The following is an 81149-nucleotide window of genomic DNA, read 5'->3' on the forward strand; positions in this document are numbered from 1 at the left end:
CTGGCTGCCCGTTGCCGGGTGGTGCCGCTCTCCGGTACCCACCTGTTTGAACAGAAATTTCTCGAACAGATCGATTTTCCTGCATAACTTTCCCGATATCCGCGAGCGATAGAAAACAACAAACGAAGGGGTTTTACGTATGGCAAAAATTACCCGTGCATTGATCAGTGTCTCCGACAAGACCGGTGTGGTCGAGTTTTCAAAGGCCTTGGCAGGCTACGGCGTGGAGATCCTCTCCACCGGCGGTACCGCCAAACTGCTGCGTGAGGCAGGGCTGACGGTCAAAGACGTCTCCGAGTTTACCGGCTTCCCCGAGATGTTGGACGGCCGGGTCAAGACCCTGCATCCCAAGGTGCATGGCGGCCTGTTGGGTATCCGTTCCAACCCGGAGCACCAGGCCAAGATGCAGGAGCATGGCATCCAGCCGATCGATCTGGTGGTGGTGAACCTGTATCCGTTCGAGGCCACCGTGGCCAAGCCGGATTGCCACCTGGAGGAGGCCATCGAGAACATCGACATCGGCGGTCCCACCATGCTGCGCTCGGCAGCCAAGAACAACCGTGACGTGACCGTGCTGGTGGACTGCAAGGATTATCAGGCCGTGCTGGACGAGATGGCTGCCAATGGCGGCTGCGTTTCCGAGAAGACCAATTTTCGTCTGGCGGTCAAGGTCTATCAGCACACCGCCGCCTATGACGGCGCCATCTCCAACTGGCTGGGCGCCCGTCTGGGCGACGAAGCCGTGGAGTATCCCGAGACCTATAGCCTGCAGGTCAAAAAGGCCCAAGACCTGCGCTACGGTGAGAACCCCCACCAGTCGGCCGCCTTCTATGTTGACCCCAGCGTGACCGAACCCTGCGTCTCCAATGCGGTGCAGTTGCAGGGCAAGGAACTGTCCTTCAACAACATCATCGACCTGGATGCCGCCATTGAGACGGTCAAGGAGTTCAACGGCAAGCCGGCGGCGGTGATCATCAAGCATACCAACCCCTGCGGCGTGGCCCTGGGCGACAGCCCACTATCGGCCTACCTCAAGGCCCGTGAGTGCGACCCGGTTTCGGCCTTTGGCGGCATTGTCGGCTTCAACCGTCAGGTGGATGCCGATGCGGCCCGCGAACTGACCTCCACCTTCCTGGAGGCGGTGATCGCCCCCGGTTATACCCAGGAAGCACTGGACATCTTCACCGCCAAGAAGAACGTGCGGGTGATGCAGGTGCCGCTGTTGGGCGACCATGCCCAGACCGGCTACGATATGAAGCGGGTGGTGGGCGGTCTGCTGCTGCAGGGCCGCGACCTGGGCATGGTGGCTGCTGCCGATTGCCGCGTGGTGACCCAGCGGGCCCCCAACGCCACCGAGCTGGCAGCCCTGGATTTCGCCTGGCGGGTCTGCAAGCATGTCAAGTCCAACGCCATCGTCTTCACCAACAGTGATCAGACCGTGGGGATCGGCGCCGGCCAGATGTCTCGGGTGGATTCCTCCAAGATCGCCGTGCAGAAGGCGCTCTTGCCGATCAAAGGCACCGTGCTGGCCTCTGACGCCTTCTTCCCGTTCCGCGACGGCGTGGATGCCGCTGCCGAGGCCGGGGTGACCGCCATCATCCAGCCCGGCGGCAGCGTGCGGGATGAAGAGGTGATTCAGGCGGCCAATGAGCATGGGATTGCCATGATCTTCACTAACATGCGCCATTTCCGTCATTAGACGCGCGTTGATAAACGCCCGTCTGCTGCGTTGTCTCGTCGCTGCGCGGCTCACAGAGTAGCAGGGATCGTCCTCTTTTCCGCGATCTCGGCGTCAGATGTCGCGCATGCTTGTGCGGCGTACTTCGTTGTACGCCTCCGCGCATGCGCTCATCTTTCTTGACCTCACGAAAAATAGAACGATCCGATAGAGAGGTAATCGTATGAAGGTTTTGGTGGTGGGCGGCGGTGGCCGCGAACATGCCCTGGTCTGGAAGATTGCCCAGTCGCCGCTGGTGACGCAGGTGTTCTGTGCGCCGGGTAATCCCGGTACGGCCAGCCTGGCGGTCAACGTGCCGATCAAGGCCGATGAGATCGACAAGCTGTTGGGCTTTGCCAAGTCAGAGGGGATTGACCTGACCGTGGTAGGCCCGGAACAGCCGTTGTCCTTGGGGATCGTGGATCTGTTTCAGGAGTACGGCATGAAGATCTTCGGCCCCAGCCGTGCCGCTGCCCGGATCGAGGCCAGCAAGGCCTTTTCCAAGGACCTGATGCAGAAGTATGGTATTCCGACCGCCGCCTATGGTGTCTTCACTGAGATCGAGCCTGCCCTGGCCTTTATCCAGCAGACCGGCGCGCCGATCGTGGTCAAGGCCGATGGCCTGGCCGCCGGTAAAGGGGTGGTGGTTGCCCAGACGGTTGAGGAGGCCAACGCCGCAGTACATGAAATGCTCTCAGGCAACGCCTTCGGTGCTGCCGGCTCCCGGGTGGTGATCGAGGAGTTTCTGGAGGGTGAAGAAGCCTCATTTCTGGCAATCACTGACGGAAAAGAGGTAATCCCCTTGGCCTCGGCCCAGGATCACAAGGCGATCTTTGATGGTGACAAAGGCCCTAACACCGGTGGTATGGGGGCCTACTCGCCGGCGCCGGTGGTGACACCGACCGTGCATGCCGCAGCCATGGAGCAGGTGGTGCAGCGGGCGGTGGACGGCATGGCCGCCGAAGGCTGTCCCTATCGCGGTATCCTGTATGCCGGTCTGATGGTCAAGGATGGCCAGGTCAAGACCCTGGAGTTTAATGCCCGTTTTGGCGATCCCGAGTGCCAGCCGCTCCTGATGCGGATGCAGTCCGATCTGGTGCCGCTGCTGATGGCGGTTGCCGATGGCAGCCTGGCCGGTAAGACCATCGAATGGTACGACCAGGCGGCGGTCTGCGTGGTGATGGCGGCCGAGGGCTATCCGGGCGAGATCGCCAAGGGTGATGTGATCAACGGTCTTGATGCTGCTGATGCGCTGCAGGACGTGACGGTCTTCCATGCTGGTACGGCAGAGCAGGACGGCACGGTGGTGACCGCCGGTGGTCGTGTGTTGGGAGTGACCGCACGGGGCACTACGGTGGCGGCCGCCATTGAGCGGGCCTACCAGGGAGTAGCTGCCATCAGTTGGCGGGGTGTCCAGTTCCGGCGTGACATCGGCCGTAAGGCGCTCGACCGGCGCTGATTGGTATGCTTAATGCTTGACATCATGGAAAGGGCTATGCTTTAGTCCTTCTAATTTTGACACCCTAGAGGAGGTTGTAACGATGAAAAAAGCTCTTATTGCGATGGTTGCCGTGGTTGCCTTTGCTGGTTCCGCCTTTGCTGCTGCCCAGGAAAACTACGAGTACAAGGGTGGTTCCTTCGGCAAGGTGGCCTTCCCCCACAAGGCTCACATGAAGCTGGGCTGTGCCAAGTGCCACGAAGGCGCCCCCAAGAAGGTAGAGATCAACAAGGACGTTGCCCACAACCAGCTGTGCGTCAAGTGTCACAAGGCAGAAGCCAAGGGTCCCCAAGGCTGCAAGGATTGCCACAAGAAGTAGCCTGACCTGATGGTCAGTGTTTCTCCGAAAGGGCCGGCATCTGCCGGCCCTTTTTGTTTACGTTGTCGAGTCCTGTTTGGGCAAAAAAGCACTACCTTTTTCAAGGTGGATGGTTTATAAAACAGACTTAATACAAGACATAAATGGTCTGGTATTATGAGTCTCAGCTAATACATCTTCTGGAGTGACAATCTTGAGTACGAACGAACGCAGCCTGGTACAACAAATCTGGGATTTTTTCTGCTCACTTAAACTGACCATCTCCCTGCTGATCACCCTGGCGATCACCTCGATCATCGGAACCATTATTCCCCAGTTTCCCAACATCGATGAACGCTACTGGGCCACCATCAGCGCTACCAAACGGGCGTTGTACGAGAAGCTGGGCTTCTTTGACATGTACCACTCCTGGTGGTTTCTGGCGTTATTGGCCCTGTTTACCATCAACCTGATCGCCTGCTCCATCAAGCGCCTGCCTCATGTCTTCAAGTTTGTCAGCGAACCGGCCACCACGCTGTCAGAGATGCAGCAGAAGATCTTCCCCTCCCGTGATTTCAAGCTGGCATCCTCTCTAGAGGAGAGCAAGGATCGTCTGGCTGCGTTCCTGGGGGCAGAGTTTGCCAAGCCGGTCATCACCAAGGTGGATCACCAGTATCACCTGTTTGCCCAGAAGAATCCCTGGTGTCGGCTGGGGGTCTATGTGGTGCACTTCAGCATTGTGGTGATCTTTGTCGGCGCCATCATCGGCAACCTGTTTGGTTACAAAGGGTTTGTGGCGATTGTTGAGGGTGAAACCATCAACGCCATTCAGGCCCGTAGCGGCAAGACCATCCCACTGGGCTTCGAGGTCCGTTGTGATCAGTTTACGGTCACTTTTTACGATGCCCCCGGCGGCGGTCCGAGCGGCATGCCCAAGGAGTTCAAGAGCATCCTGACCCTGACCGAAAACGGTAAGGAGATTCCCGATTACAAGCATGTCCGTCTGGTTGTTAACGAGCCGCTGACCTACAAAGGAATCACCTTCTATCAATCCAGTTATGGGCCGGCCTCGGATCCGACTGCCTTCTTCTTCTCGGTGACCAACCGCAGCAGCGGCGCCAGCGAGCAGATCGCCCTGCGGCCGGGAGCACAGACGAAACTATCGGACGGTCGCAGCGCCAGCATCGTGGATCTGACCGACAATCCTGGTGAGGGACTGGTGGCTACTCTGCGGGTAACTGGCAGCGGTGAGCCGCAATTTTTCAGGGTCTATAAAGAACAGCCTTCGCTGGACGATCTGCGCGGCGACCGGCTGATCTTCACCTTTACCGGCACCGACGCCAAGATGTACACCGGCCTGCAGGTCAACAAGGACCCCGGCGTCTGGGTGGTCTGGACCGGCTGCATCATGATGTGTCTGGGGCTGTGCATCGCCTTCTTTATGTCCCACAAACGGGTCTGGATTGTGTTGTCCCCCGGCCATGCGCGGATCTTTGGTAATGCCAGCAAAAACCAGCCGGCCTTCCAGGACGAATTTGAGGCCCTTGCAGAAAAACTGCACAATCAGAACATCTAACGGAGGAATGACCGTTTATGCTGAGCGCCAAACTCTTTAACATCACCACCATCTTCTACATGGCCTCCACCCTGGCCTTTTTCATCTACCTGGCCGGCCGCAACCAGAAGGTCGGCCTGTCCGGCTCAGTGCTGGCCTGGATCGGCTTTGCCATCCATACGGTGGCCACCGGTCTGCGCTGGAAGGAATCCTACGACATCGGCCTGGGCCATGCCCCGCTGTCCAACCTGTACGAGTCGGTGGTCTTCTTCGCCTGGAGCATCGTGCTGATCTTCGGCATCATCGACGCCAAATACAAATACCGGGTGATCGGCGTCTTTGTGATGCCTTTTGCCTTGCTGGGCATGACCTGGGCCCAACTCTACCTGCCGGCCGACATCAACCCGCTGATGCCTGCCCTGCAGAGTAACTGGCTGACCTACCACGTGATCACCTGTTTCCTGGGCTACGCCGCCTTTGCCGTGGCCTGCGGGGTATCGATCATGTACCTGATCAAGGTACAAAGCGAAGAGAAGGCGACTGATGCCGCCGGCGGTATTCTCTCGCTCTTCCCGCCCACCAAGGTGCTGGATGACCTGAATTACAAGGCGATCATGGTCGGCTTTCCGCTCCTGACCCTGGGGATCATCACCGGTGCGGCCTGGGCCAACTACGCCTGGGGTACCTACTGGAGCTGGGACCCCAAAGAGACCTGGTCCTTGATCGTCTGGTTCGTCTACGCCGCCTTTCTGCATGCCCGCTTCACCAAGGGCTGGGTGGGCCGCCGGGCGGCCTGGCTGTCGATCATCGGCTTTGCCGCCACCATCTTCTGCTATTTGGGGGTCAATCTGTTGCTGTCTGGTCTGCACAGCTACGGCGGCCTGTAAAACGATCTTTTTCCGTCCTAGGCACGTCTGCCGGCGGCAGGGCTTGTGCGGCGTACTGAGCAGTACGCCTCCGCGCCCTCCCTGGTCAGCCGCACTTAGGACGAAAAAATCTTTGCTTTATGTTACAAGACAGGAAAAACCGGGTCCGCCCGGTTTTTCTCGTTTACACGAGGTATTCTTGACCATCACCATTGTCATACCGATTCAACCGGGGCTGGTGCCGAAGGCAGTGCAGCGGGTCAGACGGCTGAGCTGGCCGCATGAGCAGCTCGAACTGCTGGTGGCGGAAGGAACCAACCCCAGTCGTCAGCGCAACGAGGCGGTGCAACAGGCCCGCGGTGATATCATCTATTTTCTGGATGATGATTCAGCGGTGGCGCCCGATTGCCTGCTGCGGATCGAGGAACATTTCCGGGATCCCCAGCTGCTTGCCGTTGGTGGCCCGTCGCTGACTCCAGTCAGCGATTCGCTGCTGCAGCGTGCCATCGGCGCTGTCCTGGCCTCTCCGCTGGGGGCAGGCGGGGTGCGTAACCGTTACCGTTCCGTGGGCAGCCTGCGGGAGACCACAGAACGTGAACTGATCCTCTGCAATCTGGCGGTACGTCGCGCGGCGTTCCTTGCTTGCGGTGGCTTTGACGAGCGGCTCTACCCCAATGAGGAAAACGAGTTTCTCGACCGGTTGCAGGCAAGCGGCGGCAGGCTGCTGCATGACCCCCAGCTGCCGGTTGAACGTAGCCAACGCCCCGATCTGGCTGCCTTTGGCAAGCAGATGTTCCGCTATGGCCGCGGCCGGGCCCGCCAGACCCGCATGGCCGGCTTGTCCGGGATAATGCCCCTTGCGCCGCTAGGTTTCGTGCTCTACCTGGTAACCCTGCCGCTGGTGTCAACACCGTTCTGGCGCCTGCCGTTAGGGGGCTACGCTGCAGTCTGCCTGGTGTGTGGTCTGCGGGCAGCGGCCAAAGCCCGCAACCCGTTGTTTGCCATGCTGCTGCCGGCCCTGTTTCCGCTTTTGCACCTTGCCAATGGGGTGGGACTTCTGGCCGGGTTTCTGCTGCCGCTGCCGCCTCAAACATGCTATAACCATGCAGCAGTTACGGTGCGTCGCCTGGCGTTGTCCGACCAGTAATCAGGAGTTGTCAGCATGGATCTGAGTGTCGTAATCCCGATCTACTACGAAGAAGAGAATATCCGTCCACTCTACGACGCCGTCACTGCCGTCCTTGAACCCACTGGCCTGAGCTATGAGATCATCACCGTTGATGACGGTTCCGGCGACGGTTCCTTTGCGGTGCTGAAGGAATTGGCCCTGGCGGACAAGCGGGTGCGGGTGATCCGCTTCCGCCGTAACTTCGGCCAGACCGCCGCCATGGCGGCTGGTTTCGAGGCATCCCGCGGCGCGGTGATCATCCCGATGGACGGCGACCTGCAGAACGACCCGGCCGATATCCCGCTGCTGCTGGAAAAGATCAGGGAAGGCTATGATGTGGTCTCAGGCTGGCGCAAGGACCGCCAGGACGCCTTCATCAACCGCACGCTGCCGTCGCGCATCGCCAACGGCCTGATTTCCCGCATGACCGGCGTTCACCTGCACGACTACGGCTGTACCCTCAAGGCCTATCGACGCGAGGTGCTGGAAGGGATCGGTCTCTACGGCGAGATGCACCGTTTTGTGCCGGCCCTGGCATCCCGCGTGGGGGCCAAGGTGACCGAGCTGGCGGTGCGCCATCATCCGCGGCTGCACGGCCAGAGCAAATACGGTATCTCACGCACCATGCGGGTGGTGCTGGATCTAATCACGGTCCGCTTCCTGCTGTCCTATGCCACCAAGCCGATCCAGCTGTTTGGCAAGTGGGGCATCTATGCGGTGCTGCTGTCGTTTGTGACCGGCGGCGCCACTCTCTGGATGAAGCTGTTTAACGACTACAGCATGAATCGCAACCCGCTCCTGATCCTGACCGCCTTTCTGCTGTTCATGGGGGTGCAGTTCATCGCCCTGGGGCTGTTAGGGGAGTTGAACGCCCGCACCTGGTACGAATCGCAAGGCAAGCCGGTTTACACCGTCAGGGAGCGGTTGAATGAGCCGGATGACCATGTCTGATCAGTACGCCCAGACCGGGATGCGCATCCTGATGATCGCTCCAACCCCCTATTTCTCGGATCGGGGCTGTCATGTCAGGATCTTTGAGGAGGCGCGGGCCCTGATGGCACAAGGCCATCAGGTGAGGATCGTCAGCTACCACCTGGGGCGCGATCTGGAACCGGTGCCGGTTGAGCGGACCATTGATGTCCCCTGGTATGAGAAGCGGGAGGCCGGCCCTTCCTGGCACAAACTGTATCTGGATCTGCTGTTGCTGGTGGCGGCAGTGCGGTGTGGCCTGCGCTTCCGGCCGCAGCTGGTGCACGGACACCTGCACGAAGGCGCGTTGGTGGGCTGGCTGGTGGCCAAGCTGCTGCGGGTGCCGCTGGTCTTTGACTACCAGGGCAGCCTGACCGGCGAATCGCTCAACCACGGTTTTTTTAAGCGGGATTCGCTACTGCACCGCTTGTTCAGGGCGGTAGAGGGGGGCATCAACCGGCTGGCCGATCTGGTGTTGACCAGCTCAACCCCCGGCCGGGATGAGCTGCTGGAAAACGGCTTGCCGGAAAAACGGGTGGTCTCCTTTCCGGACGGTGTTGACAGCATGGTATTTCGTCCGTTGTCGCGCAGTGCTGCACGCCAGCGGTTGGGCTTCAGCGACGATCTGCCGCTGGTGGTTTACCTGGGGCTGCTCAACCCGTACCAGGGCACCGACCTGCTGCTCAAGGCTGCCGTGCTGCTTAAAGAACGGCGCTGCACCTTTCATCTGTTGCTGATGGGCTTCCCGGATGAGGCCTACCGCGTCAGGGCCGAACAGCTGAAACTGGCCGGTTTTGTGACCTTTACCGGTCGGGTGGACTATGACGATGCACCACTGTTGCTCTCGGCCGGTGATCTGGCGGTTTCGCCCAAGCTCTCGACCACCGAGGCCAATGGCAAGCTGCTGAACTACATGGCTTGCGGCCTGCCCACGGTCTGCTTTGAAAGCCCGGTCAACCGTGAGCTGCTGGGAGATGACGGTATCTATGCCGAGCCGGCCAGCGCCGAGGATTTGGCCCGCAGCATCGAGCAGGCCCTCCAGGATCACGATGATCTGCAGCAGCGGGGCAAGCGCCTCAGGCTGCGGGCCCGTGAGGAACATGGCTGGAAGCGTCGGGCAAGCCAACTGGAAGGTCTCTACCAGCGTCTGTTGACGGTTGCAAAATAAGCGGGTCTGAGGTAATGGTTCACACCATGAACAAAAAAGCACTGCTATCGCTGGATGACTACACGGTCTTTCGCCTGCTCTGTGAACTGGACAAGGGGGATGTGGGCTCGCAGCGCGACCTGGCGCGTCGCCTGCAGAGCGCCCTGGGGCTGGTGAACGGCTACCTGAAGGTCTGCAGCGACAAGGGGTGGGTGCGGGTGCGGGATCTGTCCAGCAACCGTAAAAGCTACCAACTGACCGCCAAGGGTGGCGCCGAACGGCGTCGTCTGGCGCTGCTGCATGCTCGTTACCTGGATGATATCATCGCCGTCATACAGCAGGAGTATTGTCAGATAGCCGCCCAGCTCCGGGAGGAAGGGGTAGAACGGGTTGCGTTCTGCGGTGTTGACGGCGGTGCCGGCATTGCCTGGCTGGCGATGCAGCAGGCCGGCCTGGAACTTTCACTGGCCATGGATACCTGTGGCGTTGGCGAACGATTCATGGGGGTTGAGGTGGTCTCGCTGGCCTACGGCCTGCTGGGGGAGACCCACCGGATCGTTATCTCATCCCTGCGGCGGGCTGCAGAACTGAAGGCCGCGCTGCTGGAACTGGGGGCCAAGCCGGAAACCATCCTGGTGCCGTCCTGTTTTCTCGAGCTGCCGTATGCAGGCTGACAGCACGTTTTCGTGCACCAGCCGCAGCCATTGACCACGTGCGCCATGCTTACCTTCATGCGTCGCTGTCTCCCCGCTTTTATCACCAGCCGACTTGGTGCCTTGCTGCAGGCACCCGGCTTCAATAATACCCTCTGGCTGTTCAGCGACCGTCTGGTTCGGATGGGCGTTGGCCTGGTGGTGGGGGTCTGGATAGCCCGCTACCTGGGACCGGAAGGCTACGGTCTGCTCAGTTTTGCCGGTTCCTATGTGATGCTGTTTTCCGCACTGGCCCTGTTCGGGCTGGAAGCACTAGTGGTGCGCGAGCTGGTGAACGACGCGGCTAACCGGGCCGCGATCCTGGGCACCAGCTTTCTGATCCGTCTGGCAAGCGGGGTGTTGGCCTACCTGCTGGCTGTTGCCACGATCCTGGTGCTGCGTCCGGGCGATAGTCTGGCCCTGCTGCTGGTGGCCCTGCTGGGCAGTTCGTTGTTGTTCCAGGCCAGCGAGGTGGTGGACCTCTGGTTTCAATCCCGCGTGGCGTCACGTTATACGGTCATGGTGCGGATCGCCGCCTTTCTGGTCTCCAGTGCGGCAAAACTGGCCTGTGTCCTGGCCGGTGCCTCGCTGACCGCCATTGCCATTGCCACGGCGGTCGAGGCGTTGCTGGTGGCCTGCGGCCTAGTGTTTGTGTATCTGCGTAAGGCGGAGCGGCTGAGCAGTTGGCGCTGGGATGGCGTCCGTTTCCGTTCGCTGGTCCGCAGTGCCATCCCGATGGTCCTGTCGGGGGTGGTGCTGATGATCTACCTCAGGATCGATCAGGTTATGCTGGGGGCGCTGACCAGCGAGGCTGAGGTCGGTTTTTACGCCGCAGCGGTCCGTATTTCCGAGGTTTGGTACTTTGTGCCGGCCGCCATTGTCTCCTCATTGTTTCCCCGTATCGTCGAGTTGCGAGCCACTGATCAGGCACAGTTTGAGCAGCAGCTGCAACGGCTCTATAACCTGTTGGCCTTCCTGGGCTACGCAGTGGCGCTGCCGGTGACCTTGCTGGCCCCCTGGCTGGTGCAGCTCCTGTTCGGCAGTGCCTATCAACCGTCTGCACCGTTGTTGGCTGTGCTGATCTGGGCCGGCCTGTTCGCCAACCTGACCGTTGCCCGCAATGCACACTTCATCGCCCTGGATTGGGGTCGGGCCCAATTGTGGACCGCCTCGACCGGTGCCATTGCCAATATCCTGCTCAATCTGTTGCTGATACCGCGCTATGGCGCCATGGGGGCTGCCGGGGCAACCTGCCTTTCCTACTGGGTGGCCGCCCAAGGGGCCTGTTATCTCTCGCCTTCGCTCAGGCCGGCGGCTGCCATGATCATGCGCTCCCTGCTGTTGCCGCGTTGGTGGTGAGATGGCCTCTCTGACGAACCTGAAGATAGTGCTGCTGTTTGGCAACCTGGAGCTGGGGGGGGCGGAGCGGCAGGGGTTACTGCTGGCCCGGCATCTGAAGGAGCAGCAGGGGGCAGAGGTGCAGGTCTGGGGCCTAGGCGCAGGGCGGGGTGCCGTTGCCGACCAGTGCGAGGTCTGGAATATCCCCTGGCGGGCGGTGACGCTGCACTGGGGGCTGCGTCGGCGGCTGCCGCACCTGCTGCGGCTCTGGTGGCGTCTGCGTGGCGCACAACCGCAGATCGTGTTGTCATACACCAAGGTGCCTAACCTGGCCGCGGCGCTGTTGTGGCGGTGGTGCGGGGTCCAACTTTGCGTCTGGAACCAGGCCGACGCCGGCCTGTTGTTGCCGTCCACCTGGCTGCATCGCTGGGCCATCAGCCGGGTCAAGCAGTTCATCGCCAACGCAGAGGGGGGGCGACAGTACCTGTTGAAAACCTTCGGCCTGCTGCCGTCCCAGGTGCGCTTGATCCGCAACGGCGTCAGCCTGTCGCCAGCGGTGGACGATCGACCCACCTGGCGGCAGCGGTTGTCTGTGGCTGCGGATGCCGTCGTGGTCGTGATGGTGGCGAACCTCAGCTGCTACAAGGATCACGCCACCCTGCTGCGGGCCTGGCAGCTGGTGGTGTCACGCACGGGCCGCACTGACCTGCTGGTGCTGGCAGGACGCTTTGACGATCAGGCCGTGCCCCTGCAGCGGCAGGCCAAACAACTGGGGGTTGCCGGCCAGGTGCGTTTTCTGGGTGCGGTGTCGGATGTGTCGGGGTTGCTGGCCGCCGCTGACCTCTGCGTGCACAGTTCACCCAGCGAGGGTATTCCCAATGCCGTGCTGGAGGCCATGGCCAGCGGACTGCCGGTGATCGGCAGTGATATCCCTGGCCTGCGCGAGGCGGTTGGCGAAGCGGGTCTCTCGCTGCTGGCGCCGGTGGGGGATGCGGAGGCGCTGGCCGCTCTGCTGCAACGGCTGATGCAGGACCCAGCCGAGCGCCAGCGTCAAGGGGCGCTGATGCGGCAGCGTGCCGAACAGCGGTTCGCTCTTGACGGGATGTGCCGCGAGACGGTGGACTACCTGCAGGCTGCCTTGGATGGTGCTCCATGACGACCTCGGTGCAGAGTCATCCGCTGATGCTGCTGCTGGTCAGGCTCGGTGTCGGTCTCGGTCGGCTGATCGGTCGTTATGTGCCGGTTCACAACCGCTCAGGTCTGTTCTTCTTTTTCCCCTTTTATCACACCGGCGGGGCGGAGCAGGTGCACGTTGATATTGTAAACTGTTTCGCACAGGAGCGGCCCTGGGTCTTCTTTGCCAAGCGCTCCCGGGATCGACGCTTTTGGAAACAGTTTACGGCTGCGGCGCGCTGCTTTGCTGTCGGACCGTTCCTGAAATACGGCTATCCCTTCAGTGCCGGGCTGCTGGCCGGCCTGATTGGCAGACATCCCGGGGCGCGGGTCTTCGGCTGCAACGCCCTGTTCTACTACCTGCTACTGCCCCATCTGCCGGACCATGTGCGGGCAACTGACCTGCTGCACGGGCTGGGGGGCGGCGCGGAGCGATTTGCCCTGCCGGTGCTGGATCGTCTGCAACAGCGGGTGGTCATCTCCCGCGGGGTCAGGGATGAACTGCTGGCCTTCTATCGTGCTGAAGGCGTGGCTGCTGATCTCGACAGCCGTCTGACCGTGATTGCGAATCGGGTGGAGGTGCCGCCGGTCTGTCCTGAAAAAACGTCAGTCGGGCCGCTGCAGCTGCTGTTTGTTGGCCGGGGCAGTCAGGAAAAACGGATCCATCTGATCGGTCGTGCCGCACAACGCTGCAGCGACGCGGGTCTGCCGGTGGTCTTTACCCTGGCGGGCGATCTGGCTGACTGGCTTGAAGACGGAGATGCCGCCTGCTGTCGGCTGACCGGCCAGATCGACGACCAGGCAAGACTGGTACAGCTGTACCGGCAGTCCCACCTGGTGCTGATCAGCTCCAGTCGCGAGGGATTCCCGCTGACCGTGATGGAGGGAATGGCCCAGGGCTGCGTGCCGCTCTGTTGCGCGGTGGGTGGCATTCCGGAGCATGTCAGGCACCAGGAAAACGGCTGGCTGCTGCCGGCCGACGATGAGCATGCGGTGGTTGAGGGCCTGGTGGCAGCGGTTGCCACACTGGCGGCTGACCGTCAGCAGTTGGCGCGCCTGTCGGCCAGCGCCTATGCCTACGCCGGCCAGCATTTTTCCGGTGCGCGTTTTTGCGAGCAGTATCAACGGGTGATCAAGGGATGAGTGGACCGCTGGTCAGTGTGGTCATACCCTGTTACAACCAGGGCCGCTATCTTGCCGAATCGATCGGTTCAGTGCTGGCATCCGGCTATGCCGAGTGCGAGATTGTAGTGGTGGATGACGGCTCGACGGACTTGGAAACGTCAGAGATCCTGGCGGCGCTGGACTATCCCCGTACCCGGCTGATCCGCCGGGAGAACGGCGGGCTGGCCGCTGCCCGCAACAGCGGCATCGCCGCAGCCAACGGAACCTACATCCTGCCGCTGGATGCCGACGATCGGATCGGCCCCGCGTATCTGGCCCAGGCGGTTCAAGCCTTTGCGTCCGATGACCGTCTGGGGATCGTCTACTGTCGTGCCGAGAAATTCGGGGCCGAGAGCGGACCGTGGCGTCTGCCGCGCTTCAGCCGCTGGCGGATGCGGCTGGGGAATGTGATCTTTTGCTCGGCGCTGTATCGCAGGGCGGATTGGGCGACGGTGGGTGGCTACGATGAGCAGTTGCGCCGCGGCTGGGAGGACTGGGACTTCTGGCTGTCGCTGCTGGAGCTGGGACGGAGGGTGCGCTGTCTGGAACTGACCGGCTTCTACTACCGTAAGAATCCGGCCTCCATGGCGGCCGGTATGGAGGCCGGCCTGAAGGCTGAACTGCATCGGCGGCTGTTGGTAAAGCATGCCGTTTTTTTCGGTGGTTGGTCAGGCGCGCTGTCGCTGCTGCTGCCGTTGTATTATCGTCTGGCCACTAGCCGGATCTACCGTCGTATCAAGAGAGGGGCAGGGCGTTAGGATGAGGATCGTCTTTCTGGCACCGTTCGGTATCCGTCCCAAGGGGACCGTGCAGGCCCGCATGCTGCCGCTGGCCAAGGCACTGCAGGCACGGGGTCACGAGTTGGAGATCGTGGCCCCGCCCTACACCAACCCGGCGGATGCCGGCCTGGTGGAACAGGTGGAGGGGGTAACGGTGCGCAACGTGGCCCTGGGTCCGGCCATCGGTCTGCTGGCTGCGCCGTTGATCGCCTGGCGGATGCTGCGAACGGCCCTTGACCAGCAGCCTGACCTGATCCACCTCTTCAAGCCCAAGGGGTATGGCGGGCTGGCGGCCTTGCTGCTGCTGGTGCTGCGGCAGTGCGGTCTGAAGCTGCCGCTGTTGGTGGTGGACAGCGATGACCGTGAAGGCACCGGTGGTATGAACGATCAACATCCCTACAGTTGGCCGGAGAAGCGTCTGTTTGCCTTTCAGGAACAGGTCCTGACCCGCTGGGCCGACGGGGTGACCGTGGCCTCCCGCGCCCTGGAGTCGCTGGCCTGGGGCATGGGCGCCCGGCAGCAGCGGACCCTCTATCTGCCCAACGGACCGCTGCTGCGGCCTACAGGTGACCGCCTTGCGGGACGACAACGGTTCGGTATCGCGCCGGATCTGCCGGTGCTGCTGCTCTATACCCGTTTTTTCGAGTTTTCCCAGCAACGGCTGCACCAGGTGCTGGAACGGCTCTGTCAGTGGCTGCCGCAGTTGCGGGTGCTGGTGGTGGGGCTCGGGCCCCGTGGTGAGGAGCGTGAGCTGGAGCAGGCGGCCTTTGTGGCCGGTTTTGGCGATGCCGTGGTCATGGCCGGTTGGCAGGAACCGGCTGCCTTGCCCGATTGTCTGGCAGCTGCCGATGCGGCGATCTATCTGTTTGACGATAGCCTGCTGAACCGGACCAAGTGCCCAGCCAAGCTGGCCGAGCTGGCGGCAGCCGGCATGCCGCTGGCGGCGGAGCGGGTGGGGCAGGTTGGCGAATATCTGGTTCACAACGAAAGCGCCCTGCTGGTGACCTCCGGCGATGTCGACGGTCTTGTGGAGGCTGCGCAACGTTTGTTGGCGGACCGGGAGCTGGCCAGCCGGCTGGGAGCGGCCGCTGCACAACGGGTGCGGATCCAGTTTGCGTGGGAGAACGCTGCCGTAAGGCTTGAGCAGTTATATGATGAGGTGCGCCGCTCATGAACCGTACTGCATCCCGTAACTGGCCGGTGCTGCTGCTGTTGCTGGCCCTGATGGTGGCCCTGTTCAGCCCGATCCTGTTCACCCCCAAGATCGTACGGGCTCCGGATATCCTCAACGAGTTCTTCTGGGGGGTCTACGACGCCTATGGCAAGCCGTTTTGGTCGCTGCTGCGGGTCGATCTGTCCAGCGCCGGCTGGAATCCCTACATCAACAGCGGCCACAGCAATGACGGCGGCATGGCCTCGATGCAGTTCCTGTACCTCTACCGGCTGGTCTTCGGGCTGATACCGGCCCCGGCCAGCGTGGCCTGGTTCATGGTGTTGCATCTCTTTCTGGGCGGAGTGGGCACCTATTATTACTGCCGTCTGGTGGGCAGCTCACGCTGGGGCGCCCTGTTCGGCGGGCTGGTGTTTGCGCTCTGCACCGAAAACGTCTCACTGGTAAATGCCGGCCATGTGATGAAGATCGCCACCATCGCCCATGCCCCTTGGGTCTTGTACTTCCTTGAAAAGGGCCTTCGTTCGCGGCGCTGGCTGCACTACCTGGCGGCCGGGCTGGTGCTGGCCTTCCAATTCTTCAACACCCACTGGCAGATATCGTTCTACACCTGTCTGGCGGTGGCTGCCTACCTGCTGGTGCGCCTGCTGGAGGGCGGTTCGGCACGTGAAAAGGGGCGCGACCTGCTGATGACGGCGGTGATGACCCTCTTCTTTTTGTGTGCGGTGGCCATCTCCCTGGCGCCGCTGGCCAGCTGGTCCCGTGACACCAACCGTGGCGTCCACTCCGGAGCCAACCAGGGCAAGGGTGGCTTGGCACGGGACGAGGCGATGATGTGGTCGCTGCCGCCGGAGGAGACCGTTGCCCTGGTGATACCGGGGCTGTTGGGGCTCTCGCGTCAGGAGGCCGGTGATCGCCCTGCTGCCGGGCAGGTCTACTACTGGGGGCGGATGGTCTTTACCCAGACCGCCTCCTACTTTGGGCTGCTGCCCTGGCTGCTGCTGCCGTTGCCGCTGCTGCGGCAGCGTGATCGCATCACAACGGCCGCCCTGTACGCGGTGGTCGGCGGCCTGCTGTTCTCCATGGGCAACTACACCCCGTTTTACCATCTGCTCTATGATTATCTGCCCGGGATCGACCGCTTCCGGGTGCCCAAGATGATGCTGTTCATCACCGCCTTTGGCCTGGCGGTGCTGACGGCGCGGGGGATCGACCTGCTGCGGGACGAGCGGCAGTGGCGTTCGCCGCAGATCAAGCCGTGGCTGGCATGGGTGCTGGCCTTTCCGTTGTTGTTGACCCTGCTGCTACTGATCGAGCAGCTGTTCGGTGCTACGGTCAGGGAGTGGATCTCTGATCTGCTGGTTCGGCCGACCCGCTATGAGAACGATGCCGGCTTGGCCATGCGGCGTTGGGCCCATCTTGAGCAAGAGACCGGTATCGCCCTGACCCTGGCCAGCCTGCATGCCTTGCTGTTGTTGGCGCTGGTACGGCGCAGACTGACGGTCGGCATCGGCACGGTCATTCTGCTGGCCCTGCTGGTGGGCGACCTGTGGCGCGTCAACCGGCAGTTTCTGGTGCTGACCGACCCGCCCAAGCGGCTGGGGCAGTCTGCCAGCCCGGCCATGCAGTGGATCAAAGAACAGGGGCACGGGGCAGGGGGCAGGGGGCAGGCAGGAAAGCAGGGAGGCGAGGTGCCCCACTACCGTACTCTATTGCTGGGAACAACCGATCCGATGCGCTATGCGGCGGCCAAGCTGCCGGTGCTGTTCACGGCCAACGCGGTGCAGAAGCGTCGCTGGCAGGAATATCTGGACATCATGTCCTTCCGCTCCGCCCTGCCCGACATGATGAATGTGCGCTGGCTGGTCTACGGTCAGCAGGCGTACCAGCGTGATCAGGACTACTTCGCTGCACACTATCAGCCGGTCTTTAGTGGCGGCGGCGAGGTGGTGCTGGAGAATCGACAGGTGCTGCCCAAGGCCTGGCTGGTGAACCGGGTTGAGGTGCTTGCCGACTCGGGGCAACGTCTGAAACGGCTGCAGCAGGCATCCTTTGATCCTGCCCACACGGCAGTGGTTGAGTCACACCCCCTGGTGCCGCTGGTGGCCTCGGAGCAGCCTGGGGTGGTTACGCTACAGCTCAACCAGGCCGAACGAATGGTCCTGGCGGCTGAAACCGCTACCACGAGCCTGCTGGTGGTGGGCGAGAAGTATTACCAGGGCTGGCAGGCTACGGTGAACGGCAAATCGGCGCCCATCGTCCCGGTCAATCACATCCTGCGGGGAATCTATCTGCCGCCTGGCAGCCATACCGTAGAGTTTCGTTTCGATCCGTTGCCGTTCAAGATCGGCACGTGGCTGACCCTGGGGGCGTTTACCCTGTTTGCGCTGATAGCAGTGCGGGAATGGCGGTTCAGGCGGAGATCAGCCCATGTCGTTTGACCTTTGCCCATTGACCTTTGACGCTGATGCTCTCACCCGCGACGAGCTGAAGCGTTTTGGACTGACCTTGCACCAGCCCAAGGACGGCTACCGCTTCACCCTCGATCCGTTACTGTTGTGTGATTTCAGCGGGGCCTGCGCTGAACAGACCATAGCCGACCTGGGTGCCGGCAGCGGTGTGATGGCGCTGGTGTTGGCCCGTATGGCCCCCCAGGGCCGGGTGACCGCCTTTGAACAGGACGCGGGGGCTGCCGGTTTGGCTGTGGAAAACGCACGTCAGAACGGTTTGGCTGAACGGGTGACGGTGCTGCATGAGGATGTCTTGCATATTCGTCGTCATTTGCCAGTCTCCAGTTGTGACCTGGTGGTCAGTAACCCCCCTTACCGCAAGCAGGGTAAAGGACGGCTGAACGAGCACCCCGGTCGGTTGTCGGCCCGTCATGAGACCACCGCCACCCTGGTCGATTTTCTGGCTGCCGCCAAGTATCTGGTGAAGCCGACCGGCCGGATCTGCTTGGTGCACCACCCCGACCGGCTTTCAGACCTGTTGGTTGCGGCGGCTGAACTCAAGCTGACCGTGCTGCGTCTGCGGATGGTACACGGAACTCCTGAGGCCGAGGCCAAGGTGTTTCTGGTCGAGCTGGCCAAGGGGCGCCGACATGGCGCGCTTCAGGTGCTGCCACCGTTGATCGTCAGGCGTGATGGCCAGAACTATACCGCTGAGGTCAGGAAAATCCTGATGGGAACGTAAAAAGGGCGCCGAGATCGGCGCCCTTATTAGATTGGTGTCGGTGGGGCGGCTTACTGTTTGATAAACAGCGCCAGCTCCAGCACCTCGTCATCGCTGACGTGGATCGGAAACAGCAGGGCCCGGTAGCTGTCAGGCACCGGCAGGCCATTCAGGGCGGGATGGATGGTGATCGGCGGGTTGATATCAAGGCTGAGGCCGGATTGGGACGCCTTGGCCACCACGTTGCCGCAGACGATATTGACAAACTCCATCACCGTATCTTCAAGCACCTCAGGTGGCTCCTGGTCGACGTTGTCTTCCCTGAGGACCGCCTTGGCAATGGTTTTCTGCAGTCCGGCCGAGACCGACAGCAGGTAGCGTGCAGCGGCATCACCGTTCAGATCCATGGCTGCCAGCATATGGTTGGTGGAGAGACGGCTGACTTCCTGACATTTGCCGGGACGGAACTGGATGCCCAGCACCCGGGTGATCATCTTGTAGGTCATGTCAACGGTGGTTTCCCACAGTTGCTGGTTGGCGAGCCAGTCCGGCAGCTCAATCCGGTCGGCCACATAGGGGGCCTGATCGACCTTGAAGGCGGCCAGGTAGGATTCGAGTTTTTCAGGGGTCAACGCCCCAACCTTGACCAGCGCCTCGCCGATATAGAGGTGGGTGGCCTTCTGGCGGTGGATGACCTCCTGCAGCTGAGACGGCGTAAGGATGCCCAGATCAACCAGCAGGTCCCCCAGCTTCATATCCTTGGAAAGCTGCGAGGTGTGTGCGCGCTCGATGTCATCGGCGGTGATGTAGCCCATGGCCACCGCCATTTCGCCCAACTTGAGGTTGGTACGCTCCTGTAATTCAATGGCATGCAGCAGGGCCTCGCTGGTCACCGCGCCCTGTTCCACCAAAAACTGTCCGAAAAATTTTACCGCCATTGGATAGGTCTCCTCTGATGGCTGTCGGTTCTTCTGTGTGCGGTCTTACAGCGACCGCAGGATGTTCAGAACATTGTCAGGCTCGAACGGCTTTGAGATCACGTTCTTGGCCCCCAGCTTGATCGCCTCGGTGAACTTGTCGCCCACCCCGCCCAGGGAGGTGACCATCACCACCTTGACGGTCTTGTCCAACACCACCAGACTGCGCAGGGCGGTCAGACCGTCCATGCCGGGCATGTTCATGTCCATGCAGATAATGTCGGGATCTTCACTGTGATTCATCTTGATCGCCTCGGCCCCGTTTTTGGCATGGCCAACGCAGACAAGATCACCTGATTCGTTGATGATCTTCTCGAGCTGGCGGGCAACGGAGAGGCTGTCGTCGACGACGAGCACCTTCTTCATGGACACCTTACCTCCCAGAGTAGTTGTTCTGGGCTGTGCCGGATGGCACGGCGCGCATGAACTCTAGCCTAAAGCAGGAAAAATGTCAAAAATGAATCTACCCTACTTTCCGCTTTTTCGGGCTCTGACGGCATGCTATACACGTACATCGTGCATTTCATTCCAAAGGAGACGTCGCTTCCATGAACCTGCAACGCCTTGTTCCGGCTGTCCTGATCACCGCCAGCTTTTTCTCATCTGCCGTTTGCTGTGCAGCTGAAGCGGTACCGCAGAAAACCTCCGTTACGGCTTCGAAGCCTATGCCCGATCCGGTTGCCCGGGTGAACGGCACACCGATAGCCGCCGCTGATCTGAACAAGGCCTATAAGGCCCTGTCGGCAAGCCAGGGCGGTACACAGGTGCCAGCCGGCAAAGAACAGGAGGCTCGCCAGTTTGTGCTGAACCAGCTGATTGCGGCTGAGTTGATGTATCAGCTTGCAGAAAAGACGCCGGTGGCTGATCTGGACAAGAAGATTGATGCTGGGGTTGGACGCCTGAAAGGGCGTTTCAAGACAGAGGATGAATTTCGTAACGGTCTGGCCCAGCAGGACCTGTCAGAAAAGCAGTTGCGCGAGTTGATCCGCCGCAACCTGGTGATAGAGAACCATATTGAGCAGACCATCGCCTCCAAGGTTAAGATTTCTGAGCAAGAGGTGCGCGCCTTTTACGATAACAACCCCGAGACCTTCACCATGCCCGAGCAGGTGCGGGCCAGCCATATCCTGATCATGGTCGATCAGCAGGCCGCTGCGGCTGACAAGCAAAAGGCCCGCGCCAAGGCTGAGGATCTGCTGAAACAGATCAAGGCCGGAGCCGATTTTGCAAAGCTGGCCCGGGAACAATCCGGTTGCCCGAGCAGCAAGCAGGGGGGGGATCTGGGTTTCTTTGGCAAGGGGCAGATGGTCAAGCCGTTCGAGGATGCTGCCTGGGCCATGAAGCCGGGGGAGGTGAGTGGTGTGGTGGAGACCCAGTTTGGGTATCATATCATCAAGCTGACTGAGAAGCGGGCGCAAGACAAGATGCCCTTTGACGCCTTGAAGGCGCGGATTGAAGAAAGCCTCAAACAACGCAAGATTGGTGAGCAGGTTACCGCGATCATGGAGGCAGCCAAGAAAGCGGCCAAGATCGAAAATAATCTCAACTGATACAGATTTCTATTAGGCTGGCGTCTCGCGGGGCCGTCTTCCGATCTAAGGAGGACGGCCTTTTTTGTGGCTAGGGAGCGAGGTTGGAAACGGTCAGGGGCGCGTCGGCAGCAGTCGAAGCGAGCATCACCGTGCCCAGAAATTCACCCAAGTAGTAGATGGTTGCCTCGCCAGCAGACAGGGCGTGGCTGGTGGTGTTCTGCAGGGTGATGCTAAAACGGGGCAGTGGCCCTGCGGAGACAGACTGTTGGGTTACCGGCAGTTGCCACGTGGTTAACGGTGTTGTCTTGCCCGGCAACAGCGGAGTGGTGCGCTGCGGCATGCCATCGGACAACGCTGTTGGTGTGACGCGGCTGGCAAAGCCGGACGGGGGCAGATCTGCCATTGCCAGCTGTGTCAGGCGCGCCGTGCCGCTGCCATCCAGGCGCAGTTCATAACGAGGCTGCCAGCCGCTGCTGTCGAGCACCGCTGCAATCCTGACCCGCCCGTTGGCGGGGCTAACCGTGACCCGGGCGGTGGGACCACCGACCGCGACCTTGGTCAGCTGGGCAATCCGGTTGCCTATCCGTTTCAGTTCCTGTTCGGCCCGCCGCCGGGCGGTGAAGACCGCCTCCAGTTGGGCGATGGCAAAATCGGTCCCCTGGCGGACCGATGCCAGCGGATCGGGATTGGTCTTGGTCTTGCGGGGGGCCTTGGAGCTTTGTGATTTGGCGGCAGCCTCAAAGATATCTTCTCTGGTGTCGAGGGCTTTGAGGCGGTCTTCCAGGCGCTGCTTTTGCTCGGTCAGTTGATCCAGTTCCCGTTGGATGTTGGCGGGCATCTTGAAGGGCAGCAGTGCCACCTGCTCGATGCTGGCGTTGTCCAGCGGTTTAACACGCAGACTGTTTTCACGGATCGGCGTCGGCAACACCACCTCGGCAATCCCCTTGCTGGCAACCGCTTCAATCTCGGCCAGCGTTCCGTCGCTAAATACGGTAAGCTGGCGCTGGGCAGCTTCTGATGAGGTGCTTGCGACAAGAAACGTCAGCAGATAGATCGTGGCGCGCAGGTTCATCAGAGACCTCCCAGCTTCAGCAGGATACGGAACTGGTCAGCGGTGAGTGGCTGGATTGACAGGCGGCTGCGGTTGACCAGCGGCATCTCCTGCAGCAGCGGGTGCTGCCGGATGGTGGCCAGCAGCACCGGTTGGGGCAGGGGCTGGTCGGCCCGTACATCCACCATGTACCAGATCGGCTTGTCAGGTGATGCCTTGGGGTCAAAATGGTCGGCAGCAGGGTCAAGGGCGGTATGATCGGGGTAGCCGGGCCGTACCACGCTGCACAGCCCAACGATGGCTGGTTCGGGGATCGAGCTGTGATAAAACAGCACCTGGTCCCCGACCGCAATCTGATCACGCAGGAAGTTGCGGGCCTGGAAGTTGCGGACACCGTCCCAGTGTTCGGTAGCATTGGGACGGGCCTGCAGATCCTGGAAGGAGAAGCAGGATGGTTCTGACTTGAAGAGCCAGTAGCGCATACAACATAATCCTCCAGAAGCGAGGATTTTTTCGTGAGATCAAGGCTGTCGAAGGAGTGCGCGGAGGCGTACCCTGGGAGTACGCCGCACAAGCACGACTGAAGACTTACGCAGATATCACGGAAAAAGACCGCTTCTCATGACAGCAGGTGGACGAACAGACCGCTCCTCAGCTTCGGCTCAAACCAGGTTGATTTGGGCGGCATGATCTGATCGTCGTCCGCCAGATCCATCAGCTCGCTGATGCCGGTGGGGTACATTGAAAAGGCTACGCTGTATTCGCCACTGTTTACCAGCCGCTCCAGCTCCGCGACCCCACGGATGCCGCCCACGAAGCTGATCCGCTTGTCGGTGCGCGGGTTTTCGATCCCCAGTAGCGGCTGCAGCAGATGGTTTTGCAGGATAGAGACATCCAGCCGGGACACGGAGTTGCCTTCGTCGGCCAGGTTGGCGGTGGCCTGCAGGCGGTACCACTGTCCGGCCAGGTACATGCCGAAGCTGTGCCGGGCGCTGGGGGTGACGGCACTGTCGGCCGGGCTGATCTCAAAGACGGAGGAGACGGCCTGCAGGAACTGCTCAGGCGTGCGGCCCTGCAGGTCCTTGACCACTCGGTTATAGGGCATGATGTTCAGCTGGCTTTCCGGGAAGATTACGGTCAGGAAGAAGTTGTACTCTTCATCGCCGCTGTGGTTGGGGTTGGCCGTCTTGCGCAGATCGCGCACCCGTGATGCGGCTGCGCTGCGGTGATGGCCGTCGGCTACGTACAGGGTGGGAATCTCGGCGAACAAGCCGGTCAGGTGGCTGATCAGGGCCGGGTCGGCCACCACCCACAGGCTGTGGGATACCCCGTCGTTGGTGGTGAAGTGATACTCCGGCGGCTCATTGACTGCACTGGCCAGGATCTCTTCCACGGCAGGGTTGTTGCGGAAGATGTAGAAGACCGGCTCGTCGTTGGCATCCAGGGTGGCGATATGCTTGATGCGGTCCTCTTCCTTGTCGGCACGGGTATGCTCATGTTTCTTGATCACGCCGGACTGGTAGTCGTCCACAGCGGCGCAGGTCACCAGGCCGGTCTGGATAATGGAGCCCATCCGCTGGCGGTAGATGTAGTAGCAGGCTACCGGGTCCTGCAGCAGCACGCGGCGGGCCAGAAAGTCGTCCAGGTTGCGTTTGCCCTGCTGGTGTACCTGGTCGTCGTGGGGGTCCACCGAGGCCGGCAGGTCGATCTCGGGACGGGAGACGTGCAGAAACGAGTCGGCGTTGGCGCCGGCCATGCTGCGGGCCTCCTCGACATCCATCACGTCGTAGGGCAGCGCGGCAACCAGCGGCGCCAGGTGGATTGGTGGGCGAAGGGCGTGAAACGGTCTGATAATGGCCATGGTCAGGCTCCTGCTTTACTGGAAATAACGACGGGCGCCCACGAAGCGGCGCTCAAAATAGGATTCGTTAAGGGCAGCGGTCTTGATCTCCTCACCCCGCTTGGGGGCGTGGACGAAGGTGCCGTTGCCGACATAGATGCCGACATGGTTGATGGACGATGCAGAAGCGCCAAAGAACAGCAGGTCGCCATCCTTCAGGTCGTCTCTGGCCACCGGGCTGCCGGCCTTGTATTGCTCGCGTGAGGTGCGGGGAATGCTGACGCCGCACAGGTTGTAGACCGCCCGCACGAAGCCGCTGCAGTCCAGTCCGTCCACCACGGTGTTGCCGCCCCACTGGTAGGGGATGCCGATGAACCGTTCGGCGGTACGGGCGGCGATGAAGCCCATGTCCCGTTCGTCTGAGGATCTGGTAGCGCGTGGTTCTCGGATTTCGGGAGGCTTAACGGCCTGATAGGACGGCAGCCGGGTGTCGCTGGGACCGCGTGACGGCTGGACTGATCCGAAGACCACCTCATCGGGTGGCGCAATGTAGTAGCCGCTGATCAGGCCGTCCCGGACCAGACGTTGAGCTGCGGCGCGGGCCTTTTCCTTGCTGGCAAAGTCGCCGAATCGCACGGCGTAGATGCCGTTGTCCTTACGGAAATAAAAGGCTTCGATCCCTTTGGCCTGCAGTCTGGCAGTGAACCGTTCGGCGTTTTTCACGTCGGCGAAGGCCCCCATCTGGATGCTGTGACCCAGGCGGCTGACCCCCTTGCCGTACTTGACGCCACTCGCTGTCAACCCCGTGCCGCTGCGGCTGCCGGCTGGGCTGGCGCAGCCGACGGCAGCGGACAGGGCCACAATCAGAGCCGTTATGACTAATCGCTGTTGATAGCGCATGGTGCTACTCCTCATCCTTGACGTCCCGCCGCACACCCATCAGGAACGGGATCACAAAGTCGTCCAGGGAGCCGTCCAGCACGGCGTCCGGATTGCCTGATTCTACGCCGGTCCGCAGATCCTTGACCATCTTGTAGGGGTGCAGCACATAGGAACGGATCTGGCTGCCCCAGCCGATCTCTTTTTTTTCGCCGGCGATCTCGGCCGCCTTACTGGTTCGCTCGGCCAGTTCCCGCTCGTAGAGCTTGGCACGCAGTACCTTCATGGCGGTGGCCCGGTTCAAGATCTGGCTGCGTTCGGACTGGCAGGCCACCACCGTGTTGGTGGGCAGGTGGGTGATCCGCACCGCCGAATCGGTGGTGTTGACATGCTGGCCGCCAGCGCCGCTGGAACGGTAGGTGTCCACCCGCAGGTCCGATTCAGGGATGCGGATGTCGATCTCTTCCTCTTCGATCTCGGGGAAGACGAACACCGAGGCAAAGGAGGTGTGACGGCGGTTGTTGCTGTCAAAGGGAGAGAGCCGCACCAGGCGGTGCACGCCGGCCTCGGCCTTGAGATGGCCATAGGCAAACTCGCCGGCAACACTGAAGGTGGCCGATTTGAGGCCGGCCTCTTCACCGTCCTGGTAGTCGGTGATCACCGTCTTCCAGCCTTTTTTCTCGCAGTAGCGCAACAGCATCCGCAGCAGCATACCGGCCCAGTCTTGGGATTCGGTGCCGCCGGCGCCGGAGTTGACCGAGACAAAACAGCTGTTGCGATCGTGGGAGCCGGACAGCATCCGCTGGAACTCGGCCGCCTCCACCCCCTGCTTGAGACGCAGGTTCATCTCATGCACTTCGGCCAAGGTGGCTTCGTCAGCAGCCTCTTCACCCAGTTCGATCATCACCCGCAGGTCGTCTGTCTGGCGGTTGAGGGAATCCCAGCTGTGCAGCATTTTTTCGAGAATGGTGCGGGTCTTTAAGACCTCTTGAGAACCGGTAGGGTCATCCCAGAATCCGGGGGCTGCTATGCGGGCATCCAGTTCCTGCAGCTCTTCCCGTTTGCGGTCGAGGTCAAAGTGACCTCCGCAGAGAGATGATACGCTCGGACAGGTCGTCGAGCAGTGCGGTTTCTTCGCGGTACATTGGGGGCTCCTGCAGAAAAGTAAACGTTGCTTACTATCGTCTGTTCAGGGGGGATGCGTCAAGGGCTTTGTGGCACGATTCCTCTTCGGGCGCGCCACCATTGCACCAGCAGGATCAGGCCGGTCAGCCCCAGGCAGCCCTGGGCAAACAGGTCACCGATCCGCAGGTAGGGTGCGTCGGCGGTGCCGGCCTGCACTTCGCTCACCATGATCGCCTCGCGGAAGAGTGATGACATCCCCTTGATATGGCCGTTCTGATCAACGACCGAGGTGATGCCGGTGTTGGCGGCCCGCACCAGCGGGGTGCGGGTCTCCACAGCCCGGAAAGCGGCCATGGAGAGATGTTGCCAGGGGGCGGAGGAGCGGCCGAACCAGGCGTCGTTGGTGATGTTGACCAACACCCGGCTGCCGCTGTTGACGTGAGCCCGCCCCAACTCGGGGAAGATCGCCTCGTAGCAGACCAGTACCCCCAGCGGGACATCGCCCGAGCTGAGCGGTCGAATCGTGGTGCCTGGCACAAAGTCGCCGATGCCGTGTACCAGCTTGTTGACGAACGGTAACAGCCGTGCCAGCGGCACATATTCGCCGAACGGCACCAGGTGCGTCTTGTCGCTGCGGCCCAGCAGGTTACCGTTATGATCCAGCAGAAAGGCGCTGTTCAGGTAGGCCGGTTTGCCGTCCCGCAGCTCAACGGCAGGACTGCCGAACAGCAGCGCCACCTGCAGTTCTTTGGCCAGCTGCCGAATCTGGTCAGAGGCTGGTCCCCCTTCCTGAAAGAAGAACGGTGCGGCGCTTTCCGGCCAGATCACCAGGTCGACCGGTCCGCGGCTCAGCGCCTGGCGGGAAAGGGAACGGTAGATGGCAAGGGTCTCCTGCCGTATGGCCGGTGACCATTTGATTGACTGGTCGATATTGCCCTGGATCAGGGCAACACGCAGCGGGGTGGTGTCAGGCAGTGGTACGTTCAGGCGGTGGAAGCCGTACCAGAAGGTGACCGCCAGGGCTAGTACCAGCAGTACGGCGCTCTTGGCCGGGTAGGGGATGTCGGCGCCGGTCAGGGCTCGCAGGATGCGGTAAAAGACCACGTTTGCCAGCACCACCAGGGCGGTGATGCCGTAGACGCCGGTCATGTCGGCAATCTGGATCAGCGGCAGCAGCCGGTACTGTGAGTGGCCCAGCATGGTCCAGGGGAAGCCGGTCAAAAGGATGCTGCGCAGGTAATCGGCGCCAACCCAGGCCAGCGGAAACAGCAGCACCCATTTGCAGCCCCGTTGTTTGCCCAGTGCTGCTGCCCAGGCAGTCAGGCCGTAAAAAGCAGCCAGCCAGGCCGCAAGACACCACCAGAGCGCCACGCTGACCAGCCAGGGCAGGTTGCCGTAGTCGGTCATCACAATGGTGACCCAGTACAACAGCCCGCAGTAGGCGGTAAAGCCGGTGATGAAGCCCAGTCGGAAGCCGGCTGCGGGCGATTGGCCCTCCAGCGCGATCAGCAGCGGGATCAGGGCGACCCAGGCCAGCGGTGAGATGCCGGGTAGCGGAAAGGACAGGGCGATCAGCAGGCCGGACACAAGCGCCAGCAGCAGTGACCGCCAGCCTCCCTTAAAGAGGCAGGACAGGTGGCTGGAAGTGCTCACTGGTCAGCGGGGTCCCGCGGATCGTCACTGCGGGCGATCAGTACCCGCTTGAGGCGGCGCTGGTCGGCCTCAAGGACCGTGAAGCGCAGGCCGTCGCCTTCGATGACATCGCCTATCGCCGGTATGGTGCCGGCCAGGTGGAATACCAGGCCGCCCAGCGTGTCGAACTTATCACGCTCAATGGTCAGGCTGAACAGCTCTTCAAGGTCCTCGATCGGCAGGCGACCGTCTGCGGTGACCGTGTCGTCGGCGTTGCGGGAGAACAGCTCCTCCTCCATGTCGTACTCGTCCTGAATATCGCCCACGATCTGTTCCAGCAGGTCCTCGATGGTCACCAGGCCGGAGGTGCCGCCGTACTCATCGATCACGATCGCCAGATGGACCCTTTTTTTCTTGATCTCCTGCAGCAACTCTTCAAGGTTTTTGGTTTCGGGAATAAAGTACGGCGGGCGCAGCAGGTCGCGGATACTGATCTCATCTTCAGTCCGGCCCCAGCATTTCAGCAGGTCCTTGGCGTAGAGCAGGCCGATGATGTTGTCCACCGTGCCCTCAAAGACCGGCAATCGTGAATGGCCGCAGCCGATGATGGCATCCAGGGTTTCGCGCACCGTTGATTCGACGCCGATGCAGGCCATCTCGGTGCGGGGAACCATGATCTCACGCACTACCGTTGAATCCAGGGCGAAGATGGCGCGAATCATATCGCTCTCATCCTCGTTGACAATCCCTTCCTCTTCGCCGGCCTCGATCAGGTCCTGGATCTCCTCTTCGGTTACCCGGCGCCGTCCGCCCAACAGTCGAGCCACCACTTGGAACAGCCCGGTGTTTTTACGCGAGCTGCCGCTACTACTGCCGTCTTCCACTTCCCTCTCCTTGTGTCAGTGTCGTCAGCCCCGAATGCTGCAGCAGGGCGTACAGTTCCTGTTCTTTTTTCTCCATGCGGCGGGCCTCGGCTTCGCCGCTCCGTTCATGGTCATAACCGGTCAGATGCAGGATGCCGTGCAGCAGCAGGAACACCATCCGCTCCCAGGGGCTGATGCCGCCGGCCTCTGCTTCCCGTGCAGCGGTATCAGCCGAGATGACCACATCGCCCAGAGCAGCTGAGAGGTGGCCGAACTCACCCTCCTGCAACGAAAACGAGATCACGTTGGTGGGCCGGTCTTTGCCCAGATAGTCCCGGTTGAGGCGGTGGATCGACCGGTCGCCGACGATAGAGATCGATAATTCGGTGCTGTCAGGACATCCCAAGGCGCTTAAGATCGTCGCTGCCACTTTTTTTAGCTGGCGTAGCGGCGCCTTGTGCCTTGTCTGACTGTTCCTTGCCTGAATCTGCATGTGGCTTTTTGCCTCCGTTGGTCCCTTTGTGGACCGGCTCCGGATAGTCGATCCGGTGGTGGAAGATGGCGCACAGGATCCGGTTGAAGCTCTTGGCAATCTCGTGCAGGTTTTTGAGTGTCAGTTCGCATTCATCCAGTTGGCCGTCGCTGAAGATCCGGTTGATCAGCTTCTGCACCATACCCTGGATCCGGTCCGGCGTCGGGTTGACCAGGGTGCGTGAAGCGGCCTCCACGGCGTCAGCCAGCATCACCAGGCCGGCCTCGCGGGTCTGGGGTTTGGGACCGGGATAACGGAATTCCTGTTCATCAACCTGGGGGCCGCTACCGTCGTGCTGGGTCTTGGCCTTTTCATAGAAAAACTTGATCAGAGTGGTGCCGTGGTGTTGACGGATGATGTCGATAATCGGCTGTCCCAGTCGCCGTTCACGGGCCAGGGCCTCGCCTTCCTTGACGTGGGAGATCAGGATCAGGGCCGACATGTGGGGTGAGAGCTTGTCGTGACGGTTCTCGCCGCCTTGCATGTTTTCGATGAAGTAGAGCGGCTTGGCGATCTTGCCGATATCGTGGTAGTAGGCTGCCACCCGGGCCAATAGGGGATTGGCGCCGATCGCCTCGGCCGCTGCTTCCACCAGGTTACCCACCACCACGCTGTGGTGGTAGGTGCCGGGTGCCTTGACCATCAGGTCGCGCAAGAGCGGCGAATTGAGGTTGGCCAGCTCCAGCAGCTTAATGTTGGTGGTGTAGTGGAACAGGGTCTCGAACAGCGGTGTAAAGGCCGATACCAGCATTGATGAGAGCAGGGCGCCCACCATGGCAAAGGCTGCTACGTACAGCGTCTGCAGTGAAAACAGGGCGCCGTTCATGGTCTGGAAGCAGAGGCCCATGGCCAGATTGACCACCATCAGCTTCAGGCCGGCGGTGTAAATCACACCGCGGTCCTGGCACTGGCGCACGCCGTGGGCGCCGACCACACTGCCCAGCAGCGCATAGACCATCACAAACATGTTGCTGTTGAAGAGGATGCCCAACAGCGGTGCCATCATGGCGCAATAGACCAGGGCCACCTCGGAGTTGAGCAGGATACGGACCATCATCGCGCCGGCGGCAAAGGGGAACAGGTAGTAGTAAGAACCGGCCGCCACCGTCGGAAAGGCGGCGCCGATGTTGGCCGACACCAGCAGCGCCAGCTTGAACAGCAGCAGGTTGCCCACGATCAGCAGGGCCATGGCCAGAATATCGCGGTTGGTGGGGTTGAACTTGCGGATGTTTTTGCAGGCAAAGCGATAGGGGAAGTAGAACAGGAGCACCACCAGACCGAAAACACCCAGACCGATGGAAAACGTGACCCGGCCGTGGCTGGCTTGGTAGAGCATCTGCAGTTTCTGGGCCTGCTCAAGGCTTACCCGTTCCCCGACCCGAACGATCATCTCCCCTTTTTGCACCTTGTACAGTACCGGCCGTACCCCTTCCAGGATGTGCTGTTTCAGGGTTTCGCTGGCCTCCTGGTTGAAGTACAGATTAGGCTTCATGAGGCGGGCAACCAGCTGTTGGATCACCCGGCCATCAGCTGTAGACGCTACGCCTGACAGGCTGTTGGTGAGCAGTGATCTGCGGGCAACGGCGATATCCAGGAAGGCGGGAGCCGAGTCGAGCTTGCCAATACTGACACCATGGGTATCGCGCAGCTCAATGCCGCGGCGGGCGTCAGCCAGAAATACCTTGGCGTCCAGCACGATCCGCTGGCGGTAGAGCGGGGTAAGTTTGCGTTCCAGGTCTGCCAGCAGCGCCTTGTTGTTTCGTACGCGCCGGAGTGCCTGCAGTTCACTGTCGCTCAGCTGGCCGTCAAGGACCGGCAGCAGGTCGTGCCGGTTAGTGGTGTCCTGCACCAGGGTAAGGGCACGGGAGATGACACTGAGCAGGTCCGCGGGCACCTGCTCGCTGAAGGTGTAGACCTGCGGTGTGGACTGTTCAGCCTTGGCCCGTAGCTGGCGGGTTAGTTCTTTGTCTTCCAGCAGGTAATCTTGTGTGGCACGAATATCCGAGGCGGCAATCTCGCCCGGCTGGTACAGGGCGGTGGTCAGGTGTTGGCTCGGCAGCAGGATCAGCGTCAAGACCAGGGAGGTTACGAGCAACAAAAAGAACCGGTTGCGACGGGCAGTTTCCGGATTTGAAAAACGACGGACCACCGAATCGAGCAGGTTGGTGCCCAACTTGCGCAGGTATGTCAGGGGGGCATGGTCCTGAGTATGTCCGGAAGGGTCGGGCATGGTGGCCGTTACGGTATCGGGTGCAAACCGTATGGAGTGAAGTGGTTAGCTGGCATAGGATAAGATCGTACTATACCCGGCAGGTTGCATGGCTGTCAATCAAGTAGCTTGACGGTCATAGTTCGGTGATCTGCGAAGCGGTGATCTCCAGATCGGGCCAACCTTCGTAGATCCAATCCTCAAGCCGTTCCAGCGCCTTGCGTGCGATGACCTTGTCCGGGCTGACCGTCACAAAGCCCAGCACCGCCAACCCGCAGTTGTCCTGCCGGTCAACCTCGGCACAGGCCACATTGAATCGGTTGCGGGCCCGGCCCAGCACACTCTTGACCATGCCGCGCTTTTCCTTGAGCGAGTGGGCAGGCAGTGAAAGCTCGATCTCCAGGCTGAAGATGAACATCGCTAAAATTCAGCGTGGCGTGGTGTGCGCGGGAAGGGGATCACATCGCGGATGTTCTCCATGCCGGACAGATACATCACCAGCCGTTCAAAACCGAGCCCAAAGCCGGCATGGGGGGTGCTGCCCCAGCGACGGCTGTCCAGGTACCACCAGAGCGGTTCCTGGGCGATGCCCAACTCCTGCATTCGTGTCTGCAGGCAGTCCAACCGTTCTTCACGCTGGCTGCCGCCGATGATCTCGCCCACCTTGGGAACCAGCAGGTCCATGGCAGCCACGGTCTTGTTATCATCGTTCAGCCGCATGTAAAAGGCCTTGATCTCTTTGGGGTAGTTAAGCACAAAGACCGGCCCGCCCACCACCTGTTCGGTCAGGTAGCGTTCGTGCTCAGTCTGCAGGTCGAGACCCCACTGTACCGGATACTGGAAGGATACCGGCGCCCGTTCCAGGTGGCGGATCGCCTCGCTGTAATCCATGCGGGCAAACTGCGCCTCGGCCACCGAACGGATCCGTTGCAGCAGTCCCGTTTCAATGTGCTGATCAAAGAAGGTCAGCTCTTCGCTGCAGTCTTCCAGAGCAAAGCGGCACAGGAACCGTACGAACGCCTCGGCCAGGTCAGCGTCGTCAGCCAGGTCGCTGAAGGCCATTTCCGGTTCGATCATCCAGAACTCGGCAGCATGGCGTGGAGTGTTGGAGTTTTCTGCCCGGAAGGTGGGGCCGAAGGTGTAGATGTCGCTAAATGCCTGGGCGAACAGTTCCCCTTCCAGTTGTCCACTGACCGTTAGGCCGGTCTTGCGGCCGAAAAAGTCCTGGCTGAAGTCGATCTCGCCCCCTTCGTTGCGCGGGGCGGCATTGGGGGGCAGGCAGGTCACGCGGAACAGTTCGCCGGCCCCTTCACAGTCGCTGGCGGTGATGATCGGCGTATGGACGTAGAGGAAACCACGTTCCTGAAAGAACTGATGCACTGCCAGGGCCAGCCGGGAACGCAGCCGGAAGACCGCTCCGAAGGTGTTGGTGCGGGGCCGCAGGTGGGCAATGCTGCGCAGATATTCAAAACTGTGCCGTTTTTTTTGTAGCGGAAAACTGGGGTCAGCCGCACCGACGATCTGCAGCTCGGCCACCAGCAGCTCATACTGCTGGCCTGCGGCAGGTGAGGCTACCAGGGTGCCGGTAGCCCGCAAGGCAGCACCGGTACCAAGCCGGCACAGCTCGTCAAAATCGTCCAGCCGTGAGCGTTCAAGTACCAGCTGGATGCCGTTCAGGTTGGAGCCGTCGTTGAGCATGATGAAGGCCACCTCGCTGGAGGCGCGCAGAGAGCGGACCCAGCCGCAGACGCTGACGTCGTCGCCAGCTGCGGGACGATGCAGCAGTTCAGCGATTCTTGTTCGATGTGACATGTTAGACTCCATGGTGCAGTATGGACCGGACAAGAATACGGGAGCTGGCCTGGCTGGGCAAGGGAAAACAGCGTGTGGCAACGGCCGTTGGCTATGGTGGCTGACGATTGTCTGGAAGCCAATAAAGCCTTGCAGTGCTGTGTCTCTGTGGTAGTATCGCTGTAAACTGATTTTGTGTTTACAGGGGGGCAGCGATGCTCGATGAACGATTCCTCACTACGGTCTCCGGGCTATCCGGTCAGCAACGTCGTGAACTGGTCCGCTACTATGCCCAGCTGGACGAAGAACGGCGGGTTTATGTGCACTGGCAACAGCGTACGGTCTTCAAACATCTGCTGGCCGACGGCAGGGCCATTCCCGGCAAGGGGGGCGAGGCCAATTATGTCGCCCTGCTGTTGGCGTTGAAATCGTTATGGGAGGATGAACAGCGCGGGGCGGTGACCGGTGACGGCCCTATGGCGGAACGTCCGGTGCGGCAGCGTAAACCGCGCAAGCAGCAGCTGCGCGACGCACTTGAAAAACGGTTCATGGACAGCCTGATCCAGCTGCGGGAACATGAGCAGCTCTCCTGGCGGCAGATCGCCGTCCAGTTCAAAAAGCAGTTCCGCAAACAGGTTTCACACACCTACCTTAAAAAGATCTACGACGAGCGTTCACCGCTCTGAGTATCCGCCCCTGCAGAGGGCAGCTGTTCAATCTGCAGCAGCCATGAAAAAAGGGCGACCCGAATCGGGTCGCCCTTTTGTTGTACAGTCTGATGTCTGGTTTAGAACTGGGCCTTCAGGTACTCGCGGTTCATCCGGGCGATGAACTTGACGTTGATACCCTTGGGACAGGAAACCTGGCACTCATAGTGGTTGGTACAGTTACCGAAGCCACACTCTTTCATGGCGTTGACCATGCTTTTAACGCGCTGCTTGGCCTCTGTCTTGCCTTGCGGCAGTACTGCCAGCTGGGACACCTTAGCGCCGGTGAACAGCATGGCGGCGCTGTTGGGGCAGCCGGCCACGCAGGCGCCGCAGCCGATACACTCGGCAGCGTCCATAGCCTCGTCGGCGACCGGCTTGGCGATCAGGATGGCGTTGCCGTCCGGCACCCCGCCGGTGTGGCAGGAGGTGTAGCCGCCGGCCTGGATGATGGTGTCCAGGGCCTCGCGGTCAACCACCAGGTCCTTCACGATCGGGAATGCCTTGGCACGCCACGGATCGATGTAGATGGTGTCGCCGTCGTGGAACTTACGCATATGCAGCTGACAGACCGTGGTGCGATCCTGGCCGCCGTGGGGCATGCCGTTGACCACCTGTGAGCACATGCCGCAAATGCCCTCTCGGCAGTCGTGGTCGAAGGCCACCGGGTCCTTGCCGGTCTTGATCAGGTCTTCGTTCAGGACGTCCATCATCTCCAGAAAGGAGTGGTGCTCGGTAATCCCGTTGACCGTGTAGTTCTCGTATTTGCCCGGGTCGTTGGCATTCTTCTGGCGCCACACGACGAGGTTGATTGTCATGGTCTTGTGATCGCTCATTATTTATAGCTCCTTACGGCGAGATGGACGTTCTCGAATTTCAGCGGCTCCTTGTGTAGTTCGGGTTCGTTGTTCAGGCCCTTGAACTCCCAGGCGCCGGCATAACAGAAGTCTGCATCGTTACGCTTGGCCTCGCCGTCGTCGTACTGGTGTTCGACACGGAAGTGGCCACCGCAGGACTCTTCACGGTGCAGGGCGTCACGGCACATCAACTCGGCAAACTCAAGGAAGTCGGCGGTGCGGCCGGCGTTCTCCAGCTGTTGGTTGAATTCGGCGCCGGTGCCGGTGACCTTGACGTTCTGCCAGAACTCCTCGCGCAGGGCGGGGATCTTCTTGAGGTTTTCCTTGAGCGACGCGTCGGAGCGGGCCATGCCGCAGTTTTCCCACATCAGGCCGCCCAGTTCGCGCATGAACTCGGTGACGGTCTTCTTGCCGTTCACGTTCAGCAGCTTGTTGGCATTGGCGTTGACGTCTTCCATTGACTTCTTGAACTCGGCTGCATCGGTGGAGGTGCCGGACGGCTTGACGCCGGCCAGGTAGCCGCCGATGGTGTAGGGGATCACGAAGTAACCGTCAGCCAGACCCTGCATCAGGGCCGATGCACCCAGACGGTTAGCGCCGTGTACCGAGAAGTTGGCCTCGCCCAGTACGAACAGGCCGGGGATGTTGCTCATCAGGTTGTAGTCAACCCACAGGCCGCCCATCGAGTAGTGGGGAGCCGGATACATCCGCATCGGACGCTTGTAGGCGTTCTCGTCGGTGATCTTCTCGTACATCTCGAACAGGTTGCCGTAACGCTCCTTGATGGTGCTCTCGCCCACGCGGTTGATGGCAGAGGAGAAATCCAGGTAGACGCCGCGGCCGCCGGGGCCGACGCCACGGCTGTCGTCGCACTGCTCTTTGGCAGCACGGGAGGCGATGTCGCGGGGGGCCAGGTTACCGAAGGAGGGGTACTTGCGCTCCAGGTAGTAATCGCGGTCCTCTTCGGCAATCTCACTGGGGTGCTTGCCGCAGTCTTCCTTCTTTTTGGGTACCCAGCAGCGGCCGTCGTTGCGCAGCGACTCGGACATCAGGGTCAGCTTGGACTGATAGTCGCCGGCCTGGGGAATACAGGTCGGGTGGATCTGGGTGTAGCAGGGGTTGGCAAAGTAGGCGCCCTTCTTGTGAGCGACCCACTGCGCGGTCACCGAACAGCCCATGGCGTTGGTGGACAGGTAGAACACGTTCACGTAGCCACCGGTTGCCAGGCAGACGGCGTCGGCTGCGTAGCACTCGATCTCGCCGGTCACCAGGTTACGGACGGTGATGCCGCGGGCCACGCCGTCAACTACCACCAGGTCCAGCATCTCGCGGCGGTTGTACATCTTGACGGTGCCTGCCTTGATCTGGCGGGACAGGGCGGAGTAGGCGCCCAGCAGCAGCTGCTGGCCGGTCTGGCCACGGGCGTAGAAGGTACGGGAGACCTGGGCGCCGCCGAAGGAGCGGTTATCCAGGTAGCCGGCGTAATCACGGGCAAAGGGTACGCCCTGGGCCACGCACTGGTCGATGATGTTGTTGGAGACCTGGGCCAGACGCCATACGTCAGCCTCACGGGCGCGGAAGTCGCCACCCTTGATGGTGTCGTAGAACAGGCGGTAGATCGAGTCGCCGTCGTTGGGGTAGGCCTTGGCGGCGTTGATGCCACCCTGGGCAGCGATGGAGTGGGCGCGGCGGGGGCTGTCCTGATAGCAGAAGGCCATCACGTTGTAGCCCAGTTCACCCAGCGAGGCGGCGGCAGCGCCACCGGCCAGGCCGGTGCCGACCATGATGATGTTGTATTTACGCTTGTTGGCGGGGTTAACCAGCTTCAGATCGAAGCAGTGCTTGTCCCAGCTCTGTTGAATGGGTCCGGTAGGACATTTACCATCGAGTATCACGTGTACCCCCTTAACCTTTCAGAATTCCGAAGAAGATGGACAGCGGAATGGCAACGAAGCCAAGGAACACAACCAGTGCCACCAGATTGCCGACCTTGATGATGGTCGGTTGGGTGCAGTCGTTGCTCCAGCCGATGGTCTGGAAGAAGCTCTGGATGCCGTGGAACAGGTGCAGGAACAGCACCACCATGGCGGCGGCATAGATGCCGGTGCCGGCGAAGCTGGAGAAGCTGGAGGCCACCATGGCAAAGACGTCGAAATGGCCGCTGGCGTCGTTGGTCAGGGTCAGGCCGGGGGTGACCCGCAGGGTGAAATGCAGCAGGTGGTAGATGATGAAGGCGCCCAGCAGCAGACCGGTCCAGATCATGTTTTCGCTGGCAAAGGTGGTCTTGCGGGTTGCCTTGACTGCATAGGTCTGCGGCGTTGCTGACCGGTTCTCAATGGTCAGCTGGATGCCGAAGATGACATGCACCAGGAAGATGGCCAGCAGTACCAGCCTAAACCCCATGATGATCGGCAACGGCATGCTGTGCAGGTGCTGTGCATAGGCGTTGATTCCGCCAGCGCCGGCAAAGATGGAGCTGTTGCCGAGCAGATGGACGATAGCGAACAGGACCATGCTGAATCCTGTAACGGCCATCACGATCTTTCTGCCAATGGATGTGCTCAGAAATTCCATAAACTCCCTTCCTTTGTACGTAATGAGTGAGTAGCCCTCACGAAATGCCGGTTCATTGACTTGGGGCGTCGTCTAGCGGTGGGCCCCGCCAGTCTGCCCTGCGATGATGCTGCATTGGATGCCCCTTGTACGCTTCGGACGGAGGTCGGTCTGAATCTGCGTTGGGTGTCTCCGGGGAAATGATTCGAGGCATAGTAAACATCGTTTTAGAAAATTTCAAGGATTTTGTGTATACGGTCTGCAAAGGTGTGTCACGTCATTGAAACGACGAGCCCCTGCAGTGCGTTGCGCTGTGCAGGGGCTCGGAGCAGCGGTCTGTTTAGTGGCCGCAGCTGTGTCCGTGCTGGTGACCGCCGCAGCTGGCGGTCATGGTCTGGTTGAAGCTGCCGCTGGCCAGCAGGGTCAGGTTCTCGCCTACGGTTGTGGCCTGGGCCTTGAAGACCTTGATGCCGGCCTGCTGCAATCGGGCAACAGCCCCTGCTCCGATGCCGCCGACGACAACGGCGTCAACATCGTGGCCGCCAAGGGCGCCCACCGGGTTGCAGGCCCCATGCTGATGTGCAAGATCACGGTTGTCGATGGTCTGTAACTGGCCAGATTCACTGTCTACTATCACGAATTGGCGGGACGAGCCGAAATGCTCGTTGACGACACTTTCCAGGCCCTGTACGGCAATTACCGGGAAACAGATCTTCATTGGTCTTCTCCTTTGTCTGGGACGTCATCTGATGTTTTTGGTGCAATAACCAGCGCCTGCTGGCGGACCATGGCGCTGGCAACCTTGCGACGGGCCTCCGATACGAGACGCTGCACCGTGCCTCGGGAGACCCCCATGCAGCAGCCGGCCTGTTCCTGAGTCTTGCCTTCGGCATCGCAAAGATACAACGCCTCCAGCTCGTCATGGAACAGCGATACCTTTTGCAGCTCTTTCAGCGGTATGCCGGCCGGTTTGTACACCGCTTCAAAGGCGGCTCGCTGGGGGCAGGCGCAGGTGCGTGGTTTGCGTGGTCGCGGCATGTCAGTCTTCTACGCAGATTTCGTTTCTGCTGATGGCCTGCACGGTCTTGTAGGTCAACACCAGAATGATCAGGGTCAGTAGAGCCAGCTCAAACCAGGCAATGAAACTGATGAACGGGCTGCTGACCAGGCTTAGCATCAGGAACGAAGCCAGCGCTTTAGCCGCCATTGGGAAGGAATAGGCCCACCATGACAGGTAAAAACGGATCTTGAGCAGCCGCGGCAGTGAGTACAGCACCAGGAAGAACATGAACAGTGAAAAGTAGTAGAGGATCCTGCCAAAGGCATCCAGTCCGCCGCCGGTCAGGCGCACGTAGGCGATGAAGCCGATGGCTGGGGGGGCGAACAGGATAAACAGGGTCGGCATCAACTTCTCGGCAATCGGGGCATGGAAGAACATCCGGTAGAGCACAATCACCAGCAGGATCAACCAGAAGATAAGGCCCACGCTAAAGAAGAACCAGGAAAGCTCCACAAAGCCGTGCTTGACACCGGCTATCGGGATGATGATCGAGCCGACAATCGGGATGAACCAGCCCGGTGTCATATGCTCGATCTTGAAGCGGTCGTGCTGTAGCCATTCGGTGATGATGTAGATTGAGGCGATGAATTGCAGAACCGTCCCGACCAGCCAGCTGTAATATGAGGCGGTCATGTTGCGTTCAAGCAACACCACACTTACAACCAGCAAAATTTTGGCCACCAGTGGGAAAAAATTGATCTTTATCGGATGGTTGACTTCTTTGGCGATCGCTCCGGGGCAGCGCAGTCCTTTGTAGAGGTAGATCACGCCAACCAGGCAGAACAGGGCCACGGTGACGAATAATAAAACGGTGCTGGCCGGGTGCAGGTTATGCAACAGGCCAGCTGCTTTTTGCACTGCAAGGGTAAAGCCGGCCAGACCAAGTACGATGGCAAAGAAGGTGATGTGAAAGTTGCACAGGCGACTGACTGTTGTTTCGTGGTGTTCTGCTGAAGACATGAACCTGCTCCTTCGATTTGTCTGGTTTACAGTGATTCCTGGATGACGCGCTCGATCTCGTCGTAGGTTGCGCCGACGGAAACCGCAAATTCTGCGTCGTGTACCAACTCCTCGATCATTTCACGGTTCAAGCGTAGGAAGCGGACCTGGGTGCGTCCGGCTGCACTGAAGACGGTGATGAACTTAGGCATCAGGGCTGCCCGTTCTGGGTTCTTCTGCAGGCTGCCGGCCGCTTTTTCAGGTTTGCAGACCTGGATCATATGTAGGTCGAAACCATCCGCCACCTGGACGCCGTGGGAGCCGAAGGTGTTGGCCATCTCCATATGGTCTTCGTTGTGGATCAACAAGCCATGTTGTAGGCCGTTTTCTTTGAGGTCTGCGACAAATTGCCAGACCGCTTTTCCGGTCTCGGCACGGTAGAGTTGTGCACAGGGGCTCATGCTGCATCTCCTTGGGTTTTCTGGCGGTCAGCCGCAGCCATGTCTACCTCGAAACTGATCGGCGCTGCCTCGCCGGTGACGGTGCTGATGTACTGGCTGATGGCGGCATGCACCGCCGAGGCGATCAGGTTTGAACAATGCTCCTTGTCATCGGGCAGGCCGCCCAAGGCGTCGGTCACGGTCTGGTCGGTCACCAGCAGCGCCTGGTTCAGGGATTTACCTTTGACCAATTCGCTGCCAATCGAGGCGGTGGCAATGGCTGCGCCGCAGCCCTTGATCAGGTAGCTGACGTTGGCGATGCAGTCATCTTCGATCTTCATGAACAGCAGCAGCGTGTCGCCGCAGTCGGGATCACCGACCTGCACAACGACATTTGCGTCATCGATGCTGCCTACGTTGCGTGGGTTACGGGCGTGGTCAAGCACGGCAGGTGTGTAGTTCGCGAACATGGGTCTCTCTGGGAACTGGATTGTTTGCATATGCACAATACGCTCGGCCGGCGAGCTGCGTCAAGTTTTTTGTGTATATGCACAAAAAAAGAGATGGTGGCGGCTGTTATCGGGGCCCAAAGCCGTTTTTGACAAGACGGTCAAGCTGTCTGAATTCAGCTCTGGTGAGCGGCTGGTTGCCATACAGGCTGCGGGCGTAGAGGGTAACGAATGCGTGTACCTGTGGGTGATCAATCTGACGGGCAAGATCAATCAGGCCCAGCTGGGCGGTGCGGGGGATGCCGTGACTGCGTTCAACTGCCCGCCGAAAGCGGCGCAGCAACCGGGTATTACGATCCAGCAGGCCGCTGCGGCGCAGTTGCAGCGTTGTCCGATAACCAAGCGCGACGGTAGCCAGCAGGGCAAGCGCTAAACCAAAGGGGCCGAGGTCTTTCAGTCTGAGCGACTGTAACCGGTTGTGTGCCTTGCCGGCTGCCTGCAGTTGACGCTCGAAGTCGTAGGTAATGATGGCTGAGTTCCAGGTGTGATCGAGCGAGTCCAGCACCAGGCGTAACCGGAGCATCAGCGATCGCCGGCGCGGTTCGCCTAAGGCGGCATCGGCATTGATCGAAAAGCTGCTGGGGTCGATGCGTTGCCAGCCACTCTTGCGTAGCCAGACCTCCACCCAGACATGGGCACGCTCTTCGCCTACCCGGTAGTAACCGCCCAGATCGTTGTATTCACCGCCGTAATAGCCGCCCACCAGTCGGGTTGGTAGACCTGAACCACGGGCCAGCAGGGCAAAAGCGGAGGCGAAAAATTCGCAGTGGCCGCTCCTGGTCTCAAAGAGGAAGCGCTCCAGGGCGTCATCGCCGGTGGGCAGGTTGGTGCGGCTGTAGCTGAAGCCGTTGCTGCGGAACCAGGCTTCCAGAGCAGCGAGACGTTCCTGGTCAGTGGCGCCGGATCGGCGAAGCCGTTGAGCCAGTTGCCGTACTCTTTGTGGCGTTTCGTTCGGCAGCTGGGACAGGCTGGTCAAGGCCTGCTCAGCAATCGTTGGTGGAGGCGTAAAAGTAGAAAGAACCAGATAACGCAGACGTCGTGAAGAGGGCAGGGGACGGTTCCAGAAGGCCCAGGGGATGGTGCTGCCGTTGGGATGCTGAAAGGAGATGGGCAGATCCAATCCTAGCAGTCTGCGAGAACTGCCGGGTTCCATGGTGATGATTTGACGTATGGGGGGGGCAGTCGATCTGGGCGGTTGCGCTGCGGCGGCAGGAGAATCCTGCAGCCAGCGCAGGCCGTCCAGCCGACTGAAGCTCGGTCCGCGCCAGTATAGTTGGTTGGCAGCGATGCGCGGCATTTCAGCACGAAAGACCAGTTGTCCACTCTCCGCTATCTGTGAGCTGGTGCCAGGAGTTACCGTGTCAGCCAATCCTGTTGGTTGGCTCCCGCCCACCTGCTGAATGAAGTTCCAGAGCGGAAACTGGGTGCGGGGCAGGATCGGAAAAAAAAGCGGTGTGAGTGCCAGCGCGGTCACAGGGATCAGCAGTCCTGCCAGTGATGCCTGACGCAGACCATGTGATGTGAGCGGCTGGTTGGCGGCCTGAAAGGTGAGCAGCACCAGCAGCAGGGCGATCATCGGCAGCATCAGGGATAACAGCAGCAGAAAACGAGGGCCAAGATCGAACAGGCTGGAGGATGAGAGGCAGAACAGGGCGATGGCGCTGGTCTGCAGCCAGGTGCGAACGGTCTTTTCGGCAGCCAGCCGAGTGCCCAGCACTATCGCCAGGATGCTGACCACCGGCAGAGCCGGGTTGGCGCGGCTGAACTGGACGGCGTACCATAGGAACAAGAGGATCGAGCTGATGGTCAGGGGCAGGTGCGGGACCAGCGGTGCTGTTCTGCGTTCAGCGTACAGGCCGGCGGCCAGTCCTGCCACCAGCACAAGGCGCGGCAGCAACGGCAGATGGGGGAAGAGTGAGCCGGCTCCCAGCAGGGCGATGCCGTACCCCAACAGACGTATCAGGCGGGGCAGCTCGAGGCTCATGGTGTCTTACCGTACGCGGGACGGTGGGCGGCGAGGTGGCGCGGGACGCTCCGGTCTGGCCTTGGTGCGGACCTCGGCAGAACCGGGGCGTGCTGAGCGTACCGGCGGCGGCCCGTCGAGCTCAGCGGCCTCCTGCGTGGTCAGCAGACGATACTCACCTGGCTTGAGGCCGCCCAGGGTCAGGTTGCCGTAACGGATCCGCCGCAGTCTGACCACCGACAGTCCAACGGCGGCGCACATGCGGCGCACCTGGCGGTTGCGTCCTTCACGGATGGTGACCGAGAGCCAGTCGTTGTTCTGATCGGTCTTCAGCAGGCGTACCGTGGCGCCGCTTACCGGTCCGTCTTCCAGCTCAATGCCGTCGTTCAGTCGTCTGATCTGCTGCTGATCCACCTTACCCCGCACTCGCACATGATACTCCTTGTCCACCTGGTGGCGGGGATGCATCAGCCGGTTAGCCCAGGCGCCGTCGTTTGTCAGCAGCAACAGACCTTCAGAGTTATAGTCCAACCGGCCAACGGGATAGAGTCGGGCGTTAACACCTGTGACCAGTTCAGTCACCAGCTGTCTTCCCTGGGGGTCCTTCAGGCTGGTGACGTAACCGGCCGGTTTATGTAGCAGCACATAGTAGAGGGTTTCAGCCGGTTTAACCAACGCACCGTCCACGGTGATCTGGTCGGTTGCCGGATCGGCCTTGGCACCCAGTTCCGTAACAACGCTGCCGTTCACCGCCACCCGGCCAGCCAGGATCAGCTCTTCGGCAGCCCTGCGGGAGGTGATGCCGGCGGCGGCGATGATCTTTTGCAGACGTTCAGTCATGATTGGTCCTTAGGTTTTTCGTTGGTGGTGTCATCTGGGGTCAGCGCAATGGCGAAACCAGCAATGGCGCCGTACAGGGCCCCTGACCAGGGGCTGCCCAGCATGGCTCAGCCGCTGCCGGTGCAGCGTGCCAGCCAGCCCAACAGGCCACCGGCCAGGGCACCGGCGACGGTCAGAAAGATGAATTTGAGCAGTTTGCGGTTCATGGCTCCTCACAGCGGGTCGGCAGTCGCAGCAGATACCAGATAATGCCAGCTGCCAGTAGAATCAGCAGCGCCTTCAGCCAGACCGCCGGTACCAGCAGCAGGGCGGATGGCGGTAACGTCAGCAGCACCAGCGCTATGGCGGTCCGTTTGGCCCTGAGCGGTATGCCGCTGCCATCGAGGTAGCCGCCGATGATCGGTCCCAGGTGGCGGTGTTGCACCAGCCAGTCATGAAACCGCTCAGAGCTGCGCGCAAAACAGGCGGCAGCCAGCAGTAGCAAGGGAGTGGTGGGCAACAGCGGCACGAAGATGCCCACTACCCCCAGGCCGGTGGCCAGCAGTCCCAGGGCGATCAGCAGCCAGCGCAGGAGTGGATGGCGATCGTTCATCGGCCTGAAACGACAGAAGGGCGCCGCACAACAGGCACCCCTCTGTATCCTGTTCGTGTCCGCAGGACGCTATTCCGCCATCTGGGTCATGGCGCGGAACTTCTGGTAGCGATCTTCAACCAGTTCTTCCTTGCTCATGGCCTTCAGATCAGCCAAGTGGCTACGGATGGCCGAGCCCAGTGCCTGGGCAGTGGCCTCGTGGTCGCGGTGGGCGCCGCCCACCGGCTCATGGATGATTTCGTCGATCACCCCCAGACCGATGATGTCCTGGGCAGTGGGCTTCAGGGCCTCGGCGGCCTGGGGGCCCTTGGTGCCGTCGGACCAGAGGATGGCGGCGCAGCCCTCCGGCGAGATCACGGCGTAGACCGAATGCTCCAGCATCACTACCCGGTTGCCCACGGCAACGGCCAGGGCACCGCCGGAACCGCCTTCGCCGGTGATGCAGACGATGATCGGCACCGTCAGCTCAGCCATCTCGCGCAGGTTACGGGCAATGGCCTCGGCCTGGCCACGCTCTTCGGCGCCGATACCGGGGTAGGCGCCGGGGGTGTCCACAAAGGTGATGATCGGCAGGTTGAACTGTTCAGCCATCCGGAACAGGCGCAGCGCCTTGCGGTAGCCCTCCGGGTTGGGCATGCCGAAGTTGCGGAAGACCTTTTCCTTGGTGTCCCGCCCCTTCTGGTGGCCCACCACCATCACCGGCTGGCCATCAAAACGGGCCAGGCCGCCCACGATAGCGTGGTCGTCGCCGTAGTTGCGGTCGCCGTGCAGCTCGTTGAAGTCGGTGAACAGGTGCTTGATGTAATCCAGGGTGAAGGGGCGGTTGATATGCCGCGCCACCTGGGCCTTCTGCCAGCGGGAGAGGTTGTTGAAGATCTCCTGGCGTTCCTGCTCCACCCGTTTTTCCAGTGAGCTGATATCGTCGGTCAGGTTCAGTTCGCTGCCACCGTTCAGGGCGCGCAACTCCTCGATCTTCTTCTCAAGCTCGGCAATCGATTTTTCAAATTCCAGATACACAGTGGCTGCCATCAGGTAACCTCACAAAAATAATTTGGCATCAGGTAAGGAATGAGGATTTTTTCGTTCCGGGTACGGCAAGCAAGGCCTTACGCGGAGACGTACACGGAAGTACGTCGCACAAGTAAGGCTGCCGCTTGACGCGGTCGGGGCGGAAAAAGACCATTCACTCGAAGATCGCGGCATTATAGCCGACCAGCCGCTCCACTTCCAGCCTAAATTCATCGCTGGCCGCCACCTTCAGGTCGTCGGGCAGTCGCTGCAGTGCCATGAATCGGCTGGGAGACTCGAACTGCAGCGTCAGCGGCAAGCTGCCGGCATGTCGTTCAATCACGCCCCGTAGCGATGACAGCTGATCAGTTGAAAGCTCGGCCAATCTGAGCGCAAGGCTGACCCGGGTGGTGCTTTGGGCCTGTGCCTCCAGCAGCAGCCGTATGTCGCCGTTCGGTGCACTGGCGCCGTTTTTGCGACTATCTCGGCCGTTGGTGCGCATCACCAGCAGTTTGCAGCCCTTTTCACCCCGCTCCAGCTTGCCGGTCACCAGCAGCGGATCATCGGTTTTGAGCAGCGAACAGCACTCGGCATACACATCGGGGAAGACGGTGATCTCGATGGAACCGGTCAGGTCCTCGAGGGTGGCAAAGCACATCCGGTCGCCCTTTTTGGTCATGATCTCCCGGAAGAGGGTCACCACGCCGCAGATGCGAACCTCGCTGTTGTCCGCCAGTTCGAGCAGTCGGGCGATCTCGGCGCTGGCCAGGCGCTTGATGTCCGCTGCATAGCGATCCAACGGGTGGCCGGTGATCAGGAAGCCCAGCGCCTCCTTCTCAAAGCCAAGTTTTTCCTTGTCATGCCACTCGCCCACCGTGGGCAGCTTGCGGTTGGTGCGACTGGCAGCCACCTCGGGCAGGTCGCCGAACAGCGATACCTGGGCGCTGTCCCGCTCCTCCTGAAAACGCTGGCCAGAGGCCATGGCGTCATCCAGCACGGCCATCACCGGGGCCCGCCACTTGTGCAGCGAATCAAAGGCGCCGCATTTGATCAGTGCCTCCAGCACCCGTTTGTTGACCCGCCGCAGATCGACCCGCTCGCAGAAGTCGTAGATGTCGGTAAACAAGCCGTCCTTACGGGCCTCGATGATCGACTCCACCGCGCCGCCCCCGACCCCTTTCACGGCACCCAGACCGAAACGCATTGAGTTGCCCACCACGGTGAAGGACTGGCCCGATGCGTTGATATCGGGCGGCAGCACCTCGATCCCCTGCTCGCGGCAGTCGCTGATACTTTTGAGTACCTTGTCGGTGCTGTCCATGTCACAGGAGAGCAGGGCTGCCATGAACTCTACCGGGTAATGGGCTTTTAAATAAGCGGTCTGGTAGGCGATCAGGGCATAGGCCGCCGAGTGGGACTTGTTGAAGCCGTATTCGGCGAACTTGGCCATCTGGTCGAAGATCGCCTCGGCCTTCTTGGGATCGATCCCCTGGGCCTTGGCCCCTGCCAGGAACGGCTCCTTTTCCTTGGCCATGACCGCCGGGTCCTTCTTGCCCATGGCGCGGCGCAAGAGGTCGGCGCGGCCCAGGGAATAGCCGGCCAGGGAACGGGAGATCTGCATCACCTGTTCCTGATAGACGATGACCCCGTAGGTGTCTTTCAGGATCGGCTCCAGTTGCGGCAGGTCGTAGACCACCTTCTGGCGGCCGTGCTTGCGCTCGATGAATTCGTCCACCATGCCGCAGCCCAAGGGGCCAGGACGGTAGAGGGCGCAGGCCGCGATCACATCCTCGAAGCAGGAAGGTTTGAGCTTGACCAGCATCTCTTTCATGCCGCTGGATTCAAGCTGGAAGATGCCGGTGGTATTGCCGGCCGAGATCAGGTCGTAGCTGGCCTGGTCATCGTCACGCAGCAGGGTGATGTCGAAGGCGGGGTCCTTGCCCTCCCGCACCAGCCGCACCGCGTTCTGGATCACGGTCAGGTTCTTGAGGCCCAGGAAGTCGAACTTCACAAGTCCCACCATCTCGACGTACTTCATTGAGTACTGGGTGTTGATCGAGCCGGTCTTCTGATCCTTATAGACCGGCAGGAACTCCTCCATCCGGTCCGGGGCCACCACCACCCCGGCGGCATGGGTGCCGGCGTGGCGTGCCAGCCCCTCCAGGCAGATGGCGGTCTCCAGCAGTTCCTTGATCTGCGGATCGCTGTCACGCAACTCCCGCAGCTGCGGTTCCTGCTCGATGGCCTTGGGCACGGTCATCTTCAGGTCGTCCGGGATCAGTTTGGCGATCCGGTCCACGTCGCCGTAGGCCATGCTCAAGGCCCGGCCCACGTCTCGCACCACCGCCTTGGCCTTCATGGTACCGAAGGTGATGATCTGGCAGACCCGCTCCCGGCCGTACTTCTCCACCACGTACTCGATCACCTTTTCGCGCTGGTCCTGGCAGAAGTCGACGTCGATATCAGGCATCGAGATCCGTTCCGGGTTCAGAAAGCGTTCGAACAGTAGGTTGTAGGGCAGGGGGTCCAGGTCGGTGATCTTGATGGCGTAGGCCACCAGCGAGCCGGCGGCCGAGCCCCGGCCGGGCCCCACCGGGATGCCCTGGGACTTGGCCCAGTTGATGAAATCGGCCACGATCAGGAAGTAGGCCGGGAACTTCATCTGTCGAATACAGTCCAGCTCGATCCGCAGGCGGTCCCAGTAGGCCTGCTCCTGCTCCGGCGTCATCTCGGGGTGTTTGGCGCGGATGGTTACCAGACGCTGTTGAAGCCCCTCGGTGGCCTGTTGTTCCAGCAGCTCGTCATGGGTCTTGCCTTCTGGCGGTTCATAGTGGGGGAAGTAGTATTCCTTTTCCAGCGGCAGTTCCAGATTACAGCGTTCGGCGATGGCGACCGTGTTGGTGACCGCCTCCGGCGCGTAGGCAAAGGCGGCCGCCATCTCCTCCGGGGTCTTGACGTAGAACTCGTCGGCCGAGAAGCGCATGTGGGTCGGGTCGGACATGGTTTTGCCGGTCTGGATGCAGAGCAGCACCTCGTGGGCCTTGGCATCCTCCCGGTTGAGGTAGTGGCAGTCGTTGGTGGCCACCAGCGGCAGGTTGAGGGTGCGGGCCACCTCCAGCAGCCGTTGGTTGACCACGTCCTGCTCCGGCAGGGTGTTTTCCTGCAGCTCGATGTAGTAGCGGCCGGGAAACAGTTCGCTGTACCAGCGGGCGGTCTCCAGTGCATCATCCATCCGGTTGCGACCGCACTGCATGGCCACTTCCCCCTTCAGGCAGGCCGACAGGGCGATCAGGCCCGCGCTGTGCTGGGCCAGCAGTTCGCGGTCGATGCGGGGGCGGTAGTAGAAGCCTTCCTTGTAGCCGGCTGAGGTCAGGTAGGAGAGGTTGCGGTAACCCTCCATGTTTTCGCAGAGCAGGATCAGGTGGTAGGCCGCCTCGGAGATACCCTTGGCGTCTTTGGAAAAGCGGGAGTCGGGGGCCAGATAGACTTCGCAGCCGATGATCGGCTTGATGCCGGCCTTCTTGCACTTCAGGTAGAATTCCACCGCACCGAACATATTGCCGTGGTCGGTGATGGCCAGGGCCGACATGCCGGTCTGCTTGGCCTTGGCAACCAGGTCCTCGATCCGGATGGCGCCGTCCAGGAGCGAGTACTGGCTGTGCAGGTGCAGGTGGACAAAGGGGGTGGTCGTTGTCGGTGTGTCGGTTGCTGCATCCATGGGGCATCCAAAGTGTGAACGGGAGCTCATGGCGAGATCCCGTTCGGTAAAGTTGGCACCTAGTATGCCCCACGGCGACCGCAGCTGTCAATCGTGCTGAACAGCGCAAATACGCGGCTTGGCGCGTAATGCTGCGGGGTGATTGCGGTTATTTTTTGATGGCCTCTTGCATGGCCTCACCCATCCGGGTGGGGGAGGTGGAGACCACCACGCCGCATTCCTGCAGAGTGCGGATCTTGTCCTCGGCCTTACCTTTGCCGCCGGTGATGATGGCGCCGGCGTGTCCCATCCGTTTGCCGGGGGGGGCGGTAACTCCGGCGATAAAGGCTGCCACCGGCTTCTTCATATGTTCCTGGATCCAGTACGCTGCTTCTTCTTCGGCCCCGCCACCGATCTCGCCGATCATGAAGACCGCCTCGGTCTCCGGGTCGTCGTTGAACCGCTTCAGGACATCGATGTACTTCATGCCGATGATCGGGTCACCGCCGATGCCGACGCAGGTGGACTGACCCAGCCCCAGATCGGTCAGCTGCTTGACCGCCTCGTAGGTCAGGGTGCCGGAACGGGAGACCACCCCCACCTTGCCGGGGGTATGGATGTAGCCCGGCATGATGCCCAGCTTGCATTGGCCGGGAGTGATCACACCGGGACAGTTGGGCCCCACCAGCAGTGTCTTGCTGCGTTCCTGGATGGCGCGGGCCAGCACCATATCGCGCACCGGAATCCCTTCGGTGATGCAGACCGCAAGTTCCAGACCGGCGTCGCAGGCCTCCAGAATGGCGTCAGCTGCACCGGGAGGCGGCACAAAGATCATCGAGACCGTGGCGCCGGTGTAGTGCACCGCCTCCTCCACCGTGTTAAAGACCGGGATGCCCTCGATATGCACGCCACCCTTGCCGGGGGTGACCCCGGCCACGATCTGGCTGCCGTAGGCCCGGCACTGCTGGGTGTGAAACAGGCCGCTCTTGCCGGTGATCCCCTGTACCAGGATCTTGGAGTTGCTATTGATCAGAATCGACATGGTCGTAGTCCCTCTTAGGCCGTGGCCAGCATGGCGACGATCTTCTGGGCGCCGTCACCCAGGTTGTCGCCGATCTGCACGTTGAGTCCCGATTCCAGCAGCAGTTGCTTGCCGTCCTCCACATTGCTGCCGTCCATCCGCACCACGATCGGCAGCAGACATTTGACCTCATTGGCCGCCTCGATGATCCCCTGGGCGATCACGTCGCAACGCATGATGCCGCCAAAGATGTTGACGAACACCGCCTGCACGTCGCTGTCCTGCAGGATGATCTTGAAGGCCTCGGCCACCTTTTCGCGGGTGGCGCCGCCCCCCACATCCAGGAAGTTGGCCGGCTCACCGCCATATTCCTTCAGCACGTCCAGGGTGGCCATGGCCAGACCGGCGCCGTTGACCATACAGCCGATGTTGCCGGTCAGCTTGATGTAGGCCAGGTCGTACTTGCCGGCGGTGATCTCCAGCGGGTCCAGTTGGGAGTAGTCCACCATGTCCGGGTATTCGCGATGGCGGTAGACCGCGTTGTCGTCAAAGGATATCTTGGCGTCCATGGCCAACAGCCAGCCGGCCCGGGTCACCACCAAGGGGTTAATCTCCACCAGGGAGCAATCCTTTTCCAGACAGCATTTGTACAGGTTCAGGATCAGCTCGACGCAGTCCTCGCAGACCCCGCCGGTGAGCCCCAGCGCCAGGGCGATCTTGCGGGCCTGGTAGGTGCGCAGGCCGGTGAAGGGGTCGATGGTCAGCATATGGATCTTTTCGGGTGCCTTCCTGGCCACCTCCTCGATCTCCACCCCGCCTTCGGCCGAGGCGATCAGGCAGTAGCGCGACTGTTCGCGGTCAAGGGTGATCGAGAGGTAAAATTCGCGGGCGATCTCCACCGCCTCTTCCACCAGGATGCGGCGCACCTTGAGCCCTTCCGGACCGGTCTGGGGGGTGACCAGCCGCTTGCCGAACAGTTCTTTGGCAAGCTCGGCGGCCTGTTCGGGATGGTGGACCACCTTGACCCCGCCGGCCTTGCCCCGTCCGCCGGCATAGATCTGGGCCTTGACCACACAGTGGCCGCCCATCATCTTAGCGCCTCGTTCCACCTGGTCGGCGGTCAGTGCCACCCGGTTGCGCGGCACCGGGATGCCGTAGGTGCTTAAGATCTCTTTGGCCTGGTACTCATGGATATTCATGGCAACTCCTCATGGTAACGATGTGGGGAGTATACCAGCCTTCGGAGCGGCTTCAAGCAATGAGCTTAGATCTTTTTTTGTCGGGAGAGTTCGGCCTCGGAGAGGCGCAGGTAGGTGGGGAGCAGGTGCTCCGGCGTGGATGCCGCACCGTGCCGGAAGGCGGCCTCGGCCAGCAGAGCGCCATGTGCGGCAGAGGGGATGGTGTGAGAAGGCGGGGCGAAGAGGGCCCGCTCTCCCAGCAGCTCTTCGATCAACTGGCGGTAGCGGATGGCGCCGTCGCCCACAAAGATGGTGGTGCTGGACAGTTGCTGCAGGAATGCCGCCGGAGGCAGGGCGCAGTCGTCGCGCAGTGGCTTCGGCAAAGGATGACAATGGTAGAGGCCGGCGTAGACCTCGTTCTTGCGGGCATCCAGCAGGGGGCAGACCGGGTGAGCGGCGTAGGGCAGCTGCATGGCCAGCAGGGCCAGACTGGAGATGCCGATGCAGGGCTTAGCGTGGGCCAGGGCCAGGCCCTGGATGGTGGCAACCCCGGTACGGACACCGGTGAAGGAGCCAGGGCCGCTGGCGCAGGCAAACAGGTCGATCTGGGCGCTGTCGAGTTCGCAGGTGCCTAACAGCCGCTCAAGTTCAGGCAGCAGCCAGGCGTTCTGTCGTTTGCCCGGCGCTGTCACCACTGATGCTGCCAGTACCTGGCCGTCCCGGCTGATGGCGATGCTGCTGGGGCCAGTGGCGGTGTCCAGGCAGAGGGTCAGCATCAGTTACTGATGAAGTAGCGCATGATGTCGTTATAAAAGGCCAGCACCATCAGACCGATCAACAGCAGCATGCCGGCTTGCTGTGCATATTCGCGCGCTTTTTGCGGCACTGGTCGGCGGATGATCAGCTCAACGGTGTAGAACATCAGGTGGCCGCCGTCCAGCACCGGCACCGGCAGCAGGTTGAGGATGCCCAGGTTGATGGAAACCACAGCCAGCAGCAGGAAGAAGGTGGGGCCGCCGGATGCTGCCGCCTTGTTGGCCATGTCGGCAATCATCAGCGGGCCGCCAACGGTCTTGAGCGGCACAATGCCCTGCACCAGCTTCACCAGCGAGAGTACGGTCAACTTGGTTACTTCCACCGCCTTGGCGTTGCCCAGCTGTATCGCATCCAGCAATCCAAAGCGCTGTGTGACCACATCATAGGCCGGGCTGACCCCCACGATCGGTTTCTGGATGGTCTCGCCGAACAGGTTTTTGGCTTCGCTCAGTTCCGGCGTCATGCGCAGCAGGGCGGTCTGCTCCTTGCGCAGGATGGTGATGGCCACCTCATTCCTGGCCTTGGCCATTTCTGCCGAGAAATCTTCCCATTGGCGGACCGGGCGTCCATTGACGGCGGTGATCAGGTCGCCAGTCTGCAGGCCGGCCCGGGCGGCCGGCTTGTCTTTGAACACCTCGCCGATGGTGGCCTTCATGATCGGCATGCCGACCAGATACAGCAGCACCAGCAGCAGCCAGGCAAACAGCATGTTGAAGGCCGGGCCGGCGATGACCACCGACATCCGGTGCCAGACCGGGCGGTGGGCAAAAGACTGGGCACGGTCTTCATCACTGAGTTGTAATTCGGGACGCTGGGGCAGCCGTTCAGCTGACGGCTCATAGTCCTTCTCGATCATCTCGTTTTCTTCAAAGCCGCCTTCGCCGAACAGCTTGACGTAGCCCCCCAGCGGGAAGGCCGACAGCAGATATTCGGTGTCTCCCCAGTGCCAGCCAATCAGCTTGGGGCCGAAACCCAGGGAGAATTTTTCCACCCGGATGCCGAGCCACTTGGCCACCAGAAAGTGCCCCAGTTCATGGACGAAGATCAGGATGCCGAGAACAATGATGAAATAAAGAAGTATCATGAGCTTTACCTTGTCATGGTTGTGCAGATGGCGCGGGCCGCCTCGCGGCCCCACTGGTCGGCCGCCAGCACCTCATCGATGGAGGACAGGCGGTGGGCTTGGTGACGGTCCATGGTCTGTTCGATCACCCGGGCGATCTGCAGGAAGCTGATGCGTCCCTCCAGAAAGGCCTCTACGGCAATCTCGTTGGCGGCGTTCATCACTGCCGGCATGCTTTCCCCTTCACCCAGGGCGCGGTAGGCCAGCCCCAGGCAGGGGAAACGCTCCAGGTCGGGTTTGAAAAAGGTCAGCCCCGAAAGCTCGGTCAGGTCCAGCGGTTTGATCCCGCTGCTGACCCGCGCCGGGTAGGAAAGGGCGTAGGCAATGGGGGCCTTCATGTCCGGCATCCCCAGCTGGGCGATCACGCAGCCGTCCACATACTCCACCATCGAGTGAATGATGCTCTGGGGGTGGATATTGACACTGATCTTGTCGGCCGGCGCATCAAACAGCCAGCGGGCCTCGATCACTTCCAGGCCTTTGTTCATCATGGTGGCGGAATCGATGGTGATCTTGCGCCCCATGCTCCAGTTGGGATGGTTGAGTGCGTCTTGCACAGTGACGGTCTTCAGTCGCTCCAGGGGGGTCTCGCGGAACGGTCCGCCGGAGGCGGTCAGGATGATCTTGGTGATATCCTGATTGCGGTGTCCTGTAATGGATTGAAATACCGCACTGTGCTCACTGTCTACGGGGTGCAGCTTGACCTGGTGTGTGGCCACCAGTTCCATGAACAGGTGCCCTGCGGTGACCAGGGTTTCTTTGTTGGCCAGGGCCACATCCTTGCCGGCCCGGATCGCGGCGGCGGTGGGCACCAGCCCGGCAGCGCCGACAATGGCGGCCACCACCATCTGGACACCGTCGGCAGTAGCTACGGCACACAACCCCTCAAGACCGCCGGTGATCTCAACGTCCTGGCCGTCAAGCAGCTCCCGCAGGCGGGGCAGGTCATGGGGATCGGCCACTGCCACCAACTTGGGCCTGAACTGCCGTACCTGGCGTGCGCACAGCTCAAGGTTCTTGCCGGCCGACAGCGCCACCACCCTGAACGTATCCGGATGGCTGGCTACGATCTCCAGGGTGCTGACGCCGATCGATCCGGTGGAGCCGAGGATGGCGATCTGCTTCATCACGAAAACCTCCCGCAGAGGTAGATGGCAAAGTAGTAGGTGACCGGCGCGGCCAGGATGATGCTGTCCAGCCGGTCCAGCACCCCGCCGTGGCCCGGCAGGATGGCGCCGGAATCCTTGACCCCGAAGCTGCGCTTCAAGAGTGACTCGAACAGGTCGCCCAACTGGCCGGTGACGCCGATCAGCACGGCTGCCAGCACGGCGTCGACGTAACTCAAGGAGCCAAAGAAGGTGAACTTGGCCAGCAGGGTGCCGCCCAGGCTGCCTAAAAGCCCACCGAGGGCGCCTTCGACGCTCTTTTTAGGGCTGACGGCCGGGTAGAGCCGGTGTTTGCCGATGGCGCTGCCGATGTAATAGGCGGCCGTATCGTTGGTCATCACGATCAGCATGATTACGAGCAACCAGGAGCTGCCGTCGGGCAACAGACGCAGCATCACCAGGTGGGCCAGCAGAAAGGGTACATACAGGTAGGCAGTTACCACCAGGCTGACGTCGCGCGCCACGCTTTCCATATTCTGCAGACGGAACAGGAAGTGGAAGGCGGCCAGCAGGAAAAAGCCGGCGCCGGCCATGATGAACAGCCGCCCGTCGGACAGCAGCGGGGTAAACACTGCCAAGGCGCCGTACAGGGCAAAGGGCAGCAGTTCTCCTTTGCGATCCGGCAGTGCCATGGCAAAGAATTCATGCAGCCCCACTGCGGTAAACAACGACAGCAGCAGGGCAAAGTGCCACGGCAATCCTTTGACAATGGTCAGGATCACGACCGGCAGCAGTACCAGGGCAGTCAGCAGGCGTAGAATAGGTCAGCTCCTTTGGGTCAGCTTGATCTGGGCGCTGGTCTTGCCGAAGCGGCGCTCACGGGCCTGGAAATCGGCCAAAGCGCGATACAGTTCGCTGATGGTGAAATCGGGCCAGTTGATCTCGGTGAAGTACAGTTCGGTGTAGGCCAGCTGCCAGAGCAGGAAGTTGCTGATTCGCATCTCGCCGCTGGTGCGGATCAGGAAGTCGGGATCCGGCAGGCCGACAGTGTCCAGGTGCCGTGCCAGCAGTTCCTCGGTAATCTGGTCTGGTCGCAGTCCTCCGCTGGCCACTTCTCGGGCGATCATGGCCGCTGCGCGGGTCAGTTCCTGGCGGCCGCCGTAGGACAGGGCCAGGGTCAGCACCATGCCGCTGTTGGCGGCGGTCTTGGCCAACGCCTCATCCAGGGCCTGGTTGATGTCGTCCGGCATCTCAGAGCGGTTGCCGATCACATTGAAGCGGATGTTATGCTTCATCATCCGGCTGGTCTCGGAGCGGACGAATTTTTTGAGCAGGGTCATCAGGGCCCGCACCTCGGTCGCTGGGCGGGACCAGTTCTCGGACGAGAAGGCAAACAGGGTCAGGTAGGGAATGCCCAGCAGGGAGGCCTGCTCCACCACCATCCGCACCGTTTCCACACCTCGCTGGTGTCCTACGATCCGCTTCAGCATCCGCTCCTGCGCCCAGCGGCCGTTGCCATCCATGATGATCGCCAAGTGGCGGGGCAGTTTGGTCGGATCGAGCTCCATCATGTCAGACTTCCATGACCTCCTTCTCTTTGTGGGAGAGGATTTCATCCAGACGTGCGATGACTGCGTCGGTGGCGGTCTGCACATCTTTCTCCAATTTCTTGAGATCGTCTTCGCTGATCGCCTTGTCCTTCTCCAGTTTTTTCAGTTCGTCAATCGCCTTGCGCCGGATGTTGCGGACCGCCACCTTATGGTCCTCATCCATTTTTTTGAGCCCCTTGACGATCTCCTTGCGGCGCTCCTCGGTCAAGGGCGGCAGGGTCAGGCGGATCAGCTTGCCGTCGTTGCCGGGGGTCAGACCCAGGTTGGCGTTCAGGATCGCCTTTTCAATCGGGCCGATCATCTTGGATTCCCAAGGGGTGATGGTGATGGTGCGCGGTTCCGGCACCGCCAGGTTGGCCACCTGGGAGAGGGTGGCCGGATTGCCGTAGTAGTCCACCCGCACCTCATCAAGCAGCGCGATGTTGGCGCGGCCGGTGCGAATTTTCAGGAATTCTTTGCGCAGGTCCTCCACGGTCTTATCCATGTGGGCCTTCATGTCGGTAATGACGGTTTTGGGCATGGTCAGTCTCCTTGGACGATGGTGCCGATGGTCTGGCCGCCGATCACCTTCTTGATGTTGCCGGGGGTGGTCAGGTCAAAGACGATGATCGGCAGATGGTTGTCCATGCAGAGCGAGGTGGCGGTAGCATCCATCACCTGCAGGCCCTGCTGCAGAACCTCGATGTAGGTCAGTTCGTCGTAGCGTTTGGCGCTGGGGTCTTTTTTTGGGTCGGCCGAGTAGACGCCGTCTACCTTGGTCCCTTTCAGGATAACCTGGGCGTTGATCTCCATGGCCCGCAAGCTGGCAGCGGTGTCGGTGGTGAAGTAGGGGTTGCCGGTGCCGGCCCCGAAGATCACGACCCGTCCTTTTTCAAGGTGGCGTACCGCCTTGCGGCGGATGTAGGGCTCGGCCACTTCCTGCATGGCGATGGCCGACTGGACTCGGGTCGAGACGCCAATCTTCTCCAGGGCGTCCTGCATGGCCAGCGAGTTGATCACGGTGGCCAGCATGCCCATGTAGTCGGCGCTGGCCCGGTCCATCCCTTTGGAAGAGGCAGCCAGGCCGCGGAAGATGTTGCCGCCGCCGATCACCAAGGCCAGCTCGATCCCGTCGTCCATCACCTCTTTGATCTCGGCGGCGATGGCGTTGATGGTGACGGGATCAATCCCGTAGCCCTGATCCCCGGCCAGGGATTCACCGGACAGTTTCAGAAGTACCCGTTTGTAGGACTGTCGCGACATAGGTCATCTCCCCCCTTGATAAGAAAAAAGCCGGCCTTTCGGGCCGGCTTCTCGGCTACTTAGAGTCCGGCCGCCGCCGCCACTTCGGCGGCAAAGTCCGATTCCTTCTTTTCCAACCCCTCACCGAGCACGAACTTGGTGAAGCGCTTGAGGGTGATGGCGCCACCCAAGGCCTTGCCGGTCTCGTCCAGGTACTTCTGGACCGACTTGTCCGGATCCTTTACAAAGGCCTGCTCCACCAGGCAGATGTCGCCGTAGAACTTGTTGACCTGACCTTCGATGATCTTCTCGATGATGTTGTCCGGCTTGCCGGTCTGGCGGGCCTTGTCGCGGTAGATCTCCTTCTCGCGATCCAGCACGTCGCTCGGCACTTCACTGCGTTGCAGGTAGGAAGGGGAGGCTGCGGCCACGTGCATGGCCACATCGCGCAGGCAGGCAGCCAGCCGCTCGTCAGTGGCGCCTTCGCAGGCAGCCTCAACCAGCACGCCGATCTTACCGCCGGCGTGGATGTAGGAACCAACCATGCCGTTGCCGGCTACTCTGAAGCTGGCAAAACGACGGATCTGCATATTCTCGCCGATCACGGCGATCGCCTCGGTCAGCAGGGTCTGAACGGTCTTGGCTGCGTCGCCGGCAAAGGCTTGTGCCAGCAGGGCGTCCATGTTGGCCGGGTCCTTCTGCAGGACGTGGTCGGCCACCTGTTTGACAAAGTCCTGGAACTTGTCGTTTTTGGCAACAAAGTCGGTCTCACTGTTGATCTCGACCAGTACACCCTTTTTGCCGTCTGCCGAAAGGGCGGTGGCTACCATGCCCTCAGTAGCGGCGCGACCGGCCTTCTTGGAGGCAGCGGCCAGACCCTTCTTGCGCAGGTAGTCGACGGCCTGCTCCATGTTGCCGCCCACCTCTTCCAGGGCCTTTTTGCAATCCAGCATCCCGGCGCCGGTGGTCTTTCTCAGTTCATTGATCTGTGCAGCGGTGATTGCCATGTTCGTCTATCCTCCGAACCACACACGGTGGTCGTTTGTAATCTGATGTGTAAACTGCGATTAGTCGGCGCTGGCTTCGCAGGCCACGTTGTCACCCATGGCGGCCTCCAGCTCGTCGGCGCCTTCGGCGTTGCTCTGCAGGGCGGTGTTGCGGGCTTCGGAGCCTTCCAGCACGGCGTCAGCGATCTTGGCCGACAGCAGGCGGATGGCACGGATGGCGTCGTCGTTACCGGGGATCACGTAGTCGATCATATCCGGGTCGCAGTTGGTGTCAACAATGGCCACCACCGGAATGCCCAGTTTCTTGGCTTCCTGTACGGCGATCTCCTCATTCTTGGGGTCGATCACGAACATCAGGCCGGGCAGCTTGTGCATGTTCTTGATGCCACCCAGCACCTTTTGCAGCTTATCGCGCTCTTTGTCCATCTGGAGCGCCTCTTTTTTGGTGTAGGCATCGATGGTGCCGTCTTCGAACATGGCGTCCAGTTTTTTCAGGCGCTCGATGCTCTGCTTGACGGTGGAGAAGTTGGTCAGCATGCCGCCCAGCCAGCGCTGGTTGACATAGTACTGGCCGCAACGCGATGCCTCTTCGGCCACCGAGTCCTGGGCCTGCTTCTTGGTGCCGACGAACAGGACGCTGTTGCCCTGCTCAACGCAATCTTTGACGTAGCTGTAGGCGGATTTGAAGTAGCGGACGGTCTTCTGCAGGTCGATGATGTAGATGCCGTTCCGTGCCCCGAAGATGTAGGGTTTCATCTTGGGGTTCCAACGCTTGGTCTGGTGGCCGAAGTGGACGCCGGCCTCCAGCAGTTCCTTCATGCTGATACTTGACATACTAATCTCCTTTGGTTTTTTCCTCCGCCCCGTCTTTAATCCCTGCACGTCACAAGGGACACCGCCGGTTTTTTACTCGGGGCGTGTGAATTGAAAAGCAGGATTTTTTATCACAACATCACTAAGAAAATCAAGGGAAAAGGTGTGCAGGTGAGATGGCACGACGTGACTGGAGCCAGCTGGAAACTAAACTGCACAAGACCCATCCGGGTCTTGTGCAGGTCTCTTGTGCATATCTGCCGGAGAGGGTTAGCAGCCGGCGGTCTTCTGGGCCCGTTTCATGATCTTGGTGTCGCCGTCATAGATGATCCGCAGCTCGTCGCCCACCCGAATCTTGCGATCGCGATATTTTTCCAGCTCCATCGGGTTGGTGACCTGCAGCATGATCGGTGCTTCAGTCTTGCGGTCTTTGAGGGTGACTTCGGCGACGTTACCCAGCATCTTGATGTTGGTGACGGTGCCGATCATCCGGACGGTGCCGGCAAACACCAGGCTGCTGGACATCGTCAGCACGACCAGCACAACAACTGCGCACAGCTTTTTCATATGCTCCTCCTGTGATGAGCCGCCGGAAGCGGCCGAGTAGGGTAACTGAACTGAAGGTGTTGCAGCTGCATGTTGCAGCTAATGTTGGTTAAACGTTTGTTTGTATGGGGCTTTGTTGTGTCGCTGCACGTTTTTATTGGCAACTGTTGAGGTGAGTATAGCGTAAGTTTCAGCGACGTCAACCTATCAGCAACGTTGCATGATAATTTTCATTAAGTCTGGGCATCAGCAGCGGGCAGGCGGCAATGCAACGTCCGCACAGGGTGCAACGGCCAGCATCGTTTACCGTGGCTCGTTTGCGATGGTTTGTTGTCGTAAGGGTGATGATTCGCTCGGGGCAGGCGGCTACGCAGCGGCCACAGCCCGAGCAGCGGGCAACGGCCAGGATCGGCGGTTCAGTTAGCATCGCCGAACAGTTCCGGTTGTTTCCACTCTTTGATCACCTGCTGCTTTTTGCGCAGTGGATAGTAGCGCGGACAGGAAGAGATCAGGGCGAACGAGGGCTGCTTGCAACTGCGCCGGCAGCCAGCGCAGAGCTTGTTGGGAGCGGCGTTGTTCTTGGCTGTATGGGCAGGTTGTTTGGTCACGGGCTACCCTGGAGGCCAGGCAAATTCTCGTCCGGCCAGCAGATGGATGTGCAGGTGAAACACGGTCTGGCCGGCATCGGCGCCGTTATTCTGTACCAGCCGGAAGCCGCCTTGGTCCAGACCCCGTTCGCGGGCCAGCTGGCCGGCTACCCGCAGCAGGTGACCTGCCGTTGCCTCGTCCTGCTGCTCCATGTCGAGACAGTTGCTGAAATGCCGCTTGGGCAGCAGCAGCAGGTGGAGCGGTGCCTTGGGGGCGATATCCTCGATCGCCACCATCAGCTCGTCCTCATAGACCTTCTTGGCCGGGATCTGTCCGGCGATGATCTTGCAAAAGATGCAGTCACTCATGGTGTGCTCCTCGTCTCAGTCCCATCAGAAACTCACGGTTGCCATCGGCGCCGCTGATCGGTGAATCGCAGATGCCCAACAGCTCGGCGCCCAGCTCAGCGGCCAGGCGCTCCATGTTGGACAACACCTCGTCGTGCAGCCGGGGGTCCCGTACAATGCCGCCTTTGCCCACCGCCCCCTTGCCCACCTCAAACTGGGGCTTAATCAGGGCAACCACCTCGGCCGGCCGTTTCAACAGCGACAGTGTCGGCGGCAACACCAGGTTGAGCGAGATGAAGGAGGCGTCGATCACCGCCAGGTCCGGCAGCGGATCAAGCTGATCCGGTTGCAGGTGGCGGATGTTGGTCTTTTCCAGCACCACCACCCGCGGGTCTTCGCGCAGTTTCCAGGCCAACTGGCCGTAGCCCACATCCACGGCATAGACCTGTGCTGCTCCTCGCTGCAGCAGGCAATCAGTGAAGCCGCCGGTGGAGGCGCCCACGTCAATGGCCGTCCTGCCGGACGGGTCAATGCCGAACTGATCCAGTCCTTTTTCCAGCTTGAGGCCGCCGCGACTGACATAGGGCAGCAGCTCGCCCTTGATCCGTATCTCGACATCGGCTGCAACCTGCTGGCCGGCCTTCTGTGCGGCGTGATCCCCCACCACCACCTGGCCGGCCATGATCAAGGCCTGGGCCTTCTCGCGGGAAGGGGCCAGGCCTCGCTCAACCATTAGCTTGTCAAGGCGCAGCTTGCTGCTCATGCACTGACAAGTTGACTCTTTGTAAAGATGGTCTTCAGCCAGTAGCCTTCGGCTTCAATGTTTTCACGGCCGCCTTCCTCACGGTCCACCAGCGAGACGATGCCCAGCACGTCCAGCCCTTCCTCCTTGGCGCGGTTGACTGCCTTCATGGATGAGCCGCCGGTGGTGACCACGTCCTCCACGATCACCACCTTGGTGCCGGGAGGCAGGTTCTTGCGGCCCTCAAGCCACTGGCCGGTGCCGTGTCCCTTGGGCTCCTTGCGGATGATAAAGGCGTGCAGCGGTTTGCCGTCCAGGCAGGCGGCGATTGAGGTGGCGGTGGCGATCGGATCGGCCCCCAGGGTAATGCCGCCCACGGCCTGTACGCCAGGTACGTCCTTGATCGCCTCGTAGAACAGCTTGCCCACCAGCAGGCCGCCTTCAGCGTGCAGGGTGGTCTGTTTGCCATCAAAATAGAAATCGCTCTGGCGGCCGGAGGCCAGGGTCACCAGCCGTTTTTCGTAGGAAAGCTCCAGGATGATCTGTTTCAACTTCTCGCGGTCGGTCATTGCTCTTTGTACTCCTCTCCTTCAAATAGACCCATCTGGGGTTTTTGTGATGGCGCCGGGAAGCCGATCGGGTAATCGCCGGTGAAACAGGCGGTGCAGAAATCCCGGTGGCCCAGGCCGGTGGCGTTGATCAGGCCTTCCTCGCTCAGGTAGCCCAAGGAGTCGGCGGTGATGTAGCGCCGGATTTCCTCGATGGTGTGTGAGGAGGAGATCAGTTCCTTGCGGTTGGGGGTGTCGATGCCGTAGAAGCAGGGGTAGCTGGTGGGGGGGGAGGAGATGCGCATATGGACCTCCTTGGCGCCGGCGTTGCGCACCATCTTGACGATCTTGCGGGAGGTGGTGCCCCGCACGATGGAGTCGTCGATCACCACCACACGCTTATCTTTCAACAGCTCGCGCACCGGGTTGAGCTTGATCTTGACCCCGAAGTGGCGGATAGCCTGGGCCGGTTCGATGAAGGTGCGGCCCACGTAGTGGTTGCGGATCAGTCCCAGCTCGAACGGGATGCCTGCTTGCTCGGCATAGCCCATGGCGGCCGGTACACCCGAGTCGGGCACCGGGATGACGATGTCGGCGTCGATGGCATGTTCGCGGGCCAGTTGGCGACCCAGCTCCTTGCGCACCTGGTAGACGTTCTTGCCGAAGATGTTCGAGTCAGGACGGGCAAAGTAGACGAACTCGAAGATGCAGGGGGTCGGCTCCACCGGTTTGAACGGAAACAGGGACTGCATCTGGCCGTCCTTGGTGAAGATCAGCATCTCGCCCGGTTCAACCTCGCGGACGAATTCCGCTTCGATCAGGTCCAGGGCACAGCTCTCCGAGGCCACCACCCAGCTATCACCCAGTTTACCCAGGCACAGAGGCCGGAAGCCGTTGGGGTCCCGCACCGCGATCATGCGGGTCTCGGTCAGGAACAGCAGGCAGTAGGCGCCTTTGACCCGTTTCAGCGCATCAATGATCCGGTCCACCAGGGAGTGGGTGTGGGAGACCGCCAGCAGGTGGATGATGATCTCGGTGTCCATGGTGGTCTGGAAGATGGAGCCGTAGGCCTCCAGTTCTGCCTTGAGCAGGTGGGCGTTGACCAGGTTGCCGTTGTGGGCGACCGCAATAGAACCGCGGGAGTAGTCCACCATGATCGGCTGGACGTTCTTCTCCACCGAGGCGCCGGCGGTGGAGTAGCGAACATGGCCGATGGATGACGTGCCGGGCAGTTTCTCAAACACCTGCTGATTGCCGAACACGTCGGCCACCAGGCCCATCCGTTTGTGGGCATGTAGGCCGCTGCCGTCGGAGGAGACGATGCCGCAGCTCTCCTGGCCGCGGTGCTGCAGGGCGTACAGACCCAGGTAGGTCAGGTTGGCGGCCTCGGGGTGGCCGTAGATGCCGAACACGCCGCATTCTTCTTCCGGGCGGTAGATCTTCATAGCAGGTTGTTCCTCACAAATTCGGCTGCGTTGGTGTACAGGATCAGACCGTCGCCGGCTTCCGGCAACTGTTCGCGGGTCCAGCGGGGGTGCTGGGTATAGTGAACAAAAGCCTCCGGGTGGGGCATCAGTCCCATCAGGCGGCCAGTGGGGTCGCACAGGCCGGCGATGGCATTGGTGGAGCCGTTGGGGTTGGCCGGGAACTCCATGGTCGGGGCGCTGTAGTCGGCGTCGCAGTATTTCAGCACCGCCAGGTGGCCGGCCTCGATCCGCTCCAGGGTCTGCGGGGTGTCGGTCAGGAATTTGCCCTCGCCGTGGCGCACCGGCAGGTAGATCCCTTGGTCGATCCCCTTGGTGAAGACGCAGGGTGAGGCAGCATCAACCTTCAGGTAGCACCAGCGGTCCTGGAAACGGCCTGAATCATTGTGACAGAGGGTCACGGTCTGGGTCAGGGTGGTGCCGTCCAGGGCCGGCAGCATGCCCATCTTGACCATCAACTGGAAGCCGTTGCAGACTCCCAGCACCAGCTTGCCGGCCTTGATGAAACGGGTGAACTGCTCCACCAGTTTTTCGTTGCTGCCGGCTACACTGGCGTTCTTCAGCCGGTTGGCCTGGGCCTTGGCGCTGCCCAGGTCGTCGCCGTCCAGGAAACCGCCGGTCAGGTTCAGGAAGTGGTAGTCGTCAAGCCGAACCTCGCCGGAGAGGAGCTCCGCAATATGGGCGATGCGGGCCTCGTCGAAGCCGCCCAGACGGCAGGCGTGGGCCGCCTCCATCTCGCAGTTGGTGCCGTTGCCGGTAATGACCAGCGCGCGTGTTGGGTTCATAGTATGTCAGCCTTTATGGTTATTTGGCACTATATTTGGGAGGTTTCTCGAATAAACGTGGTTGTGGAGGTTCAATAACTTTTTGTTTGTTCCAAACGATTCCGTTTCTCTTTGTTCCCTCATCAGAGATCTCGTTTCCCCAAGCCATCCAGCCTGGTTGAGGGTGACGGCAAAAAAGTTCGAGATATGGGCCAGGACTACATGATTCAATGAGCTTGTATTGTTCGTCAGGTTTTCTAGAATGCTCGCGTTTATTTGACGCAATAATATTTACCTGGCGTCTTCCGGCATCCAGTGTTCTTAATTTGCCGCGTATGCCAAAAAGAATTAATTCAGTAACATTACGAAAATAGAATCCAACGCCACGGCCATCAGGGCCACCGTCTTTTCTTGTCTTGTACCAGACAAGGTTGCTTTTATAAGTAAAACCCCAGCGTTTCATAACTTCAAGCCCTTCTGCAAGAAGAGCGTTCGGAACCCACAGATAGAGATGACTTTGCTGCGCTGCAATATCTTGGACAGGAAGTGACATGATGTCTTCTAAGTTCATAGTTGGATAGCGAAGCAGTCGTTGATGCTCTGGCGCCATTTTGCCTGTCCTATTATTAAACTGCCAAGGAGGGTCAGCAAGAATAGTCCCAAACTCTCCGTTAACTCTTCTTTTGAAGTCCTGTATAGCTTCAATCATTAGCAATCCTCAAGGTACAGCGATTTTTTAATTCCAAACACAAGGAGCGGGCACCCAGCACCGCCACCGCCTTCAATCCTTGGTAACAATTTACTCATGTGGGTAGTAGAAGATCCGTAAGAAGAACCGCGTTGCAAGCTATCAAATATATCCTGCAGTTCGTCGCACCGCGTAATAATAATGCCAGCGCAGATTGCTCTGAGATCGAATAGAAGTCTGAAGTTGTTGAGATCTCTGTCGAAGAATGGGTCTTTGTTATTCCATTCAATTTCCAATGCAACTCGGTTTTTATAGCAGTCTACCTTGTGAGTTGGCGAGTCCATTTGATGTGCATCAACAATAACTTTTGTCTCAAATGATTTTTCAATCCAACCCTTTTCGGCAAAAGCGCTATCGATGGACTCAGCAACTTTCGATTTTCTACCACCGCCTACAGTGATCCAGCTTTTTTTTAAACGAAACTCTGTTAACACAGAAATAATATCATGCCATTCAGTGGTGAAGTCGCTCTTCAATATAGCACAGGCATGCTTCCACTCGTGAACCTCATAATTTTGGCGAATATATTCAGGAAGCAAATCAATAGCCATAATTAACTCCGAAATATAGGGTGTTCATACCCCTACAGCTCCTTCAGGGTGCGTTGCCAGGCGGTCTTCAGTTCTGCCAGGCTGCTGTGCAGGACGGTCTTGCCGGACAGGCCGGCGATGGTCAGCGCATCGCTCTCGGTCACCTGGCCGATCTGACGGAAGGCCGTACCGGCCATGGCCTCCTCAAAGGCCGACCACTGGGCCGGGTGGACCGTTATCAACAGGCGGGAGGCGCTTTCCGAGAACAGCAGCACCTCATCGGTCCGGTAACGTGTATCACCATCAAAGGGGACATTGGCCAGCTCGACCCGGCAGCCAAAGCCGCCGGCAAAGGCGCTCTCCGCCAGGGCTACGGCCAGACCGCCGTCGGACAGGTCGTGGGCCGAGGCCACTAATCCGCTCATAATCGCCTGGTGCAGCGCCTGATAGCGTCTCAGCGCCGAGCCGACATCCACCTGGGGCACCTTATTGCCGGTGTAGCCCTGCATGGCCAGGTATTCGGAACCGCCCAGTTCGTCCCTGGTGTCCCCCAGCAGGCAGATGATGTCGCCGGGCCGTTTGAAGTCCATGGTGACGGCGTTTCTGGCATCGGGAATGGTGCCGATCACCGAGAACAGCAGGGTGGGCGGGATCGAGATCTTGGTGGTGCCGTCGTAGAAGTCGTTCTTCATCGAGTCCTTGCCGGAGATCAGCGGCAGGTTGAGCGGCACGCAGTAGTCCAGCAGCGCCTGGTTGGCCCGCACCAGCTGAGCCATCTTGTAGGGGCCGTCCGGAGTTTTTTCGGATAGCACCGGGTCGCACCAGCAGAAGTTGTCCAGACCTGCCCAGTGTTCCGGGTTGCCGCCCACCGCCACGTAGTTGCGCAGCGCCTCGTCGATGGCGTTGGCGGCCATGTGGTAGGCGTCGATGTCGGAGTAGCGCGGGCAGATACCGTGGGAGACCACCACCCCTTTGAAGGAGTCAAGGATCGGCCGCACCACGGCCGCATCGGAGGGGCCGTCGTTGGTCACGCCGCTGAACGGCTTGACCACCGAACCGCCCTGCACCTCGTGGTCGTAGCGCCGTACCACCGATTCCTTGGAGCAGATGTTGAGGCGGCCCAAGAGTGTAAGCAGGTCAGGGGTCCAGTCGTCCTTGTCCTGGGCCGGGGCCTCGGGGTTGACCGGCGGCTGCCACTTGGCCGGGATCTGCATCGGCGGCAGACCCTCGTGCATGAAGGCCATCGGCAGCCAGGCCACGGTCTTGTCGCCATACAGGATATGGAAGGTGCCGCTGTCGGTGAACTCGCCCAGCACGGTGGCCTCGCAACCGAAGCGTGTGGCCATGGCCATGAATTCGTCCAGCTTTTCCGGCGGCACGGCCAGCGACATCCGCTCCTGGGCCTCGGAGATCAGGATCTCCCAGGGATCAAGGCCGGGGTATTTCAGTGGGGCCTTGGCCAGGTCCATCCGGCAACCGTTGCACTCGCCGGACATCTCGCCGATAGAGGAGGAGAGGCCGCCGGCGCCGTTGTCGGTGATGAAACGGTACAGGCCTTTATCGCGGGCCCGGATCAGGAAGTCGAACATCCGCTTCTGGGTGATCGGGTCACCGATCTGCACGGCGGTAACCGGGGAGTTTTCGTTCAGCTCCTCGGAAGAGAAGGTGGCGCCGTGGATGCCGTCCTTACCGATCCGGCCGCCGGTCATCACGATCAGGTCACCGGGCTGGATGCTCTTCTCGTGGCCGGGGATACCATTCACCTGGGCCGGCATCAGGCCGGCGGTGCCGCAGAACACCAGCGGCTTGCCGGCAAAACGTTCGTCAAACACGATCGAGCCGTTGACGGTGGGGATGCCGGACTTGTTGCCGCCATGCTCGACCCCTTCCACCACCCCCTCGAAGATCCGGCGGGGATGCAGCAGGCGGCTGGGCAGCGGTTTGTCGTAGAACGGATCGGCAAAGCAGAACACATCGGTGTTGAAGATCAGCTTGGAACCTTGGCCGGTGCCGAACGGGTCGCGGTTGACCCCCACGATGCCGGTCAGCGCCCCGCCGTAGGGATCAAGGGCCGACGGCGAGTTGTGGGTCTCCACCTTGAAGACCAGCGAGTTGTTGTCGTCAAAGGTGATCACCCCGGCGTTGTCTTTAAAGACCGACAGGCAGAAGTCCTGCTCCCCCATCTTTTCGCGCACCTCCTTGGTGGTGCGCTGGATGAACGACTTGAACAGGGATTTGATCTCCTGCCGGTTGCCCTGCTCATCCTCGTACTGCACGGTAGCGGCAAAGATCTTGTGCTTGCAGTGTTCCGACCAGGTCTGGGCCAGGCATTCCAGTTCCACGTCGGTGGGCTTGGCGCCCAGGCCCTGCTGGGCCCGCTCAGCCAGCACCTTTGGGTCGCGGTAGTGGGCCTGGATGATCTTCATCTCCTCCAGGGTCAGGGCCAGTACGCCCTCTCGGCTGATCCGCAGCAGTTCCTCGTCAGTAACCTCCAGATCGATCTCCCGCACCTGGCCTTTGGTCTCGCCGGTTACCTTGGGGATGGTGGTGGGGAAACCGCGTTTGGCCACAAAATCAGCAGCCGACAGGATGCTGTAGCGCTGGATCAGGGTGTTGCACAGCAGGCCGGTGGCGATGGTCTCCACCTGCTCACGGGAAAGCTGGCCGCAGAGCAGGTACTGGACACCGGAGTAGACCCCTTGACCTTCGCCGAAGGGTCGGCCGGTCAGGTATTCCACCGCTTCGCGGGCGGTACGGCCCACGTTGTCCGTCACTCCCGGTCGGAAGCCCACTTCAACCGCCCAGTCAAAGCCAATCGCCTGGGGCAGGTCAATGCTCCAGCTCTGGATCACCGGGTCGCAGAACGGGCCGGAGGCTGTCGCCTCCAGTTCGGCACGGGTCAGGTCGGCGTCAACGGTGAATACGTCGATGGTACGCACACTGCCCACCGGCAGGTGCAGAAAATGATCGATCTCGCGCTTGATCCGCTCGCCGCGGGAGTCGCGCACACCGTCTTTCAGGGCTATCTCGATTCTGTTGGGCATGATGATCCTGTTTCTGTTGTGATTGGGTAGAGCCGTGTGTGTCAGATGTTCTGCATCGTGTCGTTAGTGAACGGTGGTGGCTGTCTCCGGCGTCTGCATCTGTATCGTGCGGATCGGGAAGGGTATCTCGATCCGTTCTTCGCGGAAGCGGCGGATAATGGCGCTGTTGATCTGGTCGGTGACGGCCCCCAGCCGGGTCGGGTTGTTGACCCAGAACAGGAGCAGCATGCTGAGGGCGCTGTCGCCGAAGGAGGTGAACAGCGCCACCGGGGCCGGCTCGTCCAGCACCTCGTCGCAGCTGCAGGCGATCTCCAGCAGCACGCGCTTTACCTGCTCCACATCGCTGTCGTAGCCGACCCCCACCGTGGTACGGCCCTGGATGACCGAGCTGGGGCGGACCATGTTGATCACGGTGGAGTTGCACAGATCGGAGTTGGGGATGATCAGCACCGTGGTGTCCAGCCCCTGGATCTTGGTGGAGCGCAGGCCGATGTCGAGCACGTCACCGGTCTGGCCGTTGCCCAGTTTGATCCGGTCGCCGATCTGAAACGGCCGGTCAATCATCAGGGTAAAGCCGGAGATGACGTGGGACAGGGTATCCTTGGCCGCCATACCGATCGCCAGGGAGCCGATGCCTAAGGCGGTCACCAGCGAGAGGACGTCGTAGTGGAAATGCTTGAACACCACGATCAGGGCCGCGCCGACAATGAACAGCATGACGATCTTTTCGGCCAGCGGCACCATCTGGCGGGCTAACGTGCCGTCCCCCTGATCCTGGCTGCGTTCTACGTACCAGAGCAGGGTCTCGTTCAAGGCCCGGTAGAGCATGACGCAGATGATCACGACGTTGATGATGAACAGGCCGCCGGCGCAGGTCTTCAGCAGCTTTTCCGGCAGGGGCAGGGTGCGCAGCGCCAGGTAGACGCCGGTCAGGGTGATCAAGAGCGAAATGGACGGGGCCAGCCGTTTCAGAATCCGGTCATCCAGGTCGGTGCGGGTGAAGGCGGTCAGCCGGCTGGCCCAGTGGCTGATGATGTAGGCCACCGCCTGGGACAGCAGCCAGAAGCAGCCCATCACTAGGGTGGCCAGCAGCAGGTGCTTGGCCCAGAAGATGGCGCTGCCGTCCGTGGTTCCCGGTGTAAACAGGGCTATCAGCATCTCAACCAGGCTAGGCACCGAACACCCGCTTGAAGATAGTATCGACGTGCTTGAGATGATAGGACAGGTCAAAGGACTCACGGATCTTGTCCTGGCCCAGGGCGCCCACCACCTCGGTGTCGTTCAGCAGCTCGGTCTGGAAGTCCTTGCCCTCTTCCCATACCTTCATGGCGTTTTTCTGCACCAGGCGGTAGGCATCCTCGCGGGAGACGCCGGACTGGGTCAGGTCCAGCAGGATCTTCTGCGAGAAGACCAGCCCCTTCATCTGGTTCAGGTTCTTGAGCATGTTGTCCGGGTAGACCACCAGGTTCTTGATCAGGCCGTTCAGACGGCGCAGGGAGAAATCCAGGGCCACGGTGACGTCCGGCGCGATGTAGCGCTCAACCGAGGAGTGGGAGATGTCCCGCTCGTGCCACAGGGCCACGTTTTCCAGGGCTGGGATGCACTGGGCCCTGATGTAGCGGGCCTGGCCGGTCAGGTTCTCGGACAGGATCGGGTTGCGCTTGTGGGGCATGGCCGAGGAGCCCTTTTGGCCCTTGGTGAACTGCTCCTCCGCCTCCAGCACCTCGGTGCGTTGCAGGTGGCGCACCTCGATGGCGATCCGCTCCATGGAGGAGGCGATGATGGCCAGGGCGCAGAAATACTCGGCGTGACGGTCGCGGGGGATGACCTGGGTCGAGACCGGCTCGGGTTTCAGGCCCATCTTTTTACAGACGTATTCCTCAACGTAGGGGTTGATGTTGGCAAAGGTGCCCACCGCGCCGGAGATGGCGCCGGTGGCGATGTTTTCGCGGGCCGCCTGCAGACGGGTCCGGTTGCGGTCCATCTCGGCGTAAAAGGATGCCAGCTTGAGGCCGAAGGTAACCGGCTCGGCATGGATGCCGTGGGAACGGCCCATGCAGACCGTGTCCTTGTGCTCAAAGGCCCGTTCCTTGATCGAGGCCAGCACCAGATCCAGGTCGGTCAGCAGCTCGTCGGCGGCCTGCACCAGCTGCACCGAGAGGCAGGTGTCCAGCACGTCGGAAGAGGTCATACCCTGGTGGATGAAGCGGGCCTCCGGGCCGACGAACTCGGCCACCGAGGTCAGGAAGGCGATCACGTCATGCTTGACCTCGGCCTCGATGGCATCGATACGGGCGATGTCGAAGTTGCCCTTCTCGCGGATCACCGGGATGACTTCCTTGGGGATTACGCCCAGCTCTGCCTGGGCCTCGCTGGCCAGGGTCTCGATCTCAAGCCAGATGCGGAAGCGGTTTTCCGGTTCCCAGATTTTTGCCATCTCAGGTCGTGTATAACGGGGGATCATATACAGAAACTCCTTCGCGTAGTTTTATAGTTCCAGTAGCGGACCGGCCTGATACTGGTCGCCGATCACAATCTTAGGGGCGCAACGGTTTTGGTCGTTCAGAAATGAGGCGGTGGTCTCGGCCACCTTGTCGGGATGGTTGTTCACCTCCGAGAGGTGGGCCATCACCAGCGCCTGTAGGCCGTCGTGGGCCAGGTCATGCAACAGCTCCAGCGATTCCTGATTGGAGAGGTGGCCATGCCGTGATTTGATCCGCTGTTTCAGGTGCCAGGGGTAGGGGCCGTTCAGCAGCATCTCCGGGTCGTGGTTCGCTTCAAGGTTCAGGGCCCGGCAACCCTGCAGTTTGTCCCGCACCAGGCGGGTCACCACCCCCAGGTCAGTGGCGCTGCCAAAGCGCCCTTCGCTGGATTCCACCAGAAAACCAACCGGGTCGCTGCAGTCGTGGGTCACCGGAAAGGGGTCCACCATGCAGTCGCGGAAGGCAAAGGCGTAGCCGGTCTCAAACTCCAGCAAGGGGGCCTTTTTCAGGTAGCTGGCTGCAGCCTGGCGGGTGGCGTAGCTGACCAGCACCGGCACCTGATAGCGCCGGGCAAAGGAGCCGGCGCTGCGGATATGGTCCAGATGTTCGTGGGTAACCAGTACGGCGTTGATCGTTTCCGGGGCAACCCCGACCGTAAGGAGTCGTGTGGTCAGCTCCCGCAGCGACAGCCCTGCATCCACCAGCAGCCGGGTTTCGCCGGTCTCAAGATACAGGCAGTTGCCCTTGCTGCCGCTGGCCAGTGAACAGATTTTCATCCGAACATATATACAGGAAGTTCCCGTGCCGTGGCAAGGCAGACGTGGAAGCCGTTGAAATGGTTGTTTATCCCGCCGGTCTACTGTGGCGGGCCCACTTTTCAGCGGCTTTAGCGCACAGAGCTGCTGTGCTGGCCTACTGGAATTGACAGGGCGCTGGAGGCTGGTTATGGTAGCGCAATGACAGAACAGATGCTTGACAAAGAGACCTGGGATGCGCTTTGCCGCCAATGCGGCCGCTGCTGCTTTGAGAAGCTTGAAGATGAGCGTGGCCGGGTGACCTACACCACCACCGCCTGTCGTTACCTGGACCTGGACAGCCGCACCTGCAAGGTATTCGAGAACCGTGCCCGGATCAACCCTGAGTGCATCGCCCTGACGCCGGCCCTGGTCTGCACTCTGGACTGGCTGCCCGATGATTGCGGCTACCGGGTAGCGCTGAAGAGTGTTCAGCCGGGGCCGGTTGAAGAACCCAAAAAACGGCGGGGGCGAGGCAGGCGCTAGGCGGCTACCCCGGGAAGCCAGCCGTTGCAACCGTTTCGCCGAGGCATGCAGACAGCCGATTCCAGGTCAGAAGGATGCCACCAGGGCCATCTCCAGGATTGTATCGGTCTTTTTCAGGTCAGCGGGAACCGGCTTGCTGTGGAAGCGCAAAGTGTAACTGGTCTTAAGCGAAAAGATGCTGTTCAGCGCTGCTATGACGGCAGTTTCAGAGGTGATCACCTGTCGTGACGTCTGGTCAAGGCTCTGCAGGTATTCAACCGACTGGGTGAAGGCATTTTTTTCAGCAAAGGCAAAGCGGTACTTACCGAACAACCGAGCCCCCGGGTAGTTGTCAGTGCTGCCATTGGTGTATTCCTCGTAGGTGTAGGTCGCGCCGGCTTCCCCCAGCAGGGTGTGGCGGGGGCCATCCACAAATTTGTAGCCACCCCCCAGGTTGCCGTCATAGTGGGTAGCAATGCCGGCAAATGTGTCGCGCAGCCATGCTGTCGAAGCGATGCCATACATGCGCTGGGTGAACAGATAATCGACCCGCAATTCGGCCAGATAGCGTTCCGCGGTCTGTGAACCGCCTTCTTTTGAGTTAAGCGCTTCAAGCTTCGCTGAAATGCTGAGCGGGTCGGTGATGGTGTAGCTAAACAGATTTTTGAGCGACAACGTGGTGACATCGGTGTTGCCGCCGGTACGGATAAAAGATACCTCAGCCCGGTTACTCCACCGTTTGGCAGGTGTCTCTGCCCAGGCGGTGCCGCAGGTGATGCCCAGCACCAGCAGGTGCAACAGAACAACCGACTTCATAGTGACAACCCTCCTTAACAGCAGGTCCTGCAGCGTGGGTGGCGTAAACCTGCTCTCACACCTGATTCCCTGCAATGGCAGCAGCCCAGGCCGCCAGGCCACGCATGATCATCTCAATGGCAAAGGTGCCCACCACCAGTGCGGTGACCCGGCCGGCGATATCCATGTAACGCTGCACCAGTTCTGCGTTGCGGGAGCGGACGTAGTCATGCATGTACTTGAGCAGAATCATGATCCCGACGCAGGCCAGCACGGCAGTGGTGATGGCGCCGACCGCCGCGGGCTGGCTCAGTCGCTTTCCCGCCAGAATACTGGCGCTGATGGTCCCCGGGCCGATCATCAACGGCATGGCGATCGAACCGGCAATGTAGCGAGATTCGCCGCGCAGTCCCTTGATGGCTGAGTTGCCCTCAAACACAAAGCGCAGGCCGATGATCAGAAAGACCACGCCGCCGAACAGCTGGAATGATGCAAACTGGGCCTGCATCAGATCCTTGAAGAGCATGTCACCCAGCAGCGCCGCTGCAGAAAAAACACCGATGCTGATCACCCCTGCCCGGATGATGACCGCCCTGAAGGTGGCCGGCTGCAGCTTGTCAAAGACATCAATCAGATACACCACCAGCAGGAACGGGTTAAGCAGCATGAACAGCAGGGTTGCTGACCTGAGAAAGTCAGTCATGAGCTGCCGTCCCGTCTCCTGCCGGCTCGTTGGGCTGCCGTTTGTACCAGACGTTCATGCTCTCCAGGCCACCGGAGATCTGGGTGTTGTTGGTCAGGGTGCCGGCATAGCCATAGCCGCTTTTGGCGAAGGTGTTGTTCATGCCGTATGAGCAGGCCCGCGCAATGGTGTACCAGGTAACGATGCCCCGCTGCACCATCTCCCGCTCCATCTGCTGCAACAGGTAGCGGGCCAGTCCGTGGCCACGGTATGCCTCCAGGGTTGCAAAATCGGTCATCTCAACACTGCTCGTTTCCTGATCGATCTCTGCCGACGACAGCGCTACCAGTTTTTGGCCCGCCCAGATGCCGAAAAACACCGTGTTGCGCATGCATGCTCGCAGGTAGTCTGGGTCAGTGATCGGGAACGGGTAGCTGGCAAAGATCAGCCGATACAGCGCTGCCATGGCGTCGGCGTCATGCTGGTCGGCCATGCGGCAGACCAGCCCGTCGGGCAGTGGTCTGGTTGCGGCGAGCGGTTGCCTGAGCGCGGTCTGCAGCACATCGTGCACCAGCTCCGGGTTGCTTTCGGCCATGCGCTGTTCGGTGAAGTATTTGCCGAGCAAGCAGGCGTCGTCTTCCTGAAAAAATCCCGGAATGGTTGCCTCGATGCGATAGCCGTCTGCCAGGAACGGTTCGGATGCAGGGGCCGGCAGCTTGGCGAATATCTTTGAGTAACCCTGCTGCGTCGCCAGCCTGTTGATGACATCGATGATTGCCGGACTGTCCTGCAGGGCCAGCTTCATCAGATACACCCGGTCGTTGTATTTCCCGTGCTGCACCACTGATGCGCCGATGGTGCTGATCTGGTCAGTCATCATTCCTCCGTTTCATCCGCTCGTTGTCTTCCGGTGTCAGTGAAATGGTAGCGTCATAATCCGACAACAGTCGCTCGATGCCGATGGCCTCGTATTCGGCGCCACCTTCAATATGGAGGTCAAGATGACAGTCGGCGCAGTTGCGGTCGCAAAAGGTCGGCTCATAGGATTCAGGTTCCTGGTAGGTGGTGATGACCCCTTCGTAATTACGCAACACCACCTTGTTGGTGGCCAGCGTAATCAGGTAATTCGGCATGACCGGAATCTTGCCGCCGCCTCCAGGCGCGTCAATCACATAGGTCGGCACAGCGAAGCCGCTGGTATGGCCGATCAGGCTTTCCATGATCTCCATCCCCTTGCCGACCGGTGTGCGAAAATGGGTCAAGCCCTCCGAAAGGTCGCATTGGTACAGGTAGTAGGGGCGTACCCGGTTCTCAACCAGGCGCTGGACCAGTGTCTTGATGATCAGCGGGCAGTCGTTGACGCCGGCCAGTAACACGGTCTGATTACCCAGGGGGATACCGGCATCAGCCAGTTTGGCCAGCGCCTCCTTGGCCGAGCTGGTGATCTCGCTGGGGTGGTTGAAATGGGTGTTGAGCCAGACCGGATGGTGTTTTTTGAGCATGCTCACCAGCTTGTCAGTGATGCGATAGGGCAGCACAACCGGCATCCGGCTGCCGATCCGGATCACCTGGACGTGGGGAATGGCGCGCAGTTCCGTCAGAATCCAGTCGAGGTGCTCGTCGGAGAGCATGAGCGGGTCGCCGCCGGATAACAGCACGTCCCGGATCACCGGCGTGCTGCGGATGTAGGCCAGCCCCTTCTCAATCTCTTCGCGTTGCGGAATTGAATCGGTGTCTCCCACCTTGCGTTTGCGGGTGCAGTGGCGGCAGTACATGGCGCAGATGTTGCTGATATGAAACAGGACTCGGTCGGGATAGCGATGGGTGATGCCGGCAACCGGGCTGTCTTCGTCTTCGGCGAGCGGATCCGCCATATCGCACTGCCCCATCTGCAGCTCCTGTGGTGACGGGAAGGACTGACGGAACACCGGATCCTGGGCATAGTTCTGGCGGTTGATCAGGGACAGGTAGTAGGGGGTGACGGCCAGGGGGAATTTTTCCAGGGTCTGGGTGCACTGCTCTTTCAGTTCTGCCGGCAGCCTGATGCCCAGCAGGCGTTCAAAGGTGCCGATATCCCGTACCGAATGCCTGAGCTGCCACTTCCAGTCCTTCCAGTTGGAGAGAGCCGGTTTGGACTCGATTTTGCCGGCTATTTGCTGTTGCTTTGGGGAATAGATAGACATTACCCCTCCTTTTTAGGTCGTGGTATGCAGCGGTCTGCAGCGTTCTCAATGCGGGGCGCGGGTAATTTGGGTAAGGGGCGGGGTGGCCGTGGCGCGGCATGGGCGCCAGCATCCGTTGCGTGACTGTGCATCCACGTAGTTTGTTTGGCTGGCTAATTATTAGCTATGCTAACCAATATGTCAAGTCTGATCTTCTCGTGGCGGCTGTGCGGCTATCGGATGCAGCAGGGAAATAGGGTGATGGTTGCAGGCCTAGAGCGTGTTCCACTGGCCGAAGCGTGTCGCCGTCAGTTCAGTACACAGTTATCCGCGGGGGTGTAACTGGCGGTGCAGCTGTTTCAGCCGTTCCTGGGTCACATGGGTGTAGATCTGGGTGGTGGAGAGGTCGGCATGGCCCAGCATCATCTGCACGCTGCGCAGGTCGGCGCCATTGGCCAGCAGGTGGGTGGCAAAGGAGTGGCGCAGGGTGTGGGGCGAGATGCTGGTGCGCACCCCGGCCAGCAGCGCCCGTTTTTTGATGATGTTCCAGAAGGCCTGGCGGGTCATGCCTTCGCCCAGCCGGGACAGAAAGAGTTTTTCGCGTACGCCCTCCGGGTCCTGACGATTGCGGACCCGTTCCACGTAGTCCACGACCCGCTGACGGGCCGCCTCGCCCACCGGCACCAGCCGCTCCTTGTTGCCCTTGCCCACCGTCATCAGGTAGCCGACCTCCAGGTTCAACTCCCGCTTTTTCAGGTTAACCAGCTCAGATACCCGTAGACCGGTGGCGTAGAGCAACTCCAGCATGGCCCGGTCGCGGATGTCTTCGGGCCGTTCGCCGCAGGTGGCCGCCAGCAGAGCTTCAACCTCGGCGGTGGTCAGAAAGGAGGGCAGTTTCTTGAGGGTGCGCGGCGCCTCGATGATGGTTACCGGGTTGAGGGTGGCATAGCGTTCGATCAACAGGAATTTATGAAACATCCGGATGGCGGACAGCAACCGGGCCCGGCTGCGGGGGGCCAGGCCCCGTTCGCGCTCTGTGGCGAGGAAATCGGCAATGTCGCTGGAAGCTATGCTGTCAGGTGTAAGGCGCTGGCGGTTGTCGATGAAGTCGAGATAGCGGCCCAGGTCGGCGGCGTAGGCGCTGCGGGTATTGGAGGAGAGTCCTTTTTCAGCCACCAGCCAGGCCAGAAACAGGTCCAGAAAGCGGTTCATTGCCAGTCGTCGATGGCCTGGGCCAGGGTTGACTTGAGCTCGGCCAGCTTTTCATCCGCCGTAATCTTGTGGCCGAAGATGTCGCGTACGTAGAAGACGTCGGCCACCTGGTCCACCTTGGTGGAGATCTTGGAGACGCCGATGTAGAGCCCAAGGCGGTTGAGGGTGCTGGTTATCAGGTACAGAAGCCCCACTTTGTCGTGGGTGTAGATGTCGATGACCGTGTATTCATCGGATACGTCATTGTCGATATCGATACGGGTGGGTACCTTGGGGGCCGGCTTGGCGGTCAGCAGAGTGGGCCGCTCCCGCATTTCCACCAGTTTCTCAACGGCAACCGTACCGTTCAGCACGCCGGCAAGGTCAGCTTCCACCTTCTGCCAGCGGCGTTCATCGGTGATTACCAGCCCCTGGCTGGAATTGACCTGCAGGATGTCCAGCACCTTGCCCTTCTTGCTGGTGTTGATCTGGGCCCCCAGGATGTTGACGCCGTTGGCCGCCATGACGCCGGTCAACATGGCGAACAGGCCGTAGACATCAAAGGTGCAGATGGTGACCTCTGAATAGCCGTAGTCAGGTTCGTGACGCACCTTCAGCACCAGGTCGCGATCATTGAGGCCCACCAGCAGTCGTAGCTGTTCGGCAATCACCTTCACCGGCGTGGAAAGCAGGTAACGGATCGGCAGGCTGCGCAGCTCTTCGCGGGCAACGGTGGCCGGTATGTCGTATTCCACCATCTCGCGCACGGTGCGGCGGATGGCGCGGGCCCGCTCGCCGCTGGCTTCAAGTTCGAAGTTGCCACGCTCCAGGATGCTGAAGGCCTTTTCGTACAGCTCGTTCAGCAGGGTCGCCTTCCAGGTGGTCCAGACATCGGACCCCACGGCCCGTATATCTGCTATCGTCAAAAGGTAGAGCATCTTCAGGTTTTCGCTGGTACCCATCTGGCGGGCAAACTGCAGCAGCATCTTCTCATCGGACAGGTCGCGGCGTTGGGCGATGTGGGCAAACAGCAGATGCTGCCGCACCAGGAACTCCAGCCGCTCGGTCCCCTCCTTGGAAAGTCCCATCCGGCGGGCAATGGTGGGGATCATGGCCGCGCCCTTCTCGGCATGGCCACCCCCCTCGCCCTTGCCGATATCATGGAACAGCACCGCCAGCAGCAGCAGCTCCCGTTTGCCGATCTGTCGGGCCACGGCACAGGGTAACGACAGGGTCTCGCTCAGCTCGCCGTTCAGGATCTGTTCGGCCTGCTCCACGGCGAACAGGGTGTGAATATCCACGGTGTAGATATGGTACAGGTCGTGCTGCACCTTGCAGTAGATATGTTCGAACTCGGGGATGTACTCGTTCAGGAACTCCAGGTGGTGCATCAGGCGCAGGGTGGCAGTAACCCCTTTTTCGGAGCGCAGGATGTTCAGGAACGACTGGTTGACCTCGCGGTTGCGGCGGAACTTGTCGTTGACCAGGTACAGCGAGCGCCGGATCAGCCACTTGACCCGTATGTTAAGGCTGACGCCATGTTTCTGGGCCAGCTCGAAGATCCGCATCAGTACCGCAGGATCCTTCTCCACCACCGACTCGTCCGGGATGATCAACTCGCCCTTCAGCACGAAGCAGCCGTCACCCACCGGCCGCCGCACGAAGTAGCCCAGGACCTTGAGCCCGCCCTCGTCGCGCCAGATGCAGCGTGATACCAGGGTCGAGGCAAAATGCTCCACCCGGGCGGCGTGGCGGTAGTAATCCCGCATGAAGTCTTCCACCGCCAATACCTTGCCGCGATCCTTGTAGCCGAGGAAGGCGGCCAGATGCACCTGTAGATCGAAGTTGATCTGATCAGACTTGCGGCGGGTATGGAAATGCAGTTCGTTGCGCAGTCGCCAGAGATGGTCCAGGGCGGCGCGATAGACCTCCAGCTCCTCCTCGGAGATGACCCCCTTGACGATCAGTTCCCGCGGATCGTTGAACTTGAACTTGACCCGCGTCACCCACAGGGCGGTCTGCAGGTCCCGCAGGCCACCTTCGCCCTCCTTGATGTTGGGCTCCAGCAGGTAGATCGTGTCGCCGTACTTCTCGCGGCGTTTCTTCATCTCGGCGATCTTCTGCTTGATGAAGCTGTCGCTTGATTTGGTCAGGATCTGGGAAAAGACGGTCTTGTGCAGTGCCTCAAACAATGGCGGATGGCCGGTCAACAGGCGGCAGTCCATCAGAGCGGTCTTGACGGTGGTGTCGGCTGCGGCCATCTCGATGCAGTCGGCAATGGTGCGCACCGAGTAGCCCACATCCAGCCGCAGGTCCCACAGGAAATAGAGCAGCTTCTGGGCAAAGGCCTCCACCCGTTCCGGCGCCAGGCTGCCATCGTGCAGGAACATGATGTCCACATCGGAGTAGGGGTTCAACTCGCCTCGACCGTAGCCGCCCACTGCCACCAGGGTCAGATGGCCCTGGTGCGAACCATCGACCACCGTTGACAGCTCCTGATAAAGGCCTACCACCATCCGGTCCATCATGGCCGACAGCTGGTGCACTACCTCGGTGCCGCTGGCCCCGGCGCTGTGGTGCTGGCGGATCAGTTCGTGGGATGCGGACAGATACTGTTTGCAGGCCTCCAGAATCTGCGGACGGCGGTCATCGAAACCGCGTCCGTCAGGCGCTGGAATCTGCAATGCAGGCAGGGGCATGTGGTCCGGTGTGACAACGGTCATAGGGGTTACAGCCACCCCTTGCGCTTAAAGATATACAGCGGCAGCACGGCCGAGATCACGATCATGCCCAGGGCCAGCGGATAGCCGAAGCCCTGTTCCAGTTCAGGCATATACCTGAAGTTCATGCCGTAGATACTGGCGATCAGGGTTGGTGGCAGGAAGATCACCGACATCACGGTAAAGATCTTGATCACCTTGTTCTGCTCAATACTCATGAAGTTCAGGAACAGGTTCTGCAGATAATCCAGCCGCTCAAAGTTGAAATTGGCGGTGGTCACCAGCGAGTTGACGTCCTTGATCATGATGCTGAAGTCGCTCTTCAGCGAACTTGGCATCTTGCTGCTCTTTAAGAGCGACGACAACACCCGCTGCTTGTCGGTCAGGTTCTCACGGATGGTGATGTTGGTGGCCTCGAAGTCGGCGATCATCGACAGGAACTGCTTGGTGTCGTCGAAGTTGCTGGGGTTCAGTCGGGCAATGCCGGCAATCTCGCGGGAGACCGCCTCCAGCGTATCGGCATCATCCTCGATCCGCATCTCCAAGATGCCGCCCATCACCCGGGCACCATCGGTATAGTGGCTGGGGTTCAGCAGCAGTTTGCGGGTAAAGTCGCCGAACACCGGCAGCTCGATGAAGCGGATGGTGACCACAAAGTTGTCTTTAAGGGTGAACGAGACCGATTCGTTGCTGGCGGTAATACCGTGCTTCACCAGAAAATAGGTGTTGATGGTGATGCCGTACTCGTCCTCCCAGTAGCGGGCCGAGAACTCGATCTCCTCAGTCTCCTGGCGGGTCGGCAGGTCCAGCCCCAGCTTCTTGTCCAGCTGGGCCACCTCGGCCATGCTGGGGGAGAGCATATCCACCCAGATCAACTGCCTGGATTCGATCAGATCGATCTCATCACCGCTGATCAGATGGCTGGAGATAACCCCATTGGCGTTATAGTAGACTTTAATCATAGCGGAATCCCTCCAAAGAGATCCTGGTGGAGCGGTTGGAAACCCTAGCAGTTTTGTATAGTCTGCCCTGCAGTCGCTTGTCAATCGAAGAGGTGGCCTTTGGGCCGCTCATAAGGTTACGGTTACGAAACGTTTCCGGCGATTCCCTTTTTGGTCCGGCTCTGCTACAGTCATCAGCACTATGGCTGAGAAACTGATCTGCGCCAACAAGCGCGCCTTCCACGAATACCATATAGAAGAACGGCTGGAGGCCGGCCTTGTGCTGGTGGGCACCGAGGTGAAATCGCTGCGGTCCGGCAAGGCCAACCTGGCCGATGCCTTTGTGATTGTAAGGAATGGCGAGGCCTGGCTGCATAATATGCATATCGCCCCTTACGACTTCGGCAACCGCCAGAACCACGATCCGGAGCGTCACCGGAAGCTGCTGCTGCACAAGCGCGAGATCGACAAGCTGCACGACCGGATCCGGCAGGACGGCTGCACCGCGGTGCCGCTCAGGCTCTATTTCAAAGACGGCAAGGTCAAGGTGGAAGTGGGTGTGGCCAAGGGCAAGAAGCTGCACGACAAACGTGAAGACCTGAAAAAGAAGGATATGAAGCGCGAGCTGTCAAAAGACTTTAAAATTAAGGCGCGATAGAGTACACTAATTTTGTAAAGATCTTTGACAAATGGGGGCGTAAAGGTTTCGACGGGGGAATGAACTCCTGGGTTGCACCGGGTCGGGGCAGGTGGCCGACCTTAATAAACCTGCATGGCATTAATTGCCGACAATTATAACACTCCTGTTGCACTAGCTGCTTAACAGGCGGTCCCGACTGAGATGTCGGTGGTAGGAAGGGACCGTCATTCACTACCGAATTGGATTGCGTATGCCCGCTACGTCGTCTGAAATCCAGGGACCGTTGTCAGGCTGTCTTGTCCGCTGTACAGCCTGCCGACTAAATTGATCAACGGACTAACGGTGTAGTAGCTCTGGTCGTAGGTCTTTCGGACGTGGGTTCGACTCCCACCGCCTCCACCATTAACAAAAGACAAACCCGTCTCTCTGGAGTCATTCTCCGGGGTGACGGGTTTTCTTTTTCCCCTTGTTTCTAAAGGGTTTGCGCCCGTTTCACATCTTTCCAAAGCACCTCTCCGCACCATCGATTCTCCCCATCTTCCAGCCTTTCTTTCTCTGTTTGGCCCCTGATTCTCTGTTTTCTCCGGACCAAGTCCGAAGCTCGTCCGGAAAGCTACATCCTTGATTGATATGGGTTTGCGGCTGATTGCCATTTTGGGCGGTTGTCTTAGGTCATCGTTCGATGCCGCAACCGGACGTTTTTTTCGAAATCGCCCGCCTCGGCCATGAAAAGAAGCG

79 protein-coding genes and 1 other RNA gene (1 of these 80 cut by a window edge) are annotated in these 81149 nt (G+C 60.6%); 22 read left to right on the forward strand and 58 right to left on the reverse strand.

The genetic code is table 11. The annotated features are described in order from the left end of the window. From RBQ93_RS05040 to RBQ93_RS05120, 17 genes are all read left to right on the forward strand, one after another. Positions 1-87, forward strand: the 3' end of a protein-coding gene (locus RBQ93_RS05040; protein WP_320370940.1) for an ASKHA domain-containing protein. 1155 nt of this gene lie to the left of the window's left edge; 87 of the gene's 1242 nt are visible here — the last part of the coding sequence; its start codon lies off the left edge, out of view; it ends in the stop codon at positions 85-87. 52 nt (positions 88-139) lie between these two features. Then, on the forward strand, positions 140-1699 hold the full coding sequence (purH, locus tag RBQ93_RS05045) for a bifunctional phosphoribosylaminoimidazolecarboxamide formyltransferase/IMP cyclohydrolase (RefSeq protein ID WP_320370941.1): 1560 nt from the start codon (positions 140-142) through the stop codon (positions 1697-1699). A gap of 202 nt (positions 1700-1901) precedes the next feature. Then, entirely contained in the window at positions 1902-3176 is a 1275-nt protein-coding gene (gene purD / locus RBQ93_RS05050; RefSeq protein WP_320370942.1) for a phosphoribosylamine--glycine ligase, read from the forward strand. A gap of 82 nt (positions 3177-3258) precedes the next feature. Further along, positions 3259-3534 (forward strand): cytochrome c3 family protein, encoded by a 276-nt coding sequence (locus tag RBQ93_RS05055; RefSeq protein WP_320370943.1) that lies wholly within the window; start codon positions 3259-3261, stop codon positions 3532-3534. Between the two features lie 184 nt (positions 3535-3718). Next, complete coding sequence (locus tag RBQ93_RS05060; RefSeq protein WP_320370944.1) at positions 3719-5089, forward strand: cytochrome c biogenesis protein ResB; 1371 nt, start codon at positions 3719-3721, stop codon at positions 5087-5089. 17 nt (positions 5090-5106) lie between these two features. Next, entirely contained in the window at positions 5107-5955 is an 849-nt protein-coding gene (gene ccsB, locus RBQ93_RS05065) for a c-type cytochrome biogenesis protein CcsB (protein ID WP_320370946.1), read from the forward strand. Between the two features lie 178 nt (positions 5956-6133). Further along, the gene (locus RBQ93_RS05070) at positions 6134-7081 is read left to right on the forward strand and encodes a glycosyltransferase family 2 protein (RefSeq protein ID WP_320370947.1); all 948 of its coding nucleotides are present in this window, start codon (positions 6134-6136) and stop codon (positions 7079-7081) included. Between the two features lie 15 nt (positions 7082-7096). Continuing rightward, a complete protein-coding gene (locus RBQ93_RS05075) occupies positions 7097-8053 on the forward strand; it encodes a glycosyltransferase family 2 protein (protein ID WP_320370948.1) in 957 nt (318 codons plus the stop codon). After that, a complete protein-coding gene (locus RBQ93_RS05080) occupies positions 8031-9239 on the forward strand; it encodes a glycosyltransferase family 4 protein (protein ID WP_320370949.1) in 1209 nt (402 codons plus the stop codon). The genes RBQ93_RS05075 and RBQ93_RS05080 overlap by 23 nt, the downstream gene beginning before the upstream one ends. 26 nt (positions 9240-9265) lie before the next feature. Then, positions 9266-9892, forward strand: coding sequence for a transcriptional regulator (locus RBQ93_RS05085; RefSeq protein ID WP_320370950.1), 627 nt, complete (start codon positions 9266-9268; stop codon positions 9890-9892). A 45-nt stretch (positions 9893-9937) separates the two neighbouring features. Beyond that, positions 9938-11269 (forward strand): flippase, encoded by a 1332-nt coding sequence (locus tag RBQ93_RS05090; RefSeq protein ID WP_320370951.1) that lies wholly within the window; start codon positions 9938-9940, stop codon positions 11267-11269. A 1-nt stretch (position 11270) separates the two neighbouring features. Then, positions 11271-12404: a glycosyltransferase gene (locus RBQ93_RS05095; RefSeq protein WP_320370952.1), complete on the forward strand. Its 1134-nt coding sequence runs from the start codon at positions 11271-11273 to the stop codon at positions 12402-12404. Beyond that, a complete protein-coding gene (locus tag RBQ93_RS05100; protein WP_320370953.1) occupies positions 12401-13564 on the forward strand; it encodes a glycosyltransferase family 4 protein in 1164 nt (387 codons plus the stop codon). Before RBQ93_RS05095 ends, RBQ93_RS05100 begins: the two co-directional genes overlap by 4 nt. Beyond that, complete coding sequence (locus RBQ93_RS05105; RefSeq protein WP_320370954.1) at positions 13561-14343, forward strand: glycosyltransferase family A protein; 783 nt, start codon at positions 13561-13563, stop codon at positions 14341-14343. Before RBQ93_RS05100 ends, RBQ93_RS05105 begins: the two co-directional genes overlap by 4 nt. Position 14344: 1 nt before the next feature. Continuing rightward, a complete protein-coding gene (locus RBQ93_RS05110; RefSeq protein WP_320370955.1) occupies positions 14345-15538 on the forward strand; it encodes a glycosyltransferase family 4 protein in 1194 nt (397 codons plus the stop codon). Then, positions 15535-17976: a YfhO family protein gene (locus tag RBQ93_RS05115; protein ID WP_320370956.1), complete on the forward strand. Its 2442-nt coding sequence runs from the start codon at positions 15535-15537 to the stop codon at positions 17974-17976. Before RBQ93_RS05110 ends, RBQ93_RS05115 begins: the two co-directional genes overlap by 4 nt. Next, positions 17966-18727: a tRNA1(Val) (adenine(37)-N6)-methyltransferase gene (locus RBQ93_RS05120; RefSeq protein WP_320370957.1), complete on the forward strand. Its 762-nt coding sequence runs from the start codon at positions 17966-17968 to the stop codon at positions 18725-18727. Before RBQ93_RS05115 ends, RBQ93_RS05120 begins: the two co-directional genes overlap by 11 nt. Positions 18728-18777: 50 nt before the next feature. Here RBQ93_RS05120 and RBQ93_RS05125 read toward each other — a convergent pair whose 3' ends face one another. Next, a complete protein-coding gene (locus tag RBQ93_RS05125) occupies positions 18778-19644 on the reverse strand; it encodes a chemotaxis protein CheX (RefSeq protein ID WP_320370959.1) in 867 nt (288 codons plus the stop codon). 45 nt (positions 19645-19689) lie between these two features. Then, positions 19690-20049: a response regulator gene (locus RBQ93_RS05130; protein WP_320370960.1), complete on the reverse strand. Its 360-nt coding sequence runs from the start codon at positions 20047-20049 to the stop codon at positions 19690-19692. Between the two features lie 182 nt (positions 20050-20231). Between RBQ93_RS05130 and RBQ93_RS05135 the strand changes: the two genes are divergently transcribed. After that, positions 20232-21233, forward strand: coding sequence for a peptidylprolyl isomerase (locus tag RBQ93_RS05135; RefSeq protein WP_320370961.1), 1002 nt, complete (start codon positions 20232-20234; stop codon positions 21231-21233). A 70-nt stretch (positions 21234-21303) separates the two neighbouring features. Here RBQ93_RS05135 and RBQ93_RS05140 read toward each other — a convergent pair whose 3' ends face one another. From RBQ93_RS05140 to asnS, 11 genes are all read right to left on the reverse strand, one after another. Beyond that, complete coding sequence (locus RBQ93_RS05140; RefSeq protein WP_320370962.1) at positions 21304-22287, reverse strand: hypothetical protein; 984 nt, start codon at positions 22285-22287, stop codon at positions 21304-21306. Further along, a complete protein-coding gene (locus RBQ93_RS05145) occupies positions 22287-22748 on the reverse strand; it encodes an EVE domain-containing protein (protein WP_320370963.1) in 462 nt (153 codons plus the stop codon). Before RBQ93_RS05145 ends, RBQ93_RS05140 begins: the two co-directional genes overlap by 1 nt. A 137-nt stretch (positions 22749-22885) precedes the next feature. Beyond that, positions 22886-24127, reverse strand: coding sequence for a DUF1015 domain-containing protein (locus tag RBQ93_RS05150; protein WP_320370964.1), 1242 nt, complete (start codon positions 24125-24127; stop codon positions 22886-22888). Positions 24128-24142: 15 nt separating this feature from the next. Next, entirely contained in the window at positions 24143-25006 is an 864-nt protein-coding gene (locus RBQ93_RS05155; protein ID WP_320370965.1) for an NlpC/P60 family protein, read from the reverse strand. A gap of 4 nt (positions 25007-25010) precedes the next feature. Further along, positions 25011-26130 (reverse strand): peptide chain release factor 2 gene (gene prfB / locus RBQ93_RS05160; protein WP_320370966.1). Its coding sequence is split into 2 segments (ribosomal slippage): positions 25011-26060 and positions 26062-26130, totalling 1119 coding nucleotides; the frame shifts between segments, so codons are not numbered across the junction. Between the two features lie 58 nt (positions 26131-26188). Beyond that, a complete protein-coding gene (gene lnt, locus RBQ93_RS05165; RefSeq protein ID WP_320370967.1) occupies positions 26189-27763 on the reverse strand; it encodes an apolipoprotein N-acyltransferase in 1575 nt (524 codons plus the stop codon). Next, entirely contained in the window at positions 27760-28626 is an 867-nt protein-coding gene (locus tag RBQ93_RS05170) for a hemolysin family protein (protein ID WP_320370968.1), read from the reverse strand. Before RBQ93_RS05170 ends, lnt begins: the two co-directional genes overlap by 4 nt. Further along, positions 28610-29098, reverse strand: coding sequence for an rRNA maturation RNase YbeY (gene ybeY, locus RBQ93_RS05175; RefSeq protein ID WP_320370969.1), 489 nt, complete (start codon positions 29096-29098; stop codon positions 28610-28612). Before ybeY ends, RBQ93_RS05170 begins: the two co-directional genes overlap by 17 nt. Further along, positions 28998-31367, reverse strand: a complete 2370-nt coding sequence (locus RBQ93_RS05180; RefSeq protein WP_320370970.1) for an HDIG domain-containing metalloprotein — start codon at positions 31365-31367, stop codon at positions 28998-29000. Before RBQ93_RS05180 ends, ybeY begins: the two co-directional genes overlap by 101 nt. Positions 31368-31482: 115 nt before the next feature. Next, positions 31483-31764, reverse strand: a complete 282-nt coding sequence (locus RBQ93_RS05185; protein WP_320370971.1) for a DUF503 domain-containing protein — start codon at positions 31762-31764, stop codon at positions 31483-31485. 2 nt (positions 31765-31766) lie between these two features. Then, on the reverse strand, positions 31767-33158 hold the full coding sequence (asnS, locus tag RBQ93_RS05190; RefSeq protein WP_320370972.1) for an asparagine--tRNA ligase: 1392 nt from the start codon (positions 33156-33158) through the stop codon (positions 31767-31769). A 194-nt stretch (positions 33159-33352) separates the two neighbouring features. Here asnS and RBQ93_RS05195 point away from each other — a divergent pair, with 194 nt between their 5' ends. Then, positions 33353-33823, forward strand: coding sequence for a hypothetical protein (locus RBQ93_RS05195; protein ID WP_320370973.1), 471 nt, complete (start codon positions 33353-33355; stop codon positions 33821-33823). Positions 33824-33924: 101 nt separating this feature from the next. Here the strand turns inward: RBQ93_RS05195 and RBQ93_RS05200 are convergent, their stop codons facing one another. From RBQ93_RS05200 to RBQ93_RS05385, 38 genes are all read right to left on the reverse strand, one after another. After that, a complete protein-coding gene (locus RBQ93_RS05200) occupies positions 33925-34680 on the reverse strand; it encodes a succinate dehydrogenase/fumarate reductase iron-sulfur subunit (RefSeq protein WP_320370974.1) in 756 nt (251 codons plus the stop codon). Next, positions 34680-36596: a fumarate reductase/succinate dehydrogenase flavoprotein subunit gene (locus RBQ93_RS05205; RefSeq protein WP_320370975.1), complete on the reverse strand. Its 1917-nt coding sequence runs from the start codon at positions 36594-36596 to the stop codon at positions 34680-34682. The genes RBQ93_RS05200 and RBQ93_RS05205 overlap by 1 nt, the downstream gene beginning before the upstream one ends. Before the next feature lie 10 nt (positions 36597-36606). After that, a complete protein-coding gene (locus RBQ93_RS05210; RefSeq protein ID WP_320370976.1) occupies positions 36607-37275 on the reverse strand; it encodes a succinate dehydrogenase cytochrome b subunit in 669 nt (222 codons plus the stop codon). 319 nt (positions 37276-37594) lie between these two features. After that, complete coding sequence (locus RBQ93_RS05215; RefSeq protein ID WP_320370977.1) at positions 37595-37972, reverse strand: NifB/NifX family molybdenum-iron cluster-binding protein; 378 nt, start codon at positions 37970-37972, stop codon at positions 37595-37597. Then, complete coding sequence (locus RBQ93_RS05220; protein WP_320370978.1) at positions 37969-38292, reverse strand: DUF134 domain-containing protein; 324 nt, start codon at positions 38290-38292, stop codon at positions 37969-37971. Before RBQ93_RS05220 ends, RBQ93_RS05215 begins: the two co-directional genes overlap by 4 nt. Before the next feature lies 1 nt (position 38293). Beyond that, complete coding sequence (locus RBQ93_RS05225; protein WP_320370979.1) at positions 38294-39274, reverse strand: SLAC1 anion channel family protein; 981 nt, start codon at positions 39272-39274, stop codon at positions 38294-38296. 26 nt (positions 39275-39300) lie between these two features. Next, positions 39301-39714, reverse strand: a complete 414-nt coding sequence (locus RBQ93_RS05230; protein ID WP_320370980.1) for a DUF302 domain-containing protein — start codon at positions 39712-39714, stop codon at positions 39301-39303. Continuing rightward, positions 39711-40163, reverse strand: a complete 453-nt coding sequence (locus tag RBQ93_RS05235) for an iron-sulfur cluster assembly scaffold protein (protein WP_320370982.1) — start codon at positions 40161-40163, stop codon at positions 39711-39713. Before RBQ93_RS05235 ends, RBQ93_RS05230 begins: the two co-directional genes overlap by 4 nt. A gap of 106 nt (positions 40164-40269) precedes the next feature. Beyond that, complete coding sequence (locus RBQ93_RS05240) at positions 40270-42186, reverse strand: DUF3488 and transglutaminase-like domain-containing protein (protein ID WP_320370983.1); 1917 nt, start codon at positions 42184-42186, stop codon at positions 40270-40272. 6 nt (positions 42187-42192) lie between these two features. Continuing rightward, positions 42193-43005, reverse strand: coding sequence for a pseudouridine synthase (locus RBQ93_RS05245; RefSeq protein WP_320370984.1), 813 nt, complete (start codon positions 43003-43005; stop codon positions 42193-42195). 202 nt (positions 43006-43207) lie between these two features. Continuing rightward, positions 43208-43597 (reverse strand): YbaN family protein, encoded by a 390-nt coding sequence (locus RBQ93_RS05250; RefSeq protein ID WP_320370985.1) that lies wholly within the window; start codon positions 43595-43597, stop codon positions 43208-43210. Between the two features lie 69 nt (positions 43598-43666). Next, positions 43667-44626, reverse strand: coding sequence for an acetyl-CoA carboxylase carboxyltransferase subunit alpha (locus tag RBQ93_RS05255; RefSeq protein WP_320370987.1), 960 nt, complete (start codon positions 44624-44626; stop codon positions 43667-43669). A 154-nt stretch (positions 44627-44780) separates the two neighbouring features. Then, the gene (dnaE, locus tag RBQ93_RS05260; RefSeq protein ID WP_320370989.1) at positions 44781-48323 is read right to left on the reverse strand and encodes a DNA polymerase III subunit alpha; all 3543 of its coding nucleotides are present in this window, start codon (positions 48321-48323) and stop codon (positions 44781-44783) included. Positions 48324-48471: 148 nt separating this feature from the next. Then, on the reverse strand, positions 48472-49344 hold the full coding sequence (gene sucD, locus RBQ93_RS05265) for a succinate--CoA ligase subunit alpha (protein ID WP_320370990.1): 873 nt from the start codon (positions 49342-49344) through the stop codon (positions 48472-48474). Positions 49345-49358: 14 nt separating this feature from the next. Then, positions 49359-50522 carry an ADP-forming succinate--CoA ligase subunit beta gene (sucC, locus tag RBQ93_RS05270; protein ID WP_320370991.1) on the reverse strand — a complete coding sequence of 388 codons (1164 nt, stop codon included), beginning with the start codon at positions 50520-50522 and terminating at the stop codon, positions 49359-49361. Positions 50523-50587: 65 nt separating this feature from the next. Beyond that, positions 50588-51277, reverse strand: coding sequence for a tRNA (adenosine(37)-N6)-threonylcarbamoyltransferase complex dimerization subunit type 1 TsaB (gene tsaB / locus RBQ93_RS05275; protein WP_320370992.1), 690 nt, complete (start codon positions 51275-51277; stop codon positions 50588-50590). Continuing rightward, entirely contained in the window at positions 51277-52401 is a 1125-nt protein-coding gene (rseP, locus tag RBQ93_RS05280; RefSeq protein WP_320370993.1) for an RIP metalloprotease RseP, read from the reverse strand. Before rseP ends, tsaB begins: the two co-directional genes overlap by 1 nt. A gap of 5 nt (positions 52402-52406) precedes the next feature. Then, positions 52407-53567, reverse strand: coding sequence for a 1-deoxy-D-xylulose-5-phosphate reductoisomerase (gene dxr / locus RBQ93_RS05285; RefSeq protein WP_320371027.1), 1161 nt, complete (start codon positions 53565-53567; stop codon positions 52407-52409). Then, positions 53567-54367 (reverse strand): phosphatidate cytidylyltransferase, encoded by an 801-nt coding sequence (locus RBQ93_RS05290; RefSeq protein WP_320371028.1) that lies wholly within the window; start codon positions 54365-54367, stop codon positions 53567-53569. The genes dxr and RBQ93_RS05290 overlap by 1 nt, the downstream gene beginning before the upstream one ends. A gap of 3 nt (positions 54368-54370) precedes the next feature. Next, a complete protein-coding gene (locus RBQ93_RS05295) occupies positions 54371-55117 on the reverse strand; it encodes an isoprenyl transferase (RefSeq protein ID WP_320370994.1) in 747 nt (248 codons plus the stop codon). A 1-nt stretch (position 55118) separates the two neighbouring features. Then, the gene (gene frr, locus RBQ93_RS05300) at positions 55119-55676 is read right to left on the reverse strand and encodes a ribosome recycling factor (RefSeq protein WP_320370995.1); all 558 of its coding nucleotides are present in this window, start codon (positions 55674-55676) and stop codon (positions 55119-55121) included. 2 nt (positions 55677-55678) lie between these two features. Continuing rightward, positions 55679-56398, reverse strand: coding sequence for a UMP kinase (gene pyrH, locus RBQ93_RS05305; RefSeq protein WP_320370996.1), 720 nt, complete (start codon positions 56396-56398; stop codon positions 55679-55681). A gap of 59 nt (positions 56399-56457) precedes the next feature. Next, entirely contained in the window at positions 56458-57384 is a 927-nt protein-coding gene (tsf, locus tag RBQ93_RS05310; RefSeq protein ID WP_320370997.1) for a translation elongation factor Ts, read from the reverse strand. Positions 57385-57444: 60 nt separating this feature from the next. Then, positions 57445-58218: a 30S ribosomal protein S2 gene (rpsB, locus tag RBQ93_RS05315; protein ID WP_320370999.1), complete on the reverse strand. Its 774-nt coding sequence runs from the start codon at positions 58216-58218 to the stop codon at positions 57445-57447. A gap of 249 nt (positions 58219-58467) precedes the next feature. After that, positions 58468-58764, reverse strand: coding sequence for a hypothetical protein (locus RBQ93_RS05320; protein ID WP_320371000.1), 297 nt, complete (start codon positions 58762-58764; stop codon positions 58468-58470). Positions 58765-58942: 178 nt separating this feature from the next. Next, the gene (locus RBQ93_RS05325; RefSeq protein ID WP_320371001.1) at positions 58943-59170 is read right to left on the reverse strand and encodes a 4Fe-4S dicluster domain-containing protein; all 228 of its coding nucleotides are present in this window, start codon (positions 59168-59170) and stop codon (positions 58943-58945) included. Then, positions 59160-59351 (reverse strand): hypothetical protein, encoded by a 192-nt coding sequence (locus RBQ93_RS05330; RefSeq protein WP_320371002.1) that lies wholly within the window; start codon positions 59349-59351, stop codon positions 59160-59162. Before RBQ93_RS05330 ends, RBQ93_RS05325 begins: the two co-directional genes overlap by 11 nt. Positions 59352-59354: 3 nt before the next feature. Further along, positions 59355-59699 carry a histidine triad nucleotide-binding protein gene (locus RBQ93_RS05335; RefSeq protein WP_320371003.1) on the reverse strand — a complete coding sequence of 115 codons (345 nt, stop codon included), beginning with the start codon at positions 59697-59699 and terminating at the stop codon, positions 59355-59357. Then, positions 59692-60441 (reverse strand): TlyA family RNA methyltransferase, encoded by a 750-nt coding sequence (locus RBQ93_RS05340; RefSeq protein ID WP_320371004.1) that lies wholly within the window; start codon positions 60439-60441, stop codon positions 59692-59694. Before RBQ93_RS05340 ends, RBQ93_RS05335 begins: the two co-directional genes overlap by 8 nt. Beyond that, positions 60438-60989, reverse strand: coding sequence for an orotate phosphoribosyltransferase (pyrE, locus tag RBQ93_RS05345; RefSeq protein ID WP_320371005.1), 552 nt, complete (start codon positions 60987-60989; stop codon positions 60438-60440). Before pyrE ends, RBQ93_RS05340 begins: the two co-directional genes overlap by 4 nt. Next, complete coding sequence (purF, locus tag RBQ93_RS05350) at positions 60986-62413, reverse strand: amidophosphoribosyltransferase (RefSeq protein ID WP_320371006.1); 1428 nt, start codon at positions 62411-62413, stop codon at positions 60986-60988. The genes pyrE and purF overlap by 4 nt, the downstream gene beginning before the upstream one ends. Next, on the reverse strand, positions 62410-63237 hold the full coding sequence (locus tag RBQ93_RS05355; RefSeq protein ID WP_320371007.1) for a phosphoribosylformylglycinamidine synthase subunit PurQ: 828 nt from the start codon (positions 63235-63237) through the stop codon (positions 62410-62412). The genes purF and RBQ93_RS05355 overlap by 4 nt, the downstream gene beginning before the upstream one ends. A gap of 19 nt (positions 63238-63256) precedes the next feature. Then, positions 63257-63925: an MT-A70 family methyltransferase gene (locus RBQ93_RS05360; RefSeq protein ID WP_320371008.1), complete on the reverse strand. Its 669-nt coding sequence runs from the start codon at positions 63923-63925 to the stop codon at positions 63257-63259. Continuing rightward, a complete protein-coding gene (locus RBQ93_RS05365; RefSeq protein ID WP_320371010.1) occupies positions 63925-64515 on the reverse strand; it encodes a BglII/BstYI family type II restriction endonuclease in 591 nt (196 codons plus the stop codon). The genes RBQ93_RS05360 and RBQ93_RS05365 overlap by 1 nt, the downstream gene beginning before the upstream one ends. A gap of 32 nt (positions 64516-64547) precedes the next feature. After that, entirely contained in the window at positions 64548-67538 is a 2991-nt protein-coding gene (gene purL, locus RBQ93_RS05370; RefSeq protein ID WP_320371011.1) for a phosphoribosylformylglycinamidine synthase subunit PurL, read from the reverse strand. 63 nt (positions 67539-67601) lie between these two features. Further along, positions 67602-68714, reverse strand: coding sequence for a mechanosensitive ion channel family protein (locus tag RBQ93_RS05375; RefSeq protein WP_320371012.1), 1113 nt, complete (start codon positions 68712-68714; stop codon positions 67602-67604). After that, positions 68707-70002 carry an adenylosuccinate lyase gene (purB, locus tag RBQ93_RS05380; RefSeq protein ID WP_320371013.1) on the reverse strand — a complete coding sequence of 432 codons (1296 nt, stop codon included), beginning with the start codon at positions 70000-70002 and terminating at the stop codon, positions 68707-68709. The genes RBQ93_RS05375 and purB overlap by 8 nt, the downstream gene beginning before the upstream one ends. Positions 70003-70026: 24 nt before the next feature. After that, a complete protein-coding gene (locus RBQ93_RS05385) occupies positions 70027-70797 on the reverse strand; it encodes an MBL fold metallo-hydrolase (RefSeq protein ID WP_320371014.1) in 771 nt (256 codons plus the stop codon). 180 nt (positions 70798-70977) lie between these two features. Here RBQ93_RS05385 and RBQ93_RS05390 point away from each other — a divergent pair, with 180 nt between their 5' ends. After that, entirely contained in the window at positions 70978-71301 is a 324-nt protein-coding gene (locus tag RBQ93_RS05390; protein WP_320371015.1) for a hypothetical protein, read from the forward strand. Between the two features lie 66 nt (positions 71302-71367). On the opposite strand, the gene RBQ93_RS05395 is transcribed toward RBQ93_RS05390, so the two are convergent. The 7 genes from RBQ93_RS05395 to corA all read right to left on the reverse strand — a co-directional run bounded on the left by RBQ93_RS05395 (position 71368) and on the right by corA (position 79792). Further along, positions 71368-72096 (reverse strand): YdiY family protein, encoded by a 729-nt coding sequence (locus tag RBQ93_RS05395; protein ID WP_320371016.1) that lies wholly within the window; start codon positions 72094-72096, stop codon positions 71368-71370. A 55-nt stretch (positions 72097-72151) separates the two neighbouring features. Next, positions 72152-72778: a MarC family protein gene (locus RBQ93_RS05400; protein WP_320371017.1), complete on the reverse strand. Its 627-nt coding sequence runs from the start codon at positions 72776-72778 to the stop codon at positions 72152-72154. After that, positions 72771-73634, reverse strand: a complete 864-nt coding sequence (gene ablB / locus RBQ93_RS05405; protein ID WP_320371018.1) for a putative beta-lysine N-acetyltransferase — start codon at positions 73632-73634, stop codon at positions 72771-72773. The genes RBQ93_RS05400 and ablB overlap by 8 nt, the downstream gene beginning before the upstream one ends. After that, positions 73627-74940 carry a lysine 2,3-aminomutase gene (gene ablA / locus RBQ93_RS05410; protein WP_320371019.1) on the reverse strand — a complete coding sequence of 438 codons (1314 nt, stop codon included), beginning with the start codon at positions 74938-74940 and terminating at the stop codon, positions 73627-73629. Before ablA ends, ablB begins: the two co-directional genes overlap by 8 nt. Before the next feature lie 303 nt (positions 74941-75243). Then, on the reverse strand, positions 75244-76131 hold the full coding sequence (gene xerD / locus RBQ93_RS05415) for a site-specific tyrosine recombinase XerD (protein ID WP_320371020.1): 888 nt from the start codon (positions 76129-76131) through the stop codon (positions 75244-75246). Continuing rightward, on the reverse strand, positions 76128-78809 hold the full coding sequence (glnD, locus tag RBQ93_RS05420; RefSeq protein WP_413818354.1) for a [protein-PII] uridylyltransferase: 2682 nt from the start codon (positions 78807-78809) through the stop codon (positions 76128-76130). Before glnD ends, xerD begins: the two co-directional genes overlap by 4 nt. A gap of 29 nt (positions 78810-78838) precedes the next feature. After that, positions 78839-79792 carry a magnesium/cobalt transporter CorA gene (gene corA, locus RBQ93_RS05425; protein ID WP_320371022.1) on the reverse strand — a complete coding sequence of 318 codons (954 nt, stop codon included), beginning with the start codon at positions 79790-79792 and terminating at the stop codon, positions 78839-78841. Between the two features lie 181 nt (positions 79793-79973). Here corA and smpB point away from each other — a divergent pair, with 181 nt between their 5' ends. Beyond that, positions 79974-80429: an SsrA-binding protein SmpB gene (smpB, locus tag RBQ93_RS05430; protein ID WP_320371023.1), complete on the forward strand. Its 456-nt coding sequence runs from the start codon at positions 79974-79976 to the stop codon at positions 80427-80429. Positions 80430-80462: 33 nt separating this feature from the next. Further along, positions 80463-80813: a transfer-messenger RNA gene (gene ssrA, locus RBQ93_RS05435) on the forward strand. Positions 80814-81149: the final 336 nt, after the last annotated feature.

This window comes from Trichlorobacter sp. (genome assembly GCF_034008105.1).
In the GTDB taxonomy this organism is placed as follows: domain Bacteria; phylum Desulfobacterota; class Desulfuromonadia; order Geobacterales; family Pseudopelobacteraceae; genus Trichlorobacter.

What these genes read in the sequence shown, in the direction of transcription:
- purH (WP_320370941.1), top strand. Translation starts at nt 140, where the DNA reads ATGGCAAAAATTACCCGTGCATTGATCAGTGTCTCCGACAAGACCGGT.
- purD (WP_320370942.1), top strand. Translation starts at nt 1,902, where the DNA reads ATGAAGGTTTTGGTGGTGGGCGGCGGTGGCCGCGAACATGCCCTGGTC.
- RBQ93_RS05055 (WP_320370943.1), top strand. Translation starts at nt 3,259, where the DNA reads ATGAAAAAAGCTCTTATTGCGATGGTTGCCGTGGTTGCCTTTGCTGGT.
- ccsB (WP_320370946.1), top strand. Translation starts at nt 5,107, where the DNA reads ATGCTGAGCGCCAAACTCTTTAACATCACCACCATCTTCTACATGGCC.
- RBQ93_RS05075 (WP_320370948.1), top strand. Translation starts at nt 7,097, where the DNA reads ATGGATCTGAGTGTCGTAATCCCGATCTACTACGAAGAAGAGAATATC.
- RBQ93_RS05080 (WP_320370949.1), top strand. Translation starts at nt 8,031, where the DNA reads ATGAGCCGGATGACCATGTCTGATCAGTACGCCCAGACCGGGATGCGC.
- RBQ93_RS05085 (WP_320370950.1), top strand. Translation starts at nt 9,266, where the DNA reads ATGAACAAAAAAGCACTGCTATCGCTGGATGACTACACGGTCTTTCGC.
- RBQ93_RS05090 (WP_320370951.1), top strand. Translation starts at nt 9,938, where the DNA reads ATGCTTACCTTCATGCGTCGCTGTCTCCCCGCTTTTATCACCAGCCGA.
- RBQ93_RS05095 (WP_320370952.1), top strand. Translation starts at nt 11,271, where the DNA reads ATGGCCTCTCTGACGAACCTGAAGATAGTGCTGCTGTTTGGCAACCTG.
- RBQ93_RS05100 (WP_320370953.1), top strand. Translation starts at nt 12,401, where the DNA reads ATGACGACCTCGGTGCAGAGTCATCCGCTGATGCTGCTGCTGGTCAGG.
- RBQ93_RS05105 (WP_320370954.1), top strand. Translation starts at nt 13,561, where the DNA reads ATGAGTGGACCGCTGGTCAGTGTGGTCATACCCTGTTACAACCAGGGC.
- RBQ93_RS05110 (WP_320370955.1), top strand. Translation starts at nt 14,345, where the DNA reads ATGAGGATCGTCTTTCTGGCACCGTTCGGTATCCGTCCCAAGGGGACC.
- RBQ93_RS05115 (WP_320370956.1), top strand. Translation starts at nt 15,535, where the DNA reads ATGAACCGTACTGCATCCCGTAACTGGCCGGTGCTGCTGCTGTTGCTG.
- RBQ93_RS05120 (WP_320370957.1), top strand. Translation starts at nt 17,966, where the DNA reads ATGTCGTTTGACCTTTGCCCATTGACCTTTGACGCTGATGCTCTCACC.
- RBQ93_RS05125 (WP_320370959.1), bottom strand. Translation starts at nt 19,644, where the DNA reads ATGGCGGTAAAATTTTTCGGACAGTTTTTGGTGGAACAGGGCGCGGTG.
- RBQ93_RS05130 (WP_320370960.1), bottom strand. Translation starts at nt 20,049, where the DNA reads ATGAAGAAGGTGCTCGTCGTCGACGACAGCCTCTCCGTTGCCCGCCAG.
- RBQ93_RS05135 (WP_320370961.1), top strand. Translation starts at nt 20,232, where the DNA reads ATGAACCTGCAACGCCTTGTTCCGGCTGTCCTGATCACCGCCAGCTTT.
- RBQ93_RS05140 (WP_320370962.1), bottom strand. Translation starts at nt 22,287, where the DNA reads ATGAACCTGCGCGCCACGATCTATCTGCTGACGTTTCTTGTCGCAAGC.
- RBQ93_RS05145 (WP_320370963.1), bottom strand. Translation starts at nt 22,748, where the DNA reads ATGCGCTACTGGCTCTTCAAGTCAGAACCATCCTGCTTCTCCTTCCAG.
- RBQ93_RS05150 (WP_320370964.1), bottom strand. Translation starts at nt 24,127, where the DNA reads ATGGCCATTATCAGACCGTTTCACGCCCTTCGCCCACCAATCCACCTG.
- RBQ93_RS05155 (WP_320370965.1), bottom strand. Translation starts at nt 25,006, where the DNA reads ATGCGCTATCAACAGCGATTAGTCATAACGGCTCTGATTGTGGCCCTG.
- ybeY (WP_320370969.1), bottom strand. Translation starts at nt 29,098, where the DNA reads ATGCAGATTCAGGCAAGGAACAGTCAGACAAGGCACAAGGCGCCGCTA.
- RBQ93_RS05180 (WP_320370970.1), bottom strand. Translation starts at nt 31,367, where the DNA reads ATGCCCGACCCTTCCGGACATACTCAGGACCATGCCCCCCTGACATAC.
- RBQ93_RS05185 (WP_320370971.1), bottom strand. Translation starts at nt 31,764, where the DNA reads ATGTTCATCTTCAGCCTGGAGATCGAGCTTTCACTGCCTGCCCACTCG.
- asnS (WP_320370972.1), bottom strand. Translation starts at nt 33,158, where the DNA reads ATGTCACATCGAACAAGAATCGCTGAACTGCTGCATCGTCCCGCAGCT.
- RBQ93_RS05195 (WP_320370973.1), top strand. Translation starts at nt 33,353, where the DNA reads ATGCTCGATGAACGATTCCTCACTACGGTCTCCGGGCTATCCGGTCAG.
- RBQ93_RS05200 (WP_320370974.1), bottom strand. Translation starts at nt 34,680, where the DNA reads ATGAGCGATCACAAGACCATGACAATCAACCTCGTCGTGTGGCGCCAG.
- RBQ93_RS05210 (WP_320370976.1), bottom strand. Translation starts at nt 37,275, where the DNA reads ATGGAATTTCTGAGCACATCCATTGGCAGAAAGATCGTGATGGCCGTT.
- RBQ93_RS05215 (WP_320370977.1), bottom strand. Translation starts at nt 37,972, where the DNA reads ATGAAGATCTGTTTCCCGGTAATTGCCGTACAGGGCCTGGAAAGTGTC.
- RBQ93_RS05220 (WP_320370978.1), bottom strand. Translation starts at nt 38,292, where the DNA reads ATGCCGCGACCACGCAAACCACGCACCTGCGCCTGCCCCCAGCGAGCC.
- RBQ93_RS05225 (WP_320370979.1), bottom strand. Translation starts at nt 39,274, where the DNA reads ATGTCTTCAGCAGAACACCACGAAACAACAGTCAGTCGCCTGTGCAAC.
- RBQ93_RS05230 (WP_320370980.1), bottom strand. Translation starts at nt 39,714, where the DNA reads ATGAGCCCCTGTGCACAACTCTACCGTGCCGAGACCGGAAAAGCGGTC.
- RBQ93_RS05235 (WP_320370982.1), bottom strand. Translation starts at nt 40,163, where the DNA reads ATGTTCGCGAACTACACACCTGCCGTGCTTGACCACGCCCGTAACCCA.
- RBQ93_RS05240 (WP_320370983.1), bottom strand. Translation starts at nt 42,186, where the DNA reads ATGAGCCTCGAGCTGCCCCGCCTGATACGTCTGTTGGGGTACGGCATC.
- RBQ93_RS05245 (WP_320370984.1), bottom strand. Translation starts at nt 43,005, where the DNA reads ATGACTGAACGTCTGCAAAAGATCATCGCCGCCGCCGGCATCACCTCC.
- RBQ93_RS05250 (WP_320370985.1), bottom strand. Translation starts at nt 43,597, where the DNA reads ATGAACGATCGCCATCCACTCCTGCGCTGGCTGCTGATCGCCCTGGGA.
- RBQ93_RS05255 (WP_320370987.1), bottom strand. Translation starts at nt 44,626, where the DNA reads ATGGCAGCCACTGTGTATCTGGAATTTGAAAAATCGATTGCCGAGCTT.
- dnaE (WP_320370989.1), bottom strand. Translation starts at nt 48,323, where the DNA reads ATGGATGCAGCAACCGACACACCGACAACGACCACCCCCTTTGTCCAC.
- sucD (WP_320370990.1), bottom strand. Translation starts at nt 49,344, where the DNA reads ATGTCGATTCTGATCAATAGCAACTCCAAGATCCTGGTACAGGGGATC.
- sucC (WP_320370991.1), bottom strand. Translation starts at nt 50,522, where the DNA reads ATGAATATCCATGAGTACCAGGCCAAAGAGATCTTAAGCACCTACGGC.
- tsaB (WP_320370992.1), bottom strand. Translation starts at nt 51,277, where the DNA reads ATGCTGACCCTCTGCCTGGACACCGCCACTGGCCCCAGCAGCATCGCC.
- rseP (WP_320370993.1), bottom strand. Translation starts at nt 52,401, where the DNA reads ATGATACTTCTTTATTTCATCATTGTTCTCGGCATCCTGATCTTCGTC.
- dxr (WP_320371027.1), bottom strand. Translation starts at nt 53,567, where the DNA reads ATGAAGCAGATCGCCATCCTCGGCTCCACCGGATCGATCGGCGTCAGC.
- RBQ93_RS05295 (WP_320370994.1), bottom strand. Translation starts at nt 55,117, where the DNA reads ATGATGGAGCTCGATCCGACCAAACTGCCCCGCCACTTGGCGATCATC.
- frr (WP_320370995.1), bottom strand. Translation starts at nt 55,676, where the DNA reads ATGCCCAAAACCGTCATTACCGACATGAAGGCCCACATGGATAAGACC.
- pyrH (WP_320370996.1), bottom strand. Translation starts at nt 56,398, where the DNA reads ATGTCGCGACAGTCCTACAAACGGGTACTTCTGAAACTGTCCGGTGAA.
- tsf (WP_320370997.1), bottom strand. Translation starts at nt 57,384, where the DNA reads ATGGCAATCACCGCTGCACAGATCAATGAACTGAGAAAGACCACCGGC.
- rpsB (WP_320370999.1), bottom strand. Translation starts at nt 58,218, where the DNA reads ATGTCAAGTATCAGCATGAAGGAACTGCTGGAGGCCGGCGTCCACTTC.
- RBQ93_RS05320 (WP_320371000.1), bottom strand. Translation starts at nt 58,764, where the DNA reads ATGAAAAAGCTGTGCGCAGTTGTTGTGCTGGTCGTGCTGACGATGTCC.
- RBQ93_RS05325 (WP_320371001.1), bottom strand. Translation starts at nt 59,170, where the DNA reads ATGCTAACTGAACCGCCGATCCTGGCCGTTGCCCGCTGCTCGGGCTGT.
- RBQ93_RS05335 (WP_320371003.1), bottom strand. Translation starts at nt 59,699, where the DNA reads ATGAGTGACTGCATCTTTTGCAAGATCATCGCCGGACAGATCCCGGCC.
- RBQ93_RS05340 (WP_320371004.1), bottom strand. Translation starts at nt 60,441, where the DNA reads ATGAGCAGCAAGCTGCGCCTTGACAAGCTAATGGTTGAGCGAGGCCTG.
- pyrE (WP_320371005.1), bottom strand. Translation starts at nt 60,989, where the DNA reads ATGACCGACCGCGAGAAGTTGAAACAGATCATCCTGGAGCTTTCCTAC.
- purF (WP_320371006.1), bottom strand. Translation starts at nt 62,413, where the DNA reads ATGAAGATCTACCGCCCGGAAGAAGAATGCGGCGTGTTCGGCATCTAC.
- RBQ93_RS05355 (WP_320371007.1), bottom strand. Translation starts at nt 63,237, where the DNA reads ATGAACCCAACACGCGCGCTGGTCATTACCGGCAACGGCACCAACTGC.
- RBQ93_RS05360 (WP_320371008.1), bottom strand. Translation starts at nt 63,925, where the DNA reads ATGATTGAAGCTATACAGGACTTCAAAAGAAGAGTTAACGGAGAGTTT.
- RBQ93_RS05365 (WP_320371010.1), bottom strand. Translation starts at nt 64,515, where the DNA reads ATGGCTATTGATTTGCTTCCTGAATATATTCGCCAAAATTATGAGGTT.
- purL (WP_320371011.1), bottom strand. Translation starts at nt 67,538, where the DNA reads ATGCCCAACAGAATCGAGATAGCCCTGAAAGACGGTGTGCGCGACTCC.
- purB (WP_320371013.1), bottom strand. Translation starts at nt 70,002, where the DNA reads ATGATCCCCCGTTATACACGACCTGAGATGGCAAAAATCTGGGAACCG.
- RBQ93_RS05385 (WP_320371014.1), bottom strand. Translation starts at nt 70,797, where the DNA reads ATGAAAATCTGTTCACTGGCCAGCGGCAGCAAGGGCAACTGCCTGTAT.
- RBQ93_RS05390 (WP_320371015.1), top strand. Translation starts at nt 70,978, where the DNA reads ATGACAGAACAGATGCTTGACAAAGAGACCTGGGATGCGCTTTGCCGC.
- RBQ93_RS05395 (WP_320371016.1), bottom strand. Translation starts at nt 72,096, where the DNA reads ATGAAGTCGGTTGTTCTGTTGCACCTGCTGGTGCTGGGCATCACCTGC.
- RBQ93_RS05400 (WP_320371017.1), bottom strand. Translation starts at nt 72,778, where the DNA reads ATGACTGACTTTCTCAGGTCAGCAACCCTGCTGTTCATGCTGCTTAAC.
- ablB (WP_320371018.1), bottom strand. Translation starts at nt 73,634, where the DNA reads ATGACTGACCAGATCAGCACCATCGGCGCATCAGTGGTGCAGCACGGG.
- ablA (WP_320371019.1), bottom strand. Translation starts at nt 74,940, where the DNA reads ATGTCTATCTATTCCCCAAAGCAACAGCAAATAGCCGGCAAAATCGAG.
- xerD (WP_320371020.1), bottom strand. Translation starts at nt 76,131, where the DNA reads ATGAACCGCTTTCTGGACCTGTTTCTGGCCTGGCTGGTGGCTGAAAAA.
- glnD (WP_413818354.1), bottom strand. Translation starts at nt 78,809, where the DNA reads ATGCCCCTGCCTGCATTGCAGATTCCAGCGCCTGACGGACGCGGTTTC.
- corA (WP_320371022.1), bottom strand. Translation starts at nt 79,792, where the DNA reads ATGATTAAAGTCTACTATAACGCCAATGGGGTTATCTCCAGCCATCTG.
- smpB (WP_320371023.1), top strand. Translation starts at nt 79,974, where the DNA reads ATGGCTGAGAAACTGATCTGCGCCAACAAGCGCGCCTTCCACGAATAC.